General features: G+C 41.5%; 91 protein-coding genes, 1 tRNA gene, 2 rRNA genes and 2 pseudogenes (1 of these 96 running past the window's edge). 46 read left to right on the top strand and 50 right to left on the bottom strand.

Features of this window, described 5'->3' with window-relative positions; genetic code table 11:
• The 8 genes from BM739_RS04050 to speE all read right to left on the bottom strand — a co-directional run.
• Positions 1–153, bottom strand: partial view of a DUF3802 family protein gene (locus BM739_RS04050; RefSeq protein ID WP_076537518.1) — the beginning only. The gene continues 198 nt to the left of window position 1, outside the view; only the first 153 of its 351 coding nucleotides appear in the window; the start codon lies at positions 151–153; its stop codon lies beyond the left edge, outside the window.
• Positions 154–210: 57 nt separating this feature from the next.
• Positions 211–786, bottom strand: a complete 576-nt coding sequence (locus BM739_RS04045) for a YceI family protein (protein ID WP_076537515.1) — start codon at positions 784–786, stop codon at positions 211–213.
• Positions 787–917: 131 nt separating this feature from the next.
• A complete protein-coding gene (locus BM739_RS04040; protein ID WP_076537513.1) occupies positions 918–1,367 on the bottom strand; it encodes a YaiI/YqxD family protein in 450 nt (149 codons plus the stop codon).
• 60 nt (positions 1,368–1,427) lie between these two features.
• Positions 1,428–2,066 carry a pyridoxamine 5'-phosphate oxidase gene (gene pdxH / locus BM739_RS04035; RefSeq protein ID WP_076537510.1) on the bottom strand — a complete coding sequence of 213 codons (639 nt, stop codon included), beginning with the start codon at positions 2,064–2,066 and terminating at the stop codon, positions 1,428–1,430.
• A gap of 205 nt (positions 2,067–2,271) precedes the next feature.
• Complete coding sequence (gene speB, locus BM739_RS04030; protein ID WP_076537508.1) at positions 2,272–3,204, bottom strand: agmatinase; 933 nt, start codon at positions 3,202–3,204, stop codon at positions 2,272–2,274.
• 30 nt (positions 3,205–3,234) lie between these two features.
• Positions 3,235–4,164, bottom strand: a complete 930-nt coding sequence (locus tag BM739_RS04025; protein WP_076537505.1) for an adenosylmethionine decarboxylase — start codon at positions 4,162–4,164, stop codon at positions 3,235–3,237.
• Between the two features lie 50 nt (positions 4,165–4,214).
• Positions 4,215–6,128 carry a biosynthetic arginine decarboxylase gene (gene speA / locus BM739_RS04020; RefSeq protein WP_076537503.1) on the bottom strand — a complete coding sequence of 638 codons (1,914 nt, stop codon included), beginning with the start codon at positions 6,126–6,128 and terminating at the stop codon, positions 4,215–4,217.
• A 28-nt stretch (positions 6,129–6,156) separates the two neighbouring features.
• A complete protein-coding gene (gene speE, locus BM739_RS04015) occupies positions 6,157–7,035 on the bottom strand; it encodes a polyamine aminopropyltransferase (protein WP_217697825.1) in 879 nt (292 codons plus the stop codon).
• A gap of 498 nt (positions 7,036–7,533) precedes the next feature.
• On the opposite strand from speE, the gene BM739_RS04010 reads away from it, so the two are divergent.
• The 4 genes from BM739_RS04010 to BM739_RS03995 all read left to right on the top strand — a co-directional run bounded on the left by BM739_RS04010 (position 7,534) and on the right by BM739_RS03995 (position 11,007).
• Positions 7,534–8,367, top strand: a complete 834-nt coding sequence (locus BM739_RS04010) for a S1 RNA-binding domain-containing protein (protein ID WP_076537500.1) — start codon at positions 7,534–7,536, stop codon at positions 8,365–8,367.
• Positions 8,368–8,445: 78 nt separating this feature from the next.
• Entirely contained in the window at positions 8,446–9,105 is a 660-nt protein-coding gene (locus BM739_RS04005) for a YceH family protein (RefSeq protein WP_076537497.1), read from the top strand.
• A gap of 169 nt (positions 9,106–9,274) precedes the next feature.
• Entirely contained in the window at positions 9,275–10,108 is an 834-nt protein-coding gene (locus tag BM739_RS04000) for an ABC transporter permease subunit (protein ID WP_076537495.1), read from the top strand.
• Positions 10,105–11,007, top strand: a complete 903-nt coding sequence (locus tag BM739_RS03995; protein ID WP_076537492.1) for an ABC transporter ATP-binding protein — start codon at positions 10,105–10,107, stop codon at positions 11,005–11,007. Before BM739_RS04000 ends, BM739_RS03995 begins: the two co-directional genes overlap by 4 nt.
• A gap of 700 nt (positions 11,008–11,707) precedes the next feature.
• Here BM739_RS03995 and BM739_RS03990 read toward each other — a convergent pair.
• The 3 genes from BM739_RS03990 to BM739_RS03975 all read right to left on the bottom strand — a co-directional run bounded on the left by BM739_RS03990 (position 11,708) and on the right by BM739_RS03975 (position 14,198).
• Entirely contained in the window at positions 11,708–11,914 is a 207-nt protein-coding gene (locus tag BM739_RS03990) for a cold-shock protein (protein WP_012155714.1), read from the bottom strand.
• Positions 11,915–12,193: 279 nt separating this feature from the next.
• Positions 12,194–13,153, bottom strand: coding sequence for a 23S rRNA (guanine(745)-N(1))-methyltransferase (locus BM739_RS20355; protein WP_254843462.1), 960 nt, complete (start codon positions 13,151–13,153; stop codon positions 12,194–12,196).
• A gap of 196 nt (positions 13,154–13,349) precedes the next feature.
• A complete protein-coding gene (locus BM739_RS03975; RefSeq protein WP_076537490.1) occupies positions 13,350–14,198 on the bottom strand; it encodes a hypothetical protein in 849 nt (282 codons plus the stop codon).
• Between the two features lie 283 nt (positions 14,199–14,481).
• Between BM739_RS03975 and sbcB the strand changes: the two genes are divergently transcribed.
• From sbcB to BM739_RS03955, 4 genes are all read left to right on the top strand, one after another.
• Positions 14,482–15,894, top strand: coding sequence for an exodeoxyribonuclease I (sbcB, locus tag BM739_RS03970; RefSeq protein ID WP_076537488.1), 1,413 nt, complete (start codon positions 14,482–14,484; stop codon positions 15,892–15,894).
• Between the two features lie 43 nt (positions 15,895–15,937).
• Positions 15,938–16,828: a cytidine deaminase gene (gene cdd, locus BM739_RS03965; RefSeq protein WP_076537486.1), complete on the top strand. Its 891-nt coding sequence runs from the start codon at positions 15,938–15,940 to the stop codon at positions 16,826–16,828.
• 170 nt (positions 16,829–16,998) lie between these two features.
• Positions 16,999–17,622 (top strand): LysE family translocator, encoded by a 624-nt coding sequence (locus tag BM739_RS03960; RefSeq protein WP_076537484.1) that lies wholly within the window; start codon positions 16,999–17,001, stop codon positions 17,620–17,622.
• A 36-nt stretch (positions 17,623–17,658) separates the two neighbouring features.
• Positions 17,659–17,982: a putative quinol monooxygenase gene (locus BM739_RS03955; protein ID WP_254843461.1), complete on the top strand. Its 324-nt coding sequence runs from the start codon at positions 17,659–17,661 to the stop codon at positions 17,980–17,982.
• Positions 17,983–18,065: 83 nt separating this feature from the next.
• Here BM739_RS03955 and BM739_RS03950 read toward each other — a convergent pair whose 3' ends face one another.
• Positions 18,066–19,250, bottom strand: a complete 1,185-nt coding sequence (locus tag BM739_RS03950) for a GNAT family N-acetyltransferase (RefSeq protein ID WP_076537481.1) — start codon at positions 19,248–19,250, stop codon at positions 18,066–18,068.
• A 90-nt stretch (positions 19,251–19,340) separates the two neighbouring features.
• Here BM739_RS03950 and ggt point away from each other — a divergent pair, with 90 nt between their 5' ends.
• The 6 genes from ggt to BM739_RS03920 all read left to right on the top strand — a co-directional run bounded on the left by ggt (position 19,341) and on the right by BM739_RS03920 (position 30,075).
• Complete coding sequence (gene ggt, locus BM739_RS03945) at positions 19,341–21,095, top strand: gamma-glutamyltransferase (protein ID WP_076537479.1); 1,755 nt, start codon at positions 19,341–19,343, stop codon at positions 21,093–21,095.
• 755 nt (positions 21,096–21,850) lie between these two features.
• Positions 21,851–23,467: a methyl-accepting chemotaxis protein gene (locus BM739_RS03940; RefSeq protein ID WP_076537477.1), complete on the top strand. Its 1,617-nt coding sequence runs from the start codon at positions 21,851–21,853 to the stop codon at positions 23,465–23,467.
• 68 nt (positions 23,468–23,535) lie between these two features.
• Positions 23,536–24,732: a porin gene (locus BM739_RS03935; RefSeq protein WP_076537475.1), complete on the top strand. Its 1,197-nt coding sequence runs from the start codon at positions 23,536–23,538 to the stop codon at positions 24,730–24,732.
• Positions 24,733–24,746: 14 nt separating this feature from the next.
• Positions 24,747–25,139 (top strand): phosphate ABC transporter substrate-binding protein, encoded by a 393-nt coding sequence (locus BM739_RS03930; RefSeq protein ID WP_076537472.1) that lies wholly within the window; start codon positions 24,747–24,749, stop codon positions 25,137–25,139.
• Positions 25,140–25,407: 268 nt separating this feature from the next.
• The gene (locus BM739_RS03925; RefSeq protein ID WP_076537470.1) at positions 25,408–27,600 is read left to right on the top strand and encodes a M3 family metallopeptidase; all 2,193 of its coding nucleotides are present in this window, start codon (positions 25,408–25,410) and stop codon (positions 27,598–27,600) included.
• Positions 27,601–27,996: 396 nt separating this feature from the next.
• The gene (locus BM739_RS03920; protein ID WP_076537468.1) at positions 27,997–30,075 is read left to right on the top strand and encodes a bifunctional 2',3'-cyclic-nucleotide 2'-phosphodiesterase/3'-nucleotidase; all 2,079 of its coding nucleotides are present in this window, start codon (positions 27,997–27,999) and stop codon (positions 30,073–30,075) included.
• A gap of 56 nt (positions 30,076–30,131) precedes the next feature.
• Here the strand turns inward: BM739_RS03920 and BM739_RS03915 are convergent, their stop codons facing one another.
• A complete protein-coding gene (locus BM739_RS03915; protein ID WP_076537466.1) occupies positions 30,132–30,587 on the bottom strand; it encodes an AAA family ATPase in 456 nt (151 codons plus the stop codon).
• The gene (gene cobB, locus BM739_RS03910; protein WP_076537464.1) at positions 30,584–31,330 is read right to left on the bottom strand and encodes a Sir2 family NAD+-dependent deacetylase; all 747 of its coding nucleotides are present in this window, start codon (positions 31,328–31,330) and stop codon (positions 30,584–30,586) included. The genes BM739_RS03915 and cobB overlap by 4 nt, the downstream gene beginning before the upstream one ends.
• Positions 31,331–31,620: 290 nt before the next feature.
• Here cobB and fur point away from each other — a divergent pair, with 290 nt between their 5' ends.
• Positions 31,621–32,052 (top strand): ferric iron uptake transcriptional regulator, encoded by a 432-nt coding sequence (gene fur / locus BM739_RS03905; protein ID WP_076537462.1) that lies wholly within the window; start codon positions 31,621–31,623, stop codon positions 32,050–32,052.
• Between the two features lie 85 nt (positions 32,053–32,137).
• On the opposite strand, the gene BM739_RS03900 is transcribed toward fur, so the two are convergent.
• From BM739_RS03900 to sdhC, 9 genes are all read right to left on the bottom strand, one after another.
• Positions 32,138–32,638 (bottom strand): GNAT family N-acetyltransferase, encoded by a 501-nt coding sequence (locus BM739_RS03900; protein WP_076537909.1) that lies wholly within the window; start codon positions 32,636–32,638, stop codon positions 32,138–32,140.
• Between the two features lie 195 nt (positions 32,639–32,833).
• Positions 32,834–33,706 carry a succinate--CoA ligase subunit alpha gene (gene sucD, locus BM739_RS03895; RefSeq protein WP_076537460.1) on the bottom strand — a complete coding sequence of 291 codons (873 nt, stop codon included), beginning with the start codon at positions 33,704–33,706 and terminating at the stop codon, positions 32,834–32,836.
• A complete protein-coding gene (gene sucC, locus BM739_RS03890; RefSeq protein ID WP_076537457.1) occupies positions 33,706–34,872 on the bottom strand; it encodes an ADP-forming succinate--CoA ligase subunit beta in 1,167 nt (388 codons plus the stop codon). Before sucC ends, sucD begins: the two co-directional genes overlap by 1 nt.
• Before the next feature lie 79 nt (positions 34,873–34,951).
• A complete protein-coding gene (odhB, locus tag BM739_RS03885; RefSeq protein WP_076537454.1) occupies positions 34,952–36,142 on the bottom strand; it encodes a 2-oxoglutarate dehydrogenase complex dihydrolipoyllysine-residue succinyltransferase in 1,191 nt (396 codons plus the stop codon).
• Between the two features lie 27 nt (positions 36,143–36,169).
• Entirely contained in the window at positions 36,170–38,992 is a 2,823-nt protein-coding gene (gene sucA, locus BM739_RS03880) for a 2-oxoglutarate dehydrogenase E1 component (protein WP_076537451.1), read from the bottom strand.
• A gap of 254 nt (positions 38,993–39,246) precedes the next feature.
• Entirely contained in the window at positions 39,247–39,954 is a 708-nt protein-coding gene (locus tag BM739_RS03875; RefSeq protein ID WP_076537448.1) for a succinate dehydrogenase iron-sulfur subunit, read from the bottom strand.
• 11 nt (positions 39,955–39,965) lie between these two features.
• A complete protein-coding gene (gene sdhA / locus BM739_RS03870; RefSeq protein ID WP_076537446.1) occupies positions 39,966–41,732 on the bottom strand; it encodes a succinate dehydrogenase flavoprotein subunit in 1,767 nt (588 codons plus the stop codon).
• Positions 41,733–42,080, bottom strand: coding sequence for a succinate dehydrogenase, hydrophobic membrane anchor protein (gene sdhD / locus BM739_RS03865; protein WP_076537444.1), 348 nt, complete (start codon positions 42,078–42,080; stop codon positions 41,733–41,735).
• The gene (gene sdhC, locus BM739_RS03860) at positions 42,074–42,469 is read right to left on the bottom strand and encodes a succinate dehydrogenase, cytochrome b556 subunit (RefSeq protein WP_076537442.1); all 396 of its coding nucleotides are present in this window, start codon (positions 42,467–42,469) and stop codon (positions 42,074–42,076) included. Before sdhC ends, sdhD begins: the two co-directional genes overlap by 7 nt.
• 414 nt (positions 42,470–42,883) lie before the next feature.
• Here sdhC and BM739_RS03855 point away from each other — a divergent pair, with 414 nt between their 5' ends.
• The 5 genes from BM739_RS03855 (at position 42,884) to BM739_RS03835 (ending at position 53,665) form a co-directional block, all read left to right on the top strand.
• Complete coding sequence (locus tag BM739_RS03855; RefSeq protein ID WP_076537441.1) at positions 42,884–44,170, top strand: citrate synthase; 1,287 nt, start codon at positions 42,884–42,886, stop codon at positions 44,168–44,170.
• A 1,115-nt stretch (positions 44,171–45,285) separates the two neighbouring features.
• Positions 45,286–46,374 carry an efflux RND transporter periplasmic adaptor subunit gene (locus BM739_RS03850; RefSeq protein ID WP_076537906.1) on the top strand — a complete coding sequence of 363 codons (1,089 nt, stop codon included), beginning with the start codon at positions 45,286–45,288 and terminating at the stop codon, positions 46,372–46,374.
• 17 nt (positions 46,375–46,391) lie between these two features.
• The gene (locus BM739_RS03845; RefSeq protein ID WP_076537439.1) at positions 46,392–49,661 is read left to right on the top strand and encodes an efflux RND transporter permease subunit; all 3,270 of its coding nucleotides are present in this window, start codon (positions 46,392–46,394) and stop codon (positions 49,659–49,661) included.
• Positions 49,658–52,738 carry an efflux RND transporter permease subunit gene (locus BM739_RS03840; protein ID WP_076537437.1) on the top strand — a complete coding sequence of 1,027 codons (3,081 nt, stop codon included), beginning with the start codon at positions 49,658–49,660 and terminating at the stop codon, positions 52,736–52,738. The genes BM739_RS03845 and BM739_RS03840 overlap by 4 nt, the downstream gene beginning before the upstream one ends.
• A 63-nt stretch (positions 52,739–52,801) precedes the next feature.
• On the top strand, positions 52,802–53,665 hold the full coding sequence (locus BM739_RS03835) for an MBL fold metallo-hydrolase (RefSeq protein ID WP_076537435.1): 864 nt from the start codon (positions 52,802–52,804) through the stop codon (positions 53,663–53,665).
• Between the two features lie 121 nt (positions 53,666–53,786).
• On the opposite strand, the gene BM739_RS03830 is transcribed toward BM739_RS03835, so the two are convergent.
• From BM739_RS03830 to BM739_RS03815, 4 genes are read right to left on the bottom strand one after another with little or no spacing between them, the layout of a single operon-like run.
• Positions 53,787–53,960: a Trm112 family protein gene (locus tag BM739_RS03830; RefSeq protein ID WP_076537432.1), complete on the bottom strand. Its 174-nt coding sequence runs from the start codon at positions 53,958–53,960 to the stop codon at positions 53,787–53,789.
• On the bottom strand, positions 53,947–54,954 hold the full coding sequence (gene lpxK / locus BM739_RS03825; protein ID WP_076537430.1) for a tetraacyldisaccharide 4'-kinase: 1,008 nt from the start codon (positions 54,952–54,954) through the stop codon (positions 53,947–53,949). Before lpxK ends, BM739_RS03830 begins: the two co-directional genes overlap by 14 nt.
• On the bottom strand, positions 54,955–56,754 hold the full coding sequence (gene msbA, locus BM739_RS03820) for a lipid A export permease/ATP-binding protein MsbA (RefSeq protein WP_076537428.1): 1,800 nt from the start codon (positions 56,752–56,754) through the stop codon (positions 54,955–54,957).
• Between the two features lie 39 nt (positions 56,755–56,793).
• Complete coding sequence (locus tag BM739_RS03815) at positions 56,794–59,277, bottom strand: DNA internalization-related competence protein ComEC/Rec2 (protein ID WP_083698057.1); 2,484 nt, start codon at positions 59,275–59,277, stop codon at positions 56,794–56,796.
• A gap of 28 nt (positions 59,278–59,305) precedes the next feature.
• On the opposite strand from BM739_RS03815, the gene BM739_RS03810 reads away from it, so the two are divergent.
• A complete protein-coding gene (locus tag BM739_RS03810) occupies positions 59,306–59,809 on the top strand; it encodes a DUF2062 domain-containing protein (RefSeq protein WP_076537426.1) in 504 nt (167 codons plus the stop codon).
• Between the two features lie 172 nt (positions 59,810–59,981).
• Here the strand turns inward: BM739_RS03810 and BM739_RS03805 are convergent, their stop codons facing one another.
• Both BM739_RS03805 and BM739_RS03800 read right to left on the bottom strand, forming a co-directional pair.
• Entirely contained in the window at positions 59,982–60,527 is a 546-nt protein-coding gene (locus BM739_RS03805; RefSeq protein WP_076537424.1) for a GNAT family N-acetyltransferase, read from the bottom strand.
• Between the two features lie 84 nt (positions 60,528–60,611).
• On the bottom strand, positions 60,612–61,517 hold the full coding sequence (locus BM739_RS03800; protein ID WP_076537423.1) for a LysR family transcriptional regulator: 906 nt from the start codon (positions 61,515–61,517) through the stop codon (positions 60,612–60,614).
• A 123-nt stretch (positions 61,518–61,640) separates the two neighbouring features.
• On the opposite strand from BM739_RS03800, the gene BM739_RS03795 reads away from it, so the two are divergent.
• The 3 genes and pseudogenes from BM739_RS03795 (at position 61,641) to gltS (ending at position 65,772) form a co-directional block, all read left to right on the top strand.
• On the top strand, positions 61,641–62,639 hold the full coding sequence (locus BM739_RS03795; protein ID WP_076537421.1) for an NADP-dependent oxidoreductase: 999 nt from the start codon (positions 61,641–61,643) through the stop codon (positions 62,637–62,639).
• A 240-nt stretch (positions 62,640–62,879) separates the two neighbouring features.
• Positions 62,880–63,912: pseudogene (locus BM739_RS03790) on the top strand (IS110 family transposase).
• Positions 63,913–64,515: 603 nt separating this feature from the next.
• The gene (gltS, locus tag BM739_RS03785; RefSeq protein ID WP_076537419.1) at positions 64,516–65,772 is read left to right on the top strand and encodes a sodium/glutamate symporter; all 1,257 of its coding nucleotides are present in this window, start codon (positions 64,516–64,518) and stop codon (positions 65,770–65,772) included.
• Positions 65,773–66,318: 546 nt separating this feature from the next.
• Here the strand turns inward: gltS and BM739_RS03780 are convergent.
• Positions 66,319–66,561, bottom strand: a pseudogene (locus tag BM739_RS03780) (transposase); the annotation flags it as partial.
• A gap of 177 nt (positions 66,562–66,738) precedes the next feature.
• Positions 66,739–67,281, bottom strand: a complete 543-nt coding sequence (locus BM739_RS03775) for a DUF924 family protein (protein ID WP_076537417.1) — start codon at positions 67,279–67,281, stop codon at positions 66,739–66,741.
• 168 nt (positions 67,282–67,449) lie between these two features.
• Here BM739_RS03775 and BM739_RS03770 point away from each other — a divergent pair, with 168 nt between their 5' ends.
• Positions 67,450–67,941, top strand: coding sequence for a hypothetical protein (locus tag BM739_RS03770; protein ID WP_254843459.1), 492 nt, complete (start codon positions 67,450–67,452; stop codon positions 67,939–67,941).
• A 207-nt stretch (positions 67,942–68,148) separates the two neighbouring features.
• Here the strand turns inward: BM739_RS03770 and lolE are convergent, their stop codons facing one another.
• Genes lolE through BM739_RS03755 form a run of 3 tightly spaced genes read right to left on the bottom strand, consistent with a single transcriptional unit; the run spans position 68,149 to position 71,326 of the window.
• A complete protein-coding gene (lolE, locus tag BM739_RS03765; RefSeq protein ID WP_076537415.1) occupies positions 68,149–69,396 on the bottom strand; it encodes a lipoprotein-releasing ABC transporter permease subunit LolE in 1,248 nt (415 codons plus the stop codon).
• On the bottom strand, positions 69,396–70,094 hold the full coding sequence (lolD, locus tag BM739_RS03760; RefSeq protein ID WP_076537414.1) for a lipoprotein-releasing ABC transporter ATP-binding protein LolD: 699 nt from the start codon (positions 70,092–70,094) through the stop codon (positions 69,396–69,398). The genes lolE and lolD overlap by 1 nt, the downstream gene beginning before the upstream one ends.
• Complete coding sequence (locus tag BM739_RS03755) at positions 70,094–71,326, bottom strand: lipoprotein-releasing ABC transporter permease subunit (RefSeq protein ID WP_076537412.1); 1,233 nt, start codon at positions 71,324–71,326, stop codon at positions 70,094–70,096. The genes lolD and BM739_RS03755 overlap by 1 nt, the downstream gene beginning before the upstream one ends.
• Positions 71,327–71,460: 134 nt before the next feature.
• Between BM739_RS03755 and BM739_RS03750 the strand changes: the two genes are divergently transcribed.
• From BM739_RS03750 to BM739_RS03740, 3 genes are all read left to right on the top strand, one after another.
• Positions 71,461–72,078, top strand: coding sequence for a hypothetical protein (locus BM739_RS03750; protein ID WP_076537411.1), 618 nt, complete (start codon positions 71,461–71,463; stop codon positions 72,076–72,078).
• Positions 72,079–72,242: 164 nt separating this feature from the next.
• Positions 72,243–75,758, top strand: coding sequence for a transcription-repair coupling factor (gene mfd / locus BM739_RS03745; protein WP_076537409.1), 3,516 nt, complete (start codon positions 72,243–72,245; stop codon positions 75,756–75,758).
• Positions 75,758–76,837 carry a peptidoglycan binding protein CsiV gene (locus BM739_RS03740; protein ID WP_076537407.1) on the top strand — a complete coding sequence of 360 codons (1,080 nt, stop codon included), beginning with the start codon at positions 75,758–75,760 and terminating at the stop codon, positions 76,835–76,837. The genes mfd and BM739_RS03740 overlap by 1 nt, the downstream gene beginning before the upstream one ends.
• Before the next feature lie 324 nt (positions 76,838–77,161).
• On the opposite strand, the gene nagZ is transcribed toward BM739_RS03740, so the two are convergent.
• Positions 77,162–78,184 (bottom strand): beta-N-acetylhexosaminidase, encoded by a 1,023-nt coding sequence (gene nagZ, locus BM739_RS03735; protein WP_076537406.1) that lies wholly within the window; start codon positions 78,182–78,184, stop codon positions 77,162–77,164.
• A gap of 434 nt (positions 78,185–78,618) precedes the next feature.
• Between nagZ and BM739_RS03730 the strand changes: the two genes are divergently transcribed.
• The 3 genes from BM739_RS03730 to BM739_RS03720 all read left to right on the top strand — a co-directional run bounded on the left by BM739_RS03730 (position 78,619) and on the right by BM739_RS03720 (position 82,164).
• Complete coding sequence (locus BM739_RS03730; protein ID WP_076537404.1) at positions 78,619–79,995, top strand: L-serine ammonia-lyase; 1,377 nt, start codon at positions 78,619–78,621, stop codon at positions 79,993–79,995.
• A 648-nt stretch (positions 79,996–80,643) separates the two neighbouring features.
• Positions 80,644–81,537, top strand: a complete 894-nt coding sequence (locus BM739_RS03725; protein WP_076537403.1) for a LysR family transcriptional regulator — start codon at positions 80,644–80,646, stop codon at positions 81,535–81,537.
• Positions 81,538–81,654: 117 nt separating this feature from the next.
• Positions 81,655–82,164 (top strand): hypothetical protein, encoded by a 510-nt coding sequence (locus tag BM739_RS03720; protein ID WP_076537401.1) that lies wholly within the window; start codon positions 81,655–81,657, stop codon positions 82,162–82,164.
• Positions 82,165–82,359: 195 nt separating this feature from the next.
• On the opposite strand, the gene BM739_RS03715 is transcribed toward BM739_RS03720, so the two are convergent.
• Entirely contained in the window at positions 82,360–83,964 is a 1,605-nt protein-coding gene (locus tag BM739_RS03715; RefSeq protein ID WP_076537400.1) for an FG-GAP repeat protein, read from the bottom strand.
• 696 nt (positions 83,965–84,660) lie between these two features.
• On the opposite strand from BM739_RS03715, the gene BM739_RS03710 reads away from it, so the two are divergent.
• The 7 genes from BM739_RS03710 to BM739_RS03680 all read left to right on the top strand — a co-directional run bounded on the left by BM739_RS03710 (position 84,661) and on the right by BM739_RS03680 (position 95,046).
• Positions 84,661–86,313: an L-lactate permease gene (locus BM739_RS03710; RefSeq protein WP_076537398.1), complete on the top strand. Its 1,653-nt coding sequence runs from the start codon at positions 84,661–84,663 to the stop codon at positions 86,311–86,313.
• 71 nt (positions 86,314–86,384) lie between these two features.
• Complete coding sequence (locus tag BM739_RS03705; protein WP_076537396.1) at positions 86,385–89,195, top strand: FAD-binding and (Fe-S)-binding domain-containing protein; 2,811 nt, start codon at positions 86,385–86,387, stop codon at positions 89,193–89,195.
• 187 nt (positions 89,196–89,382) lie between these two features.
• Entirely contained in the window at positions 89,383–90,129 is a 747-nt protein-coding gene (locus BM739_RS03700; RefSeq protein ID WP_076537394.1) for an HAD-IIA family hydrolase, read from the top strand.
• 200 nt (positions 90,130–90,329) lie between these two features.
• Positions 90,330–92,012 (top strand): M28 family metallopeptidase, encoded by a 1,683-nt coding sequence (locus BM739_RS03695; protein ID WP_076537392.1) that lies wholly within the window; start codon positions 90,330–90,332, stop codon positions 92,010–92,012.
• 440 nt (positions 92,013–92,452) lie between these two features.
• Positions 92,453–94,117 carry an asparagine synthase B gene (gene asnB / locus BM739_RS03690; protein WP_076537390.1) on the top strand — a complete coding sequence of 555 codons (1,665 nt, stop codon included), beginning with the start codon at positions 92,453–92,455 and terminating at the stop codon, positions 94,115–94,117.
• A gap of 156 nt (positions 94,118–94,273) precedes the next feature.
• Positions 94,274–94,501: a hypothetical protein gene (locus BM739_RS03685; protein WP_076537388.1), complete on the top strand. Its 228-nt coding sequence runs from the start codon at positions 94,274–94,276 to the stop codon at positions 94,499–94,501.
• 50 nt (positions 94,502–94,551) lie between these two features.
• Entirely contained in the window at positions 94,552–95,046 is a 495-nt protein-coding gene (locus tag BM739_RS03680; protein ID WP_076537386.1) for a GNAT family N-acetyltransferase, read from the top strand.
• Positions 95,047–95,145: 99 nt separating this feature from the next.
• Here BM739_RS03680 and BM739_RS03675 read toward each other — a convergent pair whose 3' ends face one another.
• The 4 genes from BM739_RS03675 to BM739_RS03660 all read right to left on the bottom strand — a co-directional run bounded on the left by BM739_RS03675 (position 95,146) and on the right by BM739_RS03660 (position 97,052).
• Positions 95,146–95,298, bottom strand: coding sequence for a DUF1289 domain-containing protein (locus BM739_RS03675; protein ID WP_254843466.1), 153 nt, complete (start codon positions 95,296–95,298; stop codon positions 95,146–95,148).
• Positions 95,299–95,339: 41 nt separating this feature from the next.
• Complete coding sequence (locus tag BM739_RS03670; protein WP_076537382.1) at positions 95,340–95,690, bottom strand: VOC family protein; 351 nt, start codon at positions 95,688–95,690, stop codon at positions 95,340–95,342.
• Between the two features lie 87 nt (positions 95,691–95,777).
• Positions 95,778–96,479 carry a DUF445 family protein gene (locus tag BM739_RS03665; protein ID WP_139326812.1) on the bottom strand — a complete coding sequence of 234 codons (702 nt, stop codon included), beginning with the start codon at positions 96,477–96,479 and terminating at the stop codon, positions 95,778–95,780.
• A gap of 141 nt (positions 96,480–96,620) precedes the next feature.
• On the bottom strand, positions 96,621–97,052 hold the full coding sequence (locus BM739_RS03660) for a GNAT family N-acetyltransferase (protein ID WP_076537378.1): 432 nt from the start codon (positions 97,050–97,052) through the stop codon (positions 96,621–96,623).
• Positions 97,053–97,384: 332 nt separating this feature from the next.
• Between BM739_RS03660 and BM739_RS03655 the strand changes: the two genes are divergently transcribed.
• The 4 genes from BM739_RS03655 (at position 97,385) to BM739_RS03640 (ending at position 102,165) form a co-directional block, all read left to right on the top strand.
• Positions 97,385–100,576, top strand: coding sequence for a DUF748 domain-containing protein (locus tag BM739_RS03655; RefSeq protein WP_076537376.1), 3,192 nt, complete (start codon positions 97,385–97,387; stop codon positions 100,574–100,576).
• Between the two features lie 199 nt (positions 100,577–100,775).
• Positions 100,776–101,132, top strand: coding sequence for a glutathione S-transferase N-terminal domain-containing protein (locus BM739_RS03650; RefSeq protein ID WP_076537374.1), 357 nt, complete (start codon positions 100,776–100,778; stop codon positions 101,130–101,132).
• Positions 101,133–101,285: 153 nt separating this feature from the next.
• A complete protein-coding gene (locus tag BM739_RS03645) occupies positions 101,286–101,741 on the top strand; it encodes a hypothetical protein (RefSeq protein ID WP_076537372.1) in 456 nt (151 codons plus the stop codon).
• A gap of 205 nt (positions 101,742–101,946) precedes the next feature.
• Positions 101,947–102,165, top strand: coding sequence for a DUF2986 domain-containing protein (locus BM739_RS03640; RefSeq protein ID WP_076537370.1), 219 nt, complete (start codon positions 101,947–101,949; stop codon positions 102,163–102,165).
• A gap of 179 nt (positions 102,166–102,344) precedes the next feature.
• Here the strand turns inward: BM739_RS03640 and BM739_RS03635 are convergent, their stop codons facing one another.
• Positions 102,345–103,853 (bottom strand): MATE family efflux transporter, encoded by a 1,509-nt coding sequence (locus BM739_RS03635; protein ID WP_076537368.1) that lies wholly within the window; start codon positions 103,851–103,853, stop codon positions 102,345–102,347.
• Positions 103,850–104,710, bottom strand: a complete 861-nt coding sequence (locus tag BM739_RS03630) for an ion transporter (protein WP_076537366.1) — start codon at positions 104,708–104,710, stop codon at positions 103,850–103,852. Before BM739_RS03630 ends, BM739_RS03635 begins: the two co-directional genes overlap by 4 nt.
• A gap of 172 nt (positions 104,711–104,882) precedes the next feature.
• Between BM739_RS03630 and BM739_RS03625 the strand changes: the two genes are divergently transcribed.
• The gene (locus BM739_RS03625; protein WP_083698054.1) at positions 104,883–105,389 is read left to right on the top strand and encodes a murein L,D-transpeptidase family protein; all 507 of its coding nucleotides are present in this window, start codon (positions 104,883–104,885) and stop codon (positions 105,387–105,389) included.
• Positions 105,390–105,473: 84 nt separating this feature from the next.
• A complete protein-coding gene (locus tag BM739_RS03620) occupies positions 105,474–106,034 on the top strand; it encodes a VOC family protein (protein ID WP_076537365.1) in 561 nt (186 codons plus the stop codon).
• An 82-nt stretch (positions 106,035–106,116) separates the two neighbouring features.
• Here the strand turns inward: BM739_RS03620 and BM739_RS03615 are convergent, their stop codons facing one another.
• From BM739_RS03615 to BM739_RS03600, 4 genes are all read right to left on the bottom strand, one after another.
• Positions 106,117–106,980 carry a M23 family metallopeptidase gene (locus tag BM739_RS03615; protein WP_076537363.1) on the bottom strand — a complete coding sequence of 288 codons (864 nt, stop codon included), beginning with the start codon at positions 106,978–106,980 and terminating at the stop codon, positions 106,117–106,119.
• A 50-nt stretch (positions 106,981–107,030) separates the two neighbouring features.
• The gene (locus tag BM739_RS03610; protein WP_076537361.1) at positions 107,031–107,900 is read right to left on the bottom strand and encodes a 6-carboxytetrahydropterin synthase; all 870 of its coding nucleotides are present in this window, start codon (positions 107,898–107,900) and stop codon (positions 107,031–107,033) included.
• Positions 107,901–108,074: 174 nt separating this feature from the next.
• Positions 108,075–108,770, bottom strand: a complete 696-nt coding sequence (locus BM739_RS03605) for a response regulator (protein ID WP_076537360.1) — start codon at positions 108,768–108,770, stop codon at positions 108,075–108,077.
• A gap of 41 nt (positions 108,771–108,811) precedes the next feature.
• The gene (locus tag BM739_RS03600; protein WP_076537893.1) at positions 108,812–110,323 is read right to left on the bottom strand and encodes a HAMP domain-containing histidine kinase; all 1,512 of its coding nucleotides are present in this window, start codon (positions 110,321–110,323) and stop codon (positions 108,812–108,814) included.
• Between the two features lie 166 nt (positions 110,324–110,489).
• On the opposite strand from BM739_RS03600, the gene BM739_RS03595 reads away from it, so the two are divergent.
• Positions 110,490–110,756 (top strand): hypothetical protein, encoded by a 267-nt coding sequence (locus BM739_RS03595; protein ID WP_076537358.1) that lies wholly within the window; start codon positions 110,490–110,492, stop codon positions 110,754–110,756.
• Positions 110,757–110,770: 14 nt separating this feature from the next.
• Positions 110,771–111,124 carry a hypothetical protein gene (locus tag BM739_RS03590; protein ID WP_076537357.1) on the top strand — a complete coding sequence of 118 codons (354 nt, stop codon included), beginning with the start codon at positions 110,771–110,773 and terminating at the stop codon, positions 111,122–111,124.
• 73 nt (positions 111,125–111,197) lie between these two features.
• Here BM739_RS03590 and BM739_RS03585 read toward each other — a convergent pair whose 3' ends face one another.
• The 4 genes from BM739_RS03585 to BM739_RS03570 form a co-directional block, all read right to left on the bottom strand.
• Positions 111,198–113,657, bottom strand: a complete 2,460-nt coding sequence (locus BM739_RS03585) for a GGDEF domain-containing phosphodiesterase (protein WP_076537355.1) — start codon at positions 113,655–113,657, stop codon at positions 111,198–111,200.
• A gap of 986 nt (positions 113,658–114,643) precedes the next feature.
• A tRNA-Asp gene (locus BM739_RS03580) sits at positions 114,644–114,720 on the bottom strand.
• A gap of 109 nt (positions 114,721–114,829) precedes the next feature.
• A 5S ribosomal RNA gene (rrf, locus tag BM739_RS03575) occupies positions 114,830–114,945 on the bottom strand.
• 181 nt (positions 114,946–115,126) lie between these two features.
• Positions 115,127–115,343: ribosomal RNA gene (locus BM739_RS03570) — 23S ribosomal RNA — on the bottom strand; the annotation flags it as partial.

Raw genomic sequence — 115,343 nt, 5'->3', positions numbered from 1 at the left:
ACATACCATGATGATTTGGGCTGATAACTGATCTTCAAATAATTCTAAAACCGTTTGATTGTTAATGCTGCTGGCTTCAGACTTTTCAAATAGGCCTAAATGTTCAGTTAAATATTGAATTAAATGAATATAACCGTCTTTATCTGTGACCATTACTTACCTTAATGAGGTGGCTTTTGTATGTGATTCACACAAAAGCCACTATATGTTTTATTGCGATAACGTTAATACAAACGACACGGGTACCGCTAAGCTAATACTGCCAAGGCCAGCGATTTCGCGCAACTTATTCACCCCGTCAGTTAAACCAAAATCTGCCGCTTGCACAATGACAGGAGACATACTGGTCACCACCATTTTTGTGTCTGATAATTTAGCGATCAACACATCAAATGATTGCTTCTTGGTTTTACCATGTAACTCAATTGTGCCATCAATTTGGGTCACTAACGTTGAGCCAACACTCAGATCAGCCACCAGTTGTGGATTAACCATCGAACTTAACTGTAGTTGCGGATATTTAGCCACTTCAAATAACATGGCCTGCATGCGTTCGTCACGTATTTCAATACCGGTATCAACACTGACCAAATCAATCGTTAAGTTAAAGGCCCCTGCTGAGGTCAAATTACCACTGACTTGTTTAAAATCATGTACTTCAGCAACATCGGCTTGTTTAATTGAAATGAAGCTCACTTTTGAATGCGCTTGTTTCACTTGCCAATCTGCGGCCAACACTGAGGTGCTGAGTAATACTAATGGTAATACTGCGATCCATTTTTTCATCATTAATCCTTTTTGTGAATAAAAACAGTTAAATTATAGATTAAATTTTCTTAACTGGCTGAAGCGCTATTATTACCACCTTGAGTTCGATAAGGATGCAGCCTTGCACCCTATAGCGACTAAAGAAACTTTTACAAGCGACTCAACCATTTATCTAATGCTTGCCCAAAAGCGTGTTTATCGGCCTGTGAGAAACTATTTGGCCCTGCGGTATGCACGCCGCTGCTTCTTAGCTCTTCCATAAAGTCTCTAATGGTCAAACGTTGTTTTATGTTATCAACGGTATAGATATCACCACGGGGATTAAACACCACGGCGCCTTTTTCAATGGCATCTGCCGCTAACGGAATATCACCGGTAATGACTAAATCGCCACTATTTAATTGCTCAACAATGTAATTATCAGCTTCATCAAAACCTGAGCTGACTCTGACCACGGAAATATTAGCCGATGCTGGCACACGGATCAGTTGATTGGCCACTAATATCAATGGCACTTTTTTGCGATCGGCGGCGCGAAATAGCATTTCTTTAACCGGATTAGGACAGGCGTCAGCATCAACCCAAATTGTTTTAGTCATTCATTTTCTCGTCAATTTTTATCTATACACATCTAACTAGCCCGCAATTTAAGCCGCTTATCAAGGCGCAAGTCTATCGATAACCCAATCGCTATCTTGTTTTTGATAAATAAAACGGTCATGTAAGCGGCGCTCGCCACCTTGCCAAAACTCAATACTGTCAGCTTTTACGCGGTAACCACCCCAAAACTTTGGTAGCGGCACTTCACCTTTGGCAAATTTATTCTTCATTTCATTAAATTTACCTTCAAGGGCTTGTCTTGCGCTAATTTTACTGGACTGTTTTGACACCCATGCGGCTATTTGACTGTCTTTAGGGCGGCTCATAAAATACTTAGTCACTTCAAGCATGGATAACGGCTCTGCCACGCCAGTGACGGCGACTTGGCGCTCTAATGGATGCCATGGGAACAACAAACTGATTTTGGCATTGTGAGCCAATTGAGTGGCTTTACGGCTTTCTAGATTGGTGAAAAACACAAAGCCATCATCATCAAACTTTTTTAATAGCACAATACGTTGAAAGGGTTGTCCATGCTCATCAACAGTGGCCACGCACATCGCGGTTGGATCGGTTAATTGCGCGTCTTTGGCTTGCTCAATCCAAGTTTCAAATAACGTCATTGGATTAGCAGGGAGATCATTGCGCCTTAAACCACCTTGAGTATATTCACGGCGGATATCTGTTAAATCATTCATATCTTTGCTAAACCTCGTTAGATGCAACTGTCTTTGTATATGTTGCCATTATACTCACGAACACTGATATATGATCATGACAATATTGACAAATATTATCAGCATTGAAAAACAATTCATTTCCGATAAAAAAAACCAACGATGAACGTTGGTTTTTTTAAAGGGCGGTAAACTGTTTCATCGTTAATTTAAGACTAATTTGCGACTATTTTTTTACTAAACCTTTGCCTGCAGCCCAAACGTGGAGCATCTCAAGGCCTAAAGTTGCCCCTGCTAAAGCGGTAATATCAGCAGAATCATAGGCTGGCGCTACTTCAACTACGTCCATACCAACGATGTTCATGCCACGTAAGCCGCGGATGATCTTCATCGCTTTATCACTGGTTAACCCGCCGCATACCGGCGTACCAGTACCAGGCGCATAAGCGGGATCTAAACAATCAATATCAAAGGTCACATAAAGCGGCATATCGCCTACTCTGGCTTTAATTTGTTCGACAATTTGCTCAGCAGTTAAATCATTGGCCTGTGCTGCATCAATCACTTTAAATAGATGATCGGCTGCATTAAATTCAGTACGAATACCAATCTGAATTGAATTTTCAGGCACTATTAACCCTTCATTAGGCGCATGATAAAACATGGTGCCGTGATCGTACTTACTGCCTTGGCTGTATGTATCGGTATGCGCATCAAAATGCAGTAAAGCCATTTTGCCGTACTTTTTATGGTGAGCACGCAGCAGTGGTAAAGTCACAAAGTGATCGCCACCAAAACTGAGTAGTGCTTTATCTGCATCAAGAATACGGGTTGCAAACGCTTCTAAACGGGTGGTGAAATCTTCTTGATCGCCACAATCAAACACTAAGTCGCCAGCATCAACGATATTGATGGTTTCGCTTAAGCTGAAATCCCATGGCCAACGAGTCTCTTCCCATGCAAGGTTGACTGATGCACGGCGAATGGCTTCAGGGCCCATACGGCCACCAGAACGGCCAGTGGTGGCCATATCAAATGGCAAACCAATAACCACTACATCCGCATCGGTTTCAGTGGGTTTGAAATCTAATGGCTGACGTAAGTAGCCAAATGCATTTGAATACAAAGAGTAATCTGCTTTTTCAGCAAAAGTGCTCATAAAAATCTCCGTAATGGCTTAAGCCAATAACTACAAATATTCTGGGATCAACACTTCATGACAAAGCTGCTGATAATGACTGAAATCAATGGTATAGCCTTGCTCAGTAGCTAATGAGCAACTTCCTAAACATAAATGTTCAGGGAACCCCTGAGTGTTTCTCGGAGAGTTAAAGCCAATCACATCCCAGCTACCAGGGTTAAGAATGCTCAATAACTTGCCATAAACATCAACAGGATAATCTGCAAGATTCAGATTCGTTTCAAAGCTCACATAGGAGCTTTTTTCCTGCGGGGTGATATGAATGGTGAAATATGACTCATCTTTGATGCCATTGATGGAATAACCAAAAGGCTCAAATAAAAAGTCATCAATAATAAAATCAGGAAATAGCACCGACAATTCAAGCAAGTCACGAATACCCTGTGCAGACTGATTTACGCCACGTAAATAATCCGCTGCAGCACCATTAATGTGATACATCAATAGTTCATTAGTGACGTCAGTTGTTGGCGCAATAAATGGCTTTTTAGTACTGAACATATAATGATGATGGGAATCTAAGTGACCAATGCGATAGGCATTTCCGGTTACTGTTTGACGAATTTTAGTCAAATCTTCTTTAAATGAGCTTGATTGTAAATGCGACAAATACTCGTTTTTACGCTGATAACTGGCAAAAGCAATGGCTTGCTCACCAACGTGATCAATAAATGACATAACCGCATCAGCAAGGGTTGTGGTGCCGCACGTTAGCATCACAAAGCGATCATCCCAAACAAATAAGCTTGATTCGCTAAGTAAGTAAGCGTCGCAATAATCATTACTCACTGAAGATAAAATTTCAGCATTAGCACAAGCAACGATGCCAGCCCAAAAAGGCTGGCCAAATTGCCGTAATTTAACATCGGAGTCAGCAATGATGACTTCAATTTTCTTTTCAGAACCTTCAAAAAACATAAATTAAACCTAAAACAGCGGCGCGATTTAACCGGGCCGCAAAAACACTTTTACGAGAAATCTTCTAAATAGGTATAACCTTTTAGACCTAACTGTAACTCTTCCAAAATCGATGCTCTTTCATCTTCAGCAATATGCTGATTCACAAGCTCTTCATAGGTACGCATAAATGCAACGGCATCAAGGTTGACATAACGCAGCACATCAGCAACCGTATCGCCAGCCAACACAGACTCAATATTAGGTAAGCCATTGTCTTCTACACGCACAACCGCAGAATTGGTGTCACCAAATAAATTATGCATATCGCCTAAAATTTCTTGATAAGCACCGACCATGAAAAAGCCAATCAGATATGGGCTTTCAGCTGACCATGCTGGCACTGGCAACGTCGTTTCAATGCCTTGACCATCTACATATTGATCTACAATACCATCTGAATCACAGGTAATATCAAGCATGACCGCGCGTCTTTCTGGTGGCTTATCTAAACCACTTAATGGCAAGATTGGGAACACCTGATCAATCCCCCAAGCATCTGGAATTGATTGAAATAATGAAAAGTTAACAAAGAACTTATCCGCTAATTTTTCATTCAATTCATCAATAATCGGACGATGAAAACGGTTGTTATTACTTAATAAGCTTTTAAGTGCATGACAAACACGTAAATTGGTTTGCTCAGCCCAAGCGCGCTGCATTAAGGTCAATTGACCCATCGAGAATAATGAATGCGCTTCAGCTATATCACTTTGGGTGTCATGATAAATTTCAATAATAGCGCGGCTATCTGGGCGCTCACTCATATCCGTCCACGACATCCACATGTTATGCAGTAACTGCGGCGCACTGTCTTCTGGCGGGTGGATCTCTTCAGGATAGTAAGACTCGGTGCCAATCACATCAGTAATGAGCACGGCATGATGCGCGGTTAAATGGCGACCTGATTCTGAAATAATTCGCGGCATAGGCTGGTCGTACTCATTACAAATATCCGTTAACACATTAACGATATTGTTAGCGTACTCAGCTAAGCCGTAATTCATCGAGTTATTACTTTGGCTTCGGGTACCATCATAATCTACGGCTAAACCACCACCGACATCGAAAGTATCAATTAAGGCGCCCATTTCACGTAATTCACAATAAAAACGCGCCGCTTCACTCACACCTTGGCGAATATCGCGAATATTGGCAATTTGCGAGCCTAAGTGGAAATGGATCAGTTGTAATGATTCCATTTTATCGACGCGCTTTAACTCATTTAGCACTTTTAGCACTTGCGCTGCAGATAAACCAAATTTTGATTTTTCGCCGCCACTGGCTTGCCACTTACCTTTACCTTGGAAAGCTAAACGGGTACGTAAACCTAAACGGGGTGTTACCCCAAGTTTTGCTGACTCTTCGAGAATTAATTTAAGCTCTGAATACTTCTCAATGACGATATAAACTTTATGACCTAGCTTTTCACCAATTAAGGCTAAGCGAACATACTCTTTATCTTTATAGCCGTTACAAACAATGACTGAGCTGGCTTTTTGCGCCATTGCCAGTACCGCCATTAATTCAGGTTTACTACCTGCTTCAAGGCCAAGTTGTGGCACTTCTTTAGACTTTTGACTGGCAAGAATTTCTTCAACAACGGTTTGTTGTTGATTCACTTTGATCGGATAAACTAATAAATAGTCATTCTGATATTCGTATTTTTGTATCGCGGCATTAAACGCATCACATAAGTTTTCAACCCGGCGATGCAAAATTTGCGGAAAACGCACTAATACAGGTAACGACACCCCAGCTTTGACCATGTCTTTTGCAAGTTCATTTAAGCCAATGGTACAGTTTTGTTTAGATGGATCTGGAGTAACTGTCACTTCACCATCATCTGCAATACCAAAATACTGCTGGCTCCAATGCGTCACGTTATAGCTTGCACGTGCATTTTCGATAGACCAATCTTTCATATTTTTTATTCCGTCTATATCTAGCAAATTATGCAGTGGTTGCTTGCGCACTTTTGACTGCATTTTCTACAAAAGCTGGCAATGCAAAACTTGCCATATGAAGAGCAGGCGTATAATAGCGAGTATTAATATTTGCCGTCTCGAACCGTTGGGTTAATGTTGCTAAATCTTGCTGTCTGGCAGACACATCATCGGTCGCCCACGCAAATGCCATGGTGCCACCAATATAAGTCGGTACTGCTGCAGTGTAAAACCAGCAGTCTTTTACATAAGGGCTCATTCTACGAACTGTATCTTGTATTTCTTCTGGCTGTAAAAAAGCCACGCCGTTTTGGGCCACAAAAATACCCTGCTCAGTTAAGCAGCGTTTACAATTTTCATAAAATGGTGAACTAAACAGGACTTCACCTGGCCCCACCGGATCAGTGCAATCAGAGATAATTACATCAAACTTGCCTTGGCACTGGGCAATAAAATGCATGCCATCATCAATAACCAAGTTCACTCTTGGGTCTTCAAACGCACCTTGAGAATGTTGCGGGAAATAGGTTTTACACATTTCAACCACATTAGCATCGATCTCAACCATAGTAACCTGCTCAATCGCGCTATGTTTAAGCACCTGTCTTAGCATACCGCCATCGCCGCCACCAATAATGAGTACTCGTTTGGCTTTACCATGGGCAATAATAGGCACATGAGTCATCATTTCATGATAAACAAATTCATCTTTTTGAGTGGTTTGAATCGCACCATTTAACGCCATAACACGGCCAAATGTTTTATTTTCAAAAATACTTAAATGCCACTGCTGTGTTTTTTGTTCAAACAAAACCTGCTCAACCTCAAAATACTGACCATAGCCAGCGTGCAATGTTTCGTAATAAATATCTGATTTGTTTATCATGTTATAAAAGTCCAACGTGGTTATTTTTGTCATAACACCACGTAGAAATAAGTGAGCAAAAAGAGCCATACAAAGCGACCCAAACGATGTGGCCATGTACAACTCAGTTAATAGCAAACATTCAAGCCTCAATACCTGCTGTGAGCTAGCCATAAACATAGCAAACAGTCTCACGGTTATCACACGACAGAAGCTTGAAAAGTGCAAATAAAAAAGCGGCGCAATTAAACCCTGCTAACCGGTTAAATGCAAGCAAGAAAAATCCATTTTAATATAAAAATATCTTAATATTTAGTCGCTGCAAATTGACGATGTTTTTTTTGTTAAATAACAGCAACTTCCTAACTAATAGCCATAGCATATTATCTAACAGTATAGATGATAGTCATCACCTAAAATTAACTTCAATGAGTTTGTTTAGAAACCCAAGTTACAAGCAAGCTGATTGGGTATATAATCAAACTGTTTTTTCATAACCTTAGTGAACCAGAGTCGCGAATGATACAGATCGGAAAGAAATACTCCCTAGAAGTCGTTAAACAAGTTAATTTTGGCGTTTACCTAAATGCTGAAGAACTTGGGCAAGTGCTGTTACCCAATAAATTTGCCCCTAAAGGCTGTCAAGTCGGCGATATGGTAGATGTTTTTCTTTATCTTGATTCTGAAGATATTGTTATTGCGACCACCCAAACACCTTATGCACAAGTGGGTGAATTTGCTTATTTAGAAGCCATTGCTACTGGCCCTTTTGGCGCATTTTTAGATTGGGGCTTAGACAAAGATTTATTACTGCCTTTTGGTGAGCAGCATCGACACATTGAAGAAGGTAAGTCATACCTAGTGTATGTGCATGCCAATAGAGCCGATGAACGCATTATGGCATCAGCAAAGGTCGATAAGTTTTTAGACAAGACACCTGCTGAATATCAAGTGGGCGAAGAAGTTGACTTGATCATTGGTGGCACCACTGATTTAGGTTTCAAAGCCATTATTAATAATGCCCATTGGGGCGTACTTTATCAAAATGAAGTATTCCAACGCCTAAGCTTTGGTCAACCAATCAAAGGCTATATCAAGCTTGTTCGTGAAGATGGCAAAGTGGATTTGATTTTACAAAAAGACAGTCAACAAAGCTTTGATAAAAATGCTGAAACCATTATTAATAAGCTGCACCGCGCAGGTGGTTTTTTACCATTAAATGACAAGACTGATTCAGCGATTATTTACGAGCAACTCGCCATGAGCAAAAAAGCCTTCAAACGCAGCATTGGCGGTTTATTCAAAGCGAAACAAATTAGCATTGAAGCTGACGGCATTAGATTACTTAAATAGCCCCCTAAATAGCCAAATTATTTGATAAAAAGCATGGTTCTGTTATAACAAACCATGCTTTTTTATTTGGAGTAATTTATGGAACTTAGCAATCTGGAAGCCCGCGTTATTGGCTGTTTATTAGAAAAAGAAATTACTACCCCTGAGCAATACCCGCTTTCAATCAATTCAATCACCCTTGCTTGTAACCAAAAAAGTAGCCGTGAACCCGTCATGGCATTAACCGAAACAGAAGTACAAACCATTATTGATGATTTAGCCAAGAAGCGACTTATCAGTGAGCAGTCAGGTTTTGGCAGCCGAGTGGTAAAATACAAGCATCGTTTTTGTAATACCGAGTTCAGTGACTTACAACTTAGCAGTGATCAACTTGCAGTGATCATTGTGATGCTGCTGCGTGGGCCACAAACGCCAGGTGAGCTCAAAACCCGCTGTAATCGACTACATGCTTTTGACACACCTCAGCAAGTCGAATCCACATTACAAGCGCTAGCCAGCCGTGAAGAGCCGTTAATCGTCCAACTTCCCCGCGAAGCTGGCCGTCGTGATAATCGCTATGCTCAATTATTTTCTGATAAGCAATACCTTGAACAAGGCACAACAACATTCGATGCCAGTGTTGCAAGTACGCCATCAGCAGCAGATAAACAGGCCTTAGCTGCTAGAGTGGAGCAACTTGAAACCCAAGTCAGTGAGTTAACTCAGCGCCTTGAAGAACTCGAGCAATTATTAAACTAACGCTGTTAATAACAAGCATCTACTCTCAAGCCACTTTTTATACTGCGTGCTCAGCAAGCAACACTGTTGAGCACAGCTTGCCGGTAATTTAACAAAAATTAATCTGCTAAATAGTAGCGATAAAGTATGATGACTAAAATATTATTGTATTTGCAAGGATTGATACTAAATGGATTCAACTCAAAGACCTTCAGCAATACGCCAATTATGGCTCATTGCCTCCTATGAGGTCAGTAAACGTTTTACCAATACCAAAGGCATTGCAGCATTAATCGCCTTTTCCTTGATCTGGGCTATTATCCTTTTATACCCAGTCAATAGTGCCTCTAGCTACCTACTAGAACCCGCAACCAAAGATTTGATCCAAGGTCTATACGGCCCTGGCACCTTAGATCAATTATTTAATTGGTCAGTGGCTGAATTTGCAGTGTTTTGGTGTATGGCTTTATATCTATTTCCTTTTTTCAGTATTTTCATTACTGCTGATCAGTTTAGTTCTGATAAACAAAGAGGATCATTTCGATTTTTAAGTCTCAGAGTCAGTAGAGACAGTATTTTCTTTGGCCGTTTTTTAGGGCAAATGCTAATTCAATCAAGTCTATTGCTGCTAACCATTATCGCCACCCTTGTGATGGTCATAAGCCGTGATGCTAGTTTACTTGGCGATGCATTAGCCAGTGGTTTTGCGGTATTTTTGAGTATCACTATCGTCCTTTTACCCTATACCGCAGTGATGGCGGTGTTATCTTGGTACGCCAACTCTGCCAGAATGGCCAGCATTTATGCGGTAATTCTCTGGGCACTCAGCGGTATCGTTATAGCCATTATTAATAGTCAGCTGCCTGCTGTTTCGTTCATTAGCTGGTTTTTGCCGGGTTCACAGTTATCTTTAATGATTAATACTCAGGGCCTTGGCTCGCTTATTTACGCCCCGATCCCAATCATTCAAGCCATAGTAATCCTTGCACTTGGCCGAATTTACATGCAAAGGAGTGCACTATGAAGCTAATAACCTGTACTAATATTTCTAAGCAATATGGCAATAAAGCGGCGCTATCTAATATCAATCTGTCACTTGATGCTGGTGCCCCTATCGCGCTTGTAGGCCCTAATGGCGCCGGCAAAACCACCCTTTTTAGCTTACTTTGTGGGTTTATTCATCCCAGCAATGGTGAAATAAGCATTTTTGGCGAAAGGCCAGGCAGTGCTAAATTACAAAATATTGTCTCAGCGTTACCACAAGATGCCGCGTTAGACCCCAACTTTAGTATTGTGTCGCAACTTACTTTTTTTGGTAAATTACAAGGTATGTCAGCGAAGCAAGCTAAGCAAGAAGCACTTAGAGTGCTTGAATTAGTTGACTTAACTAGCTCAGCGCAAATGTTACCTAAAAGCCTCAGTCATGGAATGAGTAAACGAGTTTCAATCGCTCAAGCGTTGATAGGTTCGCCTAAACTGGTATTACTTGATGAACCCACTGCAGGGCTTGATCCCGTTAACGCAAAAAAAATCCGTCAAATAGTAAAAGACTTATCGGCAGAAACCACTTTTGTTATTAGCTCCCATAATTTAGAAGAACTTGAAAAACTGTGCGATCAAGTTGTCTATTTAGAAAATGGTCAGCTACAACAATCAGTGTCAATGAAAGCAAATGCTGAAACCGCCTTTTTAACCTTGACGATGCAGCAAGCTGACATCAGTACACTAAGTGATAAGGTGCGTTTGCTGCCTAATATTCTCAATGTGAAAATTAACAACGATGAGCAAATAATTATTGAGCACCGTATAGATGTGAGCTTTAGCTTAGAGTTGTCATTACTGGCATTATTCACCGAGCAAGGCTGGCAATATAAAGCGATGATGAAAGGACGAAGCTTAGAAGAAACGCTATTTTCAAATTAAGCAGCCATTGGCTTGATTAAAGCTAACAAACCCAGCAATTATTGCTGGGTTTTATTTTTTAAAGCAATTAACTAAAACGTGACACACATCACGCTAGAACTCTTCAATATTTTCAAATCTCGCTGTATCTGAAGTTGCTGCCAAAATAAAAATGTCGATTTTTTAACTGTAAAAACAACATTGAGCGATGACTTTTCTGTTTACTAATCCCTGAGAAATACTTGTTTATTTTGCTGTTAGTTAAATAAAATCAACATCAGCAAACATACCGCTGAAACTGACAATCTAGAACAAATCAGCAAGATTGTAGATATCTATAGGAAGCTATAACGCCCAAAATCCAAGATTCAAATAACAAAAATATAGTGATAAGCAGGCAGGGAAAAACGCTAAGCAATCGCCAGTAACGAAATAGTAATCGCAGTAAGGAATAGTAAAGTTATTTCTAATGCAGGTAAAAGCGAGTAAAACACATGGTCTGGATGGATGCGTTTAAGCTGATAAAATGCAGCTAAGGAGAGAGTCATCAAATCAAAATCTAAGCTAGCAGAGCATAGGGCTACAACTGGGGTGAAGCAACTTAACTAGATAAGCCATTGAAATTATAGGCTTAATTTAAGGGTTAATTTTAAAAAAGCAAAAAAAAACTGTAGTCAAAGACTACAGCTTTATTAATTATACTAGCCGAAGCTAGGAATAATTAAACTACAGTAACGTTCTCAGCTTGAGGACCTTTTTGTCCTTGAGTAACAGTGAACTGTACTTTTTGACCTTCGTCAAGAGTTTTGAAACCGTCTGAGTTGATAGCACGGAAGTGAACGAATACGTCTGGACCAGACTCTTGCTCGATAAATCCGAAACCTTTATCAGAGTTGAACCACTTAACAACACCAGTAACTTGAGACATGATATAAATCCTGTATATATAAATTAAAGCCTTAACGGCAGTAGAGCTGAAAATGCCGGTTTTACTTATGTTCACAGGACGAAACTGGTCGTATTGAAACACATAAACTAAGCCCAACCTTCAAGCCCGATAGATTATGAACCTTTTTGCGGGTATGTCAACTAAATCGCTATATAATTTGATATAGATGCTACAACAACAATATTCAGTGCTCGGACTAACAAATTTCACAACTAAATATCAGATTCAAATAGTAAAATACCAGTTCTATATGACAAATCAATTACGGATGTGAATTTCGATACTAAAGTCTAACTCGCAGCTAAGCCCTTGATTTGAAATTTCAGCCTTTTGCTCAGCGGTTAATTTCCATGCATAGGGAGTCATATTCAAAAAGTTTTCAATATCAACGGCTTTAGATAACTCAAGCTGATACTGTAATCGCTCCTGATGTAAGCAGCTAAAGCCCTCAATCTGCGCTTTTGACTCATCATGGGGTTTGGGCTCACTGTAAATAATTTTTTTCATTGCAAAATGATGCATTGGCCCAGGTGCTACGGTAATTAAAATAGCGCCTTTTTTAAGTACCCGTTGCAACTCTTCTACTTTTGACGGTGCATAAATACGAATAGCCAAATCAAACGCTGACGCTGAAAACGGCATCTCATAAGCGCTAGCAACACAAAAGTCCATTTGCGGGTAGCGTTTAGAAGCGTAACGTATTGCAGACTTTGAGATATCTAACCCTTGTAGGTGACATGGTTGCTCTACATTGACTTCTGCGGTGGGATCAGGCGCATTATTGCTTGCATTTAAAGTACTATTTTCATTTAAGGCGCTATTATCATTTAAAGCGCTATTATCATTTAAAGCGCTATTATCATTTAAAGCGCTATTATCATTTAAAGCGCTATTATCATTTAAAGCGCTATGCAGCCTGTTACTGTAATACCCCTCACCACAACCGATATCAAGCACACATTGTGCATTAGCAGCATAGTTAACCGCGAGCTGATTCACTTTATCACTGAGCTTTTCATAATAGCCTTGGTTCAGAAATTCTCGGCGCGCTAGCATCATCTCTTTATTATCACCGGGGTCTTTGGAGTTTTTCTTCTGCACTGGCAGCAGGTTCACATAGCCCTCTTTAGCGCAATCAAATTGATGACGATTTTGACAATGCCATGACTTTTGGTGCAGTGATAACTCTGTTTGGCAGATTGGACAAATATATTGCATGACATAACTCTATAGAAATGAAAAAGGTGATTAAGTTGAATTTTAGGTTGTGATTCAAGTTTGTGATTTAAATTCTGATTTAGTTTAGGTTTATAAAAACTTGAGGCTTAAAATCACAAAGGGTCAAAAACTTATAATTAGCCTCAGTTAGTTATAAATCGGTTTGGTATAAGTTGCGCCGATTAAGCTATGGTAGCTAAAATAACGACTCATGATCTTCGGTTAATTTTTCGACCATCTGGCTCACATCCGCCGGAGCCAATAAGCTAAAGCATTCAAGCTTGCGCTGCAGATCTTCAACATTTTTTGATAACTCATTGGCTGCAGTCGCAAAATTGGTGCGCTGCTGCGATTGACTGTAGGTTCTGAGTAACCAGCGGTGTTTATGACTGAGTAGATTATCTAACTTTATCAGCTGAGCGGCAATCACTGCGTTGACCTTATTATGCTCTGATGACAAATAAGCGGTAATTTCAGCTCGCACTTGTTCAATCTCACTGATATTTATCGCAATGGTTGACGGCGAATCTTCATAATTAAAACTGCGGGCTAAAATCGCCCTTGCATGCATTAATGCTTTAGGTTCTTGATTAAGCCTAAAATCATCTTCCAGTTTAATGGCATCACCAAACTGCCCTTTTACCTTAATTTCAAGACTTTCAGCAAATGAAAAGACTAATGTGGTTCCCTGCCTTAACATGGTTGCGGATTTTTTCGGTGCGACACCTGAGCGGGCATACAAACGAAAGCCTTGTCCTACGCCGCGATTTAGCTGGCTAATGAGATTGTGATCATTATCTACAAGCGTGTTGTTTTGCTCTAGAACAGACACCTTAAACAGTGGCTGACAAGTCAAGATGATAGTCGCACCTTGCAGCACATTCGCATTATTAAACTTGAGCTCTTTTACTATGACCTCAGCAATAGGCTGGCTCAAGGCCGGTAATATCGCAAAATCACTTACTTCATCAGGTAGGCTAAGATGTAAAGTCTGATGCTGCTCCACTTCATATTTAACGGGCTGACTTAATAAATGGTTATACATGTAGTTACCTCTGATTTTTTTAAATTGTAACCAGCAAAATGAATTGCGTCACCAATTAATACTTAAGCCTATAAAATTAAGTGCTTTTTACATAAATCAGCTTTAATGATAAAGCAGTTTTTATACCATCAACAAGGTTTAATTATTTGCTCAAACGCCCCTTAAACCAGCAAAAATGCTCGATGCTAGAGTTAAAATCCAGCCAAATAAATTCCCACAGGTAAACATTCGTAAATAACAGTGCTAAGATGGCAAAACATGAGTTATAGGACAATAGTTAATTATGGCAAGCGCTTTACAACCTACTCTTTTCTGGCACGATTATGAAACCTTCGGGGTAAGCCCAGCAAAAGATCGCCCTTCTCAGTTTGCAGGTATCCGTACTGATTATGATTTAAACATCATTGGTGAGCCTGAAAACTTTTATTGTAAGCAAGCAACTGATTATCTTCCTAAACCAGAAGCGATACTCGTTACTGGGATCACCCCGCAATTAGCCAATTTAAAAGGCATGGTTGAATCTGAGTTTATGGGCCGCATCAATGCGATATTTAGCCAGCCCAATACCTGTGTCGCTGGTTACAATTCATTAAGATTTGATGATGAAGTTAGCCGTTATGGTTTTTACCGTAATTTCATTGACCCCTATGCTCGTGAATGGCAAAACGGCAACACTCGCTGGGATATCATTGATCTAGTCAGAGCCTGTTATGCCTTTAGACCAGAAGGCATCAACTGGCCATTAAAAGAAGATGGCTCGCCAAGCTTTAAATTAGAGCAGTTAACCCAAGCCAATGGCTTAAGTCATGAACAAGCCCATGATGCCATGAGTGACGTATACGCCACCATTGCCATTGCAAAACTCATTAAAGAAAAACAACCTAAGCTATATGATTATTACTTTAACCTTCGTAATAAAAATAAAGTTGCTGAGTTAATCCAAGGCGACTTTATGCAGCCTTTGGTACATGTGAGCTCTAAAATCAGCGCAGCTAAAGGCTGTGTCACTTTAATCGCGCCTGTTGCGCCGCATCCATCCAATAAAAACGCCATGATTTGTATTAATTTGGCAATGGATATTAGCCCACTGATCGACTTATCGGTAGAAGATATCGTCGAGCGCATGTATACCTCACGTGCCGATTTAGCCCCAGATGAATTACCGATTCCGTTAAAGCAAATCCACGTTAATAAGTGTCCATTTATTGGAACGCCTAAGTTACTCACTGAAGCAGTGGCTGCAAGGCACCAATTTGATATGGACTTTGCTCGTCAGCAATACAAACTGTTTAAACAGCACCCTGAGCTGCGAGAAAAAATGCAGGCGGTATTCGAGGTGAATAATCACCCTGCAGCGACAGATCCTGATTTAATGCTTTATAGCGGCGGTTTTTTTAGCCGCGCCGATAAAGCCAAAATGGAAATGATCCGCAATACCAAAGCCGAAAATTTAGCCGCGCTTAATCTAGAATTTGACGATCCCCGCATCGAGCAGATGCTGTTTCGCTATCGTGGCCGTAATTACCCAGAAACCTTAAGCCACGATGAGTCATTAAGGTGGCGAGAGTTTTGCCAACAACGTTTATCAGATGCCGATTATGTGATTAATCTCGAAAACTTGTTGGAAGAAACCAGCGACAATGAACATAAGCAGAAATTACTAAAAGCACTGTGCATGTATTTGCAAGCCTTATAACAGCAAGCTTTTAGTCATTAATCATTTTATAAAGGAATTGGTCATGCAAAATCGCTTTATTGATAGCATCACCCAACTACCCAAGCCACTGGCAAGCGCATTAATCCCATTACTTAATGACGATTTTTGTGGCCATATTGATGCAAGCCAATTAGCTCAACTCGTCACGGCATCGCAAATGGATGAAGAGCAATTACTACTGAGCTTGTTGCCCATCGCTGCCGCCCTCGCCAAGCCAAGTATTAGTGAGTTTTATGTCGGCGCTATCGCCAAGGGTGAAAGTGGTGATATCTATATGGGAGCCAATTTTGAATTAGCTTCTGAAGCCCTATTTCATACCGTCCATGCCGAGCAAAGCGCGATAAGCCATGCATGGCTCAATGGCGAGCAAAAAATTATTGATATTGTTGTCAACTTTACCCCTTGCGGTCATTGTCGTCAGTTTATCAATGAATTGGTCGACGGCATTGGTATTAAAATTCACTTGCCAGGTCAGCAATCACAATTACTGAGTCATTACTTACCATATGCCTTTGGCCCTGCTGATTTGCAGGTGACTAAACCTTTATTATCAAAAAGTAACATTGAGTTTAGTTTAAGCTCTGATGATCCGATGATAATTGAAGCCATAGATCAAGCAGGCCTAAGCTATGCGCCTTATACCAATAACTTTGCTGCAGTGGTTCTAGAAACCAAAGACGACAAAACCTATTGTGGACGTTACGCTGAAAATGCAGCTTTTAATCCATCTATGATGCCAATGCAAATGGCACTATCTAATTTAATTCGCCATAACCGTGAATACAGTGATATCAACCGCGCTGTGCTCATTGAGTCATCAAAGGGCAAGATAAGCTTAGTCAATGCCACTATGGATACATTACAAGCAGTTTGTGCAGTAGAACTTGAGCATATAGTAGTAGAGCCAAGCTAATATTATCTAATTGCCATTGAATACAACCCATAGGTCATTCAGACATGGGTTGTACTCAAATGCTATCATTAAATTACCGACGGCTTTACAGTCATATTTACACTCACCGCGTAAAACCTTAAACTCGCACTTTCCTACAATAATGTTCCTTTACTTATATTAGAACCTTAATGCCTGATTTAGCTGTACTAGCCGTTTTTATTCCCACTTTCTTTTTTGTATCGATCACTCCCGGTATGTGTATGACACTGGCGATGACTTTAGGTATGAGCATTGGCGTTAAACGCACCCTTTGGATGATGCTAGGTGAACTTATTGGCGTGGCATTGGTGGCTATTTCCGCAGTAATGGGCGTGGCTAGTGTGATGCTCAATTACCCTGATGTATTTGAAATTTTAAAATGGTTGGGCGGCGCTTATCTTGCTTATATTGGTATTAACATGTGGCGTTCAAAAGGAAAAATGGCCATTATTGAAGGCCAGCAAACTGATACTAGCATCAGTAATTCCGCTTTAATGTCACAAGGTTTTATAACCGCGATTGCCAATCCTAAGGGATGGGCATTTATGATTTCATTACTGCCCCCTTTTATTAATGTCGACAAAGCTGTTGGAACGCAACTTTTCTGGTTATTGTCGATTATCATGCTCACAGAATCAGCTTCAATGTTAGCTTACGCCAGTGGCGGAAAGAGCTTGAGACTTTTTCTATCTCGTGGGGACAATATTAAATTAATGAATCGCATAGCGGGCAGTTTAATGGTCGGCGTTGGGTTTTGGCTGGCCTTGGGGTAATCTCTTATAAAACAGATGAGTATAAAGCCTTATAACATGAGCGATACTATAAATAATGCTAAACCCAATAATATGAGTAATGTAACATTGTCAGGCTATATATTAGTCCCCAGCGCTGAATTGAATGCTGTCATTAAAGCCCTTGAACTGCATTCTCATCTAACCAAACTAGAGCCAGGCTGCTTATCATTTTCAGTCACCCAAGATGCAAGCAACCCTGTTAAGTTTTACGTCTGTGAAACCTTTAAAAACCAACAAGCTTTTGAGCACCACCAGCAAAGAACCAGTCATTCTGACTGGGCCGTTGTGAGTAAAAATGTCAGCCGACACTATCAAGTCAATAGCCTCATCAAGGATTAAATAGCGGCTGTCTTAGCAGTCATTTGATAACTGTTAATAGAAAACACACCATTAGACTTAGCCTGTTAGAACTAGCCACTGAGCTATTTATATGGCGAACTTTCATCTAACTGCTGCATGTACTGCTTTATATGCAGTTGCTCTTGCTGGCAATAATCTTCAATAGCCCTGCTAAAGCCTTGATGAGCAAGATTATGATTAGAATAAGTTTCTATAGGTACAAAGCCTCTGGCTACTTTGTGCTCACCTTGCGCCCCAGCATCAAACACCATAAGCCCGTTCGCTATGGCGTACTCTATACCTTGGTAATAACAGGTTTCAAAGTGTAAGCCGTCAATGGCTTGTAAGCAGCCCCAGTAACGGCCATATAAATGCGTATCTGTCGCAAAGTACAATGCTGCAGCGATTAATTTTTCTTGTTGGTTAGTTGCCGCTGTTGATGCTTTTGTCACGAGCAATAGCTTGACCGTTGAGCCCATCGTTGCGGCAATTTGATGAAAAAACGCCGCCGATAAATAACCGCCATGACCTGAGCGTTTTAAATAGGTTTGTTGATAACAAGCAATAAAGCCTTGCCATTGTGCAGCAGTCGCTTTGTCACCATCAATAAACTCAAAACCTAAATTGTGCCTAGCTAAAGCCTTGCGCTCTTTGATGATATTTTTGCGCTTACGTGACACTAATTGCTGCAAGAAATCATCAAAGTGCTGATAGTTGTGATTATGCCAATGAAACTGAGTGCCTAGCCTAGAAATATTATCTTGAGCCAAACTCAAATAATCAGCCTTGGGTAAAAACAAACAATGCCATGAAGAGTAATATCCTTGACCAAGTGTCTTATGTAAAAATTTACTCACTGCAGCGATGATCTCGGCTTTGTTTAAACTTGATTGACTGCAATTAAACCCAATACGCTCACCAGTTACTGGTGTAAATGGCACCGCCAGCACTAACTTTGGGTAATAGCTTAAGTCATTACGTTCATAAGCCTCAGCCCATGCCCAATCAAACACGTACTCACCCCAAGAGTGAGATTTTTCGTAACAAGGCGCAATAGCAACAATAACCCCAGCTTGCTTGACCACAATATGTTTTGGCAGCCAGCCGGTATCTTTTGTAACGCACAGGCTTTGCTCTAATGCATTAAGGTATTCATAAGAGGTAAATGGATTTTGGTCCGAAAAGACACCTTGCCACTCAAGCTTAGAAATATCAGCAACAGCAGTATAAAAGCTGATTTCAACGCCGTTAGGGTGCGAATTAGTCATATTCCCTCAAAAAGACACCATTAGATATTGTGTATTAGATCATAGTTATGGCACATTGCAACACATGATTATTATTATAAAGGATTGAAAATGGGTTTATTTTCAACACTGAAACCTATAGCCATTTCAACAGGTGTTGCATTGGCACTGAGTATTGCATCTTTTTCCCCGCTGCCAATTCAAGCTGCAAACGAACAATCAATTTATAGCCGTTCAGATACTTCCCAGCCAATTTGGGCACAACATGGCATGGTTGCCAGTCAAGAATCATTAGCCACCAGAGTTGGGGTCGATATTCTTAAGCGCGGTGGTAATGCTGTCGATGCTGCTGTCGCGGTAGGATTTGCATTAGCGGTCACCTTACCTAGAGCTGGTAATATTGGCGGTGGCGGCTTTATGTTAGTTCATCTTGAAAAAGAAGATAAAACCATTGCTATCGACTACCGCGAAACCGCGCCAGCAAAAGCCCACAAAGATATATTTTTAAATGAACAAGGCGATGTGGTAAAAACACTTAGCCGTGAACATGGTTTAGCGGTTGGCGTGCCAGGCACTGTGATGGGCTTTGAGCTTGCGTTAAAAAACTACGGCACCATGAGCATGAGCGAAGTCATTAAACCTGCTATTGAGTTAGCCCGAAATGGCATTGTCATTAATTCTGATCTAGCCGACTCACTGGATGGCCTTAAGCGCAGAATCGCCCAATGGCCAAGCTCTGCCAAAATATTTTATAAAAATAATGGCGACAGTTTTGCCGTTAACGACACCTTAGTGCAAAAAGGTTTAGCTCATTCATTATCATTAATTGCTAAGCATGGCAGTAAAGGCTTTTATCAAGGCGAAACCGCTGAGAAAATTGTCGCAGCAATTCAAGCAGCTGGCGGAATAATGAGCATGGATGATTTGAAAAACTATCAGGTCATTGAAAGAGCGCCCGTAACAGGCGAATACCGCGGCTATAAAGTGGTATCCATGCCACCGCCCTCTTCTGGTGGTATTCATATCATTGAAATGCTTAATATACTCGAACACTATCCCATTGAAGACTTAGGTCATAATACTGCGCAAACATTACATTTAATGACGGAAACCATGAAGCATGCCTATGCTGACAGAAGTGAGTATTTAGGCGATCCTGACTTTCATAACGTGCCGACAGATAAGCTCACTAGTCAAAAATATGCTGATTCAATCGCTAAGCAAATTGCCTATAACAAAGCCACACCCAGTGCCGAAATTAAGCCTGGTGATTTATCGGTTTACGAAAGTAATCAAACCACCCATTACTCTGTGGTCGATAAATGGGGCAATGCTGTATCAAATACCTATACCCTAAACTTCAGTTATGGTTCTGGGCTGGTTGCTGCAGGTACCGGCATTTTACTTAACAATGAAATGGATGACTTTTCCGCTAAACCTGGTATTCCCAATGCCTATGGCTTAATCGGCGGTGAAGCCAATGCAGTTGAAGGCAATAAGCGGCCACTAAGCTCAATGAGCCCAACGATTGTGATGAAAGACGGTAAACCATTTTTAGTGACAGGCAGCCCTGGTGGTTCACGAATTATTACCACCACACTGCAAGTGATCATGAATGTTATTGACCATAAGCTCAATATTGCCGAAGCCAGCGCCGCAGCGCGAATTCATCATCAGTGGTTGCCAGATTACATTGGTGTTGAAACCAGTTTAAATAATGACACGGTGACGTTACTGGAAGCGAAAGGCCATAAGGTAAAAACCAGCAGTGCAATGGGCAGCACCCAATCCATAATGATAACCGACAAAGGCTTGTTTGGCGCATCTGATCCACGACGTGCTGGCTCAGAAACCTTAGGTCACTAAATGTAAGGGGCAACATCCGCATTAGCTATTTATGGCCAACCAGCAAACACCATAGATAGTTAATGCACCTCTAAAGCGCTGACATTCATTGTGCTTATTATTTAAACACCGCTATAAACAATAAAATCACTCAAGCTTTGTAGCTTAAGCCTGCCGCTATTTTTCATATATCCCAGCAATCCTTCTAACTTTCTACTAATAATGACGTTCAAATTTAATCAATTACAGCTCTAATTATGCGCAAGATTGTATTATCAACGTAAAACCTAAACGCAATGTTAATAACAAGTTAACCCAACAACAAAAACCAATTAAATTCCACTTCTTCGCAGCAGATTTTTATATCAATATTTTAACAACTCAAAAAAACATTAAATAAAACTTAAGCATTTAAACATTACTGCCGATATTGTAACAACAAGAACAGACTTAAACATCGTAGCAACTATAATAACCACAAGGTAACAATTTTTATTTATAGTTCAGTATCCGTTATAGGTAATTTTAAGCAAATGATGGATACCACACCTCTAAGGTGGCAATAAGTCCATATGAAAGACATTAATTTAAAATACTAAAAACGTTTTATAACTTGAGAACATGAAGTTATCGCACACAAGCAATAGCGATTTGCAACCAAAGATAACAATAAGTAAAAGTTTCATTTTTAATATCAGCTATTTTACAACAGCCAATCATTATATAACCGAAACTTTAACGACTCACCTTTAGCTAGATAAGTAGGATTATTCGAAATGAAATTAAATAGCTTAAAAATAAAGCATCGGATCGCGTTATTAACCGTCGTTGCAATATTTTCATTTGTTATCTCAATACTAATTAACAATCAAAGTGTGCAACAAAATGCGCAGCGGTTAAATGATCTTCAGTCTCAACTATATCCTGCGTTAAATTTAGCCACTATTAACGAAGGCCTGTTACTTCAATTGGAACAAAATATACAAACAGCGGTAACCACTGGCGAAGAAGAAAGCTTAGAGACTGCCGCCAATATGGTCAAACAAGTTATCAGCAACTTAGACGCAATTAAAAGCTTACTGCCTGCTGAGTCATTTGACGCTAATAATATGCAAAATGATTTATCACTGTATTTTGATAATGCACAACTTTTGGTCGCTGAGTTTTTAAAAAGTGATGTTGATTTTAATAAAATCACCATACAAGCGGCAGCCAATGCCAAACGCTATGAGCAGCTTGTTGAAAAATTTAGTCAGAAACACTTAACTTTTTCTCAGCAGTTTGAATCAAGCATTGATACTACGCTGGCCAGTTCAGATACAGCAGCCAGTTCAATGCTTGCTATCGGTATCATTGCATCGATGTTTCTGATTGTGGTTGGTTTATTAGTTAACCGCTCAATCATTGTTACCCTTGAAAGTGTTACTCAGTCACTGCGTAATATTTCTGAAGGTGAAGGTGATTTACGCTCAAGAGTTGATTACCAAGGTAAAGATGAAATTGCAGATTTAGTCCATTGGTTTAACCAATTTGTTTCAAAATTACAGCTCAGCATTGCTGATACCAAGCAAACTACTGACAGTTTAGGGCTCGCTTCACAAACATTATTAACTAGCTGTAAAAATAGTGAACAAACAGTCAATGAGCAAAATCAATCTGTCGAACAAATATCCCATGCGATGAGAGAAATGTTCGTTAGCGTGGCCCACATTGCCGAATATGCCGCCAATGCTGCATCGGAAGCTGATAATGCCAATGAAGAAGCTTTACAAGGTCAGCAAGTGGTCAGTAAAGCCATTACTACCATTAACCAGCTCTCTGAAGAAGTCAGAACAACCTCCGTTGTGGTCAATCAACTTGAAGCCTTTACCAGTAATGTCAATGACATCCTAGATACTATCCGCGGGATTGCAGATCAAACTAATTTACTGGCACTAAATGCGGCGATTGAAGCAGCAAGAGCCGGCGAACAAGGCCGAGGCTTTGCCGTTGTCGCAGATGAAGTTAGAACGCTTGCTTCACGCACTCAAGCCTCAACACAAGAAATTCAACAAGTATTGCAAGAGCTTCGCTCTACTTCAACACAAGCGGTTGATGCAATGCAGCGTGGAATAGAAACCGCAGAAGAAGGCGTAAAAACCACTTCACTAGCAGGAGATGCATTAATCAATATCACTAATAAAGTCAGTGCTATATCCATAGTTAATGACCAAATTGCCGCGGCCACTGAAGAGCAACACAACACTTCAGAACTCATTCAACAATATGTCGCAGATATTGAAACCAATGCCGCTAAAGTAAAAATGACCACGGATGAAATGGGCGGGATTAGTCATGATATTGAAGGGGTTAGCCAACAGCTTCAATCCATTACAGGTCAATTTAAAGTCTAATAATTAGAAATATAAAGGTAGAAAATCACACTATTTCTGCCTTAAGAATAATAACCAGGAGTAACACTATGAGTTTTAATTTGAAAGCGCTACCTTTAGCAATTTCAGTCGCAATGCTACCAGCACTTGCTGTGGCTAATGACGCTACCGATGAAAAATTAGCCAAACTTGAACAACAAGTTAAATCATTACAAAAACAACAAACAGCAAATTTGGCTGATAAATTCAATTTCAATGGTTTTATCAGTGTTGGCTATCTTAGCGCAAATAACAGTGCTGGTTATAACAACGCAACCACTTCAGCCAACTTTGAAGAAGACAGTAAACTGGGTTTTCAAGGCACCTTTAATATTTCAGATCAAACCCAAGCGGTTATGCAGTTAATGATGCGTGGAGAAAATGACTGGGATGTCGAGGCTGAATGGGCATATATTTCGCACCGTTTCGACAATGGCATTCAAGCTCGAGCTGGCAAATTACGCGTGCCGTTATTTATGTACTCAGATTACCTTGATATTGGTTATGCCCAGCCGTTTGCCCGCCCACCACTAGAAGTTTATGGTCAAATCCCATTTTCATCATACACGGGTGGTGATATTTCCTATGATGTTGAGTTTGATGACTCAACCCTAACGCTACAAGGCTTTGGTGGCCAATCAGAAGCAGAAGAAGATGTTGCCTTACTCGACTTTTCAAATTTAGTTGGTGCGAACTTATCGTGGACCGACTTGACTTGGACCCTACGTGCGGTATATGGGCAAGCATCTCTTGAAGGCTACCTTAAAGATGAAACAGGTTCCCCAATAATGGGAATTGATGACGAGAAGGCGACCTTTACCGGTGTTGGAGCGAGTTACGATAATGGTTCATTCCTTGCGGCTACTGAGTGGACGGCAGTCAAAGTTGATGGACTGTTAGCAGATACAGAATCAGCTTACCTTACTGTCGGATACCGCATTGAATCATTTACGCCCTATGTCACAGTGGCCTATCTAAAAACGACTGATGAAGATTTTCGCAGTGCGTTACCACCACAAATTGGTGTTCCTCTAGGACTCGCATTAAATCGAGAGCGAACAGCCTATAGCTTAGGGCTTCGTTGGGATGCTATTGATAATGTGGCGCTAAAATTTGATGTCACCTATGCAAATGATTTTGGTGATACTGGTGGTGATCTTGAAAGCAATGATTACAACCCACTAACGGGTGAGTTTATGTACGACAGCACCACTGTTTATAGTGTGAAAATTGACGCTGTATTTTAATTAGGAGTGATGAAATGAAAAAATTATTATCTATTTTAGCGCTCAGTGTGAGCTGTGTGTTTTCTGTTAATGCTGCCGTAGTAGTGATCGGTAATCCAGCCGCTGCTGATATAAGCAAGTCTGATGCTAAAAAAGCCTTTTTAGGCAAAGGTTCTTCATTTGTCGTTTATGAACTGGAAGAAGGTAATCCTGTGCGTTCTGAATTTCATAGCACTGTTACAGGTAAATCTGATGCCCAACTTAAAGCCTTTTGGTCAAAGCAGGTATTTACAGGTAAAGGGACTCCACCGGCCACTGTAGGTGACGCATCAGGCATGAAAGCGGCTGTGGCTGCTGACGCTAATGCTATCGGATATATTGACGAAGCCGATGTCGATGCCAGCGTAAAAGTAATTTTAAAGCCATAAGCTCATCATAAAGCCCTGAATTAATATACTAAATTAGCGCTACAACAACATAGCTAACAATTCTCAAAGGACCTAACACACGCTAGGTCCTTTTTTGTATCCTTTTGTTACAAAAGTAATGCAAAGGTAAACGAAAGTATGACCGAAATTTGTTAATCTAGCCGCAAATCATAAACAAATAACAATGATGATTTGTAACTCTTTAACGGTTTATACATCGGCATAGGGTTATTTAAACAACCATTTCAAAGCAAACAGGGAAATAATTATGAAGGGACTAACCCTCACACCACTTTTTTCTGCCATGGCGTTAACTTTAGCGCTAAGTGCATGTTCAGATAATAATCTTGAAAGCGTCCAATCGTCTCAAGCACCCAATGCGGTTGCTACAGCTAGCACGAGCCAAGAGGTGAGTAATCCGTTTTTTAAACCCTATGATACCTTTATGGAAATCCCAGATTTCGATAACATCAAAAATGAGCATTTCTTACCGGCATTTGAAGCGGGTATTACTGAGCGTAAAGCAGAAATCAATGCCATTGCCAATAATGCTGATGCAGCAACTTTCGCTAACACCATTGAAGCGATGGAGTTTTCAGGTGCGCTACTCACTAAAGTATCGGGCGTTTTTTATAATTTAACCGGTGCCCACACAAACCCTGAAATACAAGCGATTTCAAAACAAGTCTCACCTATGTTGTCATCTGCTAGTGATGACATTTTTTTAAATGATAAATTATTTCAGCGGGTAAAAGCGGTTTACAACCAAGCTGACACCTATCAACTTAATACCGCTCAAACTAAGCTTTTAGAAGATACCTACAAGCGATTTACCCGTGGTGGTGCCAATTTATCTGCTGAAGATAAAAACACCTTACGAGCGCTAAATGAACAAATTGGTAAGTTAAACCTTGAGTTTGGTGACAACCTACTGGCAGAAACCAACGCATTTGAGTTGGTCATTGATAACGCGGCAGATTTAGCTGGCCTACCCCAAGATATAATCGATACCGCTGCAGCTACAGCCACAAAACGCGGCCACGAAGGCAAGTGGGTATTTACCACTTCACGCCCTTCTATTACGCCGTTTTTGACCTATGCTGAAAATCGTGATTTAAGAGAAGCGCTGTTCAAAGGTTATATTGAGCGTGCCAATAATAATAATGCTAATGATAACAAAGCAGGCTTAGCGAAAATAGCGGCACTTCGCGCAGAAAAAGCTAACTTAATGGGCTATAAAACTCATGCTCATTTTGTATTAGAAGAACGCACAGCTAAAACCCCAGAAAATGTTTACGCCTTACTAGATAAAGTATGGCCTGCAGCCCTTGCACAAGCTAATGCTGAAGTTGCTGATATGCAAGCCGTTATCGACTCACAAGGCGGTGACTTTACCCTACAAGCATGGGATTGGTGGTATTACTCAGATCAAATCCGTGTTGCCAAATACGACTTTAATGAGCAACAAACGCGGCCTTATTTTTCACTTGAATCAACATTAGAAGGTGTATTTTATACCGCGAATCGTTTATTTGGCATCACAGTGAAAGAACGTACTGACTTACCTAAATACCACCCAGATGTCAGAACCTGGGAAGTTTATGACAAAGACGGTTCTTTAATGGCTATTTTCTTAGGTGACTACTACGTGCGCGATAGCAAGCGTGGCGGTGCGTGGATGAATGCCTTCCGCTCACAATCTAATATGAACGGTGTTGAGTCAAAGCCAATTATTGTCAATGTACTTAACTACCCACGCCCAACAGGTGATGAGCCTTCACTACTAACATTTGATGAAGCTAGTACCCTATTCCACGAGTTTGGACATGCACTGCACGGCATGCTATCCAAGGTTGAATATGCCTCTCAATCAGGGACTTCAGTACCTCGTGATTATGTTGAGTTCCCATCACAAGTGATGGAAAACTGGATGACGCAGCCTGAAGTGTTAGCCCAATTTGCGAAACATTATAAAACCGGCGAAGTGATCCCAACTGAATTAGTGAAGAAAATTCAAGCGGCGAGCAAGTTTAACCAAGGCTTTGCTACCGTTGAATATATGGCAGCCACTAAGCTTGACTTAGACTGGCATACATTAACAGACACTAAATTAAGAGATGCGGCTGAATTTGAAGCTGAGTCACTTGCCAATATGGGCTTGATTAAAGAAATTGCCCCACGCTATCGCAGCAGTTACTTCTCGCATATTTTTGCCGGTGGTTATTCTGCGGGTTATTACAGCTATCTTTGGTCTGATATTTTAGGCGCGGATGCTTTTGAAGCATTTAAAGAAAATGGTATTTTTGACCCAGCAACAGCCCAAGCTTTTAGAGACAATATCTTGTCTCAAGGCGGCAGCGCCGACCCAATGCAGCTTTACCGTCAGTTCCGTGGTAAAGATGCTGGGATCGAGCCACTGCTTAGAAGCCGCGGCTTATTAGAAGATAACGCAGCAGAGTAACCTTAGCAGATAAACACTGCTGGCAATCCACTGCCTGCATCGCACAAAGCCTGAGCTGTTAGCATCAGGCTAGCTGAAATAAGCTAATCTTCTGACCCAAAGCGCCGCTGCTAAGCGGTGCTTTTTTATACTGATAAAAAATGCTTTATTGTCATTAAAGCGCTGCACTATCAATTTACAGCCCGCTAAATCAAACACTCAGCCCATAACAATCAAAAAATATTCAACAAACTGCCTCTAATAACCATTTTAGTTAACTTATCCCCCATCAAATCATAACTTTGTAATATTGTTTCTGTATAATCCACGGCAATTAACTCAACAAGCAAACCCTATGAGTTAACAAAATAATAGAGCATAAAAATCAAGCTCAGGGTCATAATAAGAGAGAAAATAATGGTAAAGCAAAAGCTACTAGTCACTATTATTGCTGGCGTACTCGGCGTTAGCGGCTGTGATTCATTACATGATAAGACGACTGATGTTAAGTCAGTTGATACTGCGCCCCTTACGGTTAATCTACGTATTTTAGAAACATCAGATCTCCATGCCAACATCATGGATTTTGATTATTACAAAACAAAATATGATCCAACCATAGGCTTCGCCCGCACTGCCAGTTTAATCAAACAACATGGTCAAAGTGCTGATAATGTTGTCTTAGTTGATAATGGTGACTTGCTTCAAGGCAGCCCTATGGGTGACTATGTTGCTCACAATTTCAAACAAGAAACCATGCTGCTTGATACTCACCCAGCATATAAAGCAATGAATACCTTAGGTTACTCTGTTGGTAACATTGGTAATCACGAATTTAACTACGGTTTAGATTTTTTATTTCAGTCTCTCGCGGGTGCCAAATTCCCCTATATTAACGCCAACGTATTATGTGAAGCCGACTGCTGGGATAACAAAGTTAAAGGCGAAAACCTATTTACCCCGTATATCATTGAAGACAAAGCCGTCGTCGACACCAATGGCAACAAACACATCATTAAAATCGGCTATATTGGTTTTGTACCACCACAAATTCTTTTATGGGACAAACAAAACCTTACGGGGAAAGTCAGCGTAATGGGCATTATAGAAGCGGCTGAAAAGTTCGTGCCAATGATGAAAGCCCAAGGCGCAGACATTATCGTCGCTATTCCCCACTCTGGGGTCGGCAGCCCTGAAAACCCCATCGACATTAATGATGAAAACGCCACTTGGGCATTATCAAAAGTTGCGGGTATTGATGCGATTACCTTTGGTCATAGTCATTCAATATTCCCTTCAAGTACCTTTGCAGATCTGAAAAATACCGACATAAATAAAGGCACCATTAATGGCGTTGCAGCAGTGATGCCTGGTCGCTGGGGCGATAATCTCGGGGTTATTGATTTTGAGTTAGCATTACAAGATGGCAGCTGGACAATTGTTGATAGCATAGCCAAAGCCTTGCCTATTTTTGATAAAAGTGCGACTAACCCTGAGCTGGTGACCGCTGATAAAACCATCCGTGATGCTGTAGCCAAAGAGCATCAAGCGACATTAGATTATGTCGATCAGCCCATAGGTAAAGCATCGGCTGATATGTTTAGCTTTTTGACCTTAGTACAAGATGATCCCACAGTACAAATTGTATCAGATGCACAAATCGCTAAAGTGAAAGCAAACTTAACGGGGGCATTAACAGGTATTCCGGTGTTGTCGGCTGCTGCGCCATTTAAAGCTGGCGGTCGCCATAGCACCACCGCTGATGCAGAGTCTTATGTGCAAGTCCCAAGTGGCGAGCTAACTTATAAAAATGCGGCCGATTTATACTTGTATCCAAATACTTTGGTTGCTGTCAAAGTAAGCGGTGCTCAAGTCAAAGACTGGCTAGAATGCAGCGCCAACCAATTTAATCAAATTGATGTTAACTCTACTGAACCACAATACCTGATAAACTGGAATACCCACCGTACCTATAACTTTGATGTCATAGATGGTGTTAGCTACAGCATTGATGTGACTCAACCGAATAAATTTGATGGCGATTGTGCATTAGTTAATGCCGATGCTAACCGAATAGTCGGCCTAAGTTACACTGACGGCGACACAGTTATCAGCGGTGCTGAATTTAATGCCAAAGAGTTTATAATCGCAACCAATAATTTCCGCGCATTTGGTGGTAAATTCGCCGGTACGGGTTCTGAGTTCGTAGTGATGGAATTACCAGACACCAACCGTGAAGCCGTAGCGCAATATATTACTGAAGCAACACAAAGCCATGGCGAGGTGGATCCAAGTGCAGATAATAACTGGGACTTTATGACCATTAAGTCAGCAAAAGCTTTAGATATTCGCTTTGAAACCCAAAACAGTGAACTTGCTAATAAATTTATCAGCGACTATCAAGTGCGCCCTATGACAAAGCGCACTGATATCACAGATGAATTTGGTTTTGCGATTTACAATATTGACCTGCAATCGGCTGTTAAAACTAAATAACCTTTAACATCAAAAAAGGCGCCGCGGCGCCTTTTTATTTAATCTAATAAACGAATCTAATCATCAAGTTCAAACATTGATCCCATTTTAGTAATTTGCGCCAATGGCACCTTATGCTGGTTACGTTTAGCACATAATTTTTGATGCTCTACACTCTTAGGATCACCCATTACCAACACTCTTACTTGATAACCCAAAGCCTTAGCCGCTGCTTCATAAGCCATATATTCCCAACGACATACATTGGTATTATCACAAATAACATATGGCTCGTTATGAGCCAGTGCATTAATAAATGCGCTTAAATTGGCTTGATGATACTGAGTTAATTTTTTGGGATTAAAGCAGTATTCGCCATTACGGACAAAATAACTGTCAGTAGAAAAATAGCCATATTGCCGAATATGTATGGCGTTATCTACCCCTAAACTTTCAATGAATTCATTAACCCAAGTTGATTTACCACTACCAGGTAAACCACGTAAAATTATCGCAACTTTTTCACTACTCAAGCACTCATTTCCTTTGTTGCGGCTTCACTGCCAAGGGTTTTACCGGCTAAAATTGACTCGACTAACGCAGGCACAACATCACCTGCTTTACCGGTAAAATGATATTGAAATTGGCTATGGCGATCTGCTGCTAACAGATTTACTTCGACTGTTTGCGCCCCATGATGATTAGCGCTGTCGACAAAACCTGCTGCGGGATAAACTGTCCCAGAAGTTCCGATAGCGATAAATAAATCACAGTTATCCAGCGCATCATGAATTCTATCCATACCAAATGGCATTTCACCAAACCAGACAATATGCGGCCTTAACCGTTTGGCCGGAATACAACAGGTACAGCAATTGTCTTCACCAAAAGGTTCTCTAAGGACAAAGGTTTGCAATGACTGTGGGCAACGTCCTTTAGATAATTCCCCATGCATATGTAATAAACGCTTTGAACCTGCCCGCTCGTGTAAATCATCTACATTTTGAGTGATCACCAGTAGCTTGCCAGAAAATTCAGCTTCTAATTTTGCTAATGCTGCATGGGCGGCATTAGGATGAACCTCACCGCTATGGAGGTTTTCCCAGCGGCTATTATAAAAGCGTTCAACTAAATTGATATCGCGGGCATAACCTTCAGGGGTGGCTACATCTTCAATATGATGCTGCTCCCACAAACCGTCTTCATCGCGAAATGTTTTTATCCCCGATTCAGCGGAAATACCTGCGCCAGTTAAGACCACAATCTGCCGATACATGTGAATTCCTTGTTTTGATTATAATTATCATTACTGGGTACAAAGCTTGATAAGCTTATTTAACACTATAGTGATATAAAAGCCGTTATTGCTCAATAATCCCTTAGTATAAGTAAGTTTATTAGGTGAATTTTAACCTAATGGTCAATATTGTATGGCTCATTGGCCAAAATCACTGCTTATATGACGATTAACTCATTTGAAAGGTTCCAGTTTCTGATTGCAACACATATAATGATCCTAATTATCCACGGAGGAACCGTTAAGGTTCTGTAATCAAGAGATTAGCGATGACAGATGGAAATCAAGCACTCAAGAAAGCAGGTTTAAAGATAACACTGCCACGAGTTAAAATTCTAGAACTAATGCAAGCCCCTGAAAACCAACATATCAGTGCAGAGGATCTGTACAAGAAATTACTCGATATTGGTGAGGAAATTGGCTTAGCTACTGTTTATCGCGTTTTAAACCAATTTGATGATGCGGGCATTCTTAATCGTCACCATTTTGAAAGCGGCAAAGCTGTTTTTGAAATGTCGACCCAAAAGCATCATGATCATCTTGTTTGCTTAACCTGCGATAAAGTAATTGAATTCTCTGATGAAGTCATTGAACGTCGTCAAGACGAAATAGCAATGCGTCATAATATTAAGCTAACTCACCACAGCTTATATTTATACGGTCACTGCACCAATGACAGCTGTGATCACGCTGACGAGTAATTATCGCCAAGCCTGATAAATAGTCATTAAAAAACCAGCATACTTGCTGGTTTTTTTGTTTTTACACTCGCCATGAGTAATGCCTTTATAAAGTCATTTGATACACATGTACTTTCGAGCCGAGATATTCGTTTTCTTCATGTATGCTCATGCCCAGTTTTTTTGCTATCGCTTCTGAGCCTAGATTGCCATGTAAAATAAGGGCTATGACTAAGTCGATATCGAATTGCGGTTTTAGTGTGTTAACTGTTGCATGCGCCGCCTCATAGCCTATGCCCTTGCCCCAGTACTCAGGTAAATAGCGATAACCTATTTCTACTTTATCGTATTCAGGAATATATTTAGGCCCACAAAAGCCAATGACTTTATTATCTTGTTTATGATGCACCGCCCAACGACCAAAACCATGCTTTTGATAATCAGCTTGAATAATTGAGCTAAAAATCTCTTTTGCTTCAGCTATGCTAGTGAGTGGCTCTTGGGGAATATAAGTCAATATTTCTGGAATGCTGTTCATTAAAAATAATGCTTCGGCATCATCTTCAACAAAAGGTCGCAAGATAAGCCTTGGGGTTTCAGTAATAATAGCTGTGGGTTTTATGACGTTGCTCATGATTATCCTTAATCATTTAAATATTAATAGCCAGTTAAACACAGAATAACACGCTGTAAAATATGAAATTATGGTTTTTAAAGAAATTATTGCAGAATAAAACCTAGCGACAAAAGCATAAAAACAAAAAAGGCGCCGAATGGCGCCTTTTAATTAACTCACTAGGATTTACCAGCCAGTTTTAGTACGCAGTGCTTTACCGATGTCAGCTAAAGAGCGAACTGTGCTTACGCCAGCAGCTTCTAATGCAGCAAACTTATCTTCAGCAGTACCTTTACCGCCAGCGATAATTGCGCCAGCATGACCCATACGCTTACCTTCTGGTGCAGTAACACCAGCAATGTAAGATACAACAGGCTTAGTTACATTTTCTTTGATGAATTCAGCAGCTTCTTCTTCAGCAGTACCACCAATTTCACCAATCATTACGATTGCTTCAGTTTGTGGATCGTTTTGGAACATTTCCAATACGTCGATGAAGTTAGTACCTGGAATTGGGTCACCACCAATACCTACACAAGTAGATTGGCCAAAGCCTTCGTCAGTAGTTTGTTTAACAGCTTCGTACGTTAATGTACCAGAGCGTGAAACAATACCGACTTTACCAGGCTTGTGGATGTGACCAGGCATGATACCAATCTTACACTCACCAGGAGTAATAACACCTGGACAGTTAGGACCAATCATACGCACGCCAGTTTCTTCAAGTTTAACTTTAACTTGAAGCATGTCTAAAGTTGGAATACCTTCAGTAATACATACGATTAGCTCAATGCCACCGTCGATTGCTTCAAGGATTGCATCTTTACAAAAAGGTGCTGGTACATAGATAACAGTCGCAGTTGCGCCCGTTTCAGCTACAGCATCTTTAACAGTATTAAATACAGGAAGACCTAGGTGAACTTGACCACCTTTTCCTGGAGATACACCGCCAACCATTTTTGTACCGTAAGCAATTGCTTGCTCAGAGTGGAAAGTACCTTGGCCACCGGTGAAACCTTGACAGATAACTTTAGTATCTTTGTTAATTAATACGGACATTATTTGCCCTCCGCAGCAGCAACAACTTTCTCAGCAGCATCAGTTAATGACGCAGCTGCGATAATATCAAGACCAGAACCTGCAAGTACTTCACGGCCTAGTTCAGCGTTAGTACCTTCAAGACGGACAACAACAGGAACTTCTACACCGACTTCTTTAACAGCGCCGATAATACCTTCTGCGATCATGTCACAACGTACGATGCCACCAAAGATGTTAACTAAAACAGCTTTAACGTTTGAGTCAGAAAGAATGATTTTAAATGCTTCTGCTACACGTTCTTTCGTTGCTCCGCCGCCAACGTCTAAGAAGTTAGCTGGCTTGCCGCCATGTAGGTTTACGATGTCCATAGTACCCATTGCTAGGCCTGCACCGTTAACCATACAACCTACGTTTCCGTCTAGTGCAACGTAGTTAAGTTCAAACTTAGCTGCGTGTGCTTCACGGGCATCATCTTGTGATGGATCGTGCATGTCACGGATTTTAGGTTGACGGAATAAAGCATTACCATCGATACCAATCTTGCCATCAAGACAATGGATATTACCTTCGTCAGTGATCACAAGCGGGTTGATTTCTAATAAAGCGAAATCATGGTCTTCGAACATTTTTGCAAGACCCATAAACACTTTAGTGAACTGCTTCATTTGAGTTGGGTTTAAACCTAACTTGAAGCCAAGATCACGTGCTTGGTATGGTTGAGGACCTGTTAAAGGATCGATGATTGCTTTGTGAATTAACTCTGGGGTTTCTTCAGCCACAGTTTCAATTTCAACGCCACCTTCAGTTGATGCCATAAACACAACGCGACGAGTCGCACGGTCAACAACAGCACCTAGGTAAAGTTCATTTGCAATATCAGTACAGCTTTCTACTAAAATTTTAGCAACAGGCTGGCCTTTTTCATCAGTTTGGTAAGTCACTAAGTTCTTACCTAACCATTTTTCAGCAAATGCTCTGATTTCTTCTTTATCGCCAGTGACTTTAACGCCACCTGCTTTACCACGGCCGCCAGCGTGTACTTGACACTTAACAACCCACATATCGCCGCCAATGTGACCAGCAGCTTCTACCGCTTCTTGGGCTGTATCGCAAGCGAAGCCTTCTGAAACTGGTAAACCATATTCGGCAAATAAGGATTTTGCCTGATACTCATGCAAATTCATGATGATCTATCCATATACTTCTTTATAAAATCCTACTGGCTCTAATGAGCCAGCTACGAGGGTATTGTCTAGTTGACTCTTAGAGGTCAAGCAATAGACGAGTTGGGTCTTCAAGGAAGTCTTTAATAGCGACCAAGAAGCCAACTGACTCACGGCCATCAACAATACGATGGTCGTAAGATAATGCTAGGTACATCATAGGTTGAATAACAACCTCACCATTCACAGCCATTGGGCGATCTTTAATGGCATGCATGCCTAAAATCGCGCTTTGTGGAAGGTTTAAAATTGGCGTCGACATTAGCGAGCCAAATACGCCGCCATTAGTCACGGTGAAGTTACCACCGGTCATATCAGCAACAGATAACTTGCCATCACGGCCTTTGATTGCTAATTCACGAACATTTTTTTCAATTTCAGCAAGGCTCATGGTATCGGTATCACGTAGTACTGGGGTAACCAGACCACGTGGCGTTGATACGGCAATGCTGACATCAAAATAGTTGTGATAAACCAGTTCGTCACCGTCGATAGACGCGTTAACTTCAGGGAAACGTTTTAATGCTTCAGTTACCGCCTTTACGTAGAAAGACATGAAACCTAAACGAATACCATGACGTTTTTCAAATACTTCTTGGTATTGCTTACGAATATCCATGATTGGCTGCATGTTAACTTCGTTAAACGTTGTTAGCATTGCGGTAGAGTTTTTAGCCTCTAATAAACGATTAGCAATCGTCTTACGTAAACGCGTCATAGGAACACGTTTTTGAGTACGACCTTCAAGTGGTGCAATTAGCGCAGGCGCTGCAGCAGGTTTAGCCGCAGGTGCTGACTTAACAAATGCTTCCACATCTTCTTTAGTCACACGTCCACCAACACCAGTGCCTTTTACTTTGCTTGCATCAAGATTATGCTCAGCAATTAAACGGCGTACAGATGGGCTTAATGCATCATTTGACTCATCTGTAGATTCAGCTGCAGGTGATGCCGCTTCAGCTTCTGCTTTAGTGACTTCTTGACCTGAAACTGCACCAGCAACGAAGTTTGCAATCACTTGCTCACCAAGAACAGTGTCACCTTCTTGGAATAATAATTCGCTAATAGAACCATCTTCTGGCGCAACAACTTCTAGTACAACTTTATCAGTTTCGATATCAACTAGATTTTGGTCACGAGAAACCTGTTCGCCAGGTTGCACATGCCATGTCGCGATTGTTGCATCTGCAACTGATTCTGGCAGAACGGGTACCTTAATTTCGATACTCATGGAAAGCTTTCCTTTTATAATTTTCTATTACGACAGTTTTAATGCGCTATTAACTAATGCTTCTTGTTGGCGTGCATGCAGAGCAGGATAACCACAAGCTGGTGCAGCAGATGCTTCACGGCCAGCGTAGGTTAGTTCAGCTCCAGCAGGGATAGCGGCCCAGAAATGATGTTGGCTACAATACCAAGCACCTTGGTTCTGAGGTTCTTCCTGACACCAAACAAAATCTTTAACGTGCTGATAATCAGCAAGTGCGGCTTGCATTTCTTCTTGCGGAAACGGATAAAGCTGCTCCACACGGACAATAGCAACGTTAGTAATTTCTTGTTTACGACGCTTGTCGAGTAACTCGAAATAGACCTTGCCGCTACAGAAGACAACGCGATCAACTTTGCTCGCATCTAATGCATCAAGTTCACCAATCACACTTTGGAAACTACCATTTGCAAGATCTTCTAAAGAAGACACTGCTAACGGATGACGAAGTAATGATTTAGGCGACATAACCACCAGTGGACGACGCATAGGACGAACAACTTGACGGCGTAGCATGTGATAAACCTGTGCTGGTGTAGAAGGAACACACACTTGCATATTATGGTTTGCACAAAGCTGTAAGAAACGCTCAAGACGAGCACTTGAATGCTCAGGGCCTTGGCCTTCATAACCATGAGGAAGCAACATTGTTAAACCACATAAGCGGCCCCACTTTTGCTCACCTGAAGATAAGAATTGATCAATAACCACTTGAGCACAGTTAACAAAATCACCAAACTGTGCTTCCCAGATAGTTAAACCACCCGGTTCTGCAGTGGCGTAACCATATTCAAATGCCAGTACTGAGGCTTCAGATAATACTGAGTCAGTAATATCAATCTCACCTTGCTCATCTGCAACATTACGTAATGGCAAATAAGTAGTACCGTCATTTTGGTTATGTAAAACTGCATGACGATGGAAGAAAGTACCACGTCCAGAATCTTGGCCAGTAATACGAACACGTTTCTTCTGTTCTAATATGGTTGCGTAAGCTAGCGTTTCAGCAAAACCCCAATCAACAGGTTTTTCACCATTGGCCATTGAAACACGGTCTTTATAAATCTTAGCGACCCGAGATTGCAATTTGTGGCTTTCTGGAATGTCGACCATCTTTTGGGCAAGGCCACTGAGCTTTTCAAATGCCATTGAGGCTTGATAGCTTTCGTCCCACTCACGATTGAGATATGGCGTCCAGTCAACAGTGTGTAACGTCATAGGACGCCACTCTTTAACCACACAATCACCCGCATCTAATGCATCTCGATAATTATTTACCAGACCAGTAACGTCATCGGCAGAGATGCTACTTTCTTCAATTAATCGATCAGCGTAGATTTTACGCGGCGTAGGATGCTTTTTGATTTTTGCGTACATTAGTGGTTGAGTTGCACTCGGTTCATCTGCTTCGTTATGGCCATGGCGGCGATAACACACTAAATCAATAACCACATCACGCTTGAATTCGTTACGGTAATCAACAGCTAACTGTGAAATAAAGGCAACCGCTTCAGGGTCATCTGCATTCACATGGAATATAGGCGCCTGAACCATTTTGGCAATATCAGTACAGTATTCCGTTGAACGCACATCGGCAGTATTAGAGGTAGTGAAACCCACTTGGTTATTAATAACGATACGAATACTACCGCCAACTTTAAAACCACGGGTCTGAGACATGTTAAATGTCTCTTGCACAATACCTTGTCCAGTAATTGCCGAGTCACCATGAATGGTAATTGGCATAACTTGTAAACCATCGCTACAACCACGTCTGTCTTGACGCGCTCGTACTGAACCAATAACCACAGGGTTAACGATTTCTAAATGTGATGGGTTAAAGGCCAGTGCTAAATGAACGTTTCCGCCTGGCGTTTCGAAATCAGATGAAAAGCCTTGGTGATACTTAACGTCACCAGAACCTTGGATTTCATCATGCTTACCGGCAAATTCATCAAATAATTCAGCAGGACGCTTACCCAGTACGTTAACAAGGACGTTTAAGCGACCACGGTGAGCCATACCGACGACAATTTCTTTGGTACCTGCTTCACCTGCGCGATATAAAATCTCACGCATCATTGGCACTAACGCATCACCACCTTCAAGGGAGAAACGTTTTGCGCCTGGAAATTTTGCGCCAAGGTATTTTTCCATACCTTCAGCAGCATTTAGGCCTTCTAGAATGCGTTTCTTAGTGGTGTTATCGTAATTTGCTTTACCCAAAGACGGTTCAAGACGTTGCTGAATCCAACGCTTTTCATCGGTATCGGTAATATGCATGTATTCAGCACCAATAGAACCACAATAGGTACTTTTTAATGCATGAACTATGTCGGCTAATTTAAGGGTGTCACTACCGTATGCAAATGAACCGGTATTGAATTCACGTTGCATATCTTCGGCATCTAAACCATGAAATGCTGGGTTTAATTCAGATACTGGCTCACGGTGCCATAAACCTAACGGATCAAGGTTAGCATTTTGGTGACCACGAAAACGGTGAGCGTTAATTAACTGGAGGACTTTTACTTGTTTAGCATCTAACTCTGGGTCAGTAACACGGCTAGCGCCTTTGGCACGACCTTCTAATGCTAAACTGCGGAAATAATCACGTACTTTAGAGTGTGCAGTTTCAGGTAGATCTTGAGAAGTACCATTTACCGCAGGGAGATTATCAAAAACGACTTGCCAATCAGCGGTAACTGAACTTGGATCTTCTTGATAGGCTTCATACATCTCTTCTACGTAGGTCGAATTTGAGCCACTTAAATGTGACGATTCGAGCCAAGCTTTCATGATGCCTTGGTGCATTACTTTTCCTTCCAAACTTGATACACGTGCTTCGCCAATTTCATAATTGCGATACCTGGTTGCACCACAATCGAATCGTATTAACTCTTTCGTTTAACGCTGTTTATCAACTACGGATAATAGCGATATAACTATATAATTTAAACAGTTAATTACAAAGGTCTTCTAACACACACAAAAGAGTCATCCCCATAGTTGAAGATGACTCCCCAATAGAGCTATATAACAATAAATCCCAGCTCTATGTTGCGCATTTACACTGCTCGCTTCAGTAACATTGACTTAATGTGGCCAATGGCTTTAGTTGGGTTTAGTCCTTTAGGACACACATCAACACAATTCATAATACCGTGACAACGGAACACACTGTAAGCATCGTCTAAACCATCTAAACGCTCTTCAGTTGCCGTATCGCGGCTATCAATTAAGAAGCGATATGCATGCAGTAAACCACTTGGTCCGATAAATTTATCAGGGTTCCACCAGAAAGATGGACAAGCAGTAGAACAACAAGCACACATGATACATTCATATAATCCGTCTAAATGAGCACGCTCTTCAGGTGATTGTAAATGTTCACGAGCCGGTGTTTTCTCATCATTGATAAGAAACGGTTTAATTTTTTCGTACTGTGTGTAGAACTGAGTCAGGTCGACAATTAAATCGCGCACAACTGGCATGCCAGGAAGTGGGCGAATTTCAATTTTCTTACCTTTAAAAGTAGAAACAGGCGTAATACACGCAAGGCCGTTTTTACCATTCATGTTCATACCATCACTACCACATACACCCTCACGACATGAGCGTCTAAATGATAATGCAGGATCTAACTCTTTCAGCTTCATCAGTGCATCTAGTACCATCATATCGGTACCTTCTTCCACATCTAAACTGTAATCCTGCATATATGGTTTAGTGTCTACATCAGGATTGTAGCGATAAACTGCAAATTCCAATTTCATCGGGGCTTCTCCTAGTAGGTACGCTTGATAGGCGGGAATGCCGCACGAAGCTTAGGCTCCATGTTGACTTCACGCTTAGTCATTTCTTCTGTGACGGGGTCAAAGACGCTATGACATAACCAATTATCATCATCACGGTCTAAGAAATCCTCACGAGAATGCGCACCACGACTTTCTGTACGGAAGTTCGCAGCATAAGCTGTCGCAATTGCTGTCGCCATCAAGTTATCAAGCTCTAAACATTCAATACGTTGAGTATTAAATTCTGAAGAGTTATCAGATAACTTAGCATTCGCTAAACGATCGCGAATTGCTTTAAGCTCTTTAAGGCCTTCAGCCATTGCATCACCACTTCTAAATACAGAGAAGTTAAGTTGCATACATAACTGTAAGTCTTTACGAATAACAGCAGGATCTTCACCATCTTTATTGCTTTCCCAGCGATTAAGACGCTCAAGTGATGCTGAAATTTGCTCTTCAGATGGCGCTTTTGGATCCGCAGTCGCATCGAGTGCTTTACCTAAATGCTGACCAGCAGCACGTCCAAATACCACTAAATCCAGTAATGAATTACCACCAAGGCGGTTTGCACCGTGTACTGATACACAAGCAATTTCACCTACAGCGAATAAACCCACGATATCTTGTTCAGTGCCATCAGCATTTTGACGAACAACTTGACCACTCACTTTAGCGGGTAGACCACCCATCATGTAATGACATGTTGGCAATACAGGAATTGGGCCATCTGCTGGATCAATATGCGCAAAAGTACGAGAAAGTTCACAAACACCAGGAAGACGAGCTTCTAATGTTTCTTTACCTAAGTGATCAAGCTTAAGTAAACAATGCGGCCCTAATGGACCATCTAATCCACGGCCTTCACGAATTTCTGTCATCATCGAGCGAGCAACAACATCACGTGATGCTAAATCTTTTGCATTTGGTGCATAACGTTCCATGAAACGCTCGCCATCTTTATTTAAAAGATAACCACCTTCACCACGACAACCTTCAGTTACAAGCACACCTGCGCCAGCAATACCCGTTGGGTGGAACTGCCACATTTCCATGTCTTGCATTTGAACGCCAGCGCGCATTGCCATACCAACACCGTCACCAGTATTAATATGTGCATTGGTGGTTGAAGCATAAATACGCCCTGCACCACCGGTTGCTAAAATGGTTGCCTTCGCTTTGAAGTAAACAATCTCGCCAGTTTCAATTTCAATCGCCGTACAACCAACAATTGCACCGTCATCGTTTTTCACTAAATCGAGTGCATACCACTCAGAAAATACTTCAGTTTTGTGTTTAACATTTTGCTGATAAAGACAATGAAGTAATGCATGACCTGTACGGTCAGCTGCCGCTGCAGTACGTGCCGCTTGCTCGCCACCAAAGTTTTTTGATTGGCCACCAAACGGACGTTGGTAAATAGTGCCGTTTTCAAAACGTGAGAATGGTAACCCCATTTGCTCAAGTTCAATAACCGCCTCTGGACCTGTCTTACACATGAACTCGATTGCTTCTTGGTCACCGATAAAATCAGAACCTTTCACAGTATCGTACATGTGTTGTTCCCAGTGATCTTCATGGGCATTACCTAACGCAACGGTAATACCACCTTGCGCAGATACGGTATGAGAACGGGTTGGGAAAACTTTAGATAAAAGCGCACAGCTCTTACCTTCTTTAGAAATTTGTAATGCCGCTCGCATGCCAGCGCCACCAGCGCCAATCACTACTGCGTCAAATTCGCGAACTGGAATACTCACTTATACACCCCACACAATTAATATGCCTGCAGCTAGATAACAAAAAGCTGCTACGACAAAAACGAACTGAAGTAATCCACGCACTGATACGTTTTTAACGTAATCAGTTAACACTTGCCAAATACCAATCCATGAATGGATAAGTACAGCCACAAGCGCTAATAAAGTGAATACTTTCATTGGTAAGGTACTGAATAACCCCTGCCAAATTTCGTATGTCAATGGAGCGCTACACGCAATAAAACCCACCATAAAAATGGTATAACAGGCTAAAATCACGGCACTAGCACGAATTAAAATAAAATCATGAACACCACTGCGTCCAAGGCTTGCTGCATTTGTTACCATACCCAAATCCCCACGATGATAGAAAACGCCGCTGATAACACAAAGGCGATTTTTGCTGACGCTAAGCCAGAGGCAAGCTCTTCCCAACGACCGGTATCCATAATCAGATGACGTACGCCAACGATTAAGTGATAAACCAACGCGGTTAGAATTCCCCAAATAACAAACTTAACTAGCAGGTTATCAAAAAGAGATTGTAAGCCAGCGAAACTCTCAGGCGATGCTAAAGATTCATTTAGCATCCAAATAAGAATACCGACAGCAAACAGCATGATGACACCGGAAATACGGTGAAGAATTGACGCAATCGCCGTTGCAGGAAAGCGAATGGTCTGTAGGTCTATATGGACAGGTCTTTGCTTTTTCACGTTCTGCTCACTCAGCTCCATTGAGCATTATTTTTATTATTCATCTTGCTTTGCTTCGATTTGATACACCAAACTACAAATGTAAACAAAATGTTGAAACTTAACAGACTACTATCAAACACTTAACCATTTGAGAATTCACTAATTTAGCTAACTTAAAAATGTTTTCAAAAATGTGATGTTTGTCGCCCTTAAGGACGCAAGCAAGTATACTCAAGGCAATTGTCAAATACAAACATCACACTATGTAAAATTTGTTTTTTGATGCTTTTTTGCAAAAAAACCATTGCTAACAAGGCGTCTAGCAAGCTTTATACCATGGTCTAATAAATTTAAACGCTTATTTAAATTGAAATGTGACACTAATTCACTGTAAAGTAATGTCCGCTTAACATGCCGCACTCACAGAAAAGAATGAAGTAAGGAGAACGGGGTATGGCTGACAATATAGCCAAATTAGAGTTACCGGGGACAGATTCGATCGAATTACCTATCAAGCAGGGAACTGCTGGATTTGATGTAATCGATATCAGTAAACTTGGAAAGACAGGTCATTTCACCTTCGATCCAGGTTTTTTAGCGACCGCATCTTGCGAGTCTGCAATTACATACATTGATGGCGAAAAAGGTGTACTTACACACCGTGGCTATCCAATTTATGAACTAGCTACTGAATCTAACTATTTAGACGTTTGTTACTTACTGCTTTATGGTGAATTACCTAGCAAAACTCAATACGAAGAGTTTGTGGCTATGGTTAAGAATCACACCATGGTGAACGAGCAATTAGCTTCGTTCTTCAGAGGTTTCCGTCGTGATGCACATCCAATGGCTATGCTATGTGGTGTTACGGGTGCATTATCTGCGTTTTACCAAGATTCTCTTGATGTCAATGATGAAAAACATCGTGAAATTGCGGCTTTCCGCCTTGTTTCTAAGATGCCTACCATTGCAGCAATGTGCTACAAGTATTCAATAGGCCAACCTTTTGTTTACCCACGCAACGACCTAAGTTATGCAGGTAATTTTTTAAGCATGATGTTCGCTGTTCCGTGTGAAGAATACCAAGTCAATCCAGTTGTTGAAAAAGCAATGGACAGAATCTTTGTATTACACGCAGATCATGAACAAAACGCTTCTACCTCTACGGTTCGTTTAGCGGGTTCATCAGGTGCTAACCCATTTGCATGTATTGCAGCGGGTATTGCTTCACTATGGGGTCCTGCTCATGGTGGTGCTAACGAAGCTTGTCTAAACATGCTTGAAGAAATTGGCAGTGTTGATCGCATCCCTGAGTTTATTGCTCGTGCGAAAGACAAAGCTGATCCATTCCGCTTAATGGGCTTTGGTCATCGTGTTTACAAAAACTTCGACCCTCGCGCTAAAGTGATGCGTGAAACATGTCATGAAGTGTTAGCTGAGCTAAATGTGAACGATCCTTTGCTAGATGTAGCGATGGAACTTGAACGCATTGCTTTAGAAGACGATTATTTCGTCTCTAAAAAGCTATATCCAAATGTTGATTTCTACTCAGGGATCATCATGAAAGCAATCGGTATTCCTACAAGTATGTTTACAGTGCTATTTGCACTTTCTCGTACTGTTGGTTGGATTGCTCACTGGAAAGAAATGCTTGACCAACCAGGTCACAAAATCAGTCGTCCACGTCAGTTATACACTGGCTCAGAAGACCGTGACTTTGTCAGCATAGATAAACGATAACTTAATCGTTTGTGAAAAAGCGCCTATTTAGGCGCTTTTTTAATGCCTTAAAGAAGCTGTTAAGTTAGCATTGACGACCTCGCTTAATGAACACCAAAGTCCCTTGCTGCGAACTTTGGTTACCATAGCAGCCAAGTATGAATAATACTTCAAACACATTTATTGCCGTTTAAAGTTTATTTACCATAGACTGCTCATAAGCCACATTATCCTCGCTCCGCTGTATTATTTATTAAATCCTAATAGCCGCCACACGTAAATTTAAGTTAAAATTAAAGAAACTCCAGCACTTTACCTCTTAGATTTGTATTACAAACAAGAATTAAACAAGCTTTAAAATAAGCCAAAAGTACGACATAAATCACCCTAAATAAGCCAGTTAAATTTGTTTTTATAGAAGAAATTGCATCAGATTTGTGCCTGGCAATACAACTGACGATTAGAAATATTGCCGATTTGAATTCATTTTCAGTTAAAGATTTAGGTAGAAAAATACTGTAAAACAGCCAAAAACATGCTTGGAATAGTCATTTTCATTCACCTTAGGCCTTGATAAGCACTAATTTGAGTAAAAATATCAATAAAATCTTATAAAAAACCTGCTTTTTAAATTATATCGGTATAAAGAAAATCTATTTGTTCTAAAAAATGGCCGTTAGAGATAGTAAAACTTGCGATTTAGTTTCATTTTTACCCAGAATTTGGTCTTCTTTATATGTTTTTACATCTTGAAATATTTTCACTTTTATTTTATTTGTATTATTAATATCACTCTTGTTAAAGCCAAATTAGTTCAATGGCCATTTGCGCACATTCCTAATCAACAAAAATCAAAAACCTTAACTCAAATCTTAGTAAGCAATTTCACCACTTGTTGAGCATTCCCACTACCCCTTGTTAACATTCAAGGATCAAAAATACCACCAAACCTACTAAAGCTCTGAAAATCAACAGTAATTAATTTTGGCACGCTACGTGCTTTGTAAACATAAATTCAACATTAGTTACATATTATAACGTGACGTTTGCATGCTTTGGTTCCACACTCTGTGGCATGTCACGTCACTTATAACACTTAGTTAATTGGCAGGTATCCCATGGAAAGGTTCAACAAGATTAAAAAATTCACCTCATCTGTTTTTTGTATTACGGCATTATCAATCATGCTAAGTGGCTGTAATGGTGAACAAGAAACCGCTGCAGAAGAAGAAAAATACGCGGTACCTGTTGAGGTATCACAAGTGACTCAAGGAAATGTGTCTTCGTTTTATAGCACCACAGCAACGCTTGAAGCGCCAGAAGAAGCCCATGTCGTTACCCGAATTGCAGGCTTAATTACTTCAATAAACGTTGAAGAAGGTGATAGAGTTAAAAAAGGCCAAGCACTGACGACCATTGATGCCAAACGCCAACAATTTGATTATCAACGTGCGCTGGCTGAAGTTCAGATTATTGAACAAGAATTAAACCGCTTAAAACAGATGAAAAACAAAGAATTTGTTAGCCAAGATGTAATGGCAAAGCTGGAGTTTAACTTACAAGCCGCCATGGCTCAGCGAGATCTCGCAGAGCTATACGTGATTGAAAGCCGCATTGTGTCACCTATCGATGGCATCGTCGCCACCAGACATGTGAAAAAAGGCAATATGGCCAAAGAGTTTGAAGAGTTGTTTTATATTGTCAATCAAGATGAATTACACGGCATTGTACATTTACCTGAGCAACAACTTAATAGCTTACGTTTAGGTCAAGAAGCACGCATTAGTAATCAATACGCTCATAATAAAGGTTCATCAGAGCAAAATATTATCGCCAATGTATTACGAATTAGCCCAATTGTTGATGCCCAAAGCGGTACTTTCAAAGTCACTATCGCCATCAACAATAAAGACGCAACATTAAAAGCCGGCATGTTCACCCGTGTTGAGCTTAAATATGATACCCACAATGATGTTGTTACTGTACCTTTTAACGCCATTATTAACCAAGATGACACCCAAGCACTGTATGTCATTAAAGATAATACCGCTAGCCGTCGTGAAGTGACCTTAGGTTATCGTGAGAATGATAAAGTTGAAATTCTATCTGGTGTGCAGTCTGGTGAACAAATCGTCATTAGTGGTCAGCAAAACCTTAAAGACCAGTCGTTAGTCGAAATCATCAGTCCCCTTTCTTACGCCAAAAACAGCCTCGCCAGCAAATAGACAAGGACGCGCCTACTATGTCGATAATTAATACTTCGGTAAAACGTCCTGTGTCTGTGTGGATGTTTATGCTGGCAATCATGCTCTTTGGTATGGTCGGATTTACCCGCCTTGCGGTAAAGCTGTTACCCGATCTTAGTTACCCAAGCGTCACCGTAAGAACCGCCTATGATGGCGCAGCCCCGGTTGAAGTTGAACAGTTAATTTCAAAGCCCATTGAAGAAGCCGTTGGTGTGGTTAAAGGGCTACGTAAAATTAGCTCTATTTCACGCTCAGGTTTATCCGATGTGGTGCTTGAGTTTGAATGGGGTACCAACATGGATATGGCCAGTTTAGAGGTGCGTGAAAAAATCGATACCATCGAACTGCCATTAGACATCAACAAACCATTATTACTGCGCTTTAACCCAAACCTCGACCCGATAATGCGAGTAGCATTATCAGTACCTGATGCGAGTGAGGCCCAGCTAAAAAGCATACGCACCTTTGCAGAAGAAGAGCTAAAAAGGCGACTTGAGGCGCTATCAGGTGTCGCCGCAGTTAGATTATCTGGCGGCTTAGAGCAAGAAGTTCATATCCTGCTAAATCAACAAAAACTGCAGCAACTCAACCTTAATGCAGACGATATAAAGCGCCGTATTAATGAAGAAAACATCAATTTGTCTGCGGGTAAAGTGATCCAAGGCGACAAAGAATATTTAGTTCGCACCCTGAACCAATTTAATAACCTAGATGAGTTAAGAAATGTCATTGTCTATCGTGATGGCCAAACCTTAATTCGACTTGCTGAAGTTGCCGATATTGTTGACGGCTATAAAGAGCGCAGTGATATCACTCGTATTGGCCAAGTCGAATCAATTGAGCTTGCCATATATAAAGAAGGTGATGCCAATACCGTATCGGTCGCTAAAAGGCTCAGTGCTGAGCTTGATAAAATCAACAGTGAAGCTGCCGATAATCAGCTAGAAGTCATTTATGATCAGTCTGAATTTATTCAAAGTGCAGTCAGTGAAGTAACCGCCGCTGCGCTGTTTGGCAGCTTGCTTGCGATGTTAGTTATCTACCTATTTTTACGTGACATTATTGCCACGTTAATTATTTCTATTTCCATTCCATTTTCAGTTATTGCTACTTTTAACATGATGTACTTTGCCGATATCAGTCTCAATATTATGTCTTTAGGCGGTATTGCGCTGGCCATAGGCTTACTGGTTGATAATGCCATTGTGGTGCTGGAAAATATTGACCGCTATAAAGCTCAAGGGCTTGAAAAAGTTGCTGCAGCGCTTAAAGGCAGTAAAGAAGTGGCAGGGGCAATCTTTGCCTCCACCTTAACCACCTTAGCGGTATTTGTCCCGTTAGTTTTTGTTGATGGTATCGCAGGGGCATTATTTTCAGATCAAGCATTAACGGTAACCTTTGCTTTATTAGCCTCTTTATTTGTTGCACTAACGGCAATACCAATGCTGGCATCAAGACAGGGTTTTAAGCAATTACCCATTGAAACTGAGCCTGAAGTCAAAGCCCTGCCAACCACTAAAAAAGCTAAAACGGTGCATTATCTAAAATTAGTGTTTGGTTTCCCATTTAAGCTATTACTGAGTTATCTACCTAACGCGCTGTTAAATTTCATTATTATTGCAGCTCGCTTTATTTCGTGGGCATTATCATTAGTGATGCGCCCATTAAGTGCTGCATTTAACTTTTGCTACCGTTTTGTTGAAAGCATTTATCATCGCGTATTAGCCCATGCGATGACAAATAAAGCTGTGACTGTCATTGTCGCAATAATGCTAACAGTGGGGGCTGGGAGTTTATTCCCAAGACTTGGAGTAGAGCTTATTCCGCCTATGAATCAAGGTGAGTTTTATGTGGAAATTCTACTACCACCTGGAACAGCGGTTCAAAAAACTGACGCCATTTTAGAGCAACTTGCCTACTCCATTAGTGGCCGAGAAGCGGTGAAACACACCTTCAGTCAAGCAGGTAGTGGCGGCTTAATGACCTCTGATACTGCCCGAGGCGGTGAAAACTGGGGGCGGTTACAGGTCGTGCTGGCAGATCCTCAAGAGTTTAATGATGTAGCCAATGACTTAAGGGCCACAGCAAGGCGTATTCCAGCCCTTGATGCCACTATTGATCACCCTGAACTATTTAGTTTTAAAACCCCATTAGAAATCGAATTATCAGGTTATGACTTACAGCAACTAAAACACAGTGGCGAACAGTTGGTATCGGCTCTATCTGAGTCTGCACGCTTTAGTGATATCAATACCTCACTTCGTGACGGTCAGCCTGAGATCAGTATTCGGTTTGATCATGCCCGGCTTGCGTCATTAAATTTAGAAGCGCCCACTGTTGCTAATCGCATTGCTCAACGTGTGGGCGGTACCATTGCCAGCCAATATACGGTTCGTGATCGTAAAGTGGATATTTTGGTGCGCAGTGAATTGGACGAGCGAAATAATATCTCAGACATTAACTCATTAATTATTAATCCAAACAGTAAGCACCCTATACCATTAAGCGCGGTTGCTGATGTGTCATTGCAAGTGGGTCCTTCTGCCATTAATCGTGTCAGCCAACAACGGGTGGCGATTGTGTCAGCTAACTTAAGTTATGGTGATTTAACTGAAGCAGTAAAAGAAGCCCAGCAAATTTTAGATCAGCAACAGTTCCCTTCTTCTATTCAAGCTCGCTTTGGTGGCCAAAATGAAGAAATGGAACATTCATTTAAGTCTTTACAAATCGCCTTAGTATTAGCGGTATTTTTAGTCTACTTGGTGATGGCGAGTCAGTTTGAATCCTTGTTGCATCCATTACTTATTCTGTTTGCTGTGCCTATGGCCGTTGGCGGCAGTATTATTGGCTTGTTTATTACTGGCACCCATATCAGCGTAGTGGTGTTTATCGGCTTAATCATGCTGGCGGGGATTGTGGTCAATAATGCCATTGTGTTGGTTGATAGAATTAACCAACTGCGTAAAGAAGGTAATGATAAAGACGTCGCCATTAGCACTGCAGCTAAATCTCGATTACGCCCAATAATGATGACCACCATGACTACCACGCTAGGCTTGTTGCCAATGGCAATAGGTGTCGGCGATGGTAGCGAGATCCGCGTGCCGATGGCAATCACGGTGATCTTTGGCCTTGGCTTATCTACCATGCTGACTTTATTGGTTATACCTGCCCTATACGGTTTATTTGATAAAAAAACCTATCAAAAAACCGCAATTAATCAAGCCAAAACCACTGAGTCTTTAGATTTGGAGACTCAATCATGAACCTAACAAAACTGGCTATTAAAAGGCCTGTCACCACCAGTATGTTCTTTTTGGCTATTCTGTTATTTGGTTTAGCTTCAAGCCGGTTATTGCCATTAGAAATGTTTCCCGGCATTGATATTCCGCAAATTCAGGTCAATGTGCCCTATAAAGGCTCTACCCCAGCAGAGGTGGAACGAGAGATTACCCGCGTATTAGAAGAGTCGCTAGCCACCATGAGTGGTATTGAAGAGGTCCGTTCAAACTCTTCCCAAGATGGTGCTAACATTCAGCTAAATATGAAATGGGGCGAAGATGTTGCCACAAAAAGCTTAGAAGCACGGGAAAAAATTGATTCAGTAAGACACCTGCTACCTAAAGATGTGGAACGGGTGTTCATTCAGCAATTTTCTACCGCTGATATGCCCGTGTTAACGATTCGAATCTCCAGTGAACGTGAGTTATCAAATGCTTTTGATCTGTTAGACAAACAACTTCGCAAGCCGCTTGAGCGTATTGAAGGGGTCTCAAAAGTCACCTTGTATGGGGTTGATCAAAAGCAAATTGAAATAAGACTAGATGCCGACAAACTTGCTGCATCTGGCATTAATCCAGCTCAGTTGCAGCAACGTTTACAACAAGAAAACTTTGTCATTAGTGCTGGCACACTTAGAAATAATAATCAGGTGTTTCAGGTATCGCCCAAGGGAGAGTTTTTATCACTTGAAGATATCAAGGCAGTAAAGCTTAATAGCACCACTTCTGTTGGTGATATTGCCTCAGTCAAATTTACCCTCCCTGAAGCCTTTGAAGGGCGTCATTTAGACCAAAAATACGCTGTTGGTTTAGATGTGTTTAAAGAATCAGGCTCAAATTTAGTCGATGTATCTGAACGAGTGTTAGCCGTTATTGAAAAAACGAAACAAGATCAGCAATTTCAAGGCATCAAGTTATTCGTCATGGAAGATCAAGCTTATGGAGTTAAGTCATCACTGCAGGATTTATTGTTATCTGGCTTACTGGGTGCGCTGCTTTCTTTTGGGGTATTGTATTTTTTTTTACGTAATTTAAAGATGACGTTAGTGGTCGTGTCATCGGTGCCAATTTCCCTTTGTATGACATTAGCTGGGATGTATTTTCTTGGTTACAGCTTAAATATTCTGTCGATGATGGGATTATTACTGGCTGTAGGCATGTTAATTGATAACGCCGTGGTGGTGACCGAAAGCGTGTTACAACAAAAGCAAAAAATTGCGTTATCAGATGATGGCGCTGCAACTGAAATAACAACAGCGGCCAATGAAAAAGCGGTACTTACTGGGGTAGAGAAAGTCGCCCTAGCCGTCTTGGCGGGCACATTAACCACAGCTATCGTGTTTTTACCTAACATTGTCGGGGTTAAGGTCGAGCTAACGATTTTCCTTGAGCATGTGGCCATTGCGATTTGCATTTCGTTAGCGGCATCATTACTGGTTGCTAAAACCTTAATCCCATTAATGCTTACTAAGTTTGATTTTCATATTGAGACCGAAGCTAAAGTCTCTAAGTTACAGCAGCTTTATCAACGCAGCCTAACCTGGGTACTGGCTCACTCAAAGCTATCAGGGGTTATTGCAGTGGTCATTTTAGTCTCTACCGCATTACCCTTAAGTTTAGTAAAACAAGATCAATCAGAAGGCGAAGGCAAAGATCGCCTCTACATTAATTATCAATTAGAAGGTCGCCACAATTTAAAAGTCACTGAAGCGATGATCAATCAAATGGAAGATTATCTTTATGCCAATAAAGAGGCCTTTATGATTGATTCTGTTTACAGTTATTACTCAGCAGACAATATTCAAACCACGCTACTACTGCAAAAAGATATTGAAACGCCAATGTCTGAATTGAAAGAAACCATACGTGAAGGTTTCCCTAAATATGCCGCAGCCAAGCCACAATTTGGTTGGGGCAATGAAAACTCAGGCTTAAGAGTCACCTTAACCGGTCGCTCGACCTCAGAGTTAATTCGCTTAAGTGAACAAGTCGTACCTCTGCTTAGCGCCATTGAAGGGCTTGAAGATGTGCGCTCTGAAGTCAGTTCTGCTCAGCAAGAAGTGGTGATTACAATCGATCGTGAAATGGCGGCAAGATTAGATTTAAAACTTAACGAAATCGCCTCTCACATTTCCATGGCGCTACGCGGTGCACCGCTTCGTTCTTATAGGCATGATCCTAATGGCGAATTACGCATTGAGCTCGCCTATGATAAAAGCTGGCAGCGATCATTAGAGCAGCTAAAACAATTACCGATCATTCGTAAAGGTGAGCGCCTATATAGCTTAGATAATCTCGCCAATATTAAGATACAGCCCCGCTTTGATACCATACGCCACTTTAATCGCCAAACTGCGCTGTCGATTGGCGCAAACGTGAATGACATTACCACTGAAGAAGCCCAAGAGCAGATTGAAAAGGTAATGGCCAATGTCAACTTCCCTTATGGATATGACTACTCGCTACGTGGCGGGTTTGAGCGTCAAGATGAAGAGCAATCCGTCATGGCAGTAAATATGATTTTGGCATTAATCATGATTTATATTGTGATGGCTGCCTTATTTGAATCACTGTTATTACCAACCGCCATTATCAGTTCAATCTTGTTCTCTATCACTGGGGTATTTTGGGCACTGTGGATTTCAGCAACACCTATGTCGGTAATGGCAATGATAGGGATCCTTATCTTAATGGGTATCGTAGTAAACAATGGCATTGTTTTGGTTGACCAAATAAATCAAAAAACGCCTAAATTAACCGATTTATCTGAATCTATCTTAGCCATCTGTATTACCCGTTTACGCCCTGTATTGATGACGGTTGCTACCACAGTGTTAGGCTTAGTGCCTTTAGCAATGGGCGACACTCAAATTGGCGGCGGAGGACCACCTTATTCGCCAATGGCAATCGCCATTATTGGCGGACTGTCGTTCTCAACTGTTACCAGTTTGTACTTGGTGCCGCTTTGTTATCAGGCGCTTTATCGCATACGTTATCAGTCATCGATAAAATTAGCTTCTGCTGACAAACGAGCCAAAAAACTGCTACCTTGGACAGTGTAATCAGGATGCAAGCAAGCGCAACATTAAGCGATTAATGAGGCGCTTTACATTAAAGGACGACAAATGAAGCATAAAATTAAAACAAGTTTACTGGCATTATCACTAATAACATCTAGCGCTGTGGCTGATGATGACCGCTTCAAAGATGTACAAATTAGCTCAACACAACTCAGTGACACTGCTTATATGTTTGTGGGATCTGGCGGTAATATTGGCGTGTCAGCCGGCAGTGATGGCATATTGATAATCGATGATCAATTTGCGCCGCTGGCGAACAAAATTAGCCAATCATTAAATAAAATCCAGCCCGGCAGCCCCAAGTATGTCATCAATACCCACTATCATGGGGATCATACTGGGGGTAATGCCCACTTTGGTGAGCAAGCGATTATTTTTGCCCATGACAATGTACTAACTCGGCTCAGCGCCGATAAAGATACGCCAAAATCTGCGCTACCTGTTGTCACCTACGCGACTGATATATCAATTCATTTTAACAAGGATACTTTGGTGGTGAAGCACCTCGGGCCTGGCCATACTGACGGGGATAGTGTTGTGATGTGGAAAAATGCCAACATTGTGCACATGGGGGATTTGTTTTTTAAAGACCGTTTTCCATATATTGATTTAAAGGGCGGCGGATCTGTACTTGGCTATCGTGACAATGTCGCTAAATTACTCGCATCAATGGATAATGACACCCAAGTGATCCCAGGTCATGGTGCACTTGCTAATAAAGATGATCTCATGAAATTTAAGCATATGCTGGATCATTCCATTAATTGGATGAACAAGAATATCCAAGAAGGCCACTCGTTAGCCAATATTCAAGCGAAAGGAATGCATAAGAAATGGAAAAATTGGAGTTGGAATTTCATATCCGAAGAAAAATGGATTGATACTCTTTATCAAGGACTGAAAAAATAGCGTAAAACTTTCCTATATTGGCTGCTAACACTGTATTTATCAGCGCAATATAGTGATGCAAACTAGGATATAAACAGCCATAAAAAAGCGCCATTAAGGCGCTTTTTCGATAACAATCAAATTACGACTCGATTGGCTCAGCTCTATTTTCCAGCAACACTGGAATACCTTCAGTGATTGGGTAAGCTAATTTATCTGCTTTACAAATCAACTGGTCGGCTTCTTTATCGAATTCTAATTTTCCCTTACAAACCGGACAAGCCACAATCTCAAGTAATTTTTTATCGAACGCCATGGAGGTTTCCTTGTTTATCTTTTATGACTTGGTTAAGTCTATTCAAAAAAGCGGTATCAAATTCAGTATTAAGCTTCGCATTTACTGGCAAATACCACCAGTTATCTTGTGCAAAATCGCGACATTTAACCGCATCTTTCTCGGTCATGATCAATGGATGCTGCTGTGAAAGCTGTTTTAGTTCATTTTCATCAAATGCTTGATGATCTTCAAAAGCTTTAGTCTGCACAAGGCTATACCCCTGCGATGCTAAACTGTCGAAAAAACGTTGAGGGTTACCAATACCAGCCATTGCAATAGCAACTTGTGGTTGCCATTGCTGAGTTGAATTGGGTTTAACTGGCTTGAGGTCTGCCGGCATTAAACTCATCGCGACTTCATTGCCTTGCACCTTGCCGCCATTATTTAATACCCAATCAATGCGATTTAAACGCCATAAGCCTTCACGTAACGGGCCTGCAGGTATTAAACACTGATTACCATAACGGCGCTGACCATCAACAATATTGATCTCAATATCACGTGCTAGCGCATAATGCTGTAAGCCATCATCACTAATAATCACATCGACATTGGTTTCACTCAGTAACTGCTTGGCGGCGTCAATGCGTTTCGCCCCGACCACCATAGGTACTTGAGTTCGAGCCACAATCATTGCCGGTTCATCACCCACATCAGCGGCATTAGCGGTTGCCTTGACGGTTTTTACTCCATCAATATTGACACCATAGCCACGACTTATCACCCCTGGGGTGAAGCCTTGCTGGCGTAATAAGTTAATCAAGTAAATAACCGTTGGGGTTTTACCACTGCCACCAGCAGTAATATTGCCAACAATCACCACAGGTACATCCAATACTTGCGCTTGTTTAAAACCAAGTTTAAATGCCCAGCGCCGGACACTGGATATCAACCAAAACAGTGCACTCAAGGGTAATAATAACCACTTAGCGTGGTGGCCTTGATACCAAATTTTATTGACTAACGCCTGCATTTAACTACCAAATTGCATTTGATATAAGTTAGCGTACATGCCCTCTTTTGCCACTAAGTCACTGTGAGTACCACGCTCAACCACTTGACCTTGATCGATAACTAAAATCTCGTCAGCACTCTCAATGGTTGATAAACGATGGGCAATTACAATCGAGGTGCGATTATTACGTAAATTATCAAGACCTTGCTGAATCGCTTTTTCTGATTCAGTATCAAGGGCTGAGGTTGCTTCATCTAATATTAATACAGGTGCGTCACGCAACATCGCGCGGGCGATAGCAATACGTTGACGTTGGCCGCCCGACAGCAATACGCCATTCTCACCCACCTGAGTATCTAACCCCTCAGGTAAATTTTCGATAAACTCCATCGCATGAGCTAGGGTTGCAGCTTGTAAAATTTGCTCACGAGTGGCTTCACCCGGATAAGCATAAGCAATGTTATTAGCAATCGTGTCGTTAAATAAAGTGACTTGCTGTGATACTAACGCCACCTGATTACGTAATGACTTTAATTTGTAATCATAAATATCAACGTCGTCTAAGGTAATTTGCCCCTCTGACACGCCGGTATAAAAGCGGGTGATCAAGCTCGCAATGGTTGATTTACCCGAACCACTGCGGCCAACAAGGGCAATGGTTTTACCCTGCTTCACTTCAAAATCGATATGGGTTAAGGCTGGTTTTTCTTGCTCAGGGTAACTGAAGGTCACGTTATTAAATTTTAAATTACCTTTAACTCGACCTGTTTCAAATTCACCTTTATCAGACTCTGGCGCAGTATCTAATAATTCAAAAACTGTGGTACAAGCAGCAATACCACGTTGGAATTCAGCATTCACACGGGTTAAGTTTTTAATCGGCTGAAGCATTGCCATCATCGCGCCCAAAATGGCCGCGAATGTGCCGGCGGTTAAATCGGCTTTCAAGCTTGGGAATGTGGCGGCGTACAATACAAACGCTAACGCAAATGAACCGATGATCATAATAACCGGTTGGCTGACGGCTTGGGCAACTGCCAACTTCATATTTTGCTTGCGGTTACCCTCATTAACTTTATAAAAACGCTCAACTTCAGTCTTTTGGCCACCAAAAGCTAATACATTTTTATGGCCTTTAATCATTTGCTCAGTGGTTGCGGTGACATTGCCCATGGCTGCTTGAATACGCTTAGAGACTTTTCTGAAACGCTTACTCACAACGCTAATCACGATACCCATTAATGGGCCAATGACTAGGATGCACATGGAAAGTTTCCAAGAATAGATAAACATGATCGCTAACATACCAATAACGGTAATAGAGTCACGTACAATAGAGATTAACGCACTGCCTGATGCACGGGCAATTTGTTCGGTATCAAAGGTCACTCGAGAAATGAGGTTACCGCTATTTTCGCGATCGATATAGCTTACAGGCAAGCGCAAATAATGCTCAAACACTTGCTGACGCATATCCATGATCAGTCTCGAGCTCATGTAAGACACACAATAAGTCGACACGAAATTGGCTAAGCCACGTAGGGTAAACATTCCAATAACCACTAGCGGTGCCATGATCATAATATTGTTATTGGAATTAAAGCCGCCGTGACTCGGCACTTCTACGCCTGCAACCACTGACGGCGCTTGGCTAAAGCCTTCGTCAATAAATGGTTTGATGAAATAAATGAATGCAGCGTCAACCAAGCCGTAGGTCAATAATGCCAATACAGCTAACAGAAACATCCCTTTCATTGGGACAAGATAAGTTAGAAGGCGCTTAAAGACGCTCGACATTTCGTTATTAGTTGTTGTCATTGATTACATTAATACTCGAATTGCTAACAAAGGCGTATTCTACTCTGGTTTAACTTGGACACCAAATCTAAACAAGTTGTTATACCAAAATGGCGCGATAACTGTACGATATGGTCGAATTTTATAACTTTGGCGTTTAAAATCTATACTAAGCTGGCCCATTTCGCCACTGACAAGCGTGGTAACGCCATGGGTTTTATAGCGCTCAACAACGTCATGTTTAGGAAAGCCATACTGATTAGCAAAGCCCGCAGTAAAAATTGCATCAGTAGGATTAACAGCCGCAATAAACTCTGCAGACGATGAAGTTCGACTGCCATGATGTGGTACAAGTAGGATATCGGCATCCAGTGAAGTGCCGCTTTGTATCAGCCGCTTTTCGGTTTTTTTCTCAATATCACCGGCCAGTAAAACACGGTTATTGCCATCATCAATATGTACAACACAAGACTGGTTATTATCACTTTTTGCTGCCATGTTACTGGTTAAAGTAATGGTTAAATTGAACCAATTTAACCTCCTATCATCGCATTGCTCTAGCTTTTTAGTTTTATCGGCTAGCTGCGTATCAAACTGCACTGTTTGGGTTATAGCAGTTTGCTGGTATTTATCGATATTGCTGATAATCGTTAGCTTATTGAAATGTTTAAGTAGTTCATTTACCCCACCAGCATGATCATTATCGTCATGGCTTATGATTAAATAATCCAGCTCAGTCACACCTTTAGCCATTAATGTGGGTATCACCACCCTTTGGGCGTAACTAAAATTGTCACCATAAGCCGCGCCAGTATCATAAAGTATGCCTTTATGACCTTGTTGTAATAGCACCGCCATGCCCTGACCCACATCTAATACATGCATTTGCCACAACAGGTTAGTCGATAGGGGTTGACCATTATCTTTGGTAAAGCCATATACCTGAAACATAAAAGGCAGCGCCATTAATCCAAAGCATACTCGCCAATGGATGTTGCTAGCCCACTTAAATAGAAACAGCCCTAAGGCAAGTAACAGTAAACTGACTGTCAGCGCATCTGACAGGTGAAATTGAGCCAAGGGTAACTGCCCACTTAGGCTTAACAGGTAATAAAATGGAGCAAGGCTATGATCAGCAAGCCACAATAATGTGCTAACCATTGCATCACTTATACACTCCGGCGCAGGTAACAGCATAAAGACACTATTTAGCAATAAAGCCAGCATACACAGCGGAATAACAATGACACTAAACCATGGCACCATCAAAAAGTTAATCCAAATACTGTGGATTGAAAAACTACCAAATAACAATGCTTGCATTAGCCCAAGGCCGATAAACAAGCGCCACTGAATCGCCCAGAAACTTATGAGAAAAGCCACTAAATTTGATTTGAGCTGACTCAAACGGCGCAAGCCTCGAGCCCTTAAGCTATCATCTTGCTGAATTTCGATATCGGTTAACTCGCCAGCTGGGTGCAATTGCTGGGGATTTAACTCAGCTGTGGATTTAACCCCGAGATAGTCTATGGTAAATAATATGATTGCCAATGCACTAAAGCTAAGCCAAAAACCAGCACTTAAACTGGCAAAGGGGTCAAACACTAATACGGCAAATAACGCCCAAATCAAACGCTGCCAAGTCGAGGCGTGTTGCCTAAATACAGTTAACAACACAATCATTAACAGCATCATCAATGCCCGCTGAGTGGAAATCGCCATCCCAGCTAAATAGCCATAGCCTGCTGCAACCATTGCCGCCATTAATACTGCCAAGATGAGATTACGCCGAGAGGATGTTGCCATGACATTTAACAATAACAGCCTAAATAAACCCCAGCTAAGACCAAACACCACAGACAAGTGCAACCCTGAAATTGCCACTAAATGGCCGGTTCCCGTTTGCCTTAGCGCCTGCCATTGCTCGGTAGAAATGTCAGTTTTATCGCCAAACAGCAATGCATTAATGATGGGATAATGGCTTAAGTGCTGCAGTTTTGGCTTTATATCACTCATCAGCCTTTGTCTTATAGACAATTTATAATCAATCAGCTGTGCCTGTTTAACACTGCCCTTCGCGACAATGTGTTGGCTTAATAAATATTTTTGTTGATTATAACCACCTTGGTTAATCGGGCTGGTAATGGGCTTCATTCTGGCGTCAAATGCCCATACCTGCCCCACTTTCACCTCAGGCGGTTGTTGCCAATTGAGTCTATAGTATCGCTTGTAAAGCGAATGTTGCGCTGATAGTAAAACAACATTAAAGCTTATCCAGTCGCTGTTTTTGCTAACTAGTGATACTATCTGTGCCTTAAATTGTTTTCTAACAGGAATTTCAGCTTCTTGATGAGAAAATAATGAATAAAAACAAATGGAAACCCAAAACACACCTAAAAGGCAGCCACTGATGAATGGCCACCTCTTTAACGTGAATAAGCTAAAAACAAACATTAAAACCGCTAGCGATATAGAAACTAAACTTGGCAATAAACTACTAAGTAAAATGCTGGCGCAAAACCCATAAACAAATCGATTTATCATTGATTAATTAAAGACAGTAATCGCATATATGCCAAAAAAATTATTACAAAAATTTATGCCGAAGCCTGAGACTTTACGTAACAATAAATATTTACGTATTTTTGGTGGTTTGCTGGATAAACCCAATTTGTGGACCCTCAACCGAAAATCGGCTCCGGGGTCCTTTGCGGTGGGCTTATTTGTCGCTTGGTTACCCTTTCCTTTTCAAATGGTGATAGCTGCAGGTATGGCGATATTTTTTAACGTCAATATTCCATTGGCAGTGGCACTAGTTTGGATCACAAATCCGTTTACTATGCCGTTTATGTTTTATGCCGCCTATATTTTAGGGGCTAAAATCCTTGGCCATAACACTGCTCATTTCAAATTTGAAGCCAGCTGGCAATGGATTGAAAGCTCTATCAGTACCGTTGGGCCGCCATTTCTACTGGGCTGCATTATACTCGGGGCAATATTTGCCTTTATCGGTTTTTTTGTGATTAAGAGCTTATGGAAATACTCAATTTTATTTAAATGGAAAAAAAGAAACTAACCACAAACCGTTCGCCATTATGAGTAAAATCGAATGACCAATAAAGAAGTCAGCATTGCGCTGACTTTTTGCTTTTAAAGCTCGGTTTAAGCTTAGATTTAGGTTTGGATTTAGGTTTGGATTAACGACCACACTCTACCGATAACAATAACGATTGTGATCAATGCCGTAATCAAGACTGCTGAAAATACTCCTGTTGCAACAGTGCAAAGCCGCACTCATCGCTCCACTTGCCTTTAAAAAAGATATTCTTTAAGTAATGAGCCTCTTTTCGAAATCCAAGCCTTTCTAACAATGCCATTGAAGCTAGGTTCTCAGCATCGGTTATCGCAGTAATGCGATGTTTGTTTAAGCTGACAAACAAATAATCAATCACTGCCGCCACAGCTTCAGTAGCAAAACCTTGCTGCTGATACTGCCTTGCTATGGTAAAGCCCAGCTCCATTTGCATATCGTCAACAAAATGCACTGCCACATCGCCGACTAGTTGTTGGATTTTATCGACAATAGCTAGCTGAAACCAGTTTCCAGCAGCGCCAAACAAAGCATAATCCATACTGTTAAACAGCGCCTTGGCATCTTCGAGTTGATAATCATCCCAGCTTTGATATTGCGCAATCACAGGATCGGCTCGATAAGCTGCAAATGCTGCTAAATCATCGATTTGGAAGGCGCGGATCGTCAGCCTTGTGGTAACTATTGTGGGTGTTGCAATCATTGCTATGGATACCTTTGATGTCGACACTGTGATAACCGCCAAAATTTAAACATGCTAGCCACTTTGAATATTACATAAACTAAGTTAGTTAGCGTGTTTAATCCTAGCCACTAAAAAATCTACTGCCGCTTTTACCTTAGGGACATGATAGCGATGCTTTTGATAAATAAGATATACCCCAAAATCATCACTTTGACTGGCTGATAATGGCGGCTGGAACTGTAATTCAGTCAGCTGATTAGATTCAAAAAATGGTGCCAGCACCCAGCGCGGCATCATCACTATACCTTGATGTTGTAGCGCTTTATCAATTAACCACTCACCAGCATTACTAATGGCCTCCACAGGGGCTGAAACATCATGCCACTGACCATTAATTTTACTTAGCCACGGCACACGGCCTTTTGGCGAGCGATAATATAAGCCTTTATGTTGTTTAAGCTCATTTGGGTGCAAAGGTACACCATAATCCGCTAGATACTGCTGGGTCGCTGCAGGCACAAACTGATTGTCCATTAACCTTATCGCCACTACGCGATCATTAGGGGCATAACCGCCACGAATGGCAATATCCACATCATCGCGCCCAACAGACGACAGTTCATCGCTGAGCTCGATATCTAAAATCACTTTGGGATATAACCTTGAAAACTCATCCATTAACGGCAACAGGATCTCGCGGCCAATGCCTACCATAGCGCTAATGCGCAATTTTCCCATTGGTTCAGTTTGATAACTGCGCACCGCTTCATTGCTTTGCTCAAGTTGATTTAGCAAGCTTGATACTTGCTGATAATATTCTCGGCCAATCTCAGTCAAACTGACAGCGCGGGTTGAACGCTTTAATAACGTCGCCCCAAGAGAGTTTTCAAGATCTGCAACCCGTCTTGATAATGATGATGCCGGAACTGAAAATGCCTTAGCCGCTTGGGTAAAGCTGCCTAACTCCACCACTTTCACAAAATACTTAAGTGCCCGTAATTGATCCATCAAAGCCTCATTATTGTTTTTAAAGCAATAAAGTATCGCTTTTTAGCTACTATATCTTATCAAAAAGAAAAGCAATAATGCATTCAATAGCAAAATTGATAAAAATAAAGACAAGGAACAACAATGAGCACATTTACCGCCATCAACTTAGTAAAGCGTCCACAAGGTGGCCCAATCACCGCTGATATTTTTGAAGTGGTACAAAAGCCAATGCCAACCGTGAACCCAGGTGAGATTTTAGTAAAACAAAATCATATGTCATTAGACCCTGCCATGTTTGGTTGGATGCAACCTGATACTGACAGCTATATTCCGCCAGTGAACTTAGGTGAAGTAATGCGCAGTAGTGGTGTAGGTGAAGTCGTTGAAAGCCATCACCCCGATTTTAAAGTTGGCGATCGCGTGATGGGCATGATGGGCTGGCAAGAATATTTTCACAGTAATGGTCAAGGCTTAAACAAAGTTGATGCGCCATTACCAGACGAAGCAATACTGTCTGTATTTGCGCTACCGGGATTAACCGCCACTCAAGGCCTATTTAATGTCGGTAAGCCCAAAGCTGGCGAAACTATTATTGTTACCGGCGCTGCGGGGTCTGTTGGCTCAATTGTTGGTCAACTTGCTAAAGCAGATGGCCTAACGGTTATTGGGGTAGTTGGTAGTGATGAAAAAGCAGATTGGATTGTCAATGAACTTGGTTTTGATTCAGCCATTAACTACAAAACCGATGATCTTGAAGCCAAACTTGCACAATGTGCCCCAAATGGCATCGACTTATTCTTTGAAAATACCGCAGGCCCAATCCAAAGCCTAATTATCGATAAAATGAACCCACATGGCCGTGTCATGGTTTGTGGTTTAATTGCTGACTACAGCAGCCAAACACCAGCACCTGGCCCTAGCTGGATGAACATTTTAAAAAGACGCCTCACGATTCAAGGCTTCACAATGCCAGATCACTTTGGTGAAGTGCCAAGCTTATTGGCTAAGCTCACCCCTTATGTACTGCAAGGTAAAATCAAACACCGCGCCCACGTACTTAATGGCTTAGAGTCATCAATTGACGGATTGAACTTATTCTTCTCTGGTGCCAACAAAGGCAAATTGATGGTTAAGCTTTAATAGGCTTCAGTGCCAACGCTGACAAGCGTTAGGGTTAAAGCAACAAAAAGGTATTAATGCAGTGGCATTAATACCTTTTTATTTTGTCATCTTCTCCTAATTCCACCGAGAATTACTGCACCTACCTCAGCGTAAAATACAATAGCCAATTAAAATGGGTGATGAGATGGACGCTCCCTATTCCGGCGTCAATGCGCCAAACTGATGTTGAACCATTCAGTTACATAAGGAGCGTCCACTATGAAAGTTACCACTATTGCTATCGATTTGGCAAAAAATGTCTTCAACGTTCTCGGCATGGATGTACACGCTAAACAGCTTTTTAATAAACGACTTAACCGTATTCAACTTGTCGAGTTCATGCAGCTTCAACCGCCTTGTGATGTGACATTTGAAGCTTGTTATTCTGCACATTACTGGGGAAGAAAATTCAACAGTATGGGGCATCACGTCAAACTCATACCCCCACAGCATGTGACTCCTTTTGTCCGTGGCAATAAAAACGACAAAAATGATGTCATGGCTATTTTTGAAGCCAGTTTGAGACCCCATATTCGTTTTGTCCCTGTAAAAACAGAAGAGCAACAGGAAGTATTAATGCTTCATCGAGTCAGAGAGCGCTTAGTTCGACAAAGAACCGCCTGTACAAGTCAAATTCGTGACGTATTAGTTGATTTTGGCATCTGCTTCCCTCAAGGCTATAGCGCGTTTGAGCTGGCAATGTGGGACATTATGAATGATGACCATCAACGCCCGTTAATTAAGCTGATGGCGAATGATTTCTGGGACGAGTATCAAGTATTGACCAAACGTCTGAAACAAATTAACTCACTGATAGAACAACTTGCCATGCAAGATCCTAATGGCAGTATTTTACTCAGCATTCCAGGTGTAGGACCTATTATCGCTTCCGCTTTTGCGGCTTCAATCGGCTCAGGTCAAACCTTTAATAGCCCAAAAGAACTGGCTATCTGGTTGGGGTTAACCCCAAAACAATTTGCTTCAGGTACTAAAAGCGTCCATTCAGGAATAACCAAGCGAGGTGACGGCTATCTGCGTAAGCAACTGATACACGGCGCAAGAACCGTCGTTAGCCACGCAAGCAAAAAACAAGATGACTTAAGCATGTGGATAAACCAGCTTAGGACTCGAAAAACCATGTGTTGTACTGTGGTGGCTACAGACCATCGCTTAGCAAGGTTGATGTGGATATTACCGCAAAAACAAAACCCCGTATCAGCCTCAGTATGGTGCCTATCATGTTGCATGTTAAAACCGTTGTCGCTATCTTGCACAGCTCGGTCTGGCCAAGGGTATTTAACCCGAGTGGGTGATATGAGTGGCGAGATAGCACATTAATAACTCACCAGGGTTGTTGTAAACGATGAAGTAATGGCTCAGTCCAACCAATGTAAGCCAGAAAAGGCCAAGGATGAACTTAATCCGAATGGGTGTTTCACAATTAAACGGCGCAGTGGTACGGAATTCATTAGGGGCACAGCTACACTGTTAAGCCCGTATATATGGCAGTACAACCACTTTAAGCGGTACATGAGTGACATCAATAACAACAGCAAGTGTGAATAGTTTAGAAGAAAACCAAGGTCAAAAGCCTTCGGTAGGCAGACTATTGTCTTGACTCACCGGGAGCGTCCATATATGGCCATGTTATTGTTAACACAATCACAAAATAAGCCCGCAATGCATTATCAGCCATACAAGTGTAAAGCTCAGTGTATGCAGAGGAATATGCATAACTCGTCACTGTTACTCCTTTGCCCTTTTAGCCAGACAATCTAGAATACAGTAACCCGATTGGGCTAACTCAGTAAAATTGAGTACAATCGACCTTTTTTTGACAAGGATAAACTCTCCAATGGAACCAAATGTAATTCATGAAGCAGCTAAGCAACTGGTCCCAGTGCAAGCCTTTCTGGCTTTTACTTTGGCTATCACTGCTTTATTTATGGGGAAATTCATCATTTCCAAAAGTGCTGTATTGCAAAAGTATAGTATTCCAGAGCCAGTCGTTGGCGGCTTTTTCTGCGCCAGTATCGTCGGTATTTTGTATTACGCCTTTAATATCCAAGTTCAATTTGAACTAGACGTGGCCGATATACTATTGCTCTACTTTTTTGCGGGGATTGGCCTAAAAGCCGACTTTGCCACCCTTATCAAGGGGGGGAAACCTTTATTAGTACTATTGCTGCTTGCCGGTTTATACATTTTTTTGCAAAACTTGTTAGGCATCAGTGTTGCCACGCTATTTGGCTTTGACCCCAAGGCGGGTTTAATGTCTGGCTCAATTTCTCTCACTGGGGGAGTTGGCACCGCAATGGCGTGGGGCCCAACCTTTGTTAACGATTTGGGTATTGCCAATGCCTTAGAGCTAGGACTTGCGTCCAATACCTTAGGCTTAATTGCAGCGTGTTCAGTTGGCGGTCCCATTGCTGCTTATTTAATGAAACGCCATAAACTAACCGGTAACCATGATAGCGAACTGGATATAGGTACCACTCACAAAGACGGTGACAAAGGGCTACAAGTTGATTACTTTGGTGTTTTAAGGGCTTGGTTATTCTTAAATTTATCCCTTATCGGGGGGCATTTCATCAATGCAGCCTTAACCGATCTAGGTTTAAAATTACCCATGTTTGTGGCCTGCTTGTTAGCCGGTATCCTTATTGGGAACAGCTTAAAGATTTACGTATTACGAAAGAACAGTACTAAATTATTAAATAATGTACGTGATGGTGAAAAAGGCCTGACATTAATTCAAGATATTTGTTTAGGCATGTTCTTAACCATGGCCTTAATGGGCTTAAAGGTATGGGAGCTAGAAGGCAGCTTCTTCTACATCCTCGTGATCATTGGTCTACAAGTACTGATGTCGGTGCTTTACACGATTTTTGTGGTGTTTCGAGCCATGGGTAAAGATTACGAAGCTGCGGTGATTTGTGCCGGCTTTGGGGGGGTGACATTAGGCTCCACGGCAACAGCCATCGTGAACATGACGGCTGTAACCCAACAACACGGCGCCGCCCATCGGGCCTTTATTATTTTACCGCTGGTCTGTGGTTTCTTTATCGATATCGTAAATGCCTTGTGGATTAACTTTTTTGCCTACTACTAATCATCAGCTAACACACATTTCTCTGATTTAACTTCACGGCCTTGTTCACTGCAAGGCCGTTTCTTTATTTCTAAACGCCAGCCAAGCCAGTCAACAACACGCAAGTGAGTTGCTAAAATCTAATTAATTAAAAAGCCACCCATTGTTAATTAAAATAATTAAAAAGCCACCCATTGTTAATTAAAATGTTAATTAAAAAGCCACCCATTATTTAGAAGTTATAACATAACGCCTTTCGATTTGAGTTGCTAACACCTACATTCATTAACTGATGTGATTATTCCAGCCAAAGGACTAAATACTTCATCATTAATCACCAAAAATTAATTAACAAAGCCACCCATTATTTTGAAGTTATAACATATCGCTTTTCGTTTTGAGTTGCCAACACCTACATTCATTTACTGATGGGATTATTCCTGCCAAAGGACTGAATATTTCATCATTAATCACCAAAATTCACTCATAAACTAAATTCAACACAGCAAAAAAGCTTGATATCTATCAAGTGGGAAATGCTTTTATTTGAAATTAAGAAATGGTGTATTAAGCGCACAACCAGCGCTGACAGTTAGCTGCGCCCTGTCGTCGTTTTAGGTCTAAATGCTCACAATAATCTGTTAATGCAGGCAACGCCCCCACCGCACCTTTGAATAAAGCGCCAAACTCAGTGGTGATTTTTAACCAGTTTTCAGCTGGTATATTCAATCGATTGAGAATATCCTGACTACTCGCGCTGATGGCGCCACGTTTATCATCACGAATAATCCGCCCAGTATCTTAAACCAGCACACTTGTTCAACTAATTAGGGGCAAATATGATTCCCAAAAACTTAAAATTTAGATTAGGTAGTACAAATAATGAAAAGAAAATCCTCTAAAGAATTATTAAAAAAATTTTATGGTTTGTGCTGCGTGACTAAAATCTTTTAAACAAACCTTCGCACTCGTCGATACACCATAAAACTAAAAAGACGAACCAGGCTGTGCTAAAAAAGCTAATTCTTCTATGGTTGATGTTCGACCAAGCAACTCATTTCGATGGGGGTAACGGCCAAAACGTTCAATAATTTTTAAGTGTTTTAATTCAAATTGATAATTAGATTCAAGCCCATTACTTTTAAATAGCGCTAACCCTTGTTGATGCACTTTTAACGACTCACTGTGCATATAGGGCATATACAAAAAAGTTCGCTCGATTGCGGTTAATTGTTGATCAAGCCCCTGTAAAATGGCCTCTTGGGCTAAGGCTAATGCCATGGGATCAGCGCTAAATGCTCGAGCATCATCACGGTAAATATTGCGGGAGAACTGATCCAATATGATAATTTCAGCTAAGCGCCCTTGCAGATGCTGACGCCATAACCATAATTCCCCCGCTATGGCTTGAGTATGTAACTTACCAAAGCGTGTGCGAATTAATTCATCAAAGCTAACATCTTTTTTAAACCATTGGGCAGGCTCAATTTCAGTAAACCAAAAGTTAATAACCTGCTTTACCTCATCCATTCAAACTCCTCGTGGTAAAAATAAATTTTTGGGGCGTATTCTAGGGTTTATTCTATGCTAGATTAAAATCAGGTTTAGCTTAGTCATAATAAAGCCGACCTTACGCTAATAACTGGCTGATACCAAAATACAATGACTGCTATTTTGTTTGATAATTATGGAAAATATATGCCACAAAGCAATACGGATTTAGCTAAAAAAACCGCTAAAACTGACATTAACAATGAACTTCAACCTAAAGTGACAGCGGCTTCGCCTGAGTCTATTAGGCAAGATCCTCTCATTGCAAAAATGCTTAAGCGTTCGCCGTCAGATATTGCCGATAGTTTCACTGATGCGCAGCTCAATGCGATTAAGCAAGCCTTGGGTCCATCGACTTGGGGTGGTCACTTTCTTGATAGCCGTGGCACCTTTAAGTTTCCTTTTATTAAATGGCGTTTTTATTACGTCTTATTATTAGGTAAAAACAAACGCGCCTATACTCGCCGCGAAAAACGAATATCGCTAGTGATGATGATTACCACTGTCACCGGTTTTATACTTTTCAGCATGTTATTTGGTTTGTTAGCTCTGTATTTATTAAAGTCTGCCTTAGGTATCGACTTGTTTCCTGATACCTCGTTAGGGATTTGGCATTACTTTAAAAGCTTGTTTAACTGATGTGTTTAGACTGAGTTTGGAACGCTGTTTTAATTGATGTTATCAATAGCGATTGTCATAGCCTATTCTCATAGCCAATTGTCAGTGCTTGTTGTAAGCGCCTAGTTACGCAATTGAAAATAAATTTTAACCAATAAAAAACGCGCTAGAGCGCGTTTTTATCTCTGCTTTTCAAGGCAGTGATTCAACACCTAACACCTAGTCAATTCATCGCCCTGCTAATGCCGTTGCTGGCGCTATTTTGGTTGCTTTATAGGCCGGATAAATAGTCGCCAGTAAACTCATCACAAAGCCCATACCAACAACCACTAACACATCTTGTTGCTGTAGCTGTGACGGCAAGAAGTCGATAAAGTAAATATCAGATTCTAGTAATTTAATCCCAAAAAATTGCTCAACAGCATTGGCAAACGCACTCAGATTAAGTGCCAATGTCACGCCTATAGCAGCGCCAATAGTGCAACCTAAAGCACCATTGAGTGCACCTTGCATAATAAATATCGCCATCACTTGGGCACGCTTTAATCCCATTGTCATCAAAATAGCGATTTCGGCGCTTTTATCTCGCACTGCCATCACCAAAGTAGAAACAATATTAAAACAAGCCACGGCAATCACCAGTGCAAGTACCAAATACATCACCATTCTAACCAGCTGAATATCTTGATATAAATGCCCTTGTGAACGAGTCCAGTTATTTAAATGCAAATACTGGTTTTGTGCATAACCCAAATCGCGAGTAATGCGCGGCGCACTGAAAACTTTGTTAACTGTAATGCGCAGGCCTGTCACTGAGCCCACTGGCAGTTTTAATACTTCAGCAAGATACGGTAAAGACACATAAGCTTGAGTTGATTCTATTTCGCCGCCTAAGTCATACACACCAGCAACCACAAAACGATGACTTTTCGCAGCCGATAGCTTATTGGTTTGCCCCATATCTGGAGTGTACATTGATAAGGTGTCACCGACCTTTAAACCAAGTTTGTCTAATAAGCTGCGACCAACGACAATGTTGTTGGAATGAGAACTTAATGAGGCCCACGCCTCTGCTGGCATAAACTCATCAATGGTTGAGACCTTTTTTTCTAGTTCTGGCTCAATACCATTAAGCTCTAGCCCCTGAAAGCCGCCTGGCTTTTGTACCAAGCCCTGCATTTTTATAAATGGCGCGGTAGCAACAATTTCTGGCATGCTTTTAGCGGTTTCTGCTATGCCTTGCCAGTCATGCAATGGCTCGTTGACGCTTAGCAGTTCACCATGTGCAACAACGCCTAATAAGCGCTGTTCTAACTCACGCTCAAAGCCATTCATGGCTGATAACACTAAAATTAACACTGCCACACCCAGCGCAATACCTGCGGTGGAGGCAAATGAAATAAAGCCAATAAAGCCGTTAGATTGTCTTGCGCGATAAAAACGCCAACCGATAACCAGTGGCAGTAATGACTTCATTATTTCTCTTCCGCTACTTGCTGTAAAACGCCGTCTTTCATGGTTAATTGACGATCCATTTTCGCTGCTAATTTATAATCATGGGTTACCACTACAAAGGCGGTGCCCAGTTGCTGAGCAAGCTCACGAATAAGTTCGTACACACTATCACCGCTGCTGGCATCTAAGTTACCGGTTGGCTCATCAGCCAATACTAACTTAGGTTTATTAATTAACGCTCTGGCAATGGCGACACGTTGGCGCTCGCCGCCTGAAAGCTGCGCTGGAATATGCTCTAAACGATGCCCTAGTCCAACTCGCTCTAGTAAGGCGCTGGCTTCAGCTAACGATTGCTTTTTATCTCGACCTTGAATAAACGCTGGCATGGCGACATTTTCAAGCGCCGAAAATTCAGGTAGTAGGTGATGGAATTGATAAATAAAGCCTAAATCTTTATTTCTGACTTCTGCTTGTCTTGCGGCGCTAAGCTGATAAAGGTCTTCACCATCGAGCATCACAGTGCCAGATGTTGGAACATCTAGAGTGCCCATAATATGCAATAAGGTACTTTTACCTGAGCCAGAGGTGCCGACAATGGCCAATTGCTCGCCTTGATAAACCGTTAAATCAACGCTCGACAGCACCTTGGTGGTGGTTTCACCGTCATGAAATTGTTTAGTGACCTTGTTAACTTCTAATACTACTGGTTGTTTATTCATTATTCATATCTCAAGGCTGTTGCAGGTTGCACTCGCGCAGCCGTTAATGCGGGATAAATGGTGGCAAGTAATGTCATGATAAGAGTGCCAACAACAATGACCATAATTTGTTGACTTGCTATGATCACTGGTAAGTTTTGCCCTACTCCAAGTACTGAAATACCCAATACATTCAGCATACTATTTAAATTTAAAGTAATTGTGACCCCAGCTAAGGTGCCTAATGCTAAACCAATAATGGCGTTCAGTGAGCCCTGCACAATAAAGATGTTCATCACCGATTGCGTGGTTAAGCCTTGGGTTTTTAGCACCGCCACATCGGTGGTTTTATCTATTACCATCATCACTAATGCCGACACAATATTAAACGCCGCCACGGCAACGATTAAACTGAGCATCAATGACATCATGTTTTTTTCCATTTTTACCGCAGCAAATAAATGACCGAAATCATCGCGCCAATCACGGGTTTCAATAGCCATGCCTTGCTGAGCTAATTTATCTGTCAATGTGATGCCCATTTCAGGGGCGATAAAGGGATCGGTTAAGTAAACCCGTAATTCATTAATTTCACTGGGGCTTACACGCATTAAACGTCTTGCATCTTGATAATGCACATAGGCTAATACACCATCAACTTGCGAGCCCATTTCAAATAAACCCGCCACGGTAAATTTACGCTGGCTTGGCACTGGGCCTAATGGTGAGTACACCACCCCATCGCCACTTAAAATGCGGATTTTGTCGCCAACATTGATAGATAATTTTCTGGCAAGCTCGCTGCCCAGCACCACGTTGTAACTGCCAGGGGTGAGTTGTTCAAAGGCGCTGGAATAGGTATTGGCAACAATGGCTGATAGGTTTTGCTCATATTCAGGGAACACGCCGTAAACTTGTACTGCGCTAATATTCTTGCTTGATTGCACCATGGCTTGAGTGGTCACCGTGGGTGCCAGCCCTTGCACTTGCGGTAATGCCGTTAACGATTTAGCTTGGGTTTGCCAATCGCTAAAACCTGCATCATTAATGAGGGTTAGTTGCGGCACTGCGCCTAAAATTCGCTGTTTAAGCTGACCTTCTAGGCCGTTCATCACTGAGCTGACAATGATCAGCGCAGCTACCCCTAAAAAAATGCCCGATACCGCAAAAAAAGTAATGAAAGATGCAAAAGCATTGGCTTTACGTGTTCGCCAATAGCGGTAGCCCATGAATAATGAAAACCGAAAGTTCATAAAGAAAAGTGCATCCTTGGTGTTTATTGGAATAAAAAACAGCAGTTTAATTTAACACAAAGGCTAAAACTTGCTAAATCATTAAGATGGGCATGATAATAGGGGTATTAGTTTGATAAATAAAGAGACAAACCTTGTTAACTGAATCCAATGCATATTTTACCGTGCCCCATGACTTTGCTGTTTATCTTGAAAACTGGTCAGATTCTCAAGGCATTCCCTCAGAACAAGACTTACGTTCAATGCAATCGGCAGGGCTTAAATTACTCTCAGAAGTCAAAGAGTTAGAAGCAAGCTGTTTACTGCAATTAAGAAGTATTGATAACGATGCTAAAGCTGTGGTCGACTTTCTTAAGCTGCAATCTCGTAAAGTGGATTTAGTGCTGCACCATGTGCTAGAAAAAGAAGTCCAAAGCGGTGAAAAATTCCAAGGCAGCCATTTTGGTGGTAGCGGCATCAGTTTAATTAGCCCTAAGCCACTGAGCATTGGTGAATATTTTAAAACCTCGATTTATATCAGCAGCGAGTTAGTGGCCATTTTGTGTCTTTGTCAGGTGAGCCAATGCCAAGCCATCAGCCCTGATAATAATGCAGCACAAAATGATGAAAATAATCAGCCACAATATGCTGTTACCTTAGGTTTTAGTCAGATTTTAGATGCCGATGTAGAGCAACTGGTTAAAGCCAGCTTAACAGTGCAGCAAAAAATGCTGCAGCAGCGCAAACAAATTCGCCAACAAGCAGCCAAATAACACATATTGCCTGCATATTATTTTAAGCTTGCTTATAATAGCTATCATAATCTGGTGCTAATCAACTATCACCAATACAAATTTAGCCAAGCCTGATTACTTTGATGATCACAATCAGCGGGCTAAATTTATCACTTATATAAAAGAAGTTAGTTAGATATTCAATGAAGAATTTTAGCGTTCTAACACCGCCAAGTGTAAAAAAAGGCCAACAGTTTCAAACCTTAACAACACTGGGGGGGGTCTCACAAGCGATTACGCTTTCAAGCCTAATTTCCCAGCATTCGGGGACCAGTCTGGTTGTCACCAACGACACCCCAAGCGCATTACAACTTGAGGTTGAACTGGGTTACCTTCTGGCAGAATCTAACATCAATGTGTGTTTATTCCCAGATAGAGAAACCCTGCCGTATGACAGCTTTTCGCCCCATCAAGACTTGATTTCACAGCGCTTAGAAACCTTGGCTAAAATGAGCCAGTCACATCACAATGTGATCATCGTGCCAGTTAACACCTTGATGGTGAAGTTACCGCCAAAATCGTTTCTAACTTCCAATGTCATGCTACTTAAAAAAGGTGACATTTACGGCTTACAACAGGTTAGGCAGCACCTAACCGACACCGGCTACTACTTGGTTGATCAAGTTTATGAGCATGGTGAGTTTGCGATCCGTGGCTCGATTTTAGATATTTTCCCTACGGGCTCTTCCCAGCCATTGCGCATTGAATTATTTGACGATGAAGTAGAAACCATCCGCTATTTTGATGTGGACTCCCAGCGCTCAAAAGAAGAAATTGATTCAATACGCATGTTGCCCGCAAAAGAGTTTCCTACCGATGCGGCAGGTATTGAAGGCTTTAGGCAGCGTTACCGTCGCCGCTTTGAAGTGATTTCAAAAGAAGCCGAATCGGTCTATCAGCAAGTAAGTCGTAACTTAATGCCTGCGGGTATTGAAAACTATTTACCGCTATTTTTTGAAGAATGCGCCACTTTATTTGACTATATTCCTCAGGATACTCAACTGATCACCCTTGGGGATATTGAACAGGCCAGTGAGCACCACTTAACTGAAATTAAAACCCGCTATGAAGATCGCCGCGTTGACCCATTAAGACCTTTACTAGCACCCCAAGAGCTATACATACTCACCGATGAGTTATTTGCAGCCTTTAAAAAATACACTCGCTCGCAAATTACCACGCCTAGCAAAGATGCCGAGGGCGAGCTTGAGCTTATTGCAAAAGCCAAGCAGGCAAATGTAGCCAGCCTGCCTGATGTTAATGCCAACCATAAGCTCAAACAGCCGTTAATTAACCTGCAAGCGTACACTCAGGCCCAAGGTCAGACTAAAGGACAATTATTATTCAGCGCTGAATCTGAAGGGCGACGTGAAGCCTTAATTGAGCTGCTTGGTAAAATTGACATCAAACCTAAGTTATTTAGCCATTTAAATGCCTTTATTAACGCTAAAGACGCCATAGGTTTAATCGTCTCGCCGTTATCACAAGGTTGCATGTTACTTGATACCCCAAAAGGTGATATCAGCGTAATTTGTGAAACCGAGTTATTTGGCCAACGAATTTCTCAGCGTCGTCGCCGTGAAAAACAAAAACAAGTTAGCTCAGATGTACTGGTAAAAAATTTAGCCGAGCTTAAAGTCGGCGAGCCTATTGTGCATTTAGAGCACGGTGTGGCGCTTTACCAGGGGCTTGTCACCCTAGATACGGGCGGCTTAGTGGCCGAGTATCTGCAACTTGAATATACCGCTGGCGATAAGCTGTATGTCCCAGTGTCATCGCTGCACCTTATTAGCCGTTACAGCATTGGCGCCGATGAAAAGCCGACATTAAATAAACTGGGTAATGAGACCTGGTCAAAAGCCAAGAAAAAAGCCATTGAAAAAATCCGCGATGTGGCCGCTGAATTACTGGATGTTTACGCCAGACGCCAAGCTCGCCCGGGTGATGCAGTAAAAATTGATGCAGAAGAATATGCGCAATTTTCACAAGGCTTCCCTTTTGAAGAAACCGTCGATCAAGAAACTGCAATTGAAGCCGTACTAAGCGATATGCAAACCCCAATGGCCATGGACCGCCTTGTGTGTGGTGACGTTGGTTTTGGTAAAACCGAAGTGGCCATGCGCGCAGCATTTGTGGCGGTAAATGCCGGTAAACAGGTGGTGGTATTAGTGCCAACTACCCTACTTGCCCAGCAACACTATGAAAACTTTAAAGATCGCTTTGCCGATTGGCCAATGGTAATTGAAGTGATGTCGCGCTTCCGCTCAGCTAAAGAGCAAACTCAAGTGCTACAGTCATTATCAGATGGCAAAGTTGATATTGTCATTGGTACCCATAAGTTACTGCAGGCTGAAGCCAACTTTGAAAACTTAGGCTTATTGGTAATTGATGAAGAACACCGCTTTGGGGTGCGTCAAAAAGAAAAGATAAAAGCGCTGCGGGCTAATGTGGATATCTTAACCCTAACTGCCACGCCCATTCCGCGTACCTTAAATATGGCAATGTCAGGGATGCGTGATTTATCCATTATTGCCACTCCACCCGCTAAGCGCTTAGCAGTAAAAACCTTTGTACGTGAATATGATATAGCCACGGTCAGAGAGGCTATTTTGCGTGAAATTTTGCGTGGCGGCCAAGTGTATTTCTTACACAATAATGTCGAAACCATTGAAAAATGCGCTGAAAATATTCGCCAATTACTGCCTGAAGCCCGAGTGGTTACTGCCCACGGCCAAATGCGCGAGCGTGAACTTGAAAAAGTCATGTCAGAATTTTATCACCAACGTTTTAATGTGCTGGTGTGTACCACCATTATTGAAACCGGTATTGATGTTCCCAGTGCTAACACCATTATTATCGACAGAGCCGATAAGTTTGGTTTAGCGCAATTACATCAATTACGAGGCCGCGTTGGACGTTCGCACCATCAGGCTTATGCCTACTTAATGACGCCGCATCCTAAATTAATGAGCGCCGATGCCCGTAAGCGATTAACCGCCATTGATGCCTTAGAAGACTTAGGTGCAGGCTTTATGCTCGCCACTCAAGATTTAGAAATTCGCGGCGCCGGTGAATTACTTGGCGATGAACAAAGCGGTCATATTTCTAAAATTGGTTTTAGCTTATACATGGAAATGCTTGAATCAGCAGTAAAAGCATTAAAAGAAGGTAAAGAGCCTTCACTGGATTATATGCTTAAATCCCAGTGCGAAGTGGAGCTGCGCATTCCTGCACTACTACCTGATGATTATGTTTCTGACGTTAATATGCGCTTATCGCTTTATAAACGTATTGCTAACTGCGAAACTGAGCGCATGCTTGATGAGTTAAAAGTTGAGTTTATTGACCGATTTGGCATGTTGCCAGAACCGACTAAAAACTTAATGGAATTAACCTTATATAAGCATCAGGCCACCGCTTTAGGGGCGACTAAAATTGAAATGCATGCCAAAGGTGGCAGCATTGAATTTAGTAATGACCATAAAATTGACCCTATGTTTATCATTGGCTTATTACAAAGTCAGCCACAAATTTATCGAATGGAAGGCCCAAATAAGTTAAAGTTCACCTTGCCTGCTGAAACCAGCAAGCAACGACTAGACTTAATTAAGACCTTGCTCGAGCAACTTGATAAACACCGTACTGGAGAAACTAAATAGTGCTGCGTAACATTGCTTTTTCAATTGCCGCTATATCGGCACTATCGACACCACTGCAAGCCCAAGCTAAAACATGGTTTGAGGTTGAAGTGTATGTGTTTGAAAGACAAACCAACAGTGTCGAAAAGTGGCAAGACGATAATGCAGCGGCGCCAAACCGAAAGAATATCGATTTGATCACTCCGATGATCAGTAACGATATTACTGGGGTTGCGCTAGGTTTAAACGGCTGCACCTCAACTGACTGGACCAGCAGCGAAGTTGACTGCCAAGATCCGTTAGTGAGCGCCAACACCACCGCCTTTCCTAGCCAAGTGCCATTTTCTATTGCGGCAGCGAGTGAGCAGCAAGCCTATTTAGGTGATGGCCCAGTATTACTGGCTGAGTCTCAAAGCGAGTTTGGTGAAATCATCCAAGCGGTACGCCGCGAGTCAAACGTGCGCAGTTTAGTTCACCTGACTTGGCAGCAAGATATGCAATCTCGTAATCGTGCTAAACCGATACGTATTTTTGCAGGTAAAGATTACTCTAAAGAGTTTGATTATTCAGGTAATGCCGTTTCAGAGCAAGTAGAGGATGAGTTTTCAGGCTTTGATTTTAATTCAACTTTTGGCAGTTTAGCGCCAGAGCCGCAAACCACTCCTGTGTGGGAATTAGACGGTAATATTAATATTTACTTAAGTCATTACTTGTTTATTGAAACCAACTTAGCACTGCGCCAGCCGATCCAAAAGCAAACTGCGGCTACTGAATATTTTCAGTACACTGAGCAAGCTGATATAGACAAGGTGATGAGTCCGTTTTTACAGTCAATCCCTATGGTGCAAAACCGCCGCGTGAGAAGTGGTGAAATCCATTATTTTGACCATCCAAGACTCGGCATTGTGATGCAAATCCGTAAAATGGAACAGCCCACTGAAACTCGCCCTGTGGCGTTATTGCTTGATGATACTGAGGTGAATACAGCGGTTACTGATACCAATCTTGATGCTATCGTTGATACTGATGCAGTAAGCGGCGCTGAATCCATGATTGAAAACGCAGTCGCAACTGAAGAAGGGGCGCTGAAAAGCTTTTAGGCTCAAGCTTTTAACTCAAACCTCTATAAACCGCTAGATAAAAAAACAGCTAATCATAGGATTAGCTGTTATCACAAGTCTCTAGTAAACCTTAAAAAAAGCCCTAGAAATAAAGTTTTTAAAATAATATGATAGTGAGTTTGGGTCGCATGCCAAACTCACTGTATCAATATGTAACATAGACCTTGCGGTTTTACTATTGCCTCACGCGTGACTGGCCATTAATTAACCAGCCATAGCTTATCGTTCAACAGCAAAGCAAAATCTGTCGTTAACAGCGAGCCAAACTAAACCGCTAAAAAATCATCTAAGGCTCAATTTCTATTATTTTTTTGCCGCTAATATTTGCTTTGCCAATTGCTGCGCATGTTGCCAGCGCTCAGACTGTTCAAGGGCATTAATCACCTGCTTAGCATTCGCTCTTAATGCCAGTGCTGATTTAAATTCAGACAATTGCTCAGGCCAAGTAAACTCGGTTAATAAGGTTTTAACCCCTTCAGGATCATTACAAACCAAAATCATATTACAACCTGCAGATAATGCTGCTTGGGCTCTGCCAATATAATCGCCAGCAAAACTTGCGCCTTTCATGCCTAAATCATCTGAGAAAATCACCCCATCAAATTTAAGCTCCTTACGCAGCACCTGTTGCAGCCAATAGTTTGAAAAGCCAGCAGGATTTGGATCAACTTGCGAATAAACCACATGGGCTGGCATAACGCCATTTAGCTGCTGCTGGCCAATTAACTCCTTAAAAGGCTGCATATCATGGTTAAAAATAGTCTCTTTCGTGCGCGTATCTACCGCCATCGCCACATGGGTATCTGCTTTTACACTGCCGTGACCGGGAAAGTGTTTACCCACAGTCGCCATACCTGCTTGAGTCATGCCTTGAATAAAGCTGTGGGCTAAACTGGTCACTTGCTCAGGTTCGGCGCTAAAACTGCGAGTGCCAATGACATCACTGATGCCATTAACATCTAATACTGGCGCAAAGCTTAAGTCGATATCACAGGCCAATAGCTCAATCGCCATTAAAAAGCCTAACTCTTGGCTCCAACGTTTCGCCAGCGCCATATCTCCCTTAGCGGCAGGCAAAATATCACCCATAGCCGGTAGCAGAGTAAACTCTTCACGAAAGCGTTGTACCCTGCCACCTTCATGATCAACTGCAATCAATAAATCAGGCCGAATATCTCGAACAGATTTAACCAAAGCCTGTAATTGTGCTTTATTAGAAAAATTGCGTGTAAATAAAATAATGCCGCCCACTTTATCGTGGCTTAATAGCTCGGCTTCTTGTTCACTGACCGTAAAGCCAGCCAAATCCATCATTAGATAACTCACGCTTACTCCTAAAATATCCTGTTAAATGTTAATTACCACGGTCATTGTTGATAAATTTAAAAACAACACTTTGGTAATTGACCTTGCAATAAACTCACCTAATCTGAACCACTATGCATAAGAAAATCTAATGAAGCATCTCGTAAAAAGTATGGGATACTGCAGTTAAATGGCGCCATTGCTCTAGATAAAAATACCAGCTACTTAGGCTATATTGCTTGGTATAATCGCTGTTAATTGCAAACTTAGTCTGCCAAATTAACGCCATTATGCCGCTAAATTTTAATTTCCCTAAGGAAATTCCCAATAAAATGACCCGTTATTGGGAGATAACTAACATTGCAGCGCAATTTTTGCTCACTGCGAGCACTAGAATAAAACGCCAAAAAATTTAAACGACTAAAATAATAAAAACTGATTGAAGGTTAATAACAATGATTAGCGTATTTGATATGTTCAAAATCGGTATTGGGCCATCAAGCTCCCATACTGTAGGCCCGATGAAAGCGGGTAAACTGTTTATGCAGCACTTGAGCGACCAAGGCTTGCTGGCACAAACTGACGAACTACAATCGCAACTTTTTGGTTCATTAGGCCAAACAGGTAAAGGCCATGGAACCGGTAAAGCCGTCATATTGGGCTTAATGGGTGAAGCGCCTGATACCGTAGATACCGATGCCATTGATGCCATACTGGACAAAGTTTCAGCCGAACAAACCCTTAAAATTGCCGATGGCCGCCTAGTTAAATTTACCCGTGACAACGGTATTACCTATCATCGCCGTAAAAGCCTGCCAGCCCATGCCAACGCCATGACCCTATATGCGTTTAGCAAAGGTGAATGCATTTATGAGCGCACATATTACTCGGTCGGCGGCGGATTTATTCTAGATGAAGATGAAATTACCCAGCGTGATGCCTCGCCTGCTACCCCAATAAAATCCGCCCCTTATGATTTTAATTCTGCCGCGCAGTTACTGGATTTGTGTTGCGAAAATGGTTTAAGTATTTCATCACTCATGATGTCAAATGAGCTAAGTATTGCCAGCGAAGAAGACGTTAAACAAGGCTTGTGGAATATTTGGCAAACCATGAAAACCTGTATTGAACGTGGTTATCAAAAAGAAGGCATGTTACCCGGTGGTTTAAAGCTGCGCCGCCGCGCCCCAGCTTTATATCGCCGCTTACAAGCTGAAGGCCGTAATAACAACGACCCATTAACCGCCATGGACTGGGTTGATTTATTCGCATTATCTGTCAATGAGCAAAACGCTGCTGGCGATAGGGTCGTCACAGCCCCCACTAATGGCGCAGCTGGGATTATTCCAGCGGTATTATGCTACTACCACACCTTCGTCCAAGAAGTAGATGAGGAAGTCTGTTGTCGCTTCTTATTAACCGCGGCCGCTATTGGTATTTTGTATAAGAAAAACGCCTCTATCTCGGGAGCTGAAGTCGGCTGTCAGGGTGAAGTGGGCGTGGCTTGCTCAATGGCAGCAGGTGCACTCACAGAAATCATGGGCGGCACCGTCGAACATGTGGAGAATGCCGCTGAAATCGGTATGGAGCATAACTTAGGTTTAACTTGCGACCCTGTTGGCGGCTTAGTACAAGTGCCTTGTATTGAACGTAATGCCATGGGCGCAGTAAAAGCCATCAACGCTTCACGTATGGCATTGCGCGGCGATGGCAACCATAAAGTCACTCTAGATAAAGTCATCAAAACCATGATGGATACCGGCAAAGATATGCGCAGCAAATACAAAGAAACCGCCAAAGGTGGTTTAGCAGTAAATATTGTTGAGTGTTAAGCGCTTAATGTTAATCACTAAAGGTTAACTCAAGAGCATAGCTGGGTCTTTAATCTGTTCATAGATTAATGACGTGATTTAAAAGAGGCTGCCAAGCCTCTTTTTTGTGGCTATTACAAGAACCAAGTGAAAACGGCGGATTTCAAACCATTATTGCCGTCAAAAAAGTCACAGCCGAACATGAGCACTAACATGAGCACTAACAAGGATTGGTCGTTCACAGCATCATAAATAATCCAAAAACAAAAAGTCCGTTGGTGGTTAGCCAACGGACTTTTTGTTTGTGAAACGTGATGGTATTTAATATAAATGCCATTCGTATTTCACTATCTGGCGAGGTATTGATTTTACACAACTGATGCGGGCAGTAAATGTAATGAACCAATATCTTCAATCAATTTGTAAGCGATTAGTGGGGGTCTAATTACTCAAATTGTTTACGCTTCTTTAGCGTCAGCTGGCTTTTCTTTAGCTTCAGCTTTTTCAGGAAGTGCAGCAAGAAAAAGTGCACTAGCAAATAAATTTTTGAATGCTGTCATGTCATATTCCTTCAATTCAAACGGTTAACTGGTTCTATGGAATGGACTATATTCTTAGGCTATTAATAAGTAAAATGACAAAATATCACTGACTGGATTCCATTTTGGCATGAACATATCAATTAAAAACTTACAATGCTTTTTAACTGTGATTGAGGTTGGTCACTTTACCCTCGCCGCTGAGCAACTTTATATGACGCAGCCAACCTTGAGTAAAACCATTAAAAAAATGGAACAAACCCTTGATCAGAAATTGTTGATCCGTAACAACCAAAAAGTGGAAGTCACTGAAGCGGGTTTATTGCTGGCTAAAAGCGCTCAGCAAATCGTTGGTCAGTGGAATCGTATGTATGAAGATATGAATGCCTTAACCGGTTTAAGGATTGGTCGTCTGCGCTTAGGTTTAAGCCCAATGACTGGTGGGATGTTTATTAATATGCTGGCATCTTTTACTCGCACTTATCCCGGCATTGATGTCAATGTATTAGAGGTTGGCGGCGTTGCGGTCGAAAAAGCCCTCCTCAATGACAGTTTAGATATTGGCGTTACTGCTTTGCCATGCAGTAACACCGACGAATTTAATATCTTACAATTACAAAGTTACCCACTAATTGTATGCGTGCATGTTGATCATGAACTGGCAAATCACAGCTCTATTCATTGGCAAGATCTCACCGGACTGCCTTTTGTGCAATACAACGACCAATTCTCTATCGGTAAAGTGATCAGCCAAAGTTGCCAAGATGCCGGGTTTACGCTCAATGTGGTGTCTCAAACTGGCCAGTGGGAATTTATGGCGGCAATGGCCAAGGTCAAAATGGCCTTTGCCATCTTACCGGCACCGATTTGTAAGCGAGTTACCTCAAAAAAATTGATTTTTATTCCCTTAGCTGAGCAGGTCGCTTGGGAGCTAGCCTTTATTTGGCGTAAAAATTTACCCTTAACCGCTGCGGCTGCGGCTTTTATTGCTCAAGCAAAACCATCTTATAAAGAAGATATTTAACTTGCCCAGCCAAACATCGTACGACTAAGGTTCATGACTCTCAGTTAGGTTAACTTTGCAGCTATTTTAAGCCAGCTATACTTATTAGGTTATTGGAATTTAAGCTGAGAACACCCTATGGGCTCTGAATATGAAAAAGGTAAGATCGAAAAAAGCATTTTTATTCGCTTTGCCGCAGCGGCAGGTCTTTATTGCCAATCGGTTGAAAAACAGTCCCCTGAGGAAGGCAAGCCTGATTTAAAATGCATGATCGATGGCAAGGTTATTTACTTTGAATTAACTGAGGCATGCTCTGAAGATGTAGCCAAGGCCATCTCGCATCCTAAAAGCATTAATTGCAATGACTTAAGCACAGAACAAAGCACAGACAAAAGCACTGCCAAAGCGAGCAGTACAACTAATTACCCTAGCGATACTGACATTAAAGATTACACCTCTGAAACCTATAAAAAGAAGATCAATAAACGCTACTCGGTATCAGAACCCATAGATTTACTGATTTATAATGTCGGCAGAACCTTACTCACTGATGATGTATTAGTTAACAATGTCAAAGCCTTAGCCAAAGATAACAAAGGACCTTTTCGCAAGGTGTGGTATTTTGGCGAACATGTCACTGAGCTATAGCTGTAACATGTTCAGGATTGATGGCCGCTGTCGGTCATATACTATGATGACTCGTCCGGTCGGTTTAGCCTTGATGACTAAGATGACTGAGTTGACTAAGATGACTAACCAACAAGTGCAGGATAAACCTAAGCGGTATTAATCAAGCTCTGATACTTTTGTACAAGTAAAGCAAGCAACAGCCACTAAAACCATTTATTGGCATTGGCGGCGATAGGCTTGACTGCCTTCATCGCTGATACTCAACACTGCACTAGCATCTTTAATAATACAGCAACCATCCTCTGCTTTGGCCGTTATATTGCTGCCATTATATTCAAAGGCTTTAACGCTACATTGCTCAAAATTTAATGCATCGGTTACGGTTTGACTGCCATGGTCCCAGTTAGAAAACAGCGTATTCCCTTCACTCCAAAAGGTATTTTCAGCTTCAATGCTAAAATCACATGCTTGAAACCTCAAGGCGTATATTGCCCCAGTCACACCTGCGCCGCCGCCCATGTTGACAGTAATTGTGCCCTGCTCTCTATTAGTATCAACCAATGACATTGAGCGGCTAAAGCGTTCTTCTGAGTCTAAAGATAAATCAAAGCCGCCCTCGGTTTCATTAATGCGGCTATAAGATTTAACGCTTTTATCAGGGTTTAAATACAATACATAGCCTACCCCTGCGCCATATTGATTCGCGCCAGTGATTAAATCGGCTACACCATCACCATTTAAATCACCTGCAGCCACTAAGGCGTGGCCAAAGTGACCACCAGCTGTGCCATTGGGATTTGAATCTAAGGGAATGGTTTCATCAAAGCCTGCTAGACCCGGAGCAATTTTCAGTTTATCAACAACTTCATAAGTGTCGCTATCAAGTGATAAAATCCAAATCGCTCCCATACCACTGTCTGACTCAAATGCACCGACTGCGAGCTCTTGAGTACCATTATTATCAAGATCACCAAGTAACGCAGACTCTCGACCGCCAAAACTGTCATTGGCATTTAGTCCATCACCAAAGCCGCCCATATTGCTACCTATGGTGACGATATCAGCATCGATAACCTCAGCGTGTTCATCAAAAAATAACAGCTGAATGCTGCCACCATCAACACTACTTGGCTGAGCGGCCACTAAATCGATTTTACCGTCTTGATTTATATCTCCAATAGCACTCAGACCTTGAGCCACAATACCGCCATTTTTAACCATGGATTTTACTGTGCCATCGCGATTAAGGTGCAGAATGTACACAGCCGGTATACTGGCAGCGGGCGCCGACACCGCAATATCAGGAACAGTATCGCCATCGTAATCACCAATGCCAGCAACGCCATAACCAAAAAAATCGCCCTCATCTAGGGAATCTGAAAACCGCCCTTGCACCATGGAGATTTTTTGATTTGCCGCAACTGTGCCGTCTTGGTGCATAAATAGAATATACACAGCACCGGCATCCGTTGCGCCGTCATCATCCGAGCGAGCACCGACGACCAAATCATCAATACCATCACCATTAATATCACCAGCATTGTCATGATCGCGGCCAAAACGATCGCCACTATCTAAATTAGCAATAAAGCCAGACTCACCTTCGGCAATACGAATAACCTCACTTGGGCCAAATGCTACAAAGTCGCCTAAACTAGGTTCAGCGGGAGTGGTCTGCGGCGGTGTGCTGGTTGGTGGGTTGACTATCTCATCTATAGGTAAGCCAGTGCTATCATCTGAGCCGCCACAAGCTTGCAGCGCCAGCGTTATTGTAACCAAAAGTGTGAATAAGTTTGGTCGCGATTTATTGTGATGCATCAGTGTTCCCTACTGCTGAGGTTATTATTGTTAATTGGATATCTCGAGGCTGTTTGGGGCGCCATCAAAATGTGATATTACGCACCTTATGTATTAATTTTTTAATCAACACACTGTTTTTTAAACATCATAAATGAAAAGCGAGCCAAGCTATGTCAAGACAAGTTAAAGAAATGTAAAGCAGGAAGGCACGATATAATAAAGTTGTCTGCGGATTTGACTGTAAGGCTGATTTAGAAGAGATGAAAGAGCTAAAGCTTAATACTTGCCTTGCAAGTATACCTCTTTGGGGCTAACTCAAAAATTGCGTTTTTAGGTATTGCTGACGTCAGTTAGCTAGTAAAAAGAGCCTTTTTGAGCTTAACGCAAGCCATAAAAGACTTGAGCAGTAAACAAGCACAACAGACAATTTAACTTTTTTAACATAAAAAATCAGAATAATTGCGGTGATAATCCGCCAAAAGTGAGATCGGGATCACCATAAGCAACTACAGCAACAATTACAGCTCACACTTTGCGCTAAAGTATTAAACAATGTTCATCTAGATGATCTCGATCAAAAAGCAACATCCCTAAATGCAGTCTATTGTAGCCACTTTAACAAAAGCGAATAATGGGTTTACGCTTTCGTTAACAAAGTCACTTAAATTAGTAAAAATCAAAAATATTATAATATGCACTCCAATAGAGGTACGCATGACCATATTACAACTGCTCGCAAGTCTGACACCAATCATCAGTGTCATGGTGTTTTTAGTTTTATTACGTATGCCCGCATCGAAAGCGATGCCGATATCTATGGTAGCTACTGGCTTAGCTGCTTTATTTATTTGGCAAATGGATACCACTTTAATCGCCGCCTCTGTGGTAGAGGGACTGTTATCCGCACTCACTCCTCTCACCATCATTTTTGGTGCTGTATTCTTACTTAACACCCTTAAATATTCTGGTGCAATGGATACTATCCGCGCTGGTTTTACCAATATTAGTGCTGATGCTCGTGTGCAGGTCATTATTATCTGTTGGTTGTTTGGCTCATTCATCGAAGGCTCAGCTGGTTTTGGTACCCCTGCAGCGATTGGTGCGCCACTATTAGTGTTACTGGGTGTTCCGCCGATTGCATCTGCCGTTGTGGCATTGATCGCTGACTCAACTTCGGTGTCATTCGGTGCTATTGGTTTGCCTGTGCTATTTGGTATGGAGCAAGGCTTAACTGAAGGCGGCGTGAACATGGCTGCGGCGCAAATCGCCCAACATGGCGGTAATTTTGCTGACTACGCGCAGCATGTTGCAATGCACATGATCACCATTGACTTAATTACTGGTAGCTTATTGCCTTTGGTCATGGTGTGCGTGTTAACCGGATTCTTTGGTAAAAACAAGTCTTTCCTTGAAGGTCTTCAAGTTTGGAAGTTCGCTATTTTTGCTGGCCTAGCATTCACTGTACCCGCTTGGTTAATTAACTATTTTGCAGGTCCTGAATTCCCATCAGTGATTGGTGCGCTAGTGGGTATGGCTGTGGTTATTCCTGTTGCTAAAAAAGGTTGGTTACTGCCATCAACACCTTGGCATGATTTTGCTGAATCTGACTTTGATAATGCCGCGGTAACAGAGCAGTCTGCAACCCCTGCTAAATTCAGCCAAATGGCAGCATGGTCTCCTTACATCATCATGGCTGCGTTATTGGTCTTGTCTCGCGTTGTTGAACCATTTAAAGCCTTCTTAAACAGCTTTAACATTAGCTGGACTGGCTTACTCGGCACTGAATTAAAAGCAGGTTTTGCGACCTTCTATGCCCCTGGTATTTTCTTTATCGTGGTCTGTTTAATTGGTTTTGTATTATTCAAAATGAATAGCAAATCTATCAAACAATCATTCACCACTTCTTGCTCTTCAATGCTACCTACAATTATCTCTTTAGGTGCTTCTGTACCTATGGTGAAAATTTTCCTTAACTCAGGTGAAAACAGCGCAAACTTAGCATCAATGCCAGTAGCGCTAGCTGACTTATTGGCTAACACTATGGGCGCGGTATGGGCATGGACTGCACCGGTTGTCGGTATCTTCGGTTCGTTCTTATCTGGCTCTGCAACTTTCTCTAATATGATGTTCTCTGGACTACAATATTCTGTTGCAGACAACATTGGAATGAACCATGCGCTGGTTTTAGCACTCCAAGGTATTGGCGCTAACGCAGGTAACATGATGTGTGTCATGAATGTTGTCGCTGCAGCTACTGTTGTTGGCATGGCAGGTCGCGAATCAGAAATCATTCGTAAAACCATGCCTATCGCACTAGTTTATGCCTTTGTTGCCGGCACTATCGCTGTCGCTTGGGGCGGTTTCTAATATTGAATTAATAGCAAGCAATCATCAGGTTGCTTGCTATCATTATAGATAACAAAATATGAGAACAGAATATGACTATTAATTATCAAACAGTCATGGATGAGTTATTGGTTAAGTTAGGCAAAGATGCCGTTAGTAACGACCCTGTACGTCGTTTCGCTTGGTCAACAGATGCCAGTTATTTCAGAATTGTCCCTGAAATTGTTGCTCATGCCGATGACGTTGAGCAAGTAAAAGCTACCCTAGAAATTGCCAATAAACATCAAGTCCCGGTGACTTATCGCGCGGCGGGTACCAGTTTATCAGGCCAAGCCATTGGTGAAGGTATTTTGCTTATCTTAGGCCATGATGGCTTTAGAAAAATTGAAATCACTGAAGACAGCCAAAAAATCACTTTAGGCTCTGCAGTTATCGGCTCTGATGCCAACGCAGCCTTAAAGCCATTAAACAAGAAAATCGGTCCAGATCCAGCAACCTTAACCTCTGCCAAAATTGGTGGCATTGTGGCAAATAACGCCTCGGGAATGTGCTGTGGTACTGCGCAAAACTCTTATCAGACCATTGCGTCTGCTAAGTTAATTTTTGCCGATGGTACTGAACTTGATACCGGCTGTGAACAATCTAAAGCCGCATTTAAAGCAACACATGGTGAGTTACTGCAGTCGTTAATGGACTTAGCAGAAATGACGCAAAATAACCCTACCCTTGCGGCGCGGATCAAGAAAAAGTTCTCTATCAAAAATACCACGGGTTACAGTATCAATGCGTTAATTGACTATAGCGACCCATTTGACATCATTAACCACCTGATTGTGGGCTCAGAAGGCACACTGGCTTTCGTTAATGAAGTGACCTACCACACAGTGGAAGAAGCGAAATTTAAAGCTTCTGCTATGGCAGTATTTTTCAGTATGGAAGATGCCGCTAGTGCTGTACCGCCATTAAATATTGATGCCGTCGCAGCAGTTGAATTACTTGACTGGGCCTCGATTAAAGCCGTGACAGGTAAACCTGGCATGCCAGAGTGGTTGTCACATTTGCCTGAAGGTTCGGCGATTTTACTTATCGAGTGTCGCGCCAATGACTCTGAAACCTTAGCGCAATACACTGAAACCGTAACCGATAAAATAGCTCATATTAAAACTGAGCGCCCAATTACCTTCAGTGCCGACCCTGCTGTATTTAGTAAATACTGGGCTATGCGCTCAGGTTTATTCCCAATTATTGGCGGCGCGCGCCCTAAAGGAACTTCAGTTATTATTGAAGATGTGGCATTTGAATTACCACACCTTGCACAAGCTGCGGCTGATTTAACCGCATTATTCCATAAGCACGGCTACCCTGAAGGGGTTATTTACGGCCATGCATTGGCAGGTAACTTCCACTTTATTATTACCCCAACTTTTGCCAGCGACGCTGATATCAAGCGCTTCCATGCCTTTATGGAAGATGTGGCTGAAATGGTGATTAATAAGTACGATGGCTCAATGAAAGCTGAGCATGGTACCGGCCGCGCTGTAGCGCCATTTGTCGAAATGGAATGGGGTGCTGATGCTTATACGTTAATGAAACAAATTAAGCATATTTTCGACCCAACCACGTTATTGAACCCTGGTGTGTTATTAAACGATGACGCTGAAGTTCACGTTAAAAATATTAAACCTTGTCCTGTTGTTGATGACTTTGTTGATCGTTGTATTGAGTGTGGTTTTTGTGAAAAAACTTGCCCAACCTCAGCGCTAAACTTTTCGCCTCGTCAGCGTATCGCTACCTTGCGTGAAATTGAGCGTTTAGAGCAATCGGGTGAAAAAGAAGCCGCCGAAGAAATGCGCGTCAGCTCAAAATATGACGTGATTGATACTTGTGCGGCTTGTCAGCTGTGTACTATTGCTTGCCCTGTTGACAACAGCATGGGTAATTTGGTGCGTAAATTGCGTACGCCGCACATTACCACCACAGAGCAAAAAGTACTCGACTTCCAAGCTAATCACTTTGGTTTAGTAAACCAAGCGATCAGCACAGGTTTTGACGCCTTAGGTGTAATTCATAAAATCACTGGTGATGGTGTCACCAACTCAATTATGAATGTTGGCCGTATGATCACCAAAGAAGTGCCATATTGGAATCCTGACTTCCCTAAAGGCGGTAAAGTCGCTAAGCCATCGGCTCATATTCCAGGTCAACAAACGGTATTGTACTTCCCTGCATGTGGCGGTCGTACTTTTGGCCCGACGCCAAAAGATCCCAACAAGGTAACGCTGCCAGAAGTGGTCGTGACTTTGCTAGAACGTGCAGGTTACAACGTGATCACTCCTGACAATACCCGCGAGCTTTGTTGTGGCCAATTGTGGGAGTCAAAAGGTGATTTCAAAAACGCAGATGCTAAGCGTGATGAACTGATTGATACCCTGAGTGAGCTAAGCGAAAACGGTAAAGTCCCTGTGCTTGTTGACGCATTGTCTTGTACTTATCGCACCCTAACCGGTAATCCTAAAGTGGCGATTACTGATTTAGTTGAGTTCATGCACGACAATATTTTGCCGAACATTAAACCAAGTATCACCAAGAAAGCTAGCGTGACCCTGCACCAAGGTTGTAGTGCCCGCAAGATGAAACTTGAGCCAAAACTTCAAGCTATTGCTGATGCCTGTTCTGAAACCGTGGTATTGCCAGATGGTATTGCATGTTGTGGTTATGCCGGTGAAAAAGGCCTTTATAAGCCAGAAATTAATGCCAGCGCCCTGCGTAATATTAAAAAGCTGATCCCAGCTGAAACCAAAGAAGGTTACTACGCTAATAGAACCTGTGAAGTGGGCTTAACCCAGCACAGTGGCATTTCGTATCGCCATTTGGCATACCTACTGGAAGAATGTACTCGCTAGGCATTTAAGCTAAGCAAGTATAAAAAGGCACTGAAGTTGATATGATCAATTCAGTGCTTTTTTTTATGCCAACTAAAACGACCACCTCGATTGATTTAGATGATTTCTCGCTCAAATTATGTTTGTATGAATGGGTAAAAAAAACTTTGTATGGATAGCGTTAAAGATTAAGACTCGAGGCGAGTGAATGAAAAATATTATCTGCGACATCGATGGCGTTTTACTGCACGACAACAAGCTTATTCCAGGAAGTGACAAGTTTATTCATCGGGTACTTGAACAAGGCAACCCGCTGGTTATTCTCACCAATTACCCAGTACAAACCGGTAAAGACTTACAAAATCGCCTTGGCGCTGCAGGCATTAATGTTCCTGAAACCTGTTTTTATACCTCAGCCATGGCCACCGCTGACTTTTTAAAGCATCAACAAGGCAGTAAAGCCTATGTGATTGGTGAAGGCGCCCTCACCCATGAACTTTACAATGCAGGCTTTACCATCACAGATATTAATCCAGATTTTGTCATTGTCGGTGAAACCCGCTCATTTAACTGGGATATGATCCATAAAGCCTCACGTTTTATCGCTGCAGGCGCGCGCTTTATCGCCACCAATCCTGATACCCACGGCCCGGCCTTTAGCCCTGCATGCGGCGCATTATGTTCCCCCATTGAACGCATTACAGGAAAAATGCCATTTTATGTGGGCAAACCCAGTTCGTGGATTATTCGCTCTGCACTAAACCACATTAAAGGTCATTCAGATAATACCGTCATCATTGGCGATAACATGCGCACAGACATTTTAGCTGGATTTCAAGCTGGGCTAGAAACCATATTGGTTACCAGTGGCGTTAGCCAATTTACCGATATTGATAAAGAGCCATTTAGACCTAACCATGTGTTCAAATGTGCAGGTGATATCGATGTGGTTTAAATGATTATTTTTTGTTGATTAACATTAGGTAACATAATTTCAAGCCTATGCACTTGTGTGATGCATAGGCTTGATTCATTATGCGGCTTCAATAATCCTTATTGCCTTTATGCCGCTGTCATTTTGCCAGTCAAATATCTTGCAAATATGCTCGGTAAAGCTGCAATAAAAATATAACGAAAACAATAGGAATAAGACCTATGAAGACAATGCTCCCCTTATGCGCACTTACCCTTTTAAGCGCCTGCAGCCCCCAAAGTGCAGATAACAAACAAAACTTACAAAGTGAGCAATTAGCCGTAGAAACCAGCACCATCACCTTTGATGAAGCGCGTTTTAGACAAGATATTAAAACCTTGTCCTCAGATGAGTTTGAAGGCCGAGCGCCTACAACTCACGGCGAAAAACTCACCTTAGATTACCTAACAGCAGCTTTTGAAGAAATGGGCTTAAAAGGGGCTTATCAAGGCAGCTATCTACAACCCGTACCTATGGTCAGTTACACCGCCAGCGAACAACAAGCAGTGAGCTTAGCGGGCATAGAGCTTGAATATCGCCAAGACATCGTCCTAAGTACCCGTCATGATAAAGGCGGTGTAAACATCAGCAATGCTCCATTAGTGTTTGTGGGCTACGGTGTTAACGCCCCTGAATACCAATGGAATGATTACGACGGCCTTGATATGACAGGTAAAATAGCCGTTATATTGGTTAATGATCCGGGCTTTGCTAACCCAGAGTCAAATAAGTTTAACGGTAAAGCCATGACCTACTACGGTCGCTGGACATACAAATACGAAGAAGCCAGCCGCCAAGGCGCATTAGGGGCGATTATCATTCACGATACCGCGCCTGCGGCATACCCATGGTCAGTTGTTGAAAATAGCTGGACAGGTCCACAGCAAGACTTGGTATTTAGTCAAGCAGTGCAAGATGAGCGTATTGCGGTTGAAGGTTGGATCACCATGGACAGCGCTACAGCCTTGTTCAAAAAATCAGGCTTTGAGCTTGATACTTTAATGGCCAGAGCCGCTAACAGCGCCATAAACATCGATCTTAAGCAAAGCGCAGATATCGCCTTTAGCAGCAAGGCGGAGTATGCCGACAGTTACAATGTTGTCGCCACCTTACCTGGTAGCAATGTGGCAGATGAACATCTGTTATTTACAGCCCACTGGGATCACCTTGGGGTTGACCCAACTAAAGACGGTGACAATATTTACAATGGCGCCTTGGATAATGCCACTGGCACCGCGGGTATTATGGAAATTGCTCGCCAGTTTGCCAAACAAGCAAAAGCTGGAAAGCCATTACAACGCTCACTCACCTTTATTGCTACCACAGGTGAAGAACAAGGCTTGTTAGGTTCACGCTATTATGCTGCAAACCCTATCTACCCTATCGATAAAACCGTGGCAGTATTTAATTTAGATAGCACCAATGTTTATGGTAAAACCCAAGACTATACCATTGTCGGTAAAGGCCAATCTGAACTTGAACGCTATTTAACTGATGTCGCGACATCGCAAAATAGAACGGTCACCCGTGAGCGCAATCCTGCATCAGGTGGTTTTTTCCGCTCAGATCATTTCAGTTTTGCAAAACTCGGTGTCCCAGCTGTCTTTGCCGGTGGCGGCAGTGTGCCGTTAGATGAGCAAACAGCCCAATACAAACAGCAAATGCAAACGTTAATGAAAGGCTGCTACCACAACGTCTGTGATCATTACCGTGAAGAATGGGATTTATCAGGCGCACTACAAGATATTAGCGTGTACTACCAAGCGGCAGAAACATTAGCCAACAGCCAAGATTGGCCTGGTTACTATGAAGCTTCTGAGTTTAATCGCCTTCGACCAGCGAAAACTGAGCCTGTAGTGAAATAGAAACCCAATAGATTTCTTAAGGCCTATGGCTTAGTGTTTTGCATTTTACTCGCGAGTAAAAATACTGAATGCCGTTTTATGTTAATCATAAAGCGGCATTTTTGTATAAATAATAATCAAAATAACAATGTTTTTATTGGCTTTTTATTTATTAATTTTGATTCCATAATCATAAAAATGAACTCCATATTCACGCCATGAAATATAGATACTTCAGCAAAATCACATTATCTTTGAACGATCCCCAAAATTGCAGCCACATTAAATGCATTTGAACACTTAAAAAGGTAGATTTTATGAGAATAATTCAACAAAAGAGTTTGTGCGCTGCGAAAAATGCTGTCAAAGTAGATCTCAGATACAGATTCTTATGTTTTAAATATTCGTTTTTAAGTGACCTTTTAAATTAGATTTAACCTGATATTTGCTGGAGCCACATTATGTGTTCAATTTTTTCGATTTTAGATATTCAATCAGACGCTAAAGAATTGCGTCAAGTGGCTTTAGAAATGTCTAAGCTATTACGTCACCGCGGACCGGACTGGTCTGGTGTTTATGCCGATGATAAAGTCATTCTCGCCCATGAAAGACTCGCCATTGTCGATGTCGATCATGGCGCTCAGCCATTAATCAGTGAAGACGAAACCATTGTACTGGCGGTTAACGGTGAAATTTATAACCACAAACAACTTAAAGCTGAGTTAGGCGACAAATACCGCTACAAAACCAACTCAGACTGTGAAGTTATCTTGGCTTTATACCAAGAATACGGTGTCGACTTTTTAGATAAATTAAACGGTATTTTTGCGTTTGTGCTTTACGATAAAGCTCAAGATGCCTTCTTAATTGGACGTGATCACATGGGGATTATCCCATTGTATTCAGGTCGCGATAGCTTAGGTAACTACTATATTGCATCAGAAATGAAAGCCCTGATGCCAGTATGTAAAACCGTTGAAGAGTTCAAACCGGGCCATTACCATTTCTCAAAAGGTGGTGATTTAACCCAGTATTATCAGCGTGACTGGCGTGATTATGAGGCAGTAAAAGATAACCCAGCCAGCAAAGAAGAATTACGTGATGCGCTAGAAGCCGCTGTAAAACGTCAATTAATGTCTGATGTACCTTATGGCGTTTTGTTGTCTGGCGGCCTAGATTCATCGGTAATTTCAGCGATTACTCAAACTTATGCTAAGCACCGTATCGAAAACGACGGTGAAACCGATGCTTGGTGGCCACAACTGCATTCATTTGCAGTGGGACTTGAAGGCGCACCAGATTTAATTGCCGCTAAAAAAGTGGCTGATTCAATTGGCACTATTCACCATGAAATTCACTTTACCTTCCAAGAAGGTTTAGATGCGATTAAAGAAGTGATTTACCACTTAGAAACCTACGATGTCACCACCATTCGTGCCGCAACACCTATGTATTTAATGGCCCGAAAAATTAAAGCTATGGGGATTAAAATGGTGCTTTCAGGCGAAGGGGCTGATGAATTATTTGGTGGTTACTTGTATTTCCATAAAGCGCCAAATGCACAGGCATTCCATGAAGAATTAGTCAGAAAGCTCGATAAATTACATTTATTTGATTGCTTGCGTGCTAACAAAGCCATGGCAGCTTGGGGACTAGAAGCCCGCGTACCATTCTTAGATAAAGAGTTTATGGATGTTGCTATGCGTATTAACCCTGAAGCGAAAATGTCTAAAGATGGCCGCATTGAAAAGAACATTTTACGTGAAGCCTTTGAACATGCTCTTCCTCACGAAGTAGTATGGCGTCAAAAAGAGCAATTCAGTGATGGTGTGGGTTACTCATGGATTGACGGTTTAAAAGACATTGCTGCTGAGCAAGTTGATGATTTGCAGCTAGCAAATGCTAAATTTAGATTCCCATACAACACCCCAGAATCTAAAGAAGCTTATTACTACCGTTGTTTCTTTGAAGAGTTCTTCCCGCTAGAAACCGCAGCAGAAACAGTACCAGGCGGTAAAACGGTAGCCTGCTCAACCCCTGAAGCCTTACTGTGGGATGCAAGTTTACAAGGCATCAACGACCCATCGGGCCGTGCAGTTAAAAACGTACATGACAGTGCTTATTAGTCTTTAACTGTAATGAGAACCTTTATCAATAATTAGAAGCCACCCATTGGGTGGCTTTTTGATATAGACACAAAAACTTATGCTTTATTAAACTTGTTAATAACCTTATTTGTTGATAAGTTTTGCTATTAAACCATCTATTTAAAGGATTAAATTATGAGTATTAACGCTACGTTATTAGGCCAATTGCTAACATTTCTTTGGGTTCCATTTATTATTTTTATCACTTGGATGAGTTATAAATTGGGTAAAAGTAAAACCAGCAATCCAAAAACAATTTCAGCTATTGGATTTTTACTGTCATTCATGCCGCCATTAGCGCTAATTTTTATTGCAGTTCTGGCGTTAAAAAGCGAACCTTCAATCACAAATAGCTCAATATAAAATCATCATTAATTGATAATCGAGACTCTCGTAATCAACCAAGGAACACTATGTCATCCGTTTCCATTTTTCATCTTGAAATGCTATCCCTCAAACAGCTAAACCCTAAAACTGATCCAAAAGAGCTAACAATCGTTAAAGCTGAAAAACAACAATTTGAATTTAATAAATTTTTATATCAGTTTGTGGGGAGTGCTTGGGAATGGACCGACAAGTTGTCTTGGACTGATGAGCAATGGCAAGCTTACAGCGAAGCTGAAAACTTACATCTTTATGTGGCTTATGTTCAAGGCTCGCCAGCGGGTTATTTTGAGCTGCAACAACAGCCACAAGGTAACGTTGAAATCATGTACTTTGGTTTAGGCAATCGTTTTATTGGCCAAGGAATGGGCGGCTATTTACTAAGCCAAGCCATTGAGAAAGCATGGGCACTTTCCGGCACCCAGCGGGTGTGGGTACATACCTGCTCTTTAGATCACCCTAGTGCCTTACTCAATTATCAAGCTCGCGGTTTCAAACTGTTCAAAACTGAGATAGAACAGTAACTTTAACCCATGATGCTTTAAAAGCCGCATTAACCAAAAAGCGCTGCTAACCATATTGTTTAGCAGCGCTTTTTAATCAGCATATATTCAATCGCCCGATTAATAGGACTTTCTTTGCTGTGCCCTAATTTTTAAACGATCAACTAAAGCCTGTTTTTCAGCATCATTCATAGTATGCCAAGCTAGAATTTCATCATAGCTTCGATGGCAACCAAGACAAATATCCGCTTCATCTAAGCAGCAATTTGCCATACAAGGATTACGGGGGCCATTCGAGCCACTGGAGGCGATCATTATTCTGACCAAACGGCATATTCATTGCCGTTAATATCGTCGAAATGAAATCGTTTTCCGCCAGGAAAGCTAAATATCGCTTTAACAATACTGCCACCAGCAGCAATAATTTTCCGCTGGCTGGTTTCTAAACATTGGCTGTATAACACGATAAGTGGGCAGCCACGGCTAACCTTAAAGTTTTGCTTTGCAACATAAAACCCGCCTTCAATACCCGCATCCAAAAAGCAGCTGTACTCAGGGCCATAATCTTTAAATTGCCAACCAAATGCTTCGGTAAAGAATGCCTTTGTCTTAGCCAAATCTTTAACCGGTAACTCTATATAGTTAATCTTATGATGCTGAGACATTGGCACTCCTTCAGTTGACACCCACTTGCTTAAAAATAGTGGAGTTTAGGGCTATTGTCGATGCTTAGTCTAAGTAAGTTACTACCCTTAAGCTTGTACTAATGCAGCAATGGCGCCAATAATACCGCCAAATACCCCACCCCAAACGACCAGCCAACCTAAGTGCTTACGGATCATTTCTTGAATGATATCTTTAACCATTTCAGGGGTTAATTCATTTAAACGTTGCTCAACAATATTAGCAACTTTTGCTTGTAAATCCGCCATCACGTTGGGCTGTTCTAACTCGTTAATGAGGATTTGATTAAATTCTTCACTTTGGGCAAGCTCTGTCAGCGAGAGCTTCATTTTTTCAATAAAAGGCTCTTTTAGCGGTATTAATGCTTCTGTACCGCCAAACATTGCTAGCATGCCACCAAATGATGATTGCTCTACTGTAGTGATTAACGCATCAAAAGATGGCTCTAAATCCACCTTCTCAATTACCGGTGTTAAGTCGATTGCTGAAGCATTATTTTCAGTCAGTAATCGATCAATATTTTCTTGAGTGAAAAATTGCTCCATCATTAAATGCTTAATGCCGCCTTTAAACTCTTCAAAGCGTGATGGGATCACACCAGAGCCATATAAGCCTGGTACTTTTTCAAATAACATATGCACTGCCAGCCAGTTTGTCACTGCGCCTGACAAGGCAAATAAACCAATAGTAAAAACCACTGATAAAGCTAAAAAATGCCCCGCAACAACTAATGCAGCGGCGATGACATTGACTATTAAACTCTTGTTCAATCTAAAATCCTCGGACATAAAAAAACCTTTGGCATTTTATCAATTTCCAAAGGTTAGATACTAGGGCTTGCCTGAATCAATAGTACATTTTTAACTAAAAATTGTATGACTAATGTTTGTAACGACTAAAGTTAGTAATAATCAGGGCTCACAATGATAAAGGTACAAGCCTTCAGTGTCAGTGATGTTTGTTAGCGAAGGTACCAATTCATCGTTAACCACTTGGGTGCGCTTAACAAAAAGAACCTCTGTGCCTTGAGCTAAGCTTTTTGCTTTGTTAATCAGTGCTGTGGCTATGCCTTTACCGCGAAACTCGTCAGCAACGAACACATCATCAAAATACCAGACCGGTTTTAATAATAAAGATGAGTAGGATGGATATAATTGCACAAAACCTAACGGGCGATCATCTTCTAAGGCGACGAATATCATCGAGTCGTTTTCAGCTAAGCGCGTGGCAACAAAGTGACGACACTTTTGCGGCTCAGCATCAAAGCCTAAGCTTTGCCTGTAATCATCAAATAGTGTGACCAAAACATCGAGGTCGAGTTCAGAAGCGAGTCGAATTTGCATCCTTGCATCCTTTTTAATAAGAGAATCAAACCATACAATAGCTATATCTGAGTAAGAAATTACCCTTAGCTATTACACCACGAGATAAAGCATTGATTAATCTATATAGCTAACCAAGACAGGTAATTTGATACCACAGCAGCCCAAAAATCTAAATGATGAAATTATTCATTAATACATAAGCTTAATTTGTAACCTTGCAATTGTCTATTTAAAAAGCAAATGAAGATAATTTGTAAAATATTCTTAAAACAGACGAGTAACTGAACCTTAATTTGGTTAAAATGTCTAAACTCCACTATAGCCATTATTAAGCAATAGGCTCGATGTTTATGAAGTCATCTTTAAAAGCGTTAACATTAGCATTCAAACAACGCCCGCGTTACCAAAAAATAGCCATCACTGCAGCGGTGTTGTATCTGATTTTTGTCATGACATTAGGCTTATTGATCCCTTATATTGCCACCAAGCAACTGCCTAAAAGCCTATCGGCCCTACTCGGTAGAGATGTCAGCATTGAAGCGATTAAAGTTAACCCATTTAGTTTTGAATTAAGTGTCGATAACATCGCTATCGCTGAAACTGATGCCGCCAACACCTTTGTAAACATTAACCATATTGCCACCGATATTATGGTGTGGCAGTCAATTTTCAATTTGGATGTTTCACTAGATTATCTCACTATCGATGGCACTGATGTGGCTTTATCGCGATTGGCGCCAAGTACTAACGCATCAAACAGTGCAAACGCATCAAATAGTGCTTACCTGTATAATTTTTCTGATATTGTCACCACCTTAGCCAACAATTCGGCTGATGAAGAAGCCAAGCCAGAGCCAAATGATGCTGAACCATTAAGCTTCAACATCAATAATTTTACTTTCGCCAATGCCAATATAAAGATAACTGATGAGATCACCGACTCAGTTTTAAGCTATAACGATATATCAATATTATTAAAGCAATTTAGCACCACGGCGCTATTAGATAACAGCCCTAATGCCAATCAATTTTCATTAACACTTGATGATAATCAAACCGGTAAAATTGCCCTCAATGGCCAAATGCAACTTAGCCCACTTATGGTTAATGGCCAATTGGATGTCAATTCACTGTCAGTAACGCCTTATTGGCGTTTGGTCGATAGCTTATTTGAAGCTAGCCTTACCTCTGCTGATCTCAAGCTCAATAGCACCTTTTTAATTACGCAACAAAGCGCTGAAACCCCAATCGAAGTTACACTAACAAACACTGATTTTGCCCTAAAAAATTTAACCGCCAAAGATGCTAACAGAAACGTCGCCAGTATTGGTTTACTTGCTCTTAATGGGATAACCGTATCAACGGCCAAGCGCAGCATTGATATCAATGAGCTGCAAACAAACAATGCTGACTTCTGGCTTACTGCAGCGACAGAGAATATCAATTTCGTGAATTTATTCTCACCAAAACTTGAACAGCTTGAGCACATTTTAGGCACCTCAGAGCCTGCAGCTAATTCAACGATTAATGCACCTAAAAACGCTAACACTGACGTCATTGAGCCAAACTCAAATACTGAAAATGAACCACAATGGCTAGTCACGTTAAATAAACTGAACCTAAGTGACTATAAAATTGAAGTCACTGAAAGTGTTGCCACAGAGCTTGAAAATTATTGGCTGTTTAGTGGCTTATCACTGTCAACAGAGCAATTTAAATCTGATCTATCATTACCCCTAAGCTACCAGTTGGGCGTTGATATCAATAATCAAAGCCGCATTGATTCTAGCGGCCAATTTGATGCTAAAAATATCAATTTAGAAGCCGAACTTGATTATCAAAATGCCAGCTTAGCTAAGTTACAGCCCTATATCTCGCCATTTATGAACATCACCCTTGAATCCGGTTTTTTCAGTACCAAAGGTCATATCAGTGCCGATACTAAGGATAAATTAATCTATCAAGGCCAAGCTTCAATCATTGATTTAAAGATAAAAGATAATTTGCTTAAACAGCCACTGCTAAACTGGCAAGCAATGACTGTCAGTGAGCTTAAATTTGATCAACAAGCTAAGTCACTAGCCATTGATGAAATCTTGTTTGATACCCTGTTTAGCCGTTTGATCATTGCTGAAGATAGAAGCACTAACATTGCCGATTTAGTCGTTAGCCAAGTTCCGTCCGCTGATAATGCGGCCGACACCGAGGCTGCAGCTGAAACAACAGCTGAAACAGCAACTGCAGAGACCGCATCAACTGCAAACAATGAAGCACAAGCGCAAATCAACGCCCAAATCGCCACCGCAGATACCACTGAAGCACCATTTAACTTAACGATTAATAGAATTGCTTTTAAAGATAGCTCCGCCTTCTTTGCCGATAATTCATTAACGCCAAACTTTGCCTCAGGAATTGAGCAGCTTAATGGTGAGATCACCCAATTATCTACTAACCCAGACACTAGAGCCTCTGTCGATTTAGCCGGTAAAATCGATAAATATGCCCCTGTGACGTTAAAAGGCGATGTAAACCCGCTATTAGCTAACCCATACCTTGATTTAAACTTAGCCTTTAATAAGGTGGAGCTCACTTCGGTTAACCCCTATTCTGGTACCTACGCAGGCTATTACATCGACAAAGGCCAATTGTCGCTAGCGCTTAATTATCAGCTTGAAAATAATCAATTAGTGGGCAGCAATCACTTGGTTATTGATCAATTACAACTGGGTAAACCCACAGATAGCTCCCTTGCCACCTCTTTGCCTATCACCTTGGCTATTGCCCTATTGCAAGACCGACATGGCGTGATTGACCTTGGGGTTGATGTTGATGGCGATTTAGACTCGCCAAGTTTCAGCATTGGCGGCATTGTAATGACCGCTATCACTAACGTCATTACCAAAGCGATCACAGCGCCGTTTTCACTGTTGGCAGGTTTAGTTGGCGGTGATGATGACGAAATGGATAAAATTGCCTTTGATTATGGTCAATTTGAAATTACCGATAAGCAGCAAAGCACATTAACATCACTGGCAAAGGCCCTTAACGATAGACCGCTACTGAAGCTTAATGTTAGAGGTGACGTTGATTTAGTTAACGACCAACAAGCCTTGCAAGTACAGCTGTTACATAAAAAGCTGGCGCAATTAGCACAAATACCCGCAGGGGAATTACCGGCGGATTTATCTGCAAGCCAATACCCTCAGCAAGGGCCATTAACTGACGCATTAATTGAATTATATCAAGCAGATTTACAACTTGATCCGCAGTTAATTAAACAAGCCATTAGTGAAGAGCACCCACAAATTGACACTGTTGAGCTTCAAACCCGCTGGCACATCGCTTTATATAACTTTACTCTTAATCAGCAAGATATCTCAGCAGACCAACTCGGTGAATTAGCACAGCAACGTGCTAACGCGGTTAAAACCTTTCTGGTCGAGCAGGCTCAAATCGACCCAAGTCGAGTGTTTATTTTAGAAAGCAGAGTCAATACCGACAAAAATGCGGCCTTAGCTACCTTGACTCTGGATGCCAACTAAACAAAATTCGATTCAAAACAAAGCCTCACTAACCATTTAGATCAGCACTGTAATAGATACAGTGCTGTTCTCTGTGATAAACATCACGTAAACTGTGGCAAAATGGATTGCTAGAAAAATGGATTATCACTAAAGCTGTGTAATCCATTATATAAAATAACAATATCAATTATTAAAACTGAATATTTAAGGAAGTAGTATGTTTGTCATTCGTTGGATCCTTGGCCGTATCATCTTATTACTTAACTTTGTTTTCCCACCTAAAAAGCGTCAGCGACCTATCATTGAACAAGCTAAAATTGATGAACAAACAAAATCGTTAGCCCTTTATCAATATGCCGCTTGCCCTTTCTGCGTAAAGGTGCGCCGTTCAATTCGTCGCCAAGGCCTTAATATTGCTACAGTTGATGCCAAGCAAGAGGTTCATAAACAGCAACTGGTTAATGAAGGTGGTCACTTAAAAGTGCCATGTTTAAAAATACAGCAAGATGGTCAAACCCAGTGGATGTATGAGTCTAAAGACATTATTGCTTATTTATCGAAACAATACGCTTAAGCGCTTTTACTGAGATAATGACTGGCTTGAATTGATTTAAGCCAGTACATTTGTTTTACGCCCTTGATAACAAGCAGCCTCAAGCCCGCAATCAGCCATCGCCAATATCTGACAGCTATTTGTTACAGATAAAAATCCAGAAGGATTAATTTAGTGTTCAAGTTTTTATTTACGCTTACCAGTACATTACTCCTCAGTGCATGTGCAACCCAAGCACCCGATCCCGAATTATTCGCTGGTAAATACAGAGATACCTTTAGCTCATCAATAAAAGGGGAAGGCATTAAACTGTTTACCTATAAAGCCAAGGTAGCCAATGCAACAGACCGCGGTATAGAAGATCCACTACCACATCAGCAGCGGGTTAATCGCCGTAAACAAGATGCCCGCAGTTATGCAAGAGAACAGGAGCGCCGAGCCGACTTTTTAGCGCTATGGAGTGCTCAGGTGGATTTAGGGCTAGAGAAAACCCTCGATATGAATGGCTACTGTAAAGAAGGCTATATTGTACTGCATCGCAATGTCAGTGAAGGCAGAGGTGAGATTCGAGGCGAATGCAATGATGGCGCAACTGAAGCTGATATTCAGAAATTTAGCCGTAAGTATTAACCTTCGGTGCCTAAATGTGAATTACATTAACATTCAAACTACCTAATTAGCACAAGATCAATAAATAACGCAGTTATACTGTATACCCATAGTAGATTGCGCTAAACTTAGCGCTATTCAAGACATTTAGCTTAGCGCACCACTAGCTAATTTTATTTTCCAAATCGTGCCCTGCTGGCACTTTTTAAAAGAGTTACCAAGTATCATGAACAGAAAACAGCTAATGATAAAAAAGACCGCCAAGCGGGCTAAAGCAAAAAAAAATAAAATTACGCCGGATAATCCGCAAAAAAATCCAAAGGTTGGCTATATTTCAAAAGCTGAGCGCGCGCGAATTGCTTTAGAAGAAGAGCAACAATTGTTAGCTGCAGACAACAACTCTGTAGCTGAAGTGGTTGAAGCCAAGGAAAATACCCAAGCTTAATCACCACAAAAGGTTTTTATAAAAACACTTTTACAAAAGACCTTTATAAAAATTCTTTATAAAAAGATTATTAAAAAAAAGCCCTCAACATATTATGTTGAGGGCTTTTTAGATCCTGTTGCTCAATAAAGCTTTACAAGACAGGATTCAGACAGCGACTTGAGTCAATCTGTTATGCGCTAGCTTTTCGGCGTCCGCGGATTATCTAAATCCCCATCTCGGACAATCTCTTCACACAATGGCTCTTCGTTTAATTGCGCTAACTGAATATATGATGACGACTGAGGTGAGCTCGTCGGGCTCATTTCTAATTCAATCTTATCATCAATAGTCTGCGGCTTAATTTGCTGTTGCGGCCCTTGTGAAGCCGCTTGAAGCTTACCAACCAAACGATAACCTAACCACACTCCGCCAACCCCAAATAAAATAGACCCAACCGCTTGACCAATTAAGACGCCATATACCCCGCCCATTTGTGCGCCAAAATATACAAAAGGAATGGTACCTAAGGTCGCTTTACCTACATTGAAAAAGGTTGAATACTTGGGTTTACCAAGATTATTAAATGCAGCATTAGCGACAAATAACACCCCTGAAAACACGAAAAATATCGCAATGTATTTACAGAAAAACAAAATAATATCTGCTGCGTCACCTTTCATATCAAAGGCTGACACAATCACATTTCGGGATAAAAACAGCAATAACGACACCACTAACACGTAAACAAAACAAAATTGAATCGCCTTGGTTAAGCTTTCTTTTACCCGTTCAAATTCTTGCGCGCCATAGTTTTGCCCGATAATAGGCCCTACTGCGCCGCTTAAAGCAAAAATCATCCCAAAGCTTACGGGGATTAACCTGCCAAGCACCGCCCAACCTGCAACATAACTGTCACCAAAATCAGCAACCGCTTTAGTGACCACCGCGTTACCAATTGGCGTCGCCACATTGGTAATCATCGCAGGCAGAGCAATGGAATATACAATACTAATATCTTCAATAAAATGCTGACGGTTAAACTGGCCTAACATGTTATGTTTCACAATGATCCCTCTGGCAGAGACCACAAATACCGCAATTCGGGCAATAACCGAGGCAATTGCCGCGCCTTCAATGCCCATCCCTAAGGCAAAAATAAAGATCGGGTCTAGTACCAAATTTACACCGCCACCCGCCAAGGTGGATAGCATGGACAATTTCGCATCGCCAATGGCTCTCAAAGCGCCGCCTAACGCCATCGCTAAGCAAATAAAAGGTAAAGAAGGCACCAAAATTTGCAGATAACTTTGCGCCAGCAGCGCTGTTTTCCCCGTTGCGCCAATGAGAGCCAATAAATCGGGAATAAATATAAACACCACAATCGCAACAAAAATGCTGGTTAGCAGAGAGATCAGCGCGCTGTTAAGCAACATTCTTTTAGCTAGCACCATATTTTTAGCGCCAACAGCTCGGGAAACAAGCGCACCAAGCGCAATGGATAAACCAATCCCAATTGAAGTGGTAAAAAAAGAAATCGCCCCGGCATAGCCCACGGCGGCAGCTAATTCCAACTCACCCAGTAAACTGAGGAAAAAGATATCTAATAAATCCACCACAAACAGCGCAGAAATACCCACTGCAGCGGTGGAGCTCATAACCAATATATGACGCAATATTGGCCCTTGAACAAATTTAGCTTCGGTCATGATTCCCCTTCAGGATTGCTGCTTTCTAACTCGCTGCCACAGTGATGGCAAAATAAAGCCTGTAATTGATGCCCACGAGCGCCGCAGTTACTGCATTTTCTTAAATCTTTATTGAGTTCTCTTTCTGCGCCCATTTCATGAGAAATTTCAGCAGTTAATATCCCCGTTGGGATCGCAATAATAGAATAACCTATCAACATGGTCAGCGATGCAATGGCTTGACCTAAATTGGTTTGCGGGGTGATATCACCATATCCTACCGTGGTTATGGTAACGATAGTCCAATACATGGATTTAGGGATCGAAGTAAAGCCGTTACTTGGGCCTTCAACCACATACATCACCACACTCAGCGCCATAATAATCAGGCTCACTGAAAAGAAGAAGATAAACACTTTGCGTCTGGCGTGGATCATCGCCTTAAGTAAAATATTGCCTTCACTTAAATAGCGTAATAACTTTAACACTCTGAAAATTCTGAATAAGCGTAATACTCTAAAGGCCAATGAAATATTGGCTCCTGGAATAATCAGCGCTAAAAAGCTTGGCAGAATTGACATTAAATCCACAATGCCATAAAAGCTACGCATATAGGACCAGCGATTAAGTGAGCCGTATATTCTCAGCAAATACTCAAAGGTAAATAACCAAGTAAACCCCCATTCAGCGTAATAAATCGCTTGGCCATATTGAGTATGAACGCTATCTATCGTGTCTAAGACAATCAGCGTTACACTAAGTAAAATACAAATAATCAGTGTTATATCAAAGCCTTTACCCAAAGGGGTATCGGTACCAAATATAATGGTTCGGATTTGCTTTTTATAATGGTTATCGTGTTTATCTTCTAACGTCATGGGTTACTCTACAATCCACTTAAATTTAATACCGCCCCAAGGAAAAAGTAAGGTATTATCACTAACGATATCAGCTCTAATCATTTTTATGCGAAGCATATTTTGAACTGATACTCATGTTAACATTATTAACATAAAACAAATTAGAAAATCCTGCTTTTTTGGAGTCTGCATGCGCTTGGTTAAATCCCTTATTTTTATCGTCATTTTACAGTCTAGTACGGTTCTTGCGTCTGTTGATAAATTAACTCAAGCAAAAGTTGATTTAGTTGTGGTGAACAAGTCAGAAGCTAAAATGTCAATCTACCAGCAAGGCAAGGTATTAAAAACCTATCAAATTGCCATGGGCGATGCCCCACAAGGCCATAAATTTAAAGAAGGCGATCAACGTACACCCCAAGGCCGTTATGTTTTAGACTATAAAAAGTCAGACAGTGCATTTTATAAATCAATTCATATTTCTTACCCTAATGAAGAAGATAAATTACGTGCCAATGCCCTAGGTGTTAGTCCTGGCGGCATGATTATGATCCACGGCCAAAACCCCAACTCAGAATTAACCCCTGAACAAGCTCAGCAATACAATTGGACTAACGGCTGTATTGCGGTGACCAATAAAGAAATGGATGAGCTCTGGCGAGTCATCGAAGAAGGCACCCCAATCGAAATTTGGCCATAACCTTCACAGCTTAATTATATTAACAATATCGTGATCGCGGTTGAGTGTGACTAATACTCCAGCCTATACAAACGGATACTACCGATGAATTACCCTTATTTAATAGAAACTTGGCCAGAATTTAGCGCACGTATTAACGCCTTTATTAGCCAACTTGGTTTAGATAAACTGTCGCTTGAATGTGATCACTGCGCTTTAAGAGTCAATGACGCAGATAAAGCAAGATTACTCACAGAGCAATTCAGCGAGCACGGTGAAGTGATTTCGAACAATATGATTAATGGCCGACCGATATTGATCATTAAACTGACCCAGCCACTGACACTGGCAGATAAAAACGTTAGCTGTGTTGAACTGCCCTACCCAGCAGATAAAAGCTATCCCGTTGAAGGCTGGGAACATGTTGAGCTAGTCATGCCTTCTACTGCACAAACCTGCGAGCAATTAGTTACCGAGTTAGTTGAAAAAGTGCCGACACTCGCCCCTATCATCGCCGGTGAAACAGCCATTAAAGTTAAGCAAAGCTCGCCTAAAGGGGATAATGAACGCTTAGCCAACCCCACAATTGCCTTTAAAGCCAACGGCATTTGCGTCAAAGTGCACGCACTAGGGATCGAAACCATTATTGCTAGCGAGCAAGATTAAAAGGACATAAAAAAGCCGTTATTAACATAACGGCTTTAAGTACCTGCCCTGTTTAAGAAGGGATATTTGTCGTAATATTGGCTTATTGCTTTTCTGCGGTTTTAGCCTTGTTTTCAGCCGCAAGCACACTCTTCATTGACGGCACAATTGACACAGGATCCAGACGCTTTTGGAACCAGTTCAAACGCCAATCTAGATGCGGGCCGGTCACCCGCCCTGTAGCGCCGATTTCAGCTAGTGGTTGGCCTTGTGTGACCACATCACCTTCTTTGGCATATAACTTACTCAGATGTAAAAAAGTTGAGTTAATACCATATCCATGATCAATGATTAACGTGCCGCCTGAATAGAACATATCTGGCTCTGATAAGGTAATAACCCCATCGGCCGGAGACACGACAACTGTTCCGGTAGGACGGGCAACATCTACACCATAATGTGGGTTACCCGGCTTACCATTGTAAACTCGCTGACTGCCATAAACCCCAGAAATCCGGCCGGTTACCGGCCAGATAAACGCTTGCATAAAGGCATCTTGCTCACTGAACACATTACGTGCGGCGCGAGTTTGCTTTGAGTCTTTTGCTGCTCGTGCTTGCGCCACAGGATCTGGCTGCATGATTTTTTTACTAATACCGGTTAAGCGATCAATTTTATATTCACGGCTAGCAATCGTCAGCGGTTTAAGTTGTGTTAACCCATCAGGATAAGTCACTTCTAGCAGCTGCTCTGTTTTTGCTTCGCGATCAAAACCAATAGCAAATTGGCCTTTAGGTGTCACTTTTACCACTTCACCATTAAGCTTAACTGCGCTACCCGCAGGAACAGTGCCGCGAACTAACGCGCCTTGCTCTAACTTGCCTTGTAAATTAATACTGCCATAACTGGCTACAGAAAAGAGCGTAACCATAACCAGTGAAGATAGTTTTAATCCTTTCAAAAACATATAAACAACCTTAATCCTTGCTAATTCAGCTAACACTTAAAATGCTAAGTTTACTTAACGGCAATGGCGCCTTTACCCACACCTTCAAAAGCTATAACTTTGAACACAGAATCAGGAGATTTAACCGCCATAGTTTCAGCAATAAATTGTGCTAGCAACTCAACAGTGGTGTCGTGGGGAATGATGTCACAATTCGCTTTTGGCATTGCCAATTGAAAGTCACCTTGTGGGGCTTGATAATGAAAGCCCAAATGGCTGTCATCAGAGATATGGGTTTGCGGTGATAATGCTAAGGCGTGCACAGAGACAACGTCTTCTTCACTGCCTAAGTAAATATCTTGCCAGCGATCGGCCCAGTATTTATCCCATTTAGGCGCAGCAATGCCATTTTCAAACACAGTTATTGGACTGCGGTGACCGTGAGCAATACGCTGGCAGTTACCGTCATGCTTTCGTAAACCATGGGTGTAGTGATAATAAGGACTTTCAAGCACCTCAGTGCGTAAAGTTAAGCTAATGCCTTGAACGTTATCAGGCAGTGCTTCACGTAATGCTTTAATTAAAAACGCATTAACGCTTTCAAAATCGATAACTTCAGTAGGAATAAGCGCAAATGCTTGTGATGGGCATGCCAGATGAATATCACCTTGCTGGCTGGTGAAATCCATCCATACTCTGTCGCCCTGCTGCTGCCAACGAACGTCGCTACAGGCTGTAGGTATTAATAGCCGGTGATCTGCTACATCATCAATGGTGCTTTTGATGGTCTTTTTAACTTTAGAAAAATCGAGCACCATATTTTGCTCATCTAAACCGCCATCAAGCAATACATCGACAATCCAGCTTTCGCCCACCATGCCGCGAATTGGACATAAATAAGAAAAGTCGATCACGGTTAAATCTTTTACAAACAGTTGCATTCAAGCTCCTAGACAGAAAAACAGTCCGTCTCAGTTTAAAAGTGTCCCAAATAGCGATGGCTAACGGGATCCTAAAATTAAGGCTATTCTAAACAAAAGCAGACCAAGGCGCGAGAAACATCAGCAAATATAGTAAAAAACTCATCAGCACAATGAACAAGAGTAAAAGCAAAGCTACTCAATTTTATAACCCACACCATATATAGAGTGCAGTAAATCAGCTTGTTTATTATTGAGTAATAATTTTGAACGTAAGTTTTTGATATGACTGTCAATGGTGCGAGAGCTCACAACCCTGTCATCGACATAGCAAACTTGCATTAAACTGTCACGGGAATGCACCACGCCCGGTCTTTTAAGCATAGTATGTAAAAGCCTAAACTCAACGGGGGTTAAATCAACCTCTACACTAGCAGCGTGGCATTTAAAGCGCTCAAGGTTTATCACTAGATGCTTATAGGCTATTTCATCTTCAGCAACTTGAGTGTTAGGCTCCATTCGTCTAAGAATTGTTTTAACCCTTGCTACCACTTCCCTTGCTGAAAAGGGTTTACACACATAGTCATCAGCGCCAATTTCTAAGCCAATTAAACGATCTATCTCTTCAACGCGCGCAGTTAACATCAAAATTGGCACGTTTGAAAATAACCGCACTTCTTTACAGATAGTTAGGCCATCTTTGTGCGGTAACATTAAATCTAAAATGACAAAATCAATAGCGTCATGTTGAATCCTTGCGACAGCATCAACCCCATCGTGTAAAACCGTAGTGACAAAACCTTCAAGGGTTAAAAAATCCACAAGCACTTGGGCTATTTTGGGCTCATCCTCTACAATCAATACGCGTTTATTTTGATAATGATTATTCATGATCGATGAATACTCCGTTACATGTAACAACAGCCAAATGCCTAGGCCAATGGCAATACAATTTCAATACATAAACCGCCGAGATTAGAAGGCCTTGCGGTAATTGTCCCTTTGTGGGCTTCGACAATATTTCGACAAATAGTGAGCCCAAGGCCAGCGCCATTACTACGGCGTACTCGAGAGCTATCTTGTCGATGCAATGCCTCAAACAGTAATTCACACTCAGCTGTGGCCACCGAAGGTTTAGTATCATTGATCAATAGCAGCACTTTGGTATTTTGCTGAATTAAATCGATATCAATATTGCCCGGAGAATCTGTATAAGCGACTGAATTTAATATGACATTAGAAACTAATTGCTGCATTCTCATTTTATCAGCATTAATAAGTACCGGCTCAATATGGTTAAAGCGATAAGCTAAACCTTTAGCAGAAATCTTATTTCCTAATGAGGCGATGGTGTCTGAAATACACTCGGTCAGATCCATGGGTTGGATATTGTATTTAAGCCCACCGACATCGGATAAAGACAATTGGTATAAATCATCGACTAGATGTTTAATGCGGATAACTTCTTGCTCTAGCGACTCAAGTTGCTGCTGATCAAATTGTCGAATGCCCGCTTTAATAGCATCAATTTCACCACACAATATACTTAAGGGGGTTCGAAGCTCATGTGATATATCAGCAAACCACCTATTTTTCGCAGTGCGAGTTTTATCTAAGATCATCGCTAGGTGGTCAATGTCATTCATCAATTGACCTAATTCATCTTGGCGTTGCTGCGAAAAACGTTCGTTATAATTTCCTTTTGAAAGATATGAAATGCCTTTAACCACCTCTTTCACTGGCACTAATAAAAACCGAGCTAACAGCCATGAAATGATACTTGCCAGTAACAAGCAGCCCAAACCTATCCAGAGTGTGGTCCAAAGCTGTTGTTGCGAAAAAATTGCCGCCGATTCACTGTTAACTTTCACAATGGGGGAGCTATATAATTTCGCTATTAGCTCACCTTTATAAGTCACAGGGACATAAGTGGCCTTATTACGATCTTCAATAGCATCGCCAGCAAGTAAGCTACCGTCATTATCGTAAATACCGGTTGGCGGCCCAAAACGCGCCTTTGAAATCGCACTTCTATCCCACCTTTTGCTGTCGGGCCTTTTGTGAGGGGGTTGTCGATGCTCTACAGCACTGCCCGCAGGTTTTTTATGCTCAGATAAATGTGGCGGTCTACGATCTGGAGGTGGCATGCCTTGCCTATTTGCTGAAGTATCACCTCTTACAAACGGTCTTGGTGCCGGGCCTGGAGCATGAAGCCTGAGTAATTGCCGGTATTGAGCAACTGTAATATTTTGCCAATTAAACGCTGACTGTTGATATAAATCGGCCACCGCAGTTGATAAACGCCCTAAGCGCTCTTGCTCTAGGGTATTAATATAATTGAGAAAACCTTGATCAAAACTCCATCTTGCTAACGATAACGTCGCAAGTAACACTATGCTAGTTAAGCCCACAAAGGCCAAAAATAGTTTCTTCGATATGTTCATTTTGTAAGTATATCTACCAACAAGACTGCAAACTAGTAACAACAATGACTTGGCTTGAATCTCCATCAAATCTGCACAATTACTGCATATTTAATTGTTAACCTGAAGATGAATCAAACATAGCCTTTACTTAAAGTCATATCGTAATAATTAGGATGGATTTGAAATGAAAAGCATAGCCCCTTTACTCGCCCTTATTCCTTTACTGGCATTGATGTCAGGTCATGTCACAGCACAAGAAAAACGTCAAATGCGTAAACCCCCCCAAGAGGCCTATACCATATGTGAAAATAAAAACGCTGAAGATCAAGTTAGCTTCACCACGCCAAAAGGCGACGAAATTGAAGCGACCTGCATTTTAATCGATGAAGAGCTCGTTGCAGTACCTAATAACCATACGCCGCCACAACAAAAACAAAAACGTGGTCAATAAATAGGAAGCTTAATATGCAAATATCAATGAGCAATAATATCTCATCACAACAAAATCAGCTAAACACTCAATCAAATAGTAAGCCTGATAGACCACAAGGGCCACCGCCAGCGGGAAGCACGCCACCAGGGCTTGAAAAAGCCGTATCTAGCTTAAGTGAAGAACAACAAGCTGACATTTCATCAATGTTAAGTGCATTAAGTCCACAGCAACATGAATCATTAAAATTGACGTTAGACGAGTTAAAGCCAATGTCAGAAACCTTATCAAAAGCTGATATGGGAGAGGTGTTTCTTACAACGTTAACTGAAATAACCAACTCTTCAACCCAAAACGAAACTGGCAGCACAATCGATATCTACGCATAAGCCAGTATCAAAGTGGACTTTCCGGTGCAGTAAAGTTGTTAATTATGACTCAATGAAACCATATTTAAGGACTTTACTTACTGCTTATTAATTGAGAAGTAAGTACTGATGCTAATAGTGGTCGACTAAAATAATAACCTTGGGCTTGATCGCAGCCATTTTCCAACAAAAATGCCGCTTGTTCTTTAGTTTCTACCCCTTCGGCAATGATGTCGAGCTTAAGCGCATGGCCTAAAACAATAATTGCTTTGGCAATTGCAGTATTATGGCCATCAAATGGAATATCGCAGACAAAAGACTGATCTATTTTAAGCACATTGATAGGTAACTTTTTGAGATAACTTAACGATGAATAACCGGTTCCAAAATCATCAACAGATAGTTGAATTCCCATGTCCCCTAAACGCTTTAAATCACTGATCACTTGTTCAGGTTCATACATCATGCAGCTTTCAGTCATCTCTAACTCAAGACAACTTGCAGGCATTCCGGTTTCTTGCAAAATCTTGGCGACATTGTCGATAAAATTACGGCGCTGAAACTGCAAACTGGCAACGTTTACGGCAATCCGACCAAACTCATAACCATTATCAAGCCATTGCTTGCCTTGATAACAAGCCATTCTTAATACCATTAAACCAATTTCATGAATTAAACCGGTTTTTTCAGCAACGGGAATAAACTCAGCTGGTGAAATAAAACCATACTCATGATGCTCCCAACGGATCAACGCCTCTAACCCGACCAGTTGGCCACTGCACAAGGATAATTTAGGTTGGTAAACTAAATGAAAATGCTGCTCTTGAATTGCTTCATGTAGCGCATTTTGAATTTTCAAATGCTCCACTGAATTCATCGTCATAGCTGAATCGTAAAAAGTGACTGTGTTGCGACCACTTTGTTTTGCTATGTGCAGCGCAGTATCGGCGTTTTGTAATAGATTTTCACTATTTAAAGAGTCATGGGGATAAACTGAGACTCCCATACTGATAGTCATTCGAATAAGCGAAATACCATCAAATCTATATGGTTGCTCTATCAATGACTTAATATGATTGACCCGTGATGCTAGCATCTCATCCTGAGTAAGATCATTTAACACGATAACAAATTCATCACTGCTTAAGCGGCCAACATGACAATAATCATGGCTGAGATTTTCAAGTCTGCGAGCAACTTCAACTAATAATTGATCACCCACATCATGACCTAAACTGTCATTAATATGCTTAAAAAAATCCACATCAAACATAATGACTGCAAGTTGTGATTGTGCAGTTGCAGCATGTTCTACCTGAGCTTGTAAATTAGATCGTAATAACACTCGGTTCGGTAATTGGGTTAGATTGTCGTAGTAAGCTAAATTCTCGAGTTTTTGTTCGTTAATTTTCTGCTTTGACATATCTGAAAATACAGCAACAAAAAAGTTAATAGTGTCATCTTGGCCATAAACCGCATTAATGGTGGCCGATTGCGGGAAGATGTCACCGTTTTTTCTTTTATTCCAAATTTCACCATGCCACTTACCTTTAACCAATAAGGTATTCCACATTTTGGCAAAAAAATCAGTATCATGTTTGCCTGAATTTAAAATACGTGGGTTTTGACCGATAGCCTCTTCACGTTCAAACCCAGTAATCTGAGTAAATGCACTATTAACCTCAGTTATATTGCCGTCTCTGTCAGTAACCAATACGCCATTAATGGTATTCTCAACCACACTTTCGGCCAATAATAATTGTTTCTCATTTTGCCTATGACGGCCAATATTACGGGTTATACCAATAATGCCTTGTATAGTCTCAGTTTCGTCAATCAATGGCGCTTTGACTGTTTCTAACCAATGACGATTATTGTTTGGATCTGTGCCTTCACACTCAGAAACAACAATGGGTTTTCTCGCCGACTTGGCACTGTTATCGGTCTCGATAAAAAGCCTTGATGTTTCAACATCAAATAAGTCATGGTCTGTTTTTCCGACTATTTGACCAGTCTTTTTATTCCAAGCATTTTCTATACTCTGATTACAGACAATATACTTACCATCAAGATCCTTTACCCAAATATGTTCACTAAAAGCATTAATGAAATTCTGTAAGTTAATGGATTGGTATTGTTGCTGTTGGGAGTGGAGCTTAGATAAAGAGTGTTGCAGGCTATCAACCGTGAGGTGAATTAAAGCTAAGTTAAAATCTTTAGATAACAATTGAGAATAAATCGCACAAAAGCAGCCCAATTGTTTACCGTAATCATCAACAAGAGGTTGCAGATGGATACTATATTGTTTTTGTTTATGGGTTATTGATATGACTTGATTAGTGGTTAATTTGGATAATGGAATAGCATTTATAACTGGCGTTGTTATCTGCTGTAAATCAATTAAATCACTATCAAGAATTTGTTGATTACTTGCCACAAAACACATTTGCTGATGTTCATCTAACAAAAAAGCACACACATCGATTTTCAGTGCCTTTGCCGATATATCTAAGGTTTTTTGCCAATAAGCTTTGGTATTTTGAATTGTGTGCATTGTTAAAAAGAACCTACTTATTGAACTTTTCACTTATATATATATTTGATTATATAACCACACACAAAGTTAATGAATCAGTAAACCGCGGATCTGCTAGCTAGATCATTTAACTGACAATAAATCACTTAAATATTTGTATGATTTTATAAGATACTGATATTGGCAAGCTGTTTTAGGTGACGTTAGGCTACTGTTCTTCATTTAAAACAACGCAAACGGTTGAAATAGGCTTTATAAACTGACAAAGAGACTTTAACGACTAAAAGCGATATTCTGAAATCACAAGCAACTGAATTACCGCTGCTTTAGCAACCCACTTTCCCATGTCACTATTATTCGTTTTTTAAATTACAGAGACGAAAAAGCCCTGCTATTGCTAGCAGGGCTTATCGTAATGTTGGCGGAGCGGACTTACTCTTATCAAGAGACGAACCCGCGCCCCGACGTGACAGGCCGCTTATCTCTAATCAAGTATCTAAGCAACTGAATTTCCGCTGCTTTAGCAAACTACTTTCGCATATCACTATTATTCATTCTTTAAATAACAGATACGAAAAAGCCCTGCTATTGCTAGCAGGGCTTATCTTAATGTTGGCGGAGCGGACTTACTCTTTTCAAGAGACGAACCCGCGCCCCCAACGTGACAGGCCGTTTATCTCTAATCAAGAGTCTAAGTAACTGAATTACCGATGCTTTAGCAACCCACTTTCGCAGGTCACTATTATTCATTCTTTAAATAACAGATACGAAAAAGCCCTGCTATTGCTAGCAGGGCTTATCGTCATGTTGGCGGACCGGACTTACTCTTATCAAGAGACGAACCCGCGCCCCCCGGCGTGACAGGCCGTTTATCTCTAATCAAGAGTCTAAGCAACTTAATTACAGCTGCTTTAGCAACCCACTTTCCCATGTCACTATTATTCATTCTTTAAATAACAGATACGAAAAAGCCCTGCTATTGCTAGCAGGGCTTATCGTAATGTTGGCGGAGCGGACGGGACTCGAACCCGCGACCCCCGGCGTGACAGGCCGGTATTCTAACCAACTGAACTACCGCTCCTTTAGTAAATTGCTTACGCAGTATACTAAATTCTTTTCAAGTCGCTAACGTGTCAAAGTTAGTAGACTCGCTTTATCGTAATAAAGCTACTCTTTCGAGTAAATTAGGCGCTTGGCGATGACCTACTTTCACATGGGGAGACCCCACACTATCATCGGCGCGATTGCGTTTCACTACTGAGTTCGGGATGGGATCAGGTGGTACCACAATGCTATTGTCACCAAGCAAATTCTTGCTTTATCTACCGCAAATGCAGTAAATAATAATTCGGAAATCTGATAACTCTTTCGAGATTTTTTGAGTTCGCACTTCATTAAGCGCTATATATTCTTCACTAAGCCTTACCTTTAGCAGTAAGTAATAAATCTAGTTACCATCAACTCAGATAAAAACTCATCTGGGTTGTATGGTTAAGCCTCACGAGTCATTAGTACAGGTTAGCTCAACGCCTCACAACGCTTACACACCCTGCCTATCAACGTCCTAGTCTCGAACGGCTCTTTAGAGGAATTAAATTCCTAGGGATGACTCATCTTAGGACTCGCTTCCCGCTTAGATGCTTTCAGCGGTTATCGATTCCGAACGTAGCTACCGGGCAATGCTATTGGCATAACAACCCGAAC

The sequence above is a fragment of the Shewanella sp. UCD-KL21 genome (genome assembly GCF_001957135.1).
Lineage (GTDB): Bacteria > Pseudomonadota > Gammaproteobacteria > Enterobacterales > Shewanellaceae > Shewanella.
This window is presented reverse-complemented; position numbering and strand designations above follow the sequence as displayed.

What these genes read in the sequence shown, in the direction of transcription:
- BM739_RS04045 (WP_076537515.1), bottom strand. Translation starts at nt 786, where the DNA reads ATGAAAAAATGGATCGCAGTATTACCATTAGTATTACTCAGCACCTCA.
- BM739_RS04040 (WP_076537513.1), bottom strand. Translation starts at nt 1,367, where the DNA reads ATGACTAAAACAATTTGGGTTGATGCTGACGCCTGTCCTAATCCGGTT.
- pdxH (WP_076537510.1), bottom strand. Translation starts at nt 2,066, where the DNA reads ATGAATGATTTAACAGATATCCGCCGTGAATATACTCAAGGTGGTTTA.
- speB (WP_076537508.1), bottom strand. Translation starts at nt 3,204, where the DNA reads ATGAGCACTTTTGCTGAAAAAGCAGATTACTCTTTGTATTCAAATGCA.
- BM739_RS04025 (WP_076537505.1), bottom strand. Translation starts at nt 4,164, where the DNA reads ATGTTTTTTGAAGGTTCTGAAAAGAAAATTGAAGTCATCATTGCTGAC.
- speA (WP_076537503.1), bottom strand. Translation starts at nt 6,128, where the DNA reads ATGAAAGATTGGTCTATCGAAAATGCACGTGCAAGCTATAACGTGACG.
- speE (WP_217697825.1), bottom strand. Translation starts at nt 7,035, where the DNA reads ATGATAAACAAATCAGATATTTATTACGAAACATTGCACGCTGGCTAT.
- BM739_RS04010 (WP_076537500.1), top strand. Translation starts at nt 7,534, where the DNA reads ATGATACAGATCGGAAAGAAATACTCCCTAGAAGTCGTTAAACAAGTT.
- BM739_RS04005 (WP_076537497.1), top strand. Translation starts at nt 8,446, where the DNA reads ATGGAACTTAGCAATCTGGAAGCCCGCGTTATTGGCTGTTTATTAGAA.
- BM739_RS04000 (WP_076537495.1), top strand. Translation starts at nt 9,275, where the DNA reads ATGGATTCAACTCAAAGACCTTCAGCAATACGCCAATTATGGCTCATT.
- BM739_RS03995 (WP_076537492.1), top strand. Translation starts at nt 10,105, where the DNA reads ATGAAGCTAATAACCTGTACTAATATTTCTAAGCAATATGGCAATAAA.
- BM739_RS03990 (WP_012155714.1), bottom strand. Translation starts at nt 11,914, where the DNA reads ATGTCTCAAGTTACTGGTGTTGTTAAGTGGTTCAACTCTGATAAAGGT.
- BM739_RS20355 (WP_254843462.1), bottom strand. Translation starts at nt 13,153, where the DNA reads ATGCAATATATTTGTCCAATCTGCCAAACAGAGTTATCACTGCACCAA.
- BM739_RS03975 (WP_076537490.1), bottom strand. Translation starts at nt 14,198, where the DNA reads ATGTATAACCATTTATTAAGTCAGCCCGTTAAATATGAAGTGGAGCAG.
- sbcB (WP_076537488.1), top strand. Translation starts at nt 14,482, where the DNA reads ATGGCAAGCGCTTTACAACCTACTCTTTTCTGGCACGATTATGAAACC.
- cdd (WP_076537486.1), top strand. Translation starts at nt 15,938, where the DNA reads ATGCAAAATCGCTTTATTGATAGCATCACCCAACTACCCAAGCCACTG.
- BM739_RS03960 (WP_076537484.1), top strand. Translation starts at nt 16,999, where the DNA reads ATGCCTGATTTAGCTGTACTAGCCGTTTTTATTCCCACTTTCTTTTTT.
- BM739_RS03955 (WP_254843461.1), top strand. Translation starts at nt 17,659, where the DNA reads ATGAGCGATACTATAAATAATGCTAAACCCAATAATATGAGTAATGTA.
- BM739_RS03950 (WP_076537481.1), bottom strand. Translation starts at nt 19,250, where the DNA reads ATGACTAATTCGCACCCTAACGGCGTTGAAATCAGCTTTTATACTGCT.
- ggt (WP_076537479.1), top strand. Translation starts at nt 19,341, where the DNA reads ATGGGTTTATTTTCAACACTGAAACCTATAGCCATTTCAACAGGTGTT.
- BM739_RS03940 (WP_076537477.1), top strand. Translation starts at nt 21,851, where the DNA reads ATGAAATTAAATAGCTTAAAAATAAAGCATCGGATCGCGTTATTAACC.
- BM739_RS03935 (WP_076537475.1), top strand. Translation starts at nt 23,536, where the DNA reads ATGAGTTTTAATTTGAAAGCGCTACCTTTAGCAATTTCAGTCGCAATG.
- BM739_RS03930 (WP_076537472.1), top strand. Translation starts at nt 24,747, where the DNA reads ATGAAAAAATTATTATCTATTTTAGCGCTCAGTGTGAGCTGTGTGTTT.
- BM739_RS03925 (WP_076537470.1), top strand. Translation starts at nt 25,408, where the DNA reads ATGAAGGGACTAACCCTCACACCACTTTTTTCTGCCATGGCGTTAACT.
- BM739_RS03920 (WP_076537468.1), top strand. Translation starts at nt 27,997, where the DNA reads ATGGTAAAGCAAAAGCTACTAGTCACTATTATTGCTGGCGTACTCGGC.
- cobB (WP_076537464.1), bottom strand. Translation starts at nt 31,330, where the DNA reads ATGTATCGGCAGATTGTGGTCTTAACTGGCGCAGGTATTTCCGCTGAA.
- fur (WP_076537462.1), top strand. Translation starts at nt 31,621, where the DNA reads ATGACAGATGGAAATCAAGCACTCAAGAAAGCAGGTTTAAAGATAACA.
- sucD (WP_076537460.1), bottom strand. Translation starts at nt 33,706, where the DNA reads ATGTCCGTATTAATTAACAAAGATACTAAAGTTATCTGTCAAGGTTTC.
- sucC (WP_076537457.1), bottom strand. Translation starts at nt 34,872, where the DNA reads ATGAATTTGCATGAGTATCAGGCAAAATCCTTATTTGCCGAATATGGT.
- odhB (WP_076537454.1), bottom strand. Translation starts at nt 36,142, where the DNA reads ATGAGTATCGAAATTAAGGTACCCGTTCTGCCAGAATCAGTTGCAGAT.
- sucA (WP_076537451.1), bottom strand. Translation starts at nt 38,992, where the DNA reads ATGCACCAAGGCATCATGAAAGCTTGGCTCGAATCGTCACATTTAAGT.
- BM739_RS03875 (WP_076537448.1), bottom strand. Translation starts at nt 39,954, where the DNA reads ATGAAATTGGAATTTGCAGTTTATCGCTACAATCCTGATGTAGACACT.
- sdhD (WP_076537444.1), bottom strand. Translation starts at nt 42,080, where the DNA reads ATGGTAACAAATGCAGCAAGCCTTGGACGCAGTGGTGTTCATGATTTT.
- sdhC (WP_076537442.1), bottom strand. Translation starts at nt 42,469, where the DNA reads ATGGAGCTGAGTGAGCAGAACGTGAAAAAGCAAAGACCTGTCCATATA.
- BM739_RS03855 (WP_076537441.1), top strand. Translation starts at nt 42,884, where the DNA reads ATGGCTGACAATATAGCCAAATTAGAGTTACCGGGGACAGATTCGATC.
- BM739_RS03845 (WP_076537439.1), top strand. Translation starts at nt 46,392, where the DNA reads ATGTCGATAATTAATACTTCGGTAAAACGTCCTGTGTCTGTGTGGATG.
- BM739_RS03840 (WP_076537437.1), top strand. Translation starts at nt 49,658, where the DNA reads ATGAACCTAACAAAACTGGCTATTAAAAGGCCTGTCACCACCAGTATG.
- BM739_RS03835 (WP_076537435.1), top strand. Translation starts at nt 52,802, where the DNA reads ATGAAGCATAAAATTAAAACAAGTTTACTGGCATTATCACTAATAACA.
- BM739_RS03830 (WP_076537432.1), bottom strand. Translation starts at nt 53,960, where the DNA reads ATGGCGTTCGATAAAAAATTACTTGAGATTGTGGCTTGTCCGGTTTGT.
- lpxK (WP_076537430.1), bottom strand. Translation starts at nt 54,954, where the DNA reads ATGCAGGCGTTAGTCAATAAAATTTGGTATCAAGGCCACCACGCTAAG.
- msbA (WP_076537428.1), bottom strand. Translation starts at nt 56,754, where the DNA reads ATGACAACAACTAATAACGAAATGTCGAGCGTCTTTAAGCGCCTTCTA.
- BM739_RS03815 (WP_083698057.1), bottom strand. Translation starts at nt 59,277, where the DNA reads ATGATAAATCGATTTGTTTATGGGTTTTGCGCCAGCATTTTACTTAGT.
- BM739_RS03810 (WP_076537426.1), top strand. Translation starts at nt 59,306, where the DNA reads ATGCCAAAAAAATTATTACAAAAATTTATGCCGAAGCCTGAGACTTTA.
- BM739_RS03805 (WP_076537424.1), bottom strand. Translation starts at nt 60,527, where the DNA reads ATGATTGCAACACCCACAATAGTTACCACAAGGCTGACGATCCGCGCC.
- BM739_RS03800 (WP_076537423.1), bottom strand. Translation starts at nt 61,517, where the DNA reads ATGGATCAATTACGGGCACTTAAGTATTTTGTGAAAGTGGTGGAGTTA.
- BM739_RS03795 (WP_076537421.1), top strand. Translation starts at nt 61,641, where the DNA reads ATGAGCACATTTACCGCCATCAACTTAGTAAAGCGTCCACAAGGTGGC.
- gltS (WP_076537419.1), top strand. Translation starts at nt 64,516, where the DNA reads ATGGAACCAAATGTAATTCATGAAGCAGCTAAGCAACTGGTCCCAGTG.
- BM739_RS03775 (WP_076537417.1), bottom strand. Translation starts at nt 67,281, where the DNA reads ATGGATGAGGTAAAGCAGGTTATTAACTTTTGGTTTACTGAAATTGAG.
- BM739_RS03770 (WP_254843459.1), top strand. Translation starts at nt 67,450, where the DNA reads ATGCCACAAAGCAATACGGATTTAGCTAAAAAAACCGCTAAAACTGAC.
- lolE (WP_076537415.1), bottom strand. Translation starts at nt 69,396, where the DNA reads ATGAAGTCATTACTGCCACTGGTTATCGGTTGGCGTTTTTATCGCGCA.
- lolD (WP_076537414.1), bottom strand. Translation starts at nt 70,094, where the DNA reads ATGAATAAACAACCAGTAGTATTAGAAGTTAACAAGGTCACTAAACAA.
- BM739_RS03755 (WP_076537412.1), bottom strand. Translation starts at nt 71,326, where the DNA reads ATGAACTTTCGGTTTTCATTATTCATGGGCTACCGCTATTGGCGAACA.
- mfd (WP_076537409.1), top strand. Translation starts at nt 72,243, where the DNA reads ATGAAGAATTTTAGCGTTCTAACACCGCCAAGTGTAAAAAAAGGCCAA.
- BM739_RS03730 (WP_076537404.1), top strand. Translation starts at nt 78,619, where the DNA reads ATGATTAGCGTATTTGATATGTTCAAAATCGGTATTGGGCCATCAAGC.
- BM739_RS03725 (WP_076537403.1), top strand. Translation starts at nt 80,644, where the DNA reads ATGAACATATCAATTAAAAACTTACAATGCTTTTTAACTGTGATTGAG.
- BM739_RS03720 (WP_076537401.1), top strand. Translation starts at nt 81,655, where the DNA reads ATGGGCTCTGAATATGAAAAAGGTAAGATCGAAAAAAGCATTTTTATT.
- BM739_RS03715 (WP_076537400.1), bottom strand. Translation starts at nt 83,964, where the DNA reads ATGCATCACAATAAATCGCGACCAAACTTATTCACACTTTTGGTTACA.
- BM739_RS03710 (WP_076537398.1), top strand. Translation starts at nt 84,661, where the DNA reads ATGACCATATTACAACTGCTCGCAAGTCTGACACCAATCATCAGTGTC.
- BM739_RS03705 (WP_076537396.1), top strand. Translation starts at nt 86,385, where the DNA reads ATGACTATTAATTATCAAACAGTCATGGATGAGTTATTGGTTAAGTTA.
- BM739_RS03700 (WP_076537394.1), top strand. Translation starts at nt 89,383, where the DNA reads ATGAAAAATATTATCTGCGACATCGATGGCGTTTTACTGCACGACAAC.
- BM739_RS03695 (WP_076537392.1), top strand. Translation starts at nt 90,330, where the DNA reads ATGAAGACAATGCTCCCCTTATGCGCACTTACCCTTTTAAGCGCCTGC.
- asnB (WP_076537390.1), top strand. Translation starts at nt 92,453, where the DNA reads ATGTGTTCAATTTTTTCGATTTTAGATATTCAATCAGACGCTAAAGAA.
- BM739_RS03685 (WP_076537388.1), top strand. Translation starts at nt 94,274, where the DNA reads ATGAGTATTAACGCTACGTTATTAGGCCAATTGCTAACATTTCTTTGG.
- BM739_RS03680 (WP_076537386.1), top strand. Translation starts at nt 94,552, where the DNA reads ATGTCATCCGTTTCCATTTTTCATCTTGAAATGCTATCCCTCAAACAG.
- BM739_RS03675 (WP_254843466.1), bottom strand. Translation starts at nt 95,298, where the DNA reads ATGGCAAATTGCTGCTTAGATGAAGCGGATATTTGTCTTGGTTGCCAT.
- BM739_RS03670 (WP_076537382.1), bottom strand. Translation starts at nt 95,690, where the DNA reads ATGTCTCAGCATCATAAGATTAACTATATAGAGTTACCGGTTAAAGAT.
- BM739_RS03660 (WP_076537378.1), bottom strand. Translation starts at nt 97,052, where the DNA reads ATGCAAATTCGACTCGCTTCTGAACTCGACCTCGATGTTTTGGTCACA.
- BM739_RS03655 (WP_076537376.1), top strand. Translation starts at nt 97,385, where the DNA reads ATGAAGTCATCTTTAAAAGCGTTAACATTAGCATTCAAACAACGCCCG.
- BM739_RS03650 (WP_076537374.1), top strand. Translation starts at nt 100,776, where the DNA reads ATGTTTGTCATTCGTTGGATCCTTGGCCGTATCATCTTATTACTTAAC.
- BM739_RS03640 (WP_076537370.1), top strand. Translation starts at nt 101,947, where the DNA reads ATGAACAGAAAACAGCTAATGATAAAAAAGACCGCCAAGCGGGCTAAA.
- BM739_RS03635 (WP_076537368.1), bottom strand. Translation starts at nt 103,853, where the DNA reads ATGACCGAAGCTAAATTTGTTCAAGGGCCAATATTGCGTCATATATTG.
- BM739_RS03630 (WP_076537366.1), bottom strand. Translation starts at nt 104,710, where the DNA reads ATGACGTTAGAAGATAAACACGATAACCATTATAAAAAGCAAATCCGA.
- BM739_RS03625 (WP_083698054.1), top strand. Translation starts at nt 104,883, where the DNA reads ATGCGCTTGGTTAAATCCCTTATTTTTATCGTCATTTTACAGTCTAGT.
- BM739_RS03620 (WP_076537365.1), top strand. Translation starts at nt 105,474, where the DNA reads ATGAATTACCCTTATTTAATAGAAACTTGGCCAGAATTTAGCGCACGT.
- BM739_RS03615 (WP_076537363.1), bottom strand. Translation starts at nt 106,980, where the DNA reads ATGTTTTTGAAAGGATTAAAACTATCTTCACTGGTTATGGTTACGCTC.
- BM739_RS03610 (WP_076537361.1), bottom strand. Translation starts at nt 107,900, where the DNA reads ATGCAACTGTTTGTAAAAGATTTAACCGTGATCGACTTTTCTTATTTA.
- BM739_RS03605 (WP_076537360.1), bottom strand. Translation starts at nt 108,770, where the DNA reads ATGAATAATCATTATCAAAATAAACGCGTATTGATTGTAGAGGATGAG.
- BM739_RS03600 (WP_076537893.1), bottom strand. Translation starts at nt 110,323, where the DNA reads ATGAACATATCGAAGAAACTATTTTTGGCCTTTGTGGGCTTAACTAGC.
- BM739_RS03595 (WP_076537358.1), top strand. Translation starts at nt 110,490, where the DNA reads ATGAAAAGCATAGCCCCTTTACTCGCCCTTATTCCTTTACTGGCATTG.
- BM739_RS03590 (WP_076537357.1), top strand. Translation starts at nt 110,771, where the DNA reads ATGCAAATATCAATGAGCAATAATATCTCATCACAACAAAATCAGCTA.
- BM739_RS03585 (WP_076537355.1), bottom strand. Translation starts at nt 113,657, where the DNA reads ATGCACACAATTCAAAATACCAAAGCTTATTGGCAAAAAACCTTAGAT.